This window comes from Streptodolium elevatio (assembly GCF_053592165.1).
On sequence record NZ_JBSFVE010000020.1, the window covers coordinates 86,406 to 190,117 of the forward strand.

Annotated in this window: 90 protein-coding genes; 31 read left to right on the forward strand and 59 right to left on the reverse strand. The window is 71.7% G+C overall.

From position 1 onward, the window contains the following. Positions 1–135: 135 nt before the first annotated feature. The 4 genes from dxs to ACWD12_RS30720 all read right to left on the reverse strand — a co-directional run bounded on the left by dxs (position 136) and on the right by ACWD12_RS30720 (position 5,667). Positions 136–2,106, reverse strand: coding sequence for a 1-deoxy-D-xylulose-5-phosphate synthase (dxs, locus tag ACWD12_RS30705; protein ID WP_358363381.1), 1,971 nt, complete (start codon positions 2,104–2,106; stop codon positions 136–138). A 142-nt stretch (positions 2,107–2,248) separates the two neighbouring features. Further along, positions 2,249–3,559: a sugar ABC transporter permease gene (locus ACWD12_RS30710; RefSeq protein WP_358363383.1), complete on the reverse strand. Its 1,311-nt coding sequence runs from the start codon at positions 3,557–3,559 to the stop codon at positions 2,249–2,251. Then, positions 3,556–4,530: an ATP-binding cassette domain-containing protein gene (locus tag ACWD12_RS30715; protein ID WP_450102280.1), complete on the reverse strand. Its 975-nt coding sequence runs from the start codon at positions 4,528–4,530 to the stop codon at positions 3,556–3,558. Before ACWD12_RS30715 ends, ACWD12_RS30710 begins: the two co-directional genes overlap by 4 nt. Positions 4,531–4,539: 9 nt before the next feature. Next, positions 4,540–5,667 carry a substrate-binding domain-containing protein gene (locus tag ACWD12_RS30720; protein ID WP_358363386.1) on the reverse strand — a complete coding sequence of 376 codons (1,128 nt, stop codon included), beginning with the start codon at positions 5,665–5,667 and terminating at the stop codon, positions 4,540–4,542. 186 nt (positions 5,668–5,853) lie between these two features. Between ACWD12_RS30720 and ACWD12_RS30725 the strand changes: the two genes are divergently transcribed. Further along, entirely contained in the window at positions 5,854–6,306 is a 453-nt protein-coding gene (locus ACWD12_RS30725) for a hypothetical protein (protein ID WP_358363388.1), read from the forward strand. A gap of 125 nt (positions 6,307–6,431) precedes the next feature. Here ACWD12_RS30725 and acnA read toward each other — a convergent pair whose 3' ends face one another. Continuing rightward, positions 6,432–9,143, reverse strand: a complete 2,712-nt coding sequence (gene acnA / locus ACWD12_RS30730; RefSeq protein WP_450102281.1) for an aconitate hydratase AcnA — start codon at positions 9,141–9,143, stop codon at positions 6,432–6,434. 254 nt (positions 9,144–9,397) lie between these two features. On the opposite strand from acnA, the gene ACWD12_RS30735 reads away from it, so the two are divergent. The 5 genes from ACWD12_RS30735 to ACWD12_RS30755 all read left to right on the forward strand — a co-directional run bounded on the left by ACWD12_RS30735 (position 9,398) and on the right by ACWD12_RS30755 (position 14,723). Further along, on the forward strand, positions 9,398–10,417 hold the full coding sequence (locus ACWD12_RS30735) for a Gfo/Idh/MocA family protein (protein ID WP_450102282.1): 1,020 nt from the start codon (positions 9,398–9,400) through the stop codon (positions 10,415–10,417). A 77-nt stretch (positions 10,418–10,494) separates the two neighbouring features. Next, complete coding sequence (locus ACWD12_RS30740; protein ID WP_450102283.1) at positions 10,495–11,952, forward strand: MDR family MFS transporter; 1,458 nt, start codon at positions 10,495–10,497, stop codon at positions 11,950–11,952. A gap of 151 nt (positions 11,953–12,103) precedes the next feature. Continuing rightward, positions 12,104–13,390: a PP2C family protein-serine/threonine phosphatase gene (locus ACWD12_RS30745; RefSeq protein WP_450102284.1), complete on the forward strand. Its 1,287-nt coding sequence runs from the start codon at positions 12,104–12,106 to the stop codon at positions 13,388–13,390. A gap of 68 nt (positions 13,391–13,458) precedes the next feature. After that, entirely contained in the window at positions 13,459–14,268 is an 810-nt protein-coding gene (locus ACWD12_RS30750; RefSeq protein ID WP_450102285.1) for an MHYT domain-containing protein, read from the forward strand. Positions 14,269–14,351: 83 nt separating this feature from the next. Then, a complete protein-coding gene (locus tag ACWD12_RS30755; RefSeq protein WP_358363396.1) occupies positions 14,352–14,723 on the forward strand; it encodes a PH domain-containing protein in 372 nt (123 codons plus the stop codon). 40 nt (positions 14,724–14,763) lie between these two features. On the opposite strand, the gene ACWD12_RS30760 is transcribed toward ACWD12_RS30755, so the two are convergent. Then, positions 14,764–15,885, reverse strand: a complete 1,122-nt coding sequence (locus ACWD12_RS30760; protein WP_450102286.1) for a PLP-dependent cysteine synthase family protein — start codon at positions 15,883–15,885, stop codon at positions 14,764–14,766. A gap of 212 nt (positions 15,886–16,097) precedes the next feature. On the opposite strand from ACWD12_RS30760, the gene ACWD12_RS30765 reads away from it, so the two are divergent. The 3 genes from ACWD12_RS30765 to ACWD12_RS30775 all read left to right on the forward strand — a co-directional run bounded on the left by ACWD12_RS30765 (position 16,098) and on the right by ACWD12_RS30775 (position 19,246). After that, positions 16,098–16,598: a SigE family RNA polymerase sigma factor gene (locus ACWD12_RS30765; protein WP_358363399.1), complete on the forward strand. Its 501-nt coding sequence runs from the start codon at positions 16,098–16,100 to the stop codon at positions 16,596–16,598. Positions 16,599–16,695: 97 nt separating this feature from the next. Further along, complete coding sequence (locus tag ACWD12_RS30770; RefSeq protein ID WP_450102287.1) at positions 16,696–17,745, forward strand: hypothetical protein; 1,050 nt, start codon at positions 16,696–16,698, stop codon at positions 17,743–17,745. Between the two features lie 181 nt (positions 17,746–17,926). Further along, positions 17,927–19,246, forward strand: coding sequence for a DUF2252 domain-containing protein (locus ACWD12_RS30775; RefSeq protein WP_450102288.1), 1,320 nt, complete (start codon positions 17,927–17,929; stop codon positions 19,244–19,246). Between the two features lie 66 nt (positions 19,247–19,312). Here the strand turns inward: ACWD12_RS30775 and ACWD12_RS30780 are convergent, their stop codons facing one another. The 6 genes from ACWD12_RS30780 to ACWD12_RS30805 form a co-directional block, all read right to left on the reverse strand. Then, complete coding sequence (locus tag ACWD12_RS30780) at positions 19,313–19,609, reverse strand: hypothetical protein (protein WP_450102289.1); 297 nt, start codon at positions 19,607–19,609, stop codon at positions 19,313–19,315. Positions 19,610–19,674: 65 nt separating this feature from the next. Next, the gene (locus ACWD12_RS30785; RefSeq protein WP_450102290.1) at positions 19,675–22,188 is read right to left on the reverse strand and encodes a hypothetical protein; all 2,514 of its coding nucleotides are present in this window, start codon (positions 22,186–22,188) and stop codon (positions 19,675–19,677) included. Positions 22,189–22,198: 10 nt separating this feature from the next. Next, complete coding sequence (locus tag ACWD12_RS30790; protein WP_450102291.1) at positions 22,199–23,080, reverse strand: hypothetical protein; 882 nt, start codon at positions 23,078–23,080, stop codon at positions 22,199–22,201. A 7-nt stretch (positions 23,081–23,087) separates the two neighbouring features. Continuing rightward, positions 23,088–23,966, reverse strand: coding sequence for a VWA domain-containing protein (locus ACWD12_RS30795; RefSeq protein WP_450102292.1), 879 nt, complete (start codon positions 23,964–23,966; stop codon positions 23,088–23,090). A 172-nt stretch (positions 23,967–24,138) separates the two neighbouring features. Next, the gene (locus ACWD12_RS30800) at positions 24,139–26,124 is read right to left on the reverse strand and encodes an IucA/IucC family protein (protein WP_450102293.1); all 1,986 of its coding nucleotides are present in this window, start codon (positions 26,122–26,124) and stop codon (positions 24,139–24,141) included. A gap of 547 nt (positions 26,125–26,671) precedes the next feature. Further along, a complete protein-coding gene (locus tag ACWD12_RS30805; protein WP_450102294.1) occupies positions 26,672–28,552 on the reverse strand; it encodes an IucA/IucC family protein in 1,881 nt (626 codons plus the stop codon). A 573-nt stretch (positions 28,553–29,125) separates the two neighbouring features. On the opposite strand from ACWD12_RS30805, the gene ACWD12_RS30810 reads away from it, so the two are divergent. Further along, complete coding sequence (locus tag ACWD12_RS30810) at positions 29,126–29,776, forward strand: hypothetical protein (protein WP_450102295.1); 651 nt, start codon at positions 29,126–29,128, stop codon at positions 29,774–29,776. Positions 29,777–29,935: 159 nt separating this feature from the next. Here ACWD12_RS30810 and ACWD12_RS30815 read toward each other — a convergent pair whose 3' ends face one another. Then, positions 29,936–30,358 carry an ATP-binding protein gene (locus ACWD12_RS30815; protein ID WP_358360558.1) on the reverse strand — a complete coding sequence of 141 codons (423 nt, stop codon included), beginning with the start codon at positions 30,356–30,358 and terminating at the stop codon, positions 29,936–29,938. Positions 30,359–30,710: 352 nt separating this feature from the next. Here ACWD12_RS30815 and ACWD12_RS30820 point away from each other — a divergent pair, with 352 nt between their 5' ends. Beyond that, positions 30,711–31,268: a hypothetical protein gene (locus tag ACWD12_RS30820; protein ID WP_450102296.1), complete on the forward strand. Its 558-nt coding sequence runs from the start codon at positions 30,711–30,713 to the stop codon at positions 31,266–31,268. Between the two features lie 75 nt (positions 31,269–31,343). After that, complete coding sequence (locus tag ACWD12_RS30825) at positions 31,344–33,020, forward strand: MDR family MFS transporter (RefSeq protein ID WP_450102297.1); 1,677 nt, start codon at positions 31,344–31,346, stop codon at positions 33,018–33,020. Here the strand turns inward: ACWD12_RS30825 and ACWD12_RS30830 are convergent. The 4 genes from ACWD12_RS30830 to ACWD12_RS30845 all read right to left on the reverse strand — a co-directional run bounded on the left by ACWD12_RS30830 (position 32,935) and on the right by ACWD12_RS30845 (position 36,029). Further along, a complete protein-coding gene (locus ACWD12_RS30830; protein WP_450102298.1) occupies positions 32,935–33,537 on the reverse strand; it encodes a hypothetical protein in 603 nt (200 codons plus the stop codon). The two genes, ACWD12_RS30825 and ACWD12_RS30830, sit on opposite strands and share 86 nt — an antisense overlap. A gap of 98 nt (positions 33,538–33,635) precedes the next feature. Beyond that, the gene (locus ACWD12_RS30835) at positions 33,636–34,166 is read right to left on the reverse strand and encodes a hypothetical protein (protein ID WP_450102299.1); all 531 of its coding nucleotides are present in this window, start codon (positions 34,164–34,166) and stop codon (positions 33,636–33,638) included. Between the two features lie 134 nt (positions 34,167–34,300). Next, a complete protein-coding gene (locus ACWD12_RS30840; protein ID WP_450102300.1) occupies positions 34,301–35,473 on the reverse strand; it encodes a damage-control phosphatase ARMT1 family protein in 1,173 nt (390 codons plus the stop codon). 88 nt (positions 35,474–35,561) lie between these two features. Beyond that, entirely contained in the window at positions 35,562–36,029 is a 468-nt protein-coding gene (locus ACWD12_RS30845) for a hypothetical protein (protein ID WP_450102301.1), read from the reverse strand. 262 nt (positions 36,030–36,291) lie between these two features. Between ACWD12_RS30845 and ACWD12_RS30850 the strand changes: the two genes are divergently transcribed. Beyond that, entirely contained in the window at positions 36,292–36,897 is a 606-nt protein-coding gene (locus ACWD12_RS30850) for an AMIN-like domain-containing (lipo)protein (RefSeq protein ID WP_358360576.1), read from the forward strand. 21 nt (positions 36,898–36,918) lie between these two features. Here ACWD12_RS30850 and ACWD12_RS30855 read toward each other — a convergent pair whose 3' ends face one another. From ACWD12_RS30855 to ACWD12_RS30885, 7 genes are all read right to left on the reverse strand, one after another. Next, positions 36,919–37,491: a hypothetical protein gene (locus tag ACWD12_RS30855; protein ID WP_450102302.1), complete on the reverse strand. Its 573-nt coding sequence runs from the start codon at positions 37,489–37,491 to the stop codon at positions 36,919–36,921. A gap of 46 nt (positions 37,492–37,537) precedes the next feature. Then, a complete protein-coding gene (locus tag ACWD12_RS30860) occupies positions 37,538–38,161 on the reverse strand; it encodes a class II aldolase/adducin family protein (protein WP_450102342.1) in 624 nt (207 codons plus the stop codon). A 59-nt stretch (positions 38,162–38,220) separates the two neighbouring features. Next, positions 38,221–39,891, reverse strand: a complete 1,671-nt coding sequence (locus ACWD12_RS30865; RefSeq protein WP_450102303.1) for a BCCT family transporter — start codon at positions 39,889–39,891, stop codon at positions 38,221–38,223. Between the two features lie 134 nt (positions 39,892–40,025). Then, a complete protein-coding gene (locus tag ACWD12_RS30870) occupies positions 40,026–41,006 on the reverse strand; it encodes an ABC transporter ATP-binding protein (protein WP_450102304.1) in 981 nt (326 codons plus the stop codon). After that, complete coding sequence (locus ACWD12_RS30875) at positions 41,003–41,806, reverse strand: ABC transporter permease (protein WP_450102305.1); 804 nt, start codon at positions 41,804–41,806, stop codon at positions 41,003–41,005. The genes ACWD12_RS30870 and ACWD12_RS30875 overlap by 4 nt, the downstream gene beginning before the upstream one ends. Beyond that, positions 41,799–42,740 (reverse strand): ABC transporter permease, encoded by a 942-nt coding sequence (locus tag ACWD12_RS30880; RefSeq protein WP_450102306.1) that lies wholly within the window; start codon positions 42,738–42,740, stop codon positions 41,799–41,801. The genes ACWD12_RS30875 and ACWD12_RS30880 overlap by 8 nt, the downstream gene beginning before the upstream one ends. 283 nt (positions 42,741–43,023) lie before the next feature. Then, a complete protein-coding gene (locus ACWD12_RS30885) occupies positions 43,024–44,073 on the reverse strand; it encodes a hypothetical protein (protein ID WP_450102307.1) in 1,050 nt (349 codons plus the stop codon). A 547-nt stretch (positions 44,074–44,620) separates the two neighbouring features. Between ACWD12_RS30885 and ACWD12_RS30890 the strand changes: the two genes are divergently transcribed. Then, positions 44,621–44,854: a hypothetical protein gene (locus tag ACWD12_RS30890; RefSeq protein ID WP_450102308.1), complete on the forward strand. Its 234-nt coding sequence runs from the start codon at positions 44,621–44,623 to the stop codon at positions 44,852–44,854. A 483-nt stretch (positions 44,855–45,337) separates the two neighbouring features. Here ACWD12_RS30890 and ACWD12_RS30895 read toward each other — a convergent pair whose 3' ends face one another. The 8 genes from ACWD12_RS30895 to ACWD12_RS30930 form a co-directional block, all read right to left on the reverse strand. Continuing rightward, positions 45,338–45,535, reverse strand: a complete 198-nt coding sequence (locus tag ACWD12_RS30895) for a hypothetical protein (RefSeq protein WP_450102309.1) — start codon at positions 45,533–45,535, stop codon at positions 45,338–45,340. 134 nt (positions 45,536–45,669) lie between these two features. Continuing rightward, positions 45,670–46,605, reverse strand: coding sequence for a carbamate kinase (gene arcC, locus ACWD12_RS30900; RefSeq protein WP_358360595.1), 936 nt, complete (start codon positions 46,603–46,605; stop codon positions 45,670–45,672). A 204-nt stretch (positions 46,606–46,809) separates the two neighbouring features. Continuing rightward, on the reverse strand, positions 46,810–47,811 hold the full coding sequence (gene argF / locus ACWD12_RS30905; RefSeq protein WP_450102310.1) for an ornithine carbamoyltransferase: 1,002 nt from the start codon (positions 47,809–47,811) through the stop codon (positions 46,810–46,812). A 42-nt stretch (positions 47,812–47,853) separates the two neighbouring features. Continuing rightward, complete coding sequence (locus ACWD12_RS30910) at positions 47,854–49,083, reverse strand: arginine deiminase (protein WP_358360601.1); 1,230 nt, start codon at positions 49,081–49,083, stop codon at positions 47,854–47,856. 70 nt (positions 49,084–49,153) lie between these two features. Next, a complete protein-coding gene (locus ACWD12_RS30915; protein ID WP_450102311.1) occupies positions 49,154–50,599 on the reverse strand; it encodes an amino acid permease in 1,446 nt (481 codons plus the stop codon). A gap of 461 nt (positions 50,600–51,060) precedes the next feature. After that, the gene (locus tag ACWD12_RS30920) at positions 51,061–53,631 is read right to left on the reverse strand and encodes a polynucleotide kinase-phosphatase (RefSeq protein WP_450102312.1); all 2,571 of its coding nucleotides are present in this window, start codon (positions 53,629–53,631) and stop codon (positions 51,061–51,063) included. Beyond that, positions 53,628–55,286 (reverse strand): 3' terminal RNA ribose 2'-O-methyltransferase Hen1, encoded by a 1,659-nt coding sequence (locus tag ACWD12_RS30925; RefSeq protein WP_450102313.1) that lies wholly within the window; start codon positions 55,284–55,286, stop codon positions 53,628–53,630. Before ACWD12_RS30925 ends, ACWD12_RS30920 begins: the two co-directional genes overlap by 4 nt. Positions 55,287–55,573: 287 nt before the next feature. Continuing rightward, the gene (locus ACWD12_RS30930) at positions 55,574–56,308 is read right to left on the reverse strand and encodes an NADPH-dependent F420 reductase (RefSeq protein ID WP_450102314.1); all 735 of its coding nucleotides are present in this window, start codon (positions 56,306–56,308) and stop codon (positions 55,574–55,576) included. Between the two features lie 65 nt (positions 56,309–56,373). Between ACWD12_RS30930 and ACWD12_RS30935 the strand changes: the two genes are divergently transcribed. Beyond that, on the forward strand, positions 56,374–56,865 hold the full coding sequence (locus ACWD12_RS30935; RefSeq protein WP_450102315.1) for a winged helix-turn-helix transcriptional regulator: 492 nt from the start codon (positions 56,374–56,376) through the stop codon (positions 56,863–56,865). 22 nt (positions 56,866–56,887) lie between these two features. On the opposite strand, the gene ACWD12_RS30940 is transcribed toward ACWD12_RS30935, so the two are convergent. Continuing rightward, a complete protein-coding gene (locus ACWD12_RS30940; RefSeq protein ID WP_450102316.1) occupies positions 56,888–57,877 on the reverse strand; it encodes a hypothetical protein in 990 nt (329 codons plus the stop codon). Between the two features lie 216 nt (positions 57,878–58,093). Here ACWD12_RS30940 and ACWD12_RS30945 point away from each other — a divergent pair, with 216 nt between their 5' ends. Next, a complete protein-coding gene (locus ACWD12_RS30945) occupies positions 58,094–58,744 on the forward strand; it encodes a pyridoxine/pyridoxamine 5'-phosphate oxidase (protein WP_358354257.1) in 651 nt (216 codons plus the stop codon). Here ACWD12_RS30945 and ACWD12_RS30950 read toward each other — a convergent pair. Further along, the gene (locus ACWD12_RS30950) at positions 58,699–59,397 is read right to left on the reverse strand and encodes a peroxiredoxin-like family protein (protein ID WP_450102317.1); all 699 of its coding nucleotides are present in this window, start codon (positions 59,395–59,397) and stop codon (positions 58,699–58,701) included. The genes ACWD12_RS30945 and ACWD12_RS30950 overlap by 46 nt on opposite strands. Before the next feature lie 69 nt (positions 59,398–59,466). Between ACWD12_RS30950 and ACWD12_RS30955 the strand changes: the two genes are divergently transcribed. Continuing rightward, on the forward strand, positions 59,467–60,078 hold the full coding sequence (locus ACWD12_RS30955) for a TetR/AcrR family transcriptional regulator (protein WP_450102318.1): 612 nt from the start codon (positions 59,467–59,469) through the stop codon (positions 60,076–60,078). Positions 60,079–60,365: 287 nt separating this feature from the next. Here the strand turns inward: ACWD12_RS30955 and ACWD12_RS30960 are convergent, their stop codons facing one another. Both ACWD12_RS30960 and ACWD12_RS30965 read right to left on the reverse strand, forming a co-directional pair. Continuing rightward, on the reverse strand, positions 60,366–61,715 hold the full coding sequence (locus tag ACWD12_RS30960; protein WP_450102343.1) for a class I SAM-dependent RNA methyltransferase: 1,350 nt from the start codon (positions 61,713–61,715) through the stop codon (positions 60,366–60,368). A gap of 210 nt (positions 61,716–61,925) precedes the next feature. Next, positions 61,926–64,034, reverse strand: a complete 2,109-nt coding sequence (locus tag ACWD12_RS30965) for an APC family permease (RefSeq protein WP_450102319.1) — start codon at positions 64,032–64,034, stop codon at positions 61,926–61,928. A 202-nt stretch (positions 64,035–64,236) separates the two neighbouring features. On the opposite strand from ACWD12_RS30965, the gene ACWD12_RS30970 reads away from it, so the two are divergent. Both ACWD12_RS30970 and ACWD12_RS30975 read left to right on the forward strand, forming a co-directional pair. Continuing rightward, the gene (locus tag ACWD12_RS30970; protein WP_358354248.1) at positions 64,237–64,899 is read left to right on the forward strand and encodes a potassium channel family protein; all 663 of its coding nucleotides are present in this window, start codon (positions 64,237–64,239) and stop codon (positions 64,897–64,899) included. Then, positions 64,899–65,558 carry a potassium channel family protein gene (locus ACWD12_RS30975; RefSeq protein WP_450102320.1) on the forward strand — a complete coding sequence of 220 codons (660 nt, stop codon included), beginning with the start codon at positions 64,899–64,901 and terminating at the stop codon, positions 65,556–65,558. Before ACWD12_RS30970 ends, ACWD12_RS30975 begins: the two co-directional genes overlap by 1 nt. A 66-nt stretch (positions 65,559–65,624) precedes the next feature. Here the strand turns inward: ACWD12_RS30975 and ACWD12_RS30980 are convergent, their stop codons facing one another. The 12 genes from ACWD12_RS30980 to ACWD12_RS31035 all read right to left on the reverse strand — a co-directional run bounded on the left by ACWD12_RS30980 (position 65,625) and on the right by ACWD12_RS31035 (position 78,924). Continuing rightward, a complete protein-coding gene (locus ACWD12_RS30980) occupies positions 65,625–66,659 on the reverse strand; it encodes a transcriptional regulator (RefSeq protein WP_450102321.1) in 1,035 nt (344 codons plus the stop codon). 484 nt (positions 66,660–67,143) lie between these two features. After that, complete coding sequence (locus ACWD12_RS30985; RefSeq protein WP_450102322.1) at positions 67,144–67,971, reverse strand: DUF3159 domain-containing protein; 828 nt, start codon at positions 67,969–67,971, stop codon at positions 67,144–67,146. Between the two features lie 52 nt (positions 67,972–68,023). Continuing rightward, entirely contained in the window at positions 68,024–68,422 is a 399-nt protein-coding gene (locus tag ACWD12_RS30990; protein WP_358354240.1) for an OB-fold nucleic acid binding domain-containing protein, read from the reverse strand. A 51-nt stretch (positions 68,423–68,473) separates the two neighbouring features. Continuing rightward, entirely contained in the window at positions 68,474–69,148 is a 675-nt protein-coding gene (locus tag ACWD12_RS30995) for a response regulator (protein WP_358354238.1), read from the reverse strand. A gap of 235 nt (positions 69,149–69,383) precedes the next feature. Continuing rightward, entirely contained in the window at positions 69,384–71,933 is a 2,550-nt protein-coding gene (locus ACWD12_RS31000; RefSeq protein WP_450102323.1) for a DUF4118 domain-containing protein, read from the reverse strand. A gap of 76 nt (positions 71,934–72,009) precedes the next feature. Further along, positions 72,010–72,756 (reverse strand): potassium-transporting ATPase subunit C, encoded by a 747-nt coding sequence (locus ACWD12_RS31005; protein WP_450102324.1) that lies wholly within the window; start codon positions 72,754–72,756, stop codon positions 72,010–72,012. 5 nt (positions 72,757–72,761) lie between these two features. After that, on the reverse strand, positions 72,762–74,885 hold the full coding sequence (kdpB, locus tag ACWD12_RS31010) for a potassium-transporting ATPase subunit KdpB (RefSeq protein ID WP_450102325.1): 2,124 nt from the start codon (positions 74,883–74,885) through the stop codon (positions 72,762–72,764). Positions 74,886–74,887: 2 nt separating this feature from the next. Then, complete coding sequence (gene kdpA, locus ACWD12_RS31015; protein WP_450102326.1) at positions 74,888–76,552, reverse strand: potassium-transporting ATPase subunit KdpA; 1,665 nt, start codon at positions 76,550–76,552, stop codon at positions 74,888–74,890. Then, positions 76,549–76,641, reverse strand: a complete 93-nt coding sequence (gene kdpF, locus ACWD12_RS31020) for a K(+)-transporting ATPase subunit F (protein ID WP_358354225.1) — start codon at positions 76,639–76,641, stop codon at positions 76,549–76,551. Before kdpF ends, kdpA begins: the two co-directional genes overlap by 4 nt. Before the next feature lie 363 nt (positions 76,642–77,004). Beyond that, on the reverse strand, positions 77,005–77,817 hold the full coding sequence (locus ACWD12_RS31025; RefSeq protein WP_358354222.1) for a DUF3710 domain-containing protein: 813 nt from the start codon (positions 77,815–77,817) through the stop codon (positions 77,005–77,007). A gap of 1 nt (position 77,818) precedes the next feature. Beyond that, complete coding sequence (gene dut, locus ACWD12_RS31030) at positions 77,819–78,346, reverse strand: dUTP diphosphatase (RefSeq protein WP_358354220.1); 528 nt, start codon at positions 78,344–78,346, stop codon at positions 77,819–77,821. Then, positions 78,343–78,924, reverse strand: a complete 582-nt coding sequence (locus ACWD12_RS31035; RefSeq protein WP_450102327.1) for a PaaI family thioesterase — start codon at positions 78,922–78,924, stop codon at positions 78,343–78,345. Before ACWD12_RS31035 ends, dut begins: the two co-directional genes overlap by 4 nt. Before the next feature lie 184 nt (positions 78,925–79,108). On the opposite strand from ACWD12_RS31035, the gene ACWD12_RS31040 reads away from it, so the two are divergent. After that, on the forward strand, positions 79,109–79,993 hold the full coding sequence (locus ACWD12_RS31040) for an SDR family oxidoreductase (protein ID WP_358354215.1): 885 nt from the start codon (positions 79,109–79,111) through the stop codon (positions 79,991–79,993). A gap of 70 nt (positions 79,994–80,063) precedes the next feature. Next, the gene (locus ACWD12_RS31045; protein WP_450102328.1) at positions 80,064–80,525 is read left to right on the forward strand and encodes a DUF3093 domain-containing protein; all 462 of its coding nucleotides are present in this window, start codon (positions 80,064–80,066) and stop codon (positions 80,523–80,525) included. A gap of 455 nt (positions 80,526–80,980) precedes the next feature. On the opposite strand, the gene ACWD12_RS31050 is transcribed toward ACWD12_RS31045, so the two are convergent. Continuing rightward, positions 80,981–81,277, reverse strand: a complete 297-nt coding sequence (locus tag ACWD12_RS31050) for a DUF4193 domain-containing protein (RefSeq protein WP_358354210.1) — start codon at positions 81,275–81,277, stop codon at positions 80,981–80,983. A 229-nt stretch (positions 81,278–81,506) separates the two neighbouring features. On the opposite strand from ACWD12_RS31050, the gene ACWD12_RS31055 reads away from it, so the two are divergent. The 3 genes from ACWD12_RS31055 (at position 81,507) to ACWD12_RS31065 (ending at position 84,239) form a co-directional block, all read left to right on the forward strand. Next, positions 81,507–82,025, forward strand: coding sequence for a gamma carbonic anhydrase family protein (locus ACWD12_RS31055; RefSeq protein WP_450102329.1), 519 nt, complete (start codon positions 81,507–81,509; stop codon positions 82,023–82,025). A gap of 100 nt (positions 82,026–82,125) precedes the next feature. Further along, on the forward strand, positions 82,126–83,031 hold the full coding sequence (locus ACWD12_RS31060; RefSeq protein WP_450102330.1) for an ABC transporter ATP-binding protein: 906 nt from the start codon (positions 82,126–82,128) through the stop codon (positions 83,029–83,031). Then, positions 83,028–84,239: an ABC transporter permease gene (locus ACWD12_RS31065; protein ID WP_450102331.1), complete on the forward strand. Its 1,212-nt coding sequence runs from the start codon at positions 83,028–83,030 to the stop codon at positions 84,237–84,239. Before ACWD12_RS31060 ends, ACWD12_RS31065 begins: the two co-directional genes overlap by 4 nt. 234 nt (positions 84,240–84,473) lie before the next feature. Here ACWD12_RS31065 and ACWD12_RS31070 read toward each other — a convergent pair whose 3' ends face one another. The 3 genes from ACWD12_RS31070 to ACWD12_RS31080 all read right to left on the reverse strand — a co-directional run bounded on the left by ACWD12_RS31070 (position 84,474) and on the right by ACWD12_RS31080 (position 87,913). Continuing rightward, positions 84,474–85,421, reverse strand: coding sequence for an acyl-ACP desaturase (locus ACWD12_RS31070; protein WP_450102332.1), 948 nt, complete (start codon positions 85,419–85,421; stop codon positions 84,474–84,476). A gap of 204 nt (positions 85,422–85,625) precedes the next feature. Continuing rightward, positions 85,626–86,936, reverse strand: a complete 1,311-nt coding sequence (locus ACWD12_RS31075; RefSeq protein WP_450102333.1) for a sensor histidine kinase — start codon at positions 86,934–86,936, stop codon at positions 85,626–85,628. 311 nt (positions 86,937–87,247) lie between these two features. Further along, a complete protein-coding gene (locus ACWD12_RS31080) occupies positions 87,248–87,913 on the reverse strand; it encodes a response regulator transcription factor (RefSeq protein ID WP_358354198.1) in 666 nt (221 codons plus the stop codon). Positions 87,914–88,242: 329 nt separating this feature from the next. Here ACWD12_RS31080 and ACWD12_RS31085 point away from each other — a divergent pair, with 329 nt between their 5' ends. Further along, entirely contained in the window at positions 88,243–88,416 is a 174-nt protein-coding gene (locus ACWD12_RS31085) for a hypothetical protein (protein ID WP_450102334.1), read from the forward strand. 125 nt (positions 88,417–88,541) lie between these two features. Here ACWD12_RS31085 and ACWD12_RS31090 read toward each other — a convergent pair whose 3' ends face one another. Then, positions 88,542–89,342 carry an inositol monophosphatase family protein gene (locus ACWD12_RS31090; RefSeq protein ID WP_450102335.1) on the reverse strand — a complete coding sequence of 267 codons (801 nt, stop codon included), beginning with the start codon at positions 89,340–89,342 and terminating at the stop codon, positions 88,542–88,544. 105 nt (positions 89,343–89,447) lie between these two features. Then, positions 89,448–90,572 (reverse strand): ferrochelatase, encoded by a 1,125-nt coding sequence (locus ACWD12_RS31095; RefSeq protein WP_450102336.1) that lies wholly within the window; start codon positions 90,570–90,572, stop codon positions 89,448–89,450. A gap of 292 nt (positions 90,573–90,864) precedes the next feature. On the opposite strand from ACWD12_RS31095, the gene ACWD12_RS31100 reads away from it, so the two are divergent. Then, complete coding sequence (locus ACWD12_RS31100) at positions 90,865–92,109, forward strand: D-arabinono-1,4-lactone oxidase (RefSeq protein WP_450102337.1); 1,245 nt, start codon at positions 90,865–90,867, stop codon at positions 92,107–92,109. 41 nt (positions 92,110–92,150) lie between these two features. On the opposite strand, the gene ACWD12_RS31105 is transcribed toward ACWD12_RS31100, so the two are convergent. Then, complete coding sequence (locus ACWD12_RS31105) at positions 92,151–93,176, reverse strand: hypothetical protein (protein ID WP_450102338.1); 1,026 nt, start codon at positions 93,174–93,176, stop codon at positions 92,151–92,153. Positions 93,177–93,720: 544 nt separating this feature from the next. On the opposite strand from ACWD12_RS31105, the gene sepH reads away from it, so the two are divergent. The 3 genes from sepH to ACWD12_RS31120 all read left to right on the forward strand — a co-directional run bounded on the left by sepH (position 93,721) and on the right by ACWD12_RS31120 (position 95,367). After that, positions 93,721–94,785 carry a septation protein SepH gene (gene sepH, locus ACWD12_RS31110; RefSeq protein WP_450102339.1) on the forward strand — a complete coding sequence of 355 codons (1,065 nt, stop codon included), beginning with the start codon at positions 93,721–93,723 and terminating at the stop codon, positions 94,783–94,785. A gap of 130 nt (positions 94,786–94,915) precedes the next feature. Continuing rightward, positions 94,916–95,083: a hypothetical protein gene (locus ACWD12_RS31115; protein ID WP_358354187.1), complete on the forward strand. Its 168-nt coding sequence runs from the start codon at positions 94,916–94,918 to the stop codon at positions 95,081–95,083. Next, positions 95,080–95,367, forward strand: coding sequence for a hypothetical protein (locus ACWD12_RS31120; protein ID WP_358354186.1), 288 nt, complete (start codon positions 95,080–95,082; stop codon positions 95,365–95,367). The genes ACWD12_RS31115 and ACWD12_RS31120 overlap by 4 nt, the downstream gene beginning before the upstream one ends. A gap of 70 nt (positions 95,368–95,437) precedes the next feature. Here the strand turns inward: ACWD12_RS31120 and ACWD12_RS31125 are convergent, their stop codons facing one another. Continuing rightward, complete coding sequence (locus ACWD12_RS31125; protein WP_450102340.1) at positions 95,438–96,277, reverse strand: sulfurtransferase; 840 nt, start codon at positions 96,275–96,277, stop codon at positions 95,438–95,440. A gap of 193 nt (positions 96,278–96,470) precedes the next feature. Between ACWD12_RS31125 and ACWD12_RS31130 the strand changes: the two genes are divergently transcribed. Beyond that, positions 96,471–97,265 carry a VOC family protein gene (locus tag ACWD12_RS31130; RefSeq protein ID WP_358354182.1) on the forward strand — a complete coding sequence of 265 codons (795 nt, stop codon included), beginning with the start codon at positions 96,471–96,473 and terminating at the stop codon, positions 97,263–97,265. 397 nt (positions 97,266–97,662) lie between these two features. Here the strand turns inward: ACWD12_RS31130 and ACWD12_RS31135 are convergent, their stop codons facing one another. The 3 genes from ACWD12_RS31135 to ACWD12_RS31145 all read right to left on the reverse strand — a co-directional run bounded on the left by ACWD12_RS31135 (position 97,663) and on the right by ACWD12_RS31145 (position 102,962). Further along, positions 97,663–98,826, reverse strand: a complete 1,164-nt coding sequence (locus tag ACWD12_RS31135) for an alkaline phosphatase family protein (protein ID WP_358354180.1) — start codon at positions 98,824–98,826, stop codon at positions 97,663–97,665. Next, entirely contained in the window at positions 98,823–99,410 is a 588-nt protein-coding gene (locus tag ACWD12_RS31140) for a DUF5998 family protein (protein WP_358354178.1), read from the reverse strand. Before ACWD12_RS31140 ends, ACWD12_RS31135 begins: the two co-directional genes overlap by 4 nt. Positions 99,411–100,190: 780 nt before the next feature. Further along, on the reverse strand, positions 100,191–102,962 hold the full coding sequence (locus ACWD12_RS31145; protein WP_435839051.1) for a GNAT family N-acetyltransferase: 2,772 nt from the start codon (positions 102,960–102,962) through the stop codon (positions 100,191–100,193). 252 nt (positions 102,963–103,214) lie between these two features. Between ACWD12_RS31145 and ACWD12_RS31150 the strand changes: the two genes are divergently transcribed. Next, positions 103,215–103,559, forward strand: a complete 345-nt coding sequence (locus tag ACWD12_RS31150) for a VOC family protein (RefSeq protein WP_358354176.1) — start codon at positions 103,215–103,217, stop codon at positions 103,557–103,559. Positions 103,560–103,712 lie beyond the last annotated feature (153 nt).

The window sequence follows — 103,712 nt, forward strand, 5'->3', positions numbered from 1 at the left end:
CCCCTCTCTGTGCTTTTATATATTTTTTTTCCCTTTTTTTTCATTATACACTTCTTTATTTTCGGTGTTGCTATCTTGTTCTACCCCCCCCCCCCCCCGACTGCCTCGAACCAGATCCACCGCCCCCGTGCGCCGCTACGACGCGCGCTGCGCCGCCTCGTCGTCCGGGGCGACCGGCGGGACGGGCGGGACCGGCTGCACCGGCGAGACGCCGAGCCGCGCGACCTCCTCGACGACCTTGCGCGAGATGTCCTGCGCGTTCAGCCCGATGCGGGCCAGGATCACCCCGGGCTTCGCGTGGTCCAGGAACTCCTGCGGGATGCCGAAGTCACGCAGCGGGACGTCCACCCCCGCGTCGCGCATGGCCTGCGCGATCGCCGAACCGACGCCGCCCGCGCGGCCGTTGTTCTCGATCGTGACCACGAGCCGGTGGCGGGCCGCCAGCCCCGGCAGCTCCGCGTCGACCGGCTTGACCCAGCGCGGGTCCACGACCGTCGACACGATGCCCTGGTCCGCGAGCCGGTCCGCGACCTGAACGCCGACCTCGGCCATCGCCCCGACCGTCACGATCAACACGTCGCCGGTCTCGCCGCCGCCGTTGCGCTCGGGACCCGTGCGCCGCAGCACGTCCATGCCGCCGATCCGGCCGACCGCGGCGACCTCGGGACCCACGATGCCCTTGGCGAAGCGCACCACGGTCGGTGCGTCGTCCACCTCCAGCGCCTCGCGCAGCTGCGCGCGCACCTGTGCGGCGTCGCGCGGCGCCGCGAGCCGCAGCCCGGGCACCACCTGCAGGATCGACATGTCCCACATGCCGTTGTGGCTGGCCCCGTCGTCACCCGTCACACCGGCCCGGTCCAGGACGAACGTCACACCGCACTTGTGCAGCGCGCAGTCCATGAGGACCTGGTCGAAGGCCCGGTTCAGGAACGTCGCGTACACCGCGACCACCGGGTGCAGGCCGCCCAGCGCGAGACCCGCGGCCGAGGTGACCGCGTGCTGCTCGGCGATGCCGACGTCGAACGTGCGGTCCGGGTAGGCCGCGGCGAACTTGTGCAGGCCGACCGGGATCATCATGGCCGCGGTGATACCCACCACGTCCTGCCGCTCGGCCCCGACCTTGACCATCTCGTCGGCGAAGACCGAGGTCCAGGACGCACCCGCCGCCTTCGCGAGCGGCAGGCCGGTCTCCGGGTTGATGACGCCGACCGCGTGGAACTGGTCGGCCTCGTCGTTGCGGGCCGGGTCGTAGCCCCGGCCCTTCTGGGTGAGGGCGTGCACGATGACCGGGCCGCCGAAGCCACGTGCCCTGCGCAGCGCCTGCTCGACCTGCTCGGTGTCGTGCCCGTCGACCGGGCCGATGTACTTGAGGCCGAGGTCCTCGAAAAGCCCCTGCGGGGCGACGAAGTCCTTCAGCCCCTTCTTGGCGCCGTGCAGGATGTCGTACACCGGGCCGCCGACGACGGGGGTGCGCCCGAGGACGCCCTTGCCCCAGTCGAGGAACCGCTCGTAGCCGCGCGTGGTGCGCAGGGTGGCGAGGTGGTTCGCGAGGCCGCCGGTGGTCGGGGCGTACGAGCGCTCGTTGTCGTTGACGACGATGATCACCGGGCGGTCCTTGGCCGCCGCGATGTTGTTGAGCGCCTCCCAGGCCATGCCGCCGGTCAGCGCGCCGTCCCCGATGACCGCGACCACGTGCCGGTCGTCGAGGCCGCGGACCTGGTACGCCTTGGCGAAGCCGTCCGCGTAGGACAGCACCGTGGACGCGTGCGAGTTCTCGATGACGTCGTGCTCGGACTCGGCCTGGCTCGGGTAACCGGAGATGCCGCCCTCCTGACGCAGGGCGGTGAAGTCGTGGCGACCGGTGACGATCTTGTGGACGTAGCTCTGGTGACCGGTGTCCCACAGGATCTTGTCGCGTGGCGAGTCGAATACGCGGTGCAGCGCAAGGGTGAGCTCCACTACCCCCAGGTTGGGGCCGAGGTGGCCCCCGGTCCTGGACACGGAGTCCACCAGGAATTCGCGGATCTCGCCTGCGAGCACGGTGAGCTGCTCGGGAGAGAGCGCCTTGAGATCACGGGGTCCTCGAATGCTCTCCAGCAGGCCCACCCGTACCTCCTCAATCGGTCTGTCGCGGTCCTCGCCCGTCCCCCGGGCGGGAAACGCACTCATCGAGTCTAGACGCGAGAAAGGCCGCGCCTGGTTCGCCCCGGCGGGCGGGCGCGTCCGGAAGAGGTGGCGATACCTGGCCTCAGGCCCGGCCGCTGGCCTTCTGGCTGCGCCGGGACACCGAGTCGAGGACCACGGCGGCGAGCAGGACGGCACCGGTGATCATCAGCTTGACCGAGGAGTCCACGGACTGCAGGTCCATGCCCGACGAGATCGACCCGATGACCAGCATGCCCAGCAGTGCGGAGTACGTGGACCCGCGGCCGCCGAACAGGCTCGTGCCGCCGATGACCGCCGCCGCGATGGCGTTGGTCAGGACGTCGCCGGTGCCGGTGCTCTGGCCCGCCGAGACGATGCGGGACGCCGCGAAGACGCCGCCGAGCGCCGCCATGCCGGAGCAGATCATGAAGACCGAGATGCGGACGAACGTCACGTTGATGCCGGCGCGCCGGGCCGCCTCGATGCCGCCGCCGACCGCGTAGATCTGCCGGCCGTAGCGGGTGCGGCGCAGGATGATGTCGCCGACCACCACGAAGGCGAGGAAGATCACCAGCGCGAGCGGCGTGCCGTACCACTGGTTGAGGACGTACGCGACGGCGAACGCGATGATCGCGAGGATCGCGGTGCGCAGCGCGAGGTCCTGGATCGGGATGACCGGCAGGCCGGCCTTGGCCCGCCGCTCGTGCTCCAGGTAGCGCGTGACGGCGTAGATCGCCACGAGGACGCCGGCGATGGCGTAGCCGACCGCGACGTACTCGAAGTAGTAGCTGGTCAGCTTGTGGATGGTGCTGTTGTAGCGCAGGTTGATGGTGCCCTGGTCGCCCAGGATGTAGAGCTGGAGGCCCTGCCACCCGATCAGGCCGGCGAGGGTCACGACGAACGCGGGCACGCCGATCTTCGCGAAGAAGAAGCCGTGCAGGAGGCCGATCAGCACGCCGACCACGACGGCTGCGATGATCGCCTCGACGTCGCCCCAGCCGTGCTTGATGTTGAGGACGGCGAGGACCGCCGAACTGACGCCGCTCACCGAGCCGATCGAGAGGTCGATCTCGCCGAGGAGCAGGACCCAGACGATGCCGACCGCGATGAGCCCGGTCGAGGCGATCTGGATGGAGAGGTTCGAGAGGTTCTGCGCCGACAGGAAGCGGTCGTTGAGCGACTGGAAGACGATCCAGATGACGATGAGGCCGAAGATGACCGGCAGGGAACCGAGTTCGCCGCCCTTGACGCGGCGCTTGAACTCCGAGAAGTAGCCGCTGAAGCCCTGCTGGCGCATCACCAGGCGCGGGTCGACCTGGGCGACCGCGGCGGCCGGCGGGACGACCGCCCCGGCGGGCTCGGGCTGCTCGGGCTGGTTCCGCGTCGAGCCGGTGCCGGTGTCCTTGTCGCTCACAGCTGCTCACCCCTGTCTTGCGCGCCGCCGCTCTGTTCGCCGCCGCCCTGTTCGCCCCCGTCCTGCCCGCCGCCTTGCTCGCCGCTCTTGCGGGCCTGGCGCCGCGACACCGCGTTGTCCGTGGCTCCGGTGATCGCCGCGAGGAGTTCCTCGCGCGTGACCGTGCGTACGTCGAACACCCCGTTGTTGCGGCCCAGCCGCAGCACCGCGATGCGGTCCGCGACGGCCAGCACGTCGTCCATGTTGTGGCTGATGAGGATCACGCCGAGGCCGCGCTCGCGCAGGCGCTCGATCAGGTCGAGGACCTGCGCGGTCTGCTCGACGCCGAGGGCGGCGGTCGGCTCGTCCAGCATCACGACCTTGGGCTCGCCGAGCAGCGAGCGGGAGATCGCGACGGTCTGCCGCTGCCCGCCGGACAACGACGCGACGGGGATGCGCACGCTGGGGATCTTGACCGACAGGGTCGTCAGCAGCTCGGTCGCCTGCTTCTCCATACCGACCTCGTCGAGCAGCAGCCCGCGGCGCAGTTCGCGGCCGAGGAAGAGGTTGGCGACGACGTCGAGGTTGTCGCACAGCGCGAGGTCCTGGTAGACGGTCGCGATGCCGAGGGACTGCGCCTCGTGCGGCCTGGGGATGGCGACCTGGCGGCCCTCCCAGGTGATCCGGCCGCCGTCCGGCGGGCCGACGCCCGCGATCACCTTGATGAGCGTCGACTTGCCCGCGCCGTTGTCGCCGACCAGTGCGACCACCTCGCCGGGGTGCACGTCGAGGTCGACGTCGCTGAGCGCCTGGACCGCGCCGTACCGCTTGGAGACGCCGCGCAGCGACAGGACCGGGGCGCCCGCGCCGCGCGCCTCGCCGGGGTTGCCGCCGGAAGTCCCGCGTGGGGTACCGGCGTCGCCTGCACTGCCGGGCTTGCCCAACTTGCCGGGCTCACCGGAGTCACCGGGGGTGCCGAGAGTGTCCGTCATGTCCGCCTCCTAACCCAGGCCCGCGGTCTTGCACGCGGCCGCGTACTCGGGCGTGCAGATCTCCGAGACCGTGTAGTAGGGCTTCTTCGCGACGGTGTCCTTGACGTTGTTCCTCGTCACCGGGACGGGGGTGAGGATCGTCGCGTCCACCTCGACGGTGCCGTTGTCCTTCTTCTGGTCGGCGCCCTCGAACTTCTCGCCGATCGCGGCCGCGATCGCCATGCCGGCCGCCGTCTCGGCCTCCGGCTGGTACGGCTTGAACACCGTCATGTACTGGTCGCCCGAGATGATCCGCTGGATCGCGGCGAGTTCGGCGTCCTGGCCGGTCACCGGCGGCACGGGATTGAAGCCCGCCGCCTTGAGCGCGGCGATCGAGCCGCCCGCCATGCCGTCGTTGGCCACGTAGACGCCGACCACTTTGCCGGGGCCGCCGAGGGCCGTGATGGCCTGCTCGGTCTCCTCCTGGGCCTTGTTGTTGGACCAGTCGGGGGTGTCGTACTCGCGGCCGATGATCACCTGGCCGTCGAGGGCCAAGTGCGCGCCGCGTTTGTACTCGCCGGCATTGGGGTCGGTGGGCGAGCCGTTGATCATGATGATCGGCGCCCGCTTGGCGTCGCCGCCGCGCTTGATCGCCTCCAACAGCGCCTCGCCCTGCATCTTGCCGACGGTCTCGTTGTCGAACGAGACGTAGCCGGTGATCGGGCCTTCGGCGAGGCGGTCGTACGCGATGACCGGGACGTTCTTGGACTTGGCCGAATTGACGATCGCCGCCGCGGCCTTGGTGTCGACGGCGTCGAGCACCAGCACGTTCACGCCGTTGGTCAGCATCGCCTCGGCCTGCTGCTGCTGGGTGTTGGTCTGCTGTTGGGCGTTGGCGTACTGGACCTCGCACTTGGGGCACAGCTCGTTGACCTTGGCCTCGAAGAACGGCTTGTCGAACCGCTCGTAACGCGCCGTCTTGTTCTCCGGCAGCAGCAGCCCGACCTTGAAGCCCTTGTCGACGGTGAGTCCGGTGCCGCCACTGCCACCGCCCTGGTCGGCCTTCTCGGCCTGCTTGGCCTTGCCGCATGCGCCCACGCCGAACACGAGGGCCGCGGCGATGCCGAGCACCGCCATCGGTCGAAGCACCGTCTTCACGTGGGCCTCCTGAAAACGAGGGGTTTCCGAGGAGGCCCTTGCCCGGCATCGGCTACGAAGAGTTACAAATAGGACTTATTCCACCCGTTTGATGGCGTCCCACCTGGCCTGACAGCACATGGTCACGACCCGTCCACACAGAGCCTGCGTACCCAAGTACGCAGGCTCTGTGCCATGATCGAACATGTGAGCGAATCCAGGTCCGATGCCACCCCCCGACCCGCCTGGGAGCAGCCCGGGCGCTTCGAGCGGGCCGCCGCGGGCCGGACCGGGCAGGACGGGGTCGTACCGCCCGGGTGGCCGCACGGGGTACGCCCTCCCGGCGCACCCGACTGGGAGCGGACCGCCGTCGCCTGGCTCTACGACCTGTGCCCGCCGGGCTACCGCCGCCACGACGTCCTCCGGCGCCACCCGCCCCTGCTCGCCCGGATGGCCCGCCAGCACGTCGAGGCGGCGCTCCAGGCGGCCCGCCACGGCTACGGCACGGCCCGGGCCGACCTGCGCGACGTCGACGCCCACACCGTCGAGGCCGTCATGCGGATGTACGAGTACGAGGGCTCCAAGACCGCCGCACTGGAACGCGAAGTCCGCCTCGTCGAAGAGGCCTTGCAAGGCAAACGCTGGAACCCCCGCCTCTGACCGGCGCGTTCGCGTGCACGGCAGACGGAAGGGCCGCCTCCCCGGGGTGGGGAGACGGCCCTTTCGGTGTCGGTGCGGTGGGACTGCTCAGTTGCTCAGCCGCTCAAGTGCCCGTGCGGATCGGGTCACTTGCCGACGAGCGAGCGGAGCACGTACTGCATGATGCCGCCGTTGCGGTAGTAGTCGGCCTCGCCCGGGGTGTCGATGCGGACGACGGCGTCGAACTCGACGCCGGTGTCCGTGGTCACCTTGACCGTCCTGGGCGTGCTGCCCTCGTTGAGGGCCGCGATGCCGGTGAACGAGAAGGTCTCCGAGCCGTCCAGGCCCAGCGAGTCCGCGGTGTGGCCGGCCGGGAACTGCAGCGGGATGACGCCCATACCGATCAGGTTGGAGCGGTGGATGCGCTCGTAGGACTCGGCGATGACGGCCTTGACGCCGAGCAGCGAGGTGCCCTTGGCCGCCCAGTCGCGCGACGAGCCGGAGCCGTACTCCTTGCCGGCCAGGACGACCAGCGGGATGCCCGCGTCCTGGTAGTTGACGGAGGCGTCGTAGATCGTGGTGACCGGGGCGTCGGACTGCGTGAAGTCCTTGGTGAAGCCGCCCTCGGTGCCCGGCGCGATCTGGTTGCGCAGGCGGATGTTCGCGAACGTGCCGCGGATCATCACCTCGTGGTTGCCGCGACGCGAGCCGTACGAGTTGAAGTCCTTGCGCTCGACGCCGTGGTCCGCGAGGTACTTGCCGGCGGGGCTGTCGGCCTTGATGTTGCCGGCCGGCGAGATGTGGTCGGTGGTGACCGAGTCGCCCAGCTTGGCGAGCACCCGGGCGCCCGCGATGTCCGCGACCGGGGTCAGGTCCATCGTCATGCCCTCGAAGTACGTGGGCTTGCGCACGTAGGTCGAGTTCGGGTCCCACTCGAAGGTGTCGCCGGTCGGCACCTCCAGCGACTGCCAGCGGTGGTCGCCCGCGAACACGTCGGCGTAGGACTTGGTGAACATGTCCTGGTCGATCGAGGACGCGACGGTGTCCGCGACCTCCTGGTCCGACGGCCAGATGTCGGCCAGGTAGACCGCCTTGCCCTCGGAGTCGACGCCGAGCGGCTCGGTGGTGATGTCGAGGTCCATCGAGCCGGCGATCGCGTACGCCACGACCAGCGGCGGCGACGCCAGGTAGTTCATCTTGACGTCGGGGTTGATGCGGCCCTCGAAGTTGCGGTTGCCGGACAGCACCGACACGGCCGCCAGGTCCGACGCGTTGATCGCGGCGGAGACCTCCTCGGGCAGCGGGCCCGAGTTGCCGATGCAGGTCACGCAGCCGTAGCCGACCAGGTTGAAGCCCAGCTTCTCCATGTACGGAGTGAGGCCGGCCTTCTCGTAGTAGTCCATGACGACCTTGGACCCGGGGGCCAGCGTGGTCTTCACCCACGGCTTGACGGTCAGCCCGCGCTCGACGGCCTTCTTGGCGAGCAGCGCGGCGCCGAGCATGACCGACGGGTTCGAGGTGTTGGTGCACGAGGTGATGGAGGCGATCACGACGGCGCCGTGGTCGATCTCGTACGTCTTGCCGTCGGGGGCCGTGACGGTCGTCGGCGCGGTCGGGCGCACGCCGTTGGCCGGCGCGTCGGAGGCCGGGAAGGACTCCTTGCCCGCCTCGTCCACGTCCTTGACGTAGTCCGGCAGCGCGGCCCGGAACTTCGCCTTGGCCTCGGTCAGCACGACGCGGTCCTGCGGGCGCTTCGGGCCGGAGATCGAGGGCACGACGGTGGAGACGTCCAGCTCGATGTACTCGGAGTACTCCGGCTCGACCGCCGGGTCGTGCCAGAGGCCCTGCTCCTTGGCGTACGCCTCGACGAGCGCGAGCTGCTGCTCGGGACGGCCGGTCAGGCGCAGGTAGTTGATGGTCTCGCCGTCGATCGGGAAGATCGCGCAGGTCGAGCCGAACTCCGGCGACATGTTGCCGAGCGTGGCGCGGTTGGCCAGCGGTACGGCGCCGACGCCGTCGCCGTAGAACTCCACGAACTTGCCGACCACGCCGTGCTTGCGCAGCATGTCGGTGATCGTCAGCACCAGGTCGGTGGCGGTGACGCCGGGCTGCAGCTTGCCGGTCAGCTTGAAGCCGACGACGCGCGGGATGAGCATCGAGACCGGCTGGCCGAGCATCGCGGCCTCGGCCTCGATGCCGCCGACGCCCCAGCCCAGCACGCCGAGGCCGTTGACCATCGTGGTGTGCGAGTCGGTGCCGACGCAGGTGTCCGGGTACGCCTGGCCGTTGCGGACCATGACGGTGCGGGCCAAGCGCTCGATGTTGACCTGGTGCACGATGCCGGTGCCGGGCGGGACGACGGCGAACTCGTTGAACGCGGTCTGGCCCCAGCGCAGGAACTGGTAGCGCTCCTTGTTGCGGTCGTACTCGATGTCGGTGTTGATCTCGAACGCGTCCCGGCGGCCGAAGACGTCCGCGATGACGGAGTGGTCGATGACCATCTCGGCGGGCGCGAGCGGGTTGATCTTGGCCGGGTCGCCGCCCAGCTCCTTGACCGCCTCGCGCATGGTGGCGAGGTCGACCACGCACGGTACGCCGGTGAAGTCCTGCATGATCACGCGGGCGGGCGTGAACTGGATCTCCTCGCTCGGCTCGGCGTTGGGGTCCCAGCCGCCGAGGGCGCGGATGTGGTCGGCGGTGATGTTCGCGCCGTCCTCCGTGCGGAGCAGGTTCTCCAGCAGGACCTTCAGGCTGTAGGGGAGCCGGGCGCTGCCCTCCACCTTGTCCAGCTTGAAGATCTCGTACGACTCGTCACCCACGTTCAGCGTGGTGCGGGCGTCGAAGCTGTTCGCGGACACGACTGCTCCTATCTCGGTTCCACGGCCGGCACCCTGGGCGGCCGACGGCGGGGGCCCTACGTTTATCTTGACGTCGAGACAACTCTACTCTACGTGCCCCCCGACGTGCCCCTACCCCCGCTGCCGTGTGTCACCGGGCCCGAACCGGGGCAGAACCGCTCCCGAGCCGGGCCCGCACCGGCTCGAAGGGGCGTGCCGATGCGGGACGTGCGCCCTACGATGCGCGCACCGGGCCACACCATCAGGGGGCTGCCATGGAACGGATCCGCATCGGTGTGCTGGGGGCGGCACGGATCGCGCCGGTCGCGCTGACGAAGCCCGCGCGGCTGATCCCGGAGGTGACGGTCGCGGCCGTCGCGGCGCGGGACCCGGCGCGAGCCGACCACTTCGCGCGGCGGCAGGGCATTCGTACCGTGCACCGCACCTACCCGGACCTGCTGGCCGACCCGGACCTCGACGCCGTCTACATCCCGCTGCCCAACGGGCTGCACGCCGAATGGGCGGTGCGCGCCATGGAGGCCGGCAAGCACGTGCTGTGCGAGAAGCCGATGACGGCCAACGAGGCCGAGGCGCGCGAGGTCGCGGACGCCGCCAAGCGCACCGGGCGCGTGTGCATGGAGGCGTTCCACTGGCGCTACCACCCGGTCGCGCGGCGGATGCGCGAGATCCTCGACGAGGACGAGCTGGGCACGGTCCGGCACGTGTCCGCGTCGATGTGCTTCCCGCTGCCCGTGTTCGGCGACATCCGCTACAACTTCGCACTGGCCGGCGGCTCCCTCATGGACGCCGGCTGCTACGCCGTCAGCGCGGTACGCCACCTCTCCCCCGCATCCGCATTCCCCGTGGAACGCATCGAGGTCGCCGCGGCCCGCGCCACCACGATGCGCCGCGACCCGCGCGTCGACCGCGCGATGGACGCGACCCTGGCCCTGCCCGGCGGCGCCACCGCGACCGTGCACAGCTCGCTGCTGTCGCGGCGCGTCTTCGCGGTCAACGCCAAGGTCGTCGGCGAACGCGGCGAGATGACGGTCACCAACTTCGCCGGACCGCACTACTGGCACCGGTTCTCGGTGACGGTGGACGGCCGGAAGCGGCGCGAGCACCTGGGCCATGCGGCGAAGACGTCGACGTACCAGTACCAGTTGCAGGCGTTCGCGGACGCCGTGCTGCGCGGACGCCCGCCGCTCACCCCCGCGGAGGACTCCGTCGAGACGATGCGACTCATCGATGCGATCTACCGCAAATCCGGCCTACCGGTCCGCGGCACGGTGTGAACACGCGACGTCACAGCACGAGTTGACACATCCGAGGGGGCGGACATCGACGGCTCGCTGAGGTAGAACGTGTTTCCGTGAAGCACCTCAGCGAGCTGAACCAGAAGGCCGTCGTCAGCGTGGTCTTCGTGGCCGCGATGTTCATGACCGTGTTGGACTCGACGATCGTCAACGTCGCCATCCCGGCGATCGCCGACGACTTCTCGACGTCGCCCGAGTCGGTGGGCGGCGTCAACGTCGGCTTCCTGGTCAGCCTCGCGGTGTCCATCTCGGCGGCCGGCTGGCTCGGCGACCGGTTCGGCCAGAAGCGGGTGTTCCTGTTCGCGCTGGCGGTCTTCACCGGCGCGTCCGCGCTGTGCGGCCTCGCGCAGGACCTGCCGCAACTCGTCGGGTTCCGGGTGCTCCAGGGCATCGGCGGCGGGCTGCTCACCCCGGTGGGCATGGCGATGATGTTCCGGACGTTCCCGCCCGCCGAGCGCATGCGGGCGTCGCGCGTGCTGATCATCCCGACGGCGCTCGCCCCCGCCCTCGGCCCCATCATCGGCGGCCTGATCGTCGACCACTCCTCGTGGCACTGGGTGTTCTACATGAACGTTCCCTTCGGCGCGGCGGCACTCCTCTTCGGCGCGCTGTGCCTGCACGAGGAGAAGCAGCCGGACGTCGGCCCGTTCGACCTCCCGGGATTCCTGCTGGCCGGCGCGGGCCTGGCCGCCGTGCTCTACGCCCTCACCGAGGGCGCGCAGGAGGGCTGGACGTCGCCGCTGATCCTGGGCGCCGGGATCGCCGGCCTGGTCATGATCGTGCTGCTCGTGGTCGTGGAGTCCCGCACCGAACACCCCATGCTCGACCTCGGGCTGCTGCGGAACCGCCTGTTCCTGACCTGCACGATGGTCACGGTCACCTCGTCCGCGGGCTTCCTGGGCACGGTGTTCGTGTTGCCCATCCTGATCCAGCGGGCGCGCGGGCTGGAGGCCACCGACAGCGGCCTGACCACGTTCCCCACCGCGATCGGCATCATCCTCGCGACACAACTGGTGTCGCGGTACTACGCGAAGGTCGGGCCGCGCCGCCTCACCGCGTTCGGACTCGCCGGGACGGCCGTGATGATCGCGCTGCTGACCCGGATCGGTCCCGAGACCGACCTGTGGTGGGTACGCCTCGACCTGTTCCTCACCGGCTTGTTCCTCGCCCACGTCTTCATGCCGGCCCAGACCGCCGCATTCGCCGCGATCCCGCTGCCCCGCATGGGCGCCGCTTCCACGTTGTTCAACGTACAGCGCCAACTCGGCGCGGCGGTGGGCGTCGCGGTGCTCGGCAGCGTCCTCAGCGGCGTCGGCATCTTCGCCGCCACCCCGCAGGGGCCGCGTCCCGAATACTCCGCCTACCACTGGGCCTTCGCGGCCGCCGCGCTGATGGCCGCGGTCGGTGTGGTGTTCGCGCTGCTGATCCGCGACCGCGACGCCGCGTCGACGATGGCCAAGCCGGACGCGGCGCCGAGCACGGTGGAGAAGGACGCGGCGGGCCGAAGCGCGTAGCCGAAGGGCGAGCCGCGCCCACGCCGCCGAACCCGTTCGGGGCCTGCCCGTGCCTCCTGCCGCACGGCCGGGGCGGCCTCCCCCGGAGGGCCGAAATCGCCCTGACCCGGGGGCTGATCAGGCGGGTGACCTCACCCCATAGGGTGACCGTGTGACGCGGCAAGAACTCGATCTGTGCACGGATGACGCACCGTCAGCCGACCGGCGAACCGGAGCCGGACGGACGGCGCCGGGCGCCTCCGGACCGGGCGGCAAGACCTCCCTGCGTGCGTGGCTCCGGCGCAACCGCTCGGCGGTGCGGATCGGCGCCGCGGCGTACGGCGTGCTCCTCGCCCTGTTCTGCGCGGGCCTGTTCGTCGACGACTCGATGCCCGGTGCGGTGGCACTCGGCATCGTGCCGCCCGCGTTCGCGGCGCTGTGCCCGCCCTGGGCCGTCGCCCGGCTCGCCGCGGTCGCCGCCCTCGGGGCGACGTACCTGACGACCGAGTACGACGACGCCGGAGCGGGCACCAAAGCCATCCACCTCGGCGTGGTCGTCGGCCTCGGCGCGGTCGGCGTCTGGGCCTCGGCGACGCGCGTGCACCACACCCTCCAACTGGGCCAGGCGCGTTCGGCCACCCTGATCCTGCAGCGCACGGTCCTCGAACCGATACCCGCCGACCTGCCCGGCTACGAGGTCTCCGCGCTCTACCTGCCCGCGGACCTGGAGACGAAGGTCGGCGGCGACCTGTTCGCCGTCGTACGGTCGCGGCACGGCATGCGCGTGCTCATGGGTGACGTGCGCGGCAAGGGAATCGGCGCCGTCACCACCGCCGCGACGCTCATGGCGTGCTTCCGCGAGGCGGCGCACTACGAGCCGAGCCTGCCGGGCCTGGCCGCGCGCCTGGAGGAGCGCATCGCGCAGATCGACGAGGAGAGCGCCGGCCCGGCCGACGAACGCTTCGCCACCGCCGTGCTGTTCGCCTTCGACGACCCGACCCACCTGCGCATGCTGTCGTGCGGCCACACCCCGCCGATCCACCTGCGCGGCGGCCGGGCCGTCGAGTTGGAACTGCCGATCAACGCGCCGCCGCTCGGCACCGCCTCGCTCTACGACGAAGTCGAGTACGCCGAGTACCGCGTCAGCTATGTCCCCGGCGACGTCCTGGTCGTGGTGACCGACGGCGTCACCGAGGCCCGCGACTCCGCCGGGCGCTTCTACCCGTTCGGCGAGCGCCTCATCCGCTGGAGCCACCACGGCTCGCAGCGCATCGCCCACGAACTGATCACCGACGTGACGATCCACACCGGCGGCCGGCTGCACGACGACGCGGCCGTCCTGGTGGTCCGCAAGTCCCACGTGGACGCGGCCGATGGACCCGATGCGGGGCCCGACCCGGACACCGACCCGGATCCCGGCACGAACTCCAAGGCTGACCAGGTCGCGGACGTCGCCTGACCCACCCGGCCCCTGCCGCGGCCGAAGCCGCGGCCGCGTTCCCGCAACGTCCCCGGAAAGGCCCGTCCATGGGTCAGATCAACCAGTTCGACGAGGGCCTCCTCACACCGGTCGCCGCGTACGCGATCTCCTGCGTCGGCGCGGTCCTCGGTCTCGCCTGCACGACGCGCGCGCACGCGGCGGCGGCCGGGTGGGCGCGCCGACGCTGGTTCGCGCTGGGCGCGTTCGCCATCGGCGGCACCGGGATCTGGGCCACCCACTTCGTCGCGATGCTCGGCTTCGCGGTCGAGGGCACGCCGATCCGCTACGACGTGCCGCTGACCCTCGCGAGCCTCGCCGTCGCCGTCGTCGTGGTCGGCGCGGGCCTCGCCGTCGCGGCGCACGACACGGGCCGCGTCGCGCTGTTGGCGGCCGGCGGCGCGGTGACCGGCGTCGGGGTCGCCACGATGCACTACGTGGGCATGGCCGCACTGCGCATGCGCGGCCACGTGTCCTACGACCCCGCCACGGTCGCCATCTCGGTCGGCGTCGCGATCGTCGCCGCCACGCTCGCGCTGTACGCCGCCCTCAACATCCGCACGCCCGGCGCCACCCTGGGCGCCGCTCTCGCGATGGGCGTCGCCGTCGGCGGAATGCACTACACCGGCATGACCGCGGTCTCGGTCGAGGTGGACGCCCACAACTCCCCGCTGAGCGGCGCGGAGACCTCGCACCTCCTCGCACCGCCGGCCGCCGGCCTGACCCTGTGCACGATCGCCGCCCTGTGCATGGTCGGTTGGCGCCCCCACCCCGACGAGGACGAGACACCGGCGCAGGCCGACGCCCCCGCCGAACCCCCCGGCCCCGTCACCATCGAACGCGTACCGCCCCCGAGTTGACCCCTCCGACCGTTGGGTTCGCGGTCCGGTGCTCATAGGCTGGCGGGGAGACGTCGCCGTACGGCGAGGGGAAAGAGGGGGCAATGAGTTCGAACATCGCATTCGACCGGCGCGAGCAGTTGGAGAAGATCCAGAGCGGGCTGCTGCCCGGCGAGCAGGTGCTCGCGGTCTACGACGCCAAGGGGACCGGAACGGGGTTCATCGGTCTCACGGACCGGCGGGCCATCCTGCAGGACAACTCGTTCGTGGGGAAGAAGATCGCCCTGACCTCGATTCCGTACTCCAAGATCAGCAGCGTCAGCATGGTCACGAACAAGTCCTTCGCGGGGTCGTTCTTCAGCTCCAGCGAAGTGGCGATCCACGTGGGCACGCAGACCTACCAGATAGAGATGCGCGACGACCAGAAGGGCCGCCACGTCCACGACTTGATCCTGCACTACATCATGGCCGCCTGAGCCGGGGCCGGGCGTCGCGCACGGGCGTCGGGCGGGGCCGTCAGGCGTCCCCGCCCACGGCGGGCGCCTGCCAACGGCCGGTCTTGCGCAGCCGGTCGATGGTCTCGGTGAACGGCGTGATGTCCAGGCCCTGTTCGGCCAGCCAGGCGTCGGAGTAGTAGGAGTGCGCGTAGCGGTCGCCGCCGTCGCACAGCAGCGTCACGATGGATCCGGTACGCCCGGACTCCCGCATCTCGGCGACGAGTTGGAGCGCGCCCCACAGGTTCGTGCCGGTGGAGCCGCCCGCCTTGTGGCCGGTCAGGCGGTGCAGGTGGCGCATGGCCGCGATGGAGGCGGCGTCCGGCACCTTGATCATGCGCTCCACCACCTCGGAGATGAAGCTGGGTTCGACGCGCGGCCGGCCGATGCCCTCGATGCGTGAGGCGGCGTTGACGGTGAAGTCGGGTTCCTCGCGCGTCCAGCCGTCGAAGAACGCGGAGTTCTCCGGGTCGACGACGGCGAGGCAGGTGTCGTGGCACTGGTAGTGCACGTAGCGGCCGATGGTGGCGCTCGTGCCGCCGGTGCCGGCGCCGACCACGATCCAGGTCGGTACGGGGTGCCGCTCCTGGGCCATCTGACCGAAGATCGACTCGGCGATGTTGTTGTTGCCGCGCCAGTCCGTGGCCCGCTCGGCGTACGTGAACTGGTCCATGTAGTGGCCGCCGGTCTCGGCGGCGAGGCGGCGTGAGACGTCGTACACCGTGGCCGGGTCGTCGACGAGGTGGCAGGTGCCGCCGTAGAACTCGATCAGCTCGATCTTCTCGGGGCTGGTCTTCTTACCCATGACCGCGATGAAAGGCAGCCCGAGCATGCGCGCGAAGTAGGCCTCCGAGACGGCGGTCGAGCCGGAGGACGCCTCGATGACCGTGGTGCCCTCGCGGATCCAGCCGTTGCACAGGCCGTAGAGGAACAGCGAGCGCGCGAGGCGGTGCTTGAGGCTGCCGGTGGGGTGTGTGGACTCGTCCTTGAGGTACAGGTCGATGCCCCACTCGGGGGGCAGCGGATAGACCAGCAGATGGGTGTCCGCGGACCGGTTGGCGTCCGCGTTGACCTTGCGGACGGCGTCGCTGACCCAGCTGCGGGTCCGCGTACAGACACGGTCGACATCGGTACCCACGTGCACTCCTCGATCAAATGTGATCAATCTGGCATCAGAGTACGTCGTACTCCGGTCATCCCCGGCGAAGCGGTCCGACAAGAATCTCATCGGTGCTCCGCACGGCGCCGCCGGACGCACCGGCCGGAAATTCTCGCGCGCGACGTGTGACGCGCCGGGACCCACGTCGCGTCGTACGGGTTGGAAGCACGGTCAGCGCGTACGACAAGGACCACCAGATGTCATCAGATCCGGACGAGTTCCTCGAATTCGCCACGGCCCGGAGCGGGCAGCTCTTCCGCACCGCTTGGCTGCTGTGCGGCGACTGGCACCTCGCCGAGGACCTCGTCCAGATCACGCTGGGCAAGCTGTACCGGTCGTGGCGGCGCGTCCGCCTGGCCGACAACCTGGACGCCTACGCGCGCACCGTCCTGGTCCGCAGCTACCTCTCGCACCGGCGGTTGCGCAGCAGCACCGAGCAACCGTACGGCACCCTCCCCGACACCGCCGGCCCCGACATCGACCCCGCGCTCCGGCTCACCCTCCTCAAGGGCCTGGCCGCACTGCCGCCCAAGGACCGCGCGGTGCTCGTGCTGCGCTACTGGGAGGACATGAGCGTCGAGCAGACGGCCAGGCAGATGGGCTGCTCGGCCGGGGCGGTCCGCAACCGGTCGCTGCGCGCGCTGGAGAAACTGCGCGGCATCCTCGGCGGCGAGCTGCACATGTTCGCGGCGGCATGATGGACACCCGTGCGCAGCGCCCCGCAAGGGCGACCTCCGATTCCGTGGACGGCACGGCCCGCCGCCACCCCGCGTGCGGCCGAGAGACGGTGAACCGATGAGCCCCGAGCAAGACCCGCACGACGGCCGACCGGGGGCGGCCGACGAGTCCGCGTCCCACGAGTCCGCGCCCAACGAGATCGCCCTCAAGCACGCCATGCACGCCGCGACGCGCGGCCTGCGCCCCCCGACGGCCGACCTGGTCCGCGGCGGCCTGGAGCGCGGGCGCCGCATGCGCGCGGTACGCCGCATCCAGATCGCCGGCGCGGCGCTGGCCGTGGCGGTCGCGGCCGGGTCGGGTGCGCTGATCGCCACCACCGGCTCGCACGCGTCCGGCCCGACGGGCACCGCCCACCAGCCGCCCCCGAGCGGCCGGGAGTCGGTCCCGCCGACGTCGCCGACACCGCTGCCGCCGTCGGCCCCGCTGGCCGGCAGCGCGGCCATGAAGGTGCTGACCCTGCTGCTGGCCCCCGGCGACGTGACCGACCGCGCGTTCGACAAGCAGCCGGACAACGTCACGCGCAGCGTCACGATTTCCGCGCGCTTCTGGCCCGTCGACGGAAGCGCACCGGGCTATGTCGCCATGACCTTCGGCGAGGATGCCGCGCCGATTCCGAATCTGGCGTGCCGCCAGGACGCCCCGGTGGGCGAGTCCTGCGAACTCAGGACCCTGCCGGACGGCAGCCGCCTGCGACTCACCAAGGAGTACCTGGGTCCGACGCCCCAGGGCTTCACACCGGCGGGCGGAGAGGTGATGGTCGCCACCGCGACCCTGGCACGCCCCGACAACATGATGATCTACATCCTCGCGGCCAACAGCCCCAACCCCCAGGCGTACAAGGTCTCGCCGCAGCGCGTCGATCCGGTGCTGAGCGTGGCGCAGTTGGAGGCCATCGTGACCTCCCCCGCCTGGGAGCCGCTGACCGGTCCGGGCGCGCTGCCGGACGACCCCGCGGGGGTCCCGACGTCCACGCCGAGCCCGCCGACGACCAGCGCGCCGCCGGAGACCGCCGACAAGAGTGCCGGCAAGAATCTGGATGTCCCGACCGGAGCGCCCGGCGGAGTCGCCTCCCGTTCGGTGACCACCAGTCCGCCCGAGGTCCCCTGACCGCTCCCCCGCCGACTTCCGGCGGCTGTCCCGGCGACTGTCCCAGGGGGGTGGCCGCGCCCCGCGTCACACGCCCTTTGGTCGCCCTTCCCCCACCCCACATCCGCCCTTTACCCGCCTGCTGGCATGCTGCGGAAAGGGCGGGGCAGCGCAAGGCAAGGCGATGAAGGAGTTGCGTGGGGTGTTGTTCGAACAGGCAGACCAGGAGCAGCGGGCCAAGCGGATCCTGGAGGTGTTCGACGCCGCCTTCGGGGAGCTGATCCAGGCCGACCCGGCGGCGTTCCGGGTCAAGTTCCGCAAGATGGCGGCCTCCGCGTTCGCCTTCTACCGGGGCACCGCATGCCTCTACTACGCGGACCTCGACGGCGCCCCGAATCCGTTCGTCGACGAGCGCACCGACCGGGTGTGGATCCACGGCGACCTGCATGCCGAGAACTTCGGCACCTACCTGAACGCCGACGGCCGCCTGGTGTTCAACGTCAACGACTTCGACGAGGCCTACCTCGGCCCGTTCATGTGGGACGTGCAGCGCTTCGCGGCGAGCCTGGCCCTCATCGGATACGCCAAGGCGCTCAGCGACGAGCTGATCGGCGAGCTGGTGGCCGCGTACGCCCGGTCCTACCGCGCCCAGATCCTGATGCTCACCGACGACCCCGCCGGGGCGCAGACGGCGCTCACCCTCAGCACCGCGACCGGGCCGCTGCTCGACGTGCTGCATTGCGCGCGGCTCCAGACCCGGGTCGGGCTGCTGGACGAGCAGACCGTCATCGACGGCTACGACCGGCGCTTCGCGCTGAGCGGCGGCGCGTTCGCCCTGGACGACGACACGAGGAAGACGGTCCTGGAGGCGTTCGGCCGCTACCTGGCCACGACGCCCGAGACCACGCGCGCGCGGCCGGACACCTACGAGGTGAAGGACGTCGTCGGGCGGCGCGGCGTGGGCATCGGGAGTGCGGGGCTGCCCTCGTACAACCTGCTCATCGAGGGCAACACCGAGGCCCTGGAGAACGACGTCATCCTTTACATGAAGCAGGGCCAGACGCCCGCGGTGAGCCGGCACGTGACGGACCCCGACGTACGCACGTACTTCCGCCACGAGGGACACCGCACGGTCATCTCGCAGCGCGCGCTCCAGGCGCACGCGGACCCGTGGCTGGGCTACACGGACATCGGCGGGGTGGGGCAGCTCGTCGCGGAGGTGTCGCCGTACGCGAACGACCTCGACTGGTCCGCCCTCAACGAGCCGGACGACATCCGCAACGTGGTCGATTACCTCGCGCGTGCGACCGCCACGATGCACGCCGTCGCGGACGAGGACAGCAACGGGCAGTCGCTGGTGCCGTTCTCGACCGAACACGCGATCCGCGCCGTGGTGGAGCCGGACGAAGAGGGCTTCGTGGCACACCTCGTGGAGTTCGCGCACACGTACGCCGCACGGACGCGCGAGGACCACGCCATCTTCGTCGACCTGTTCCGCAACGGCCGGATCACCGGGCTGTAGGCGCAAGCGGACGCGGGGTCGGCCGGCTCCGGGCGGCAGCCCCCGGAGCCGGCCGACCCCCGTCCGTCACGCGTCGATCGCGTCCAGCAGCATCGGCAGCGCCGCGTAGACCTCGCGCTCCCAGTACTGCCATTCGTGCTGGCCGTAGGTCATGCACACCGTGGCCGCGATGCCGCGTGCCGCCAGCTCGTTCACGAAGTCGTGGTTCTGCCCGCGGATCGCCCGTTCGACGAAGCTGCCGACCCCGTCGAAGCCCTTGGGCGGAGCGGTGGCCTGGCAGCGGCCGGGCGACGGCGGACTGCGGACTGCGGACTGCGGACTGCGGACTGCGGACTGCGGCAGGAAGCCTCGCCCAGGCGACACGTGTCGCACAAGACCGGATTTCAGTCGAACGATTGAAAGAATTTGCACGGCGGTGCGGACACCTATCAGCGGCCGCGGAAAACGTCCCGCAGGAACCGCCGGTACGTCAGCGCCGCAAAGCCCTCGACCTCGGCCCGTGCGGCGTCCAGGGCCGCCGCGGCGCCCCGGTGCGCGTCGCCGGCGGCCGCCAGCACGCCCTCGGCGTCGCGTACCGCCGCTGCGGCGCGCGCGACGTCACCGGCCCCCGATCCCTGCAGGCGGCGCTCCTCGGCGGCCAAGTCGGCGTCCAGGTCCGCAAGTTCGTCCAGCGCGGTGGTCCGGGCCCGAGCGGCCTGCCGGGCGAGGTCGAGCCGCCGGTCGGCCCGCCTGCGATGCAGTTCCTGCGCCTCCTGGTACGGCAGCACCGCCGGCAGCCGGATCCGCAGCTCCTCCACCACCTCGTCGCGCCACTCCTGGAGCCCGCGGGCGAGAGCCGGGCTCATGCCGTCGATGCGCACGGTGCCGCCGGGACGCGACACGACGGCCTGCGCACGCCGCTCGGCCGACGTCGGCACCGCGGACGTGACCCTGGTGAAGTCGGCCGCGGTCCGGACGCCTTCGTCGCGGAGCACCGCCGCAATGCGGCTCCCCAACATCTCGGCGGGGATGGGGTGGCGGCGCAGTCCCTCGTCGAGCGCCCGGTCCTGGAGCGCCCGCAGCGCGAGCAACTCCTCGCGCCCGCCGGAGCCTTCCAGCAGGACCCGGCGCTGCTCGACGGATTCGAGCACCTCGGCGAGCCGCTTCTCCACCGCCTCGCGCTCGAACTCGTAGCGGCTGTGCAGCAGCTTTCCGTCGGCGATCTGCCGTGCGGCGACGTCGGCATGCGCCTGGCGGGCGTCGTCCCAGGCCGCACGCGCCCGCCTGACGCGGAGGTCGGCGAACCCGACCAATTCCTCGGCGTCGTCGACGACCGTCAAGGCCGTTTCCCGGCGCCGGAGTTCCGGCGAATCCCGGTACGCCCGCCGCGCCCGCCCGTGCGCCGAGGCGGCCACCACCCCGCCTGTCGCCACCGCGGCAACGGTGGCCCACACCCACGGGCCCGCAAGTGCGATACCCGCTCCGGCGACGGCGGCGAGCACCACCAGCGCAGACAGTGCGGTACGCAGGCCCCAGGTCAGACGCGGCGGCACGGTGCGGAATCCGGGGAGGGGCGCCGTCGGGGAGGCGGCCGCGGGCGCACCTGCGGGGCCCGAGGCCGACGCCGTGTGCGGAGTCGAGGCGGCGCTCGCAGGCGAAGCGGCGCCTGGGTTCGCAGCGGCAGTCGGCCCCGAGGCGGCAGCCGGAGACGACGTGGTCGACTGGGACGCGTTCGCGGCCGACGCCGCTGCGGTTGTCGCCGTCCCTCGCGCCCCCGGGTCCTTGGGCCTGCCCGAGCTCCCAGGACCTTCGGGGGTTGCGGCCGCAGTTGCCGACGGGGACGCGGGTGACGGCACCGGCGTCTCCGCTCGCGTCCCGTCCTGCGTTCCGTGCTGTGCCCCGTCCTGCGTGCCGTTCTGGGTCCCGTCCGGCGTCTCGCTCCGGGTCAGGGCCTCCGCCAGCCACGGCGGCAAGCCGCCGCGTCGCCCCGACACCCGGACGATCGGGTCGCCCACCGGCCCCGTCTCGGCCATCGGCCGCGTGGCCCAGTGGGCGAGGCGCGCCCACTCGTCGGTGAGCGCGGGCGACGCGCACGCGGTGGCGGAGAAGCGGTCCGACTGCGTCGGCGCCGTGAAGTCCTCGGCTTTCAGCAGCAGATGCTCGCCGCCGTCCTCGTGGAAGGTGCGCCACAGCCACGGCTCGCGGGCGAGCGTACGCAGCGTCAAATGGATCAGGTGGGCCGAGAACCGGTCGAGGCCGGGACCGAAGTCACGCGATCCGCGCAGCGGGTGCTGGTAGTTGCGGTGCCCGTGTTCGGCGGCGGGCAGCCCGGCCAGCGACGGGACGTACATGCCGTCGTAGTCGATGAGCCGCAGGCCGCCGTCGGGCGCGACGATCAGATTGCCGTGCTGGAGGTCCCCGTGCGCGAGGCCGTGGGCCTCCAGTTCCCCCGCCACCCGCGCGAACCGTTCCGCGAGACCTTCAAGTGCCGCCCGGTCGCCGAGATGATCTTCGATCCACGGGATGAGACCGGTGCCCTCGACCCACTCCATGAGGATCACCGGGAACCATCGGCCGCCGACCAGGATGCCGCGCCGGACGTACTCGACGCCGACCCGCCAATCGGCGTCCACCGCGCGCAGTGCGTCACCGATGGCCCGGTAACGCCGCAGGCGTGCGGGGACCGCGCGCGTGAAGCATTTGACGGCGAACTCCCGCCCGGCCGTCCCCGCTCCGGAGGCGTCCGCTCCGGTGGAGGTGATCCGGAACACGCTGCCGAAGTTCCCCGACACCGCCCGCGGCATCCGCAGCGGACCCATCGCGACCAGGCCGCCGGCCACCGTCGGATGGGCGAAGCAGAGCGTGGTGTCGCGGATCGCCTCGCTGTAGTCCGCACCCGTCGGGTACGGCCCTTCTTCCCCGTCCGCGACGGCCCCCGTCACCCGCCCGCCGTCGGCGGTCACGTAGCCCGCCTCACCGGGGCTCGATGCGGATCAGTGTCACGTCGTCATTGCGCAACTCCCGGGCGGCGCGGCGGCGTTCGATCCAGGAGGCGAGTTCGCGGGGCGACGCGGAGTCGAGGACGCGAAGTGCGTGCCAGGGCTGTCCGCCTTCCTCCCGGCTGCGCAGGAACCATGCCGCCAGGGCGTCGCTCGCCAGGTAGAAGCGGTCGCCCAGGACCCATGAGCCGCCGACGACCCGTACGTGCGCCTCGACCGCGTCGCGGTCGTTGCCGTGGCTGGCCGCGAGTGCCGGGTGGTTGTCGAAGTCGTCGGACCTGTCCAGCGGGAAAGCGAGCCGCAATTGGTCGCCGCGGACGTGGAAGAGGCAGGTGTCGCCGAGTGCCGCCGCGGACCAGGTCCCGCGCGCGGGCGCCCAGCGGTGCGCGGTGAAGTGCGCGACCAGCAGGGTGGCGTGGGCGCCGCGCTCGAATCCGGGGCGTTCGTACCAGGCGAGCGGACGGCCGCGGAGTTCGCGCGCGTCCTCGTACCGCTTCATGAGGTCGGGCCAGCGGTTCGCGGCACGGCCGAGCACGTCGGCGAACCCGGCGCCGGTACGCAGGAGTCCGGTCGGCGCGCCACCCGCCTGCCGGACCAGCACCTCGGCCCAGCGCCGGGCCAGCAGGCTGTCGGAGGCGCCGTCGGATATCGCCGCGCGCACGCTGGTGACCCTCCCTACCCCACCCCGCCGGCAGGTCGGCCCGGGCGGCGGCAGCATGCTGCGGCCGGCGCCGATGACCGCGCTGCCGCCCTGGACGGTCGGGACGCCGCGGCTCCCGACCCATGCGGCGTCCTCGTACTCGTGCGGCTCCGCTCCGCCCTTGTGCAGCGCGAGCACCGTGACGTGGGCACGCATGCGGCCGCTACCGGATGTCCGCCGCGCGGGTGCCGATGTCGAGGAACTGGACCACGGCGGACAGGTCGGCGTTGAAGACGAACCCGTGTGCCCCGTCGGCGACATCGGTGCCCTGCTCGGTGGCGTACGCACGCATGCCGGGCGGGAGTTCACTCGACATGGCGTAGAGCAACTGCGCGTACTTGTCGGGAAGCTCGTCGCCGGGCCCGGGGAACGCCACAGGCGTCGCGCGGTTGGTCGATATGTGCAGGTTGAACATCAGCGCCTCGCCGTCGGCGGTGACGTGGTAGCGCAGCCGGGTCGCGGCCTCGGCCGGATTGCCGTCGGTGGACTCGCCGTCGGTGAGGTTGAGCACGATGGGCGGGAAGCCCTCGGGGTGGGCGTCGACCCAGCCCTGCACGAGCTTCGACGCGGCGCCGACCGCCTGGCACATGGGGGTGCCGCCGGACGCGACCGGCTCGACCCAGACCGGGACCTCGACCGTGCGCTCGACCAGACCGCCCGCGCCGTCCGGGACCTTCCGCGTCCGGGCGTCGAAACGGGCCGGGTGCTCGACGATCTCGCTGAGCGGCACCAGTTCACGGCCCGCGAGGCCGCCGGAGAGCGCGGGCAGCACGGTGTGGCCGTAGCCGATCACCGCGATGTGGAAGTAGTCGCGTACACCTTCCTCCTTCGCGCACCGCACGGAGAGTTCGAACAGCAGCCGGTTGAGCGCGTCGGCCACGACGTCGGCCTTGCGCGGCGGGATGGCGGGCGTGTCCGACGCGGCAGAGCCGCCGCCCTCCCCCGGTGCGGTGCCGATCGGGTCGTCCATCGAACTCGACTGGTCGATCAGGAAGATCAGGCAGCCGGGGTGGGCTCGGCTGATCTCTGCGGTGTACGGCATGCTGCGTCCCCCAGGGCCCCGTGGGCATGGCGCGGTACCGGCGTTCCGGACTCGCTCCAGCCTAGGTACGGCGAGTCTCCGCAGTCCAAGGAACTTTCGTCCGGCTCCCGAACACCCGGGAATGTCGCACACGGGGTGTCATGCCGCGGGATGGCGCGCGCCGGCCTCGCGGTCACGTCTCGGGCCCGTGCAGGGGGCTCGGGACGGTCTCCGGAGGTCCGGGGCGCCAGCCGGACAGCCGGTCGCGGTTGGGACTGTGCCGGGCCAGGCGCGGACCGAGCAGGTCGAACTGGGCGTAGCGCTCCTTGAGGTCGGGGAACCGCTGCTGGTAGCGCGCCACCTCGGCGCGGACCAGGGCCCAGAACACCGGCTCGGGGACCCCGAGATCGTCGTCCGCGAGGACCGAGAGGTGGCGCAGTGGGCCGCCGAACAACCCGCCGCCGAACAACCGGCCGAGATCACCGGGGCGGTACGCGGTCCCGTGGCGGCCGGGGGCACCCGGGGCGGCGGCGGTCGCGAGCGGAAGGCCGTCGGTCTCGGGGAAGGGCGTACCGTCCGCGTCCACGCAGGCCAGGAGCCCGCGCGCGGTGTCGCGGACGGCGAGGCGCACCGGGACCTCGCCGGCGTCGGACACCACGACGAGCGATTCGCCGAACGCGGGAACGGCCAGCCCGTAGCGGTAGAGCAGGTGCAACAGCGGCGGCAGAAGCGCGCTGCACAACCAGCGCAGCCATTCGCGGGGCGCCAGACCCGAACGCGCCGCCAACTCGGTGACCAGCGCGCGCCCGTGGTGGTCTCGGTACAGCAGAGCCGGGAGCGGGCGAGCGAGTTCGCCGGCGTCGAGGCGGGCCGCGAGTGGTTCGCTCCACGAGGCACCGAGCAGCGCTCGGTACGGGCGCCCTCCCGCGTCGTCGCGTACCGCGTCAAGATGCGGGTGGCGCACGGTCACCGAGGCGAGGTCGGCCAACAGGACGACGCGGCTCTCGCCGTGCAGGAACGGGTCGGCGTGATAGCGGTCGACGAGCCACCGCGTGGTCTGCGGCGAGGACGGCGTCGGCCGCGAGACCGGGAGGCACAGCGGGGTTTCGGGGCCCGCGAGGGGAAGTGCCACGTCCCGGCGCCCGGGCCGGTCGAGGTTGGTGAAGCCGCCCGCCGCCTGACGTGGGAGGTAGCGGTCCGGGCCGCCGTCGCCGAGCGGGACGATCCGGCCGTACGCAAGGTCCTCAGCGAACAGCGGCAGCACCATCTCGTCCCATTGCCACGGGTGCACCGGCAGCCAGATGTAGTCGGCCGGGTCCAAGCCCCGGTCGCGGAGACGGGCCTTGAAGCGGCGGCGCGTGGACGGGTCCAACTCCTCGGCGAGGAGCCGTTGCTCGGTGAGGTCCGGGGAACTCGTGTGCCACCCCGCGACGGCTCGGTGCACGGCGGCCCACGGCAGGCGGATCGGGTTGCGCGCCTCGGGCGCCCACCGGGTGGCGTCGGTGGCGGAGAATCCGGGCCGCACCCGGTCGGGCACGAGGCCGGGCCGACCGCCCACCCGGCCTTCCAGGTCGAGGTAGGCCATGTCGGCGAGTTCGGCGGCGGACGGACGCTCACGGGCGTCGTCGCGGGCCGCGACGAGCAGTGCCACGCTCACGTCGCGGACCAGGCGCGCCGTCGCGTCGGGGCCGAGCCCGAGTTCGGCGCGGGCGTCCACGATCAGCCGGGCGGGGTCGGTGGCCGGGGCGGCGGCTCCGTCGGCGACCCGCAGGACCGACCCCGGCTGAATGCGCCACGCGCCGAAGGCGCCGCGCCGGGCACGGAAGGAGTAGACGGCATGACCGGCGAGTTCGAGCCGGTAGCGCGGGGCGGGATGGGCCACGGAGTGCGCGGAGGAAGCAGGGGCAGGCGGCCGGCCGTCACCGAGCGCGGTGGAGGATTCCTCGCCGGCTCCGAAGTGCGCCGTGTCGGCCGTGTGTACGTCCGGGCGCACGTCCGAGTCGGTACCCGAGTCCGCGTCCGTCCGTGTGCCGGATTCCCGGGCATCGGGGTCGGCCTCGTCGCGGATCGGGCTGAGCAGCCCTTCGTACGCGTATTCGGCGAGCAGTGCCAGCAGGAGCCCGGTGGATGCCCGCTGCCAGGCGGGACCGGTGAGTTCGGGGAAGTCGGGCAGCGGCACGGGCCCTCCTGAGGTACGCGGTGCCGGGCGCCGGCCGCGGGCCGGTTGGCACACGCCGAAAGTAATGCAGGATCCACCGGACGTCAGCCGGATACCGGTCGGATCATCCGGTCGCGCGGGGGCAAGCCCGGGAGTTCGGTGGGGTGGCGCCGGAGCATCGGACGTACGGTCGGCGCGGGTGTGGCGGAGGGTCGCCGAAAAAGATCGCGTGCGCCGAGTGGGCAAGGCGGGGGCGGGACGGAAGACCGGGGCGTAGTAAGTCGGTTGGGAGCAACGGCAATTGCAGTGTGCGGGGACCAACTGGGCGCCCGCCCGATCACCGGGTGGCGTGAAAGTGGGGCGTGAAGTCGTTGCGTGAAATCAGGTCGTGGAATCAGGCTTAGCCGGGTGGGAGCGCGGCTGACGCCGACCCGGCACGGCGGTCGGCGCCCTCGGCGGCATCGGCGCGGCAGCAGGCCGGGATCGCGCCCCGCGGTTGTCCGGCGGACGATCCGCGGGGGGCGCTCCCACTGTCGGTTCGTGGCGGCTCGGCGGGGTGTAACCCGGGTCATGTTGCGGCGATGGGGTTCGCGATGTCGACGTAGACGGTCCGGTTCGTGTGCGGGCCCGGCGGCGCCGCGAGGCCCGCGACGCGCGTGCGCAGGTTCGCTTTGCAGCGTAGCCGGGGCGCGTCCAGCAGCGTCGTGATCAGGTCACCGGCAATAAGCCCTTGGCCGGCCTGCTCGTGCACCGTACGCACCTGCCGCAGGAACTCGCGTACGCGCGCCAACAGCCGTGTCTCGTCGGCGAGTCCTTCGGCGCCCAGCGCACCGACGAGGCCCAGCACGTTGTTGACGCCGACGCAGTAGCCGAGCCGTTCGTCGACGACGGCGTCGGTGGACCACGTCGCGGCGGCTTCGCGTACGTCCGCGGGCAGCCACCGGGCGAGCGGCGCGCCGCGCGCGGCCGAGAAGTGGTAGCCCTGGTTGCCGCGGTAGCGCCCGCCGATGGGCCAGCCGTCGCCGTCGAGGACGACGAGGGTGTTCTGCTGGTGGGCCTCCAGGCCGAGCCCATACTCGGCGTACAGCCACAGCACGGGTGCCACCACAACGTCGAGGTAGCGGCCCAACCAGGTGTCGGCGACCTCGGCGGGCGGGCGCCCGGTGTGCACCGCGAGGTGATGGACGGTACGCCCGAGGAGCGAGCGGCGTGCGGGGCGGTCGGGTCGGGACGCGGTGAGACCGGCAACGCACACGACCCGGTCGCGGGGGCCGAACGGGTTGTCGCGTACGACGAGTTCGAGCCCGCTCTCGCACGTGCTGCCGGGCGCGCGCAAGGTGAGCCAGCCGAGGTCTCGGACCACGTCGAACCCGGGGTGGGCGCCGTGCAGCACACGTTTGAGGCCGGCGTCGAGCATGCGGTGCACGGCCAGTCCGCGCCGCATCTCGGAGCGCAGGTTCTCGCGGCGCGAGTCCGCCACCTCGGCGCCCAGGGAGGTCTTGAGCATGACCGGCGCGTCCGCGCGGTAGAGCGTGCGGACGGACGACGTCGGCGACCACGCGGGCCCGGCCGGGCCAAGGTCGTGCAGCAGCCCCGCGTCCAGCAGCGCGCGGACGCCGGGCCGGGTGGCGGCGTCCCGGGCCTGCCAGGGGTGCGCGGGGAAGACCACGGTCCCCGCCGGGCGTTCGAGGCCCGGTCCGGCGAGGGCCGCGAAAATGGCCGGGAGTGGCCCGATCAGGTCTTCGTCGAGCTGCACGATGCCGGGGTCCGCGGCGAACCAGTGCAGCGGGAAGCGGCCGCGCAGCTCCGGGGAGAACCGTTCCGCCTCGGCATCGTCGACGCCTTGCCGGCTGTGCGGGGTGGGGTGGAAGGGGTGTCCGAGCAGCAGCGCCTGCTCGGCCTCGAGGAAGGGGGTCGGCGCGGTGGCCTCACCGGCCCCGTGTGCCGGGCCGGGTCCCGCTTCCGGCTCGGGCGTCCGGGTGTCCGGGACACGCGCATCGTGCGGCCGGGTGTCCGGCACGCGCGCGTCGTGCGCCCCGGAATCCTCGGTCCGAGGGCCCGGCGGTGCGGCCTCCTCGGCGTGCCGGACGATCAGGTGGCGCGCGGTCCGGCGCACCGAGTCCCCTACGCGCGCGGCGAATTCGGCCGCGATGTCGGCGCGGCGGTCGGCGCACAACAGGGCGGCGAGCGCGGTGGCGTCGAGGGCGCGGCCCTCGTCCACCTCGGCGATGCGCACCGGGCCGAAGCGGTGCCAGCCGGTCGGCGAGCGGTATTCCAGCGCCACTTCGACGACGGGGCCGTTGTCGGCGAGTGCGACCCGGACGACGGGTCCGTCGCGTACCACCACGCCGTCCTCGCGCAGAAGACAGCGCAGCAGCGCTTCGACGGCCGCCTGGTCGGCGGCCTCGGTCAAGTCGGCGTCCGACGGCGGGCCGCCGGGGTCGGGCACGGGCGGGAGGGTGGGCGATCCGGGCCGCTGGTGCGCGACCCGCGTCGCCGGTACCTGACCGGATGGCGACATAGGCTGTACGGACCTCCCCGTGGTCGACAACGGCCGTGCGGTGGGGCGGTGTTCGGCGGCGCACCTGCTTCCGGTCGGCGAGCCGGGCGACGCGCCCGGCAGGCCTTTCCGCGTGCCTGCTCCGTGTGCTGTTCGGAGAACGGTAACCCATTCCGCGGGAACCGAAGGGCACAGCCACCCGTCCAACCCAACGATTCGCCGAGCCGCCCGGGTTCCGCCCCGGGTGGGTCGCTACCATGCGAAGTGCGCCTGCCGGCGCCGCGGTCCCCGGGCCCGAGGCATCGTCAGGCGGCCGGAATGGGGGGAAAGTTCCATCTCCGCGTGTCATCCGAAGGGGGGGTCCTTCCGGATCGCGCGGTCACCCGTCACGGCCGACGTCGCATCACCCTGCCCGCACATGCCTGTGCCGGCAGGGCGTTCCTACATGGACCGGCTTGGACACGGAGACGACAAATGAATGGCTACTGGGGTCACCAACGACGGTCGTCGTCCCCTCACCACATGCCCCCGCCGTACGGGCCGGGCGGCGCGCCCGGGCATCTCATGCCCCCGGGCCCGCCACCCCGTGGCGGCGACCGCAGCGGGAAGCTCATGGTGCTGCTCACCCTCGTCGGCACGATCGCGACCGTCGTGAGCGTGCTCCTGGCCATGGGCGTGGGCCCGTTCGACCTGTCGAACGGTACGGACGACAAGTCCGCCGCGCCGGTCGCGCCGGTCGCGAACGACGTCGGAGGCAAGCCCACCCTGGAGGGCTGGGTCGTGAAGGTCAACGAGGTCTGCGGCAAGGAGACGACCGAGTTCACCGACCGGCTCCAGGCCAAGGACGCCGCCCTGGACGCCGGCGACCTCCCGGGCTACGCCGCGGAGTTGGCGCAGTTGTCGCGCCGCATGGACGGCATCGTGACGCAGCTCAAGGCCGTACCGCTGCCGACCGACGACGACGCGAAGCAGTGGCGCGACAAGTACATTCAGCGGGCCGAACTGCTGTCGGAGAGCTCCGCGCAGGCGCTCCTCGCGGCGGAGCCCGGGACCGACGAAGCAGACGTGCAGGACGCCGCCAACGCGTCGGACGCGAAGCTCACCGAGTTGGACACGCTGGACAACGAGGAGATCCGGCCCCTCGCCGAGAAGCTCGGGGTGTCGTGCCCCTGACACCCTCCCGAATCCTCGCGCCGAACCCCGCAATGCCTCGCTTGGAACCCGGAACCCCGAACCCGGAACCCCAAACCCGGGACCGCGCACGGAACCCCGTCCGGGATCACGCCCGAGATCCCGGACGAAGTCCCGTCCGCGGTCTCCGCCGAAGGGCGGTCACGCCACCGGCCACGGCAGGATGACCCACAGCGTCTTGCCGTCGGCGTGCGCCTCGATGTGGATCTGCCCGCCGGTCTCGTCGACGATGCGGCGCACGATCAACAGGCCGCGCCCGGACGTGTCGTCGACCGTCTCGAGCAGCGCGACGGGCCGGTACGGGTGGCGGTCGCGGACCCCCAGCCACAGCCACCCGTCGTGCACGGTCAGGGTCACCACGATCTCGGGCGACACGACGGCCGCGTGCTCGACGGCGTTGGTGATGAGCTCGGAGGCGATGAGGCGGAGCCCGTACCCGAGATCGTGGTCGCCCGGCAGTCCCCAGTAGGTCAGATGGTCGGCGAGGGCACGCCGGGCCTGCGGGACCGCCGCGGACTCTGCGGGCAGCGTGAACCAACAGGACCTGTCGTATCCCAGAGTCACGGGGCCCACCTCCTCGCGCGGTGGTCCAGCCTAATGCCCCGGACGGGGGTCCGATCATGCGCAACCGAGACGACACGTACCGTGACTGCCCGCTTCCGGTGGCGCGCCACGGCGTGCGCCACGGCGCGGACCATCGCGCGCGCGATGCAAGCAGATTGACGGATCGTCACATGAACACGAAACGTTGATCGATCGCGTGTGTGAAATACGCGGATCGTGGGCAAGACCGTGGCGTCTGCGTATGTGACGGCGCACCCGAGGGGTGTGCCCATATCCGCGCGTTGCGGTGTCGGAGCCCCCGTCCAAGATGGCTCCGGCAACCGCCGCTCAGTCCCACAGAAGGGTGATGCGGGTGGACGACAACCTGGACGCGCTCGAACGGCTCATGCTGGCCAACCTGCTCGAAGGCCGCCAGCCGCGCCGTCGGGCCACCACGATGCCCCGGGCACAACGCAACTCCGACTCCCGGCAGTCCGCGCCCCAGCAGCGCAACCTGTCCCGTAACCAGCCCCGGCACGCGCCCGCGGCGCGCGCCTCGATCCCCGGCCCGTCGGCCCCGCCCCAGGTCTCCGACCTGCGGCAGACGCGCCTTCTGGACATCGGCCGGGTCATCAAGCAGATCGACCCGCGTACGACGCCCGAGTGGCGTTCCGAGATGGCCGCCGCGTGGGTGCGCCTGAACCTGACGGCCGCACAGGTGCACGGGTGGCTGACCGCGGGCCTGCTCCCGGCGCAGCACGAGCTCGCCAAGGAGTGCATCGAGCGGGGCCTGACGCCCGCCGACATGAAGTCGCGCATCGACGGCGTACGCGTCGTGGAGCGCCTGCGCGGCGACGGTGTCGACGGCGTGGTGGACATTCTGCGGCGCAACGGCTGGAAGCCCGCCGCCACCCCCACGGCAGCCGCCTAGCGGCAGCGGGTCCGTTCCGACACGCGCGGCCCTGGGCGCGTTGACTTCATTGCAGACCGCATCTAGTTTGCGGCCATGCCACCAGGGGATACCGCCGGCATCGCATCGCCGTCCCACCCGACTCCCGGGTCCCCGACGTCCGAGTCCTCGGCGTCGCCGTCCCTGACCCGGCGCCAGATTCTGCTGGCGTTCTCGGGGTTGATGCTCGGCATCCTGCTCTCGTCGCTCGACCAGACGATCGTCGCCACCGCGCTGCCGACGATCGTCTCCGACCTCGGCGGGCTCGACAAACTGGCGTGGGTTACCACCGCGTACGCCTTGGCCATGGCCGTGTCGACCCCGGTGTACGGCAAACTCGGCGACCTGTTCGGCAGGAAGTACCTCTTCCAGACCGCAATCGGCGTGTTCCTCGCGGGTTCGGTGCTGTGCGGGCTCGCGCAGTCGATGGGCACGCTCATCGCGTTCCGGGCGATCCAGGGGCTCGGCGCGGGCGGCCTGATGAGCAACGCGCAGGCCATAGTGGGCGATCTCGTGCCGCCCGCCGAACGCGGCCGGTACCAGGGCCTCATCGGCTCGATGATCGCGCTGTCCACGGTCGGCGGCCCGTTGCTGGGCGGCCTGCTCACAGAGGCACTGTCGTGGCGGTGGATCTTCTACGTGAACCTGCCGCTCGGGGCGATCGCCCTCGTGGTGACGAGCTTCGTGCTGCGGCCGCCGGCGTACCGCCGCGAGCGCAGACCGCTCGACTGGCTCGGCGGCGTCCTGCTGTCGTGCGGGACGGCGGCGCTGATCCTGTTCACCACGTGGGGCGGCACGACGTACGCGTGGGGCTCCCCGCAGATTCTGCTGCTCGTCACGGCGAGCGCCGTGCTGCTGTCGTCGTTCGTCTTCGTCGAGACTCGGGCGGCGGATCCGCTGATCCCGCTGCGGCTGCTGTCCCGGAACGCGGTGGTGCGGGTCGCGTGCCCGCTGACGCTGGTGGCCGGCTGCCTGTTCATGGGTATCGGCACGTTCCTGCCGCTGTACGAGCAGATCGTGCACGGGAAGGGTCCGACGGAATCGGGGCTGCTGCTGGCCCCGATGATGCTCGCGATGCTGGTCAGTTCGACGGTGTGCGGCCGGGTGGTGTCGCGGATCGGGAAGTACAAGAGGTTCCCGGTGGGCGGGACGCTGCTGGCGGCGCTCGGCCTCGGGCTGCTCGCGACGCTCGGCGCCGGCAGCCCGTACTGGCGACTTCTGGTCGCCCTCATCGTGCTGGGGCTCGGACTCGGGACGATCGGCCCGGTCACGACCCTCGCGGTGCAGAATTCGGTGGACCACCGCGACCTCGGCGTGGCCACCGCGCTCAACGCCTTCTCGCGGTCGATCGGTTCGTCGTTCGGGGTGGCGCTGCTGGGTGCGGTGTTCACCCGTCGGCTGGCGGACGGTCTCTCGCCGTCCGAGGCGCAGGCGCTGGGTGGCGACCACACCACGATCACCCGCGAACGGATCGACGCGCTGGCTCCGGAGGCCCACGCGGCCGTTCTGGACTCGTTCGCCGACGCGTTGTCCTGGGTCTTCGCCACGGCGGTGCCGCTGGCGCTGTGCGGCTTCCTGCTGGCGCTCGCGTTGCGTGAACTGCCGTTGCGGAAGGGGCCGACTCCGGTGCTCCCGGCCGAGCCGGTGGCTACGGCCGGTACCGGGCCGAAGCATCCGCCGGCGGGACGACGGCCGCCGGCGACGCCACCGCCAGGGGAGCGCGGGCGGGACTGAGCGGTTCGGGCAGGCGCATCGCCGGCCGCCCGGTACGGAAGCACGCCACGATGTGCAGGTCGACGAGGTCCATCGCGGCATCCCACACCCAGTCCTGCGGGTTCGCGGCGAGCAGGGGGTTGGCGGCGAGACTGCGTACGGCCAGTTCGCTCAGGTCCGCGACGAGCGCGTGCCGTCCCAGGTCGGCGAGGCCGGCGAGCAGTACGGCGATCTCGCCGACGCGGCGGATCGCGGGTCTCTGCCGGCTCGCGAGTGCGACCGCCATCGCACGTATGCCGGGCAGGTCCGGTCCGCTGCCCGGAGCGAGCGCCGGTTCAAGGCGGACCAGGTCCACCCCGCGCGGCCGGGCGCCCGCGTCGACCACCGCGGCTTCGGCCGCGAGGAGCGCGACCAGCGCGTCGTCGAACTCGTCGGCCCCGACGACCGCCGCGGCGGTCAGCGCGCCGCGGCCCGCGTCATCGCACGAAACCCCCTGCGGTGTCCCGGGTTTGCCCTGGATCTTCACAAGATTTCCCATGGCCACCATGCAAGCCGAGGCGGACCGCCGGCACCGGAAACCTTGAGACGAATCACCCGAACGAGGTACGACCCTCGCTTGCCGGAGAGCAGTCCGGGTCAGGGGCGGAGAGACAGGGTCGGGATCGGCGTCGGGATCGGGGTCGGCGTCGGGATCGGGGTCGGCCAGTCGACGGCGGCGATGACGTCGGCCAGGTCCACCAGTCGCGCTTCGGGGTTCAGGCGCATGACGATGTCCTCGGTCAGCGGCCGAAGTTCGAACACGTGGCGGAGCGCCGCCGCGTCGAGCTCCACCGCGTAGTAGTCCTCGGCAAACGCCCGGAACGCCTCGGGGTCGCGGTCGAGGAACAGCTCGAAGAGGTGTGCGACCCCATCGGGGTCGCCAGATGTGCCTTCCGGGAACTCGACGTCGCCGACCTGCCACTCCGCGTCGGCATGGGTGCGCCGCAAGCACGCGGTGAGCAGCGGCGTGCCGTATGGATCGCAGAAGGCCGGTACCTCGACGTACGGTCGGAACATCTCCGGCACTGAGTCGACCAATCCCGGCCACGGCGCGTCCTGGCCGTACCGGCTCATGGGTGACTCGTGGTCGAAGCCGCGAATATAGGCGCCCGCCGCGGAGCGCATCACGAAGAACTCGTCGCCCTGCCATTGGTCATCGAGAACAAGTCCTCGCCTTCGAGCGGGGCGCCGTGGACGGTACCAGCGCACACCGACCTCGCCGGGCGGAGGACGGCGCTTCTCCGGACGCCGCGGCCGCGCCGTCAGAGTCGGGCTTGGATCAGTGCGTGGCGTCCGCTCGTGCGCCACCCGGGCTCGTCGGCGTCGAGGCGGGCTTCCGTCGCGGCGTCGAGGCCGACGGCGACGTCGGACTTGAGGGTGCGGAGCGCGGCGACCGGTCCCGGGAAGTGGGCGACGGCGTCCGCGAAGGGCCGGGTGGCCGGCCAGTGCCGGTCGCCGACCAGGCGGCGGTAGTTGAGGTCGCCCTTCATGACGGTGAGCGTGGCGGCGGCGAAGTCGCGGCGGAGGTCGTCGGGCATGTCCGCGTACCCCAGGGGCGCGCACGAGAACGGGTGCGCACGCACCACCAGGCAACTGGACTCGACCTCCCGCCACAGGCGTTCCCCCACCTCCGCGGCGGCGCCGGATGCCGAGCGGAGGCGGCGCAGGCAGGCGTACGTGTCCGCGGGTGTCGCGTCGGACACGTAGTAGGGGTGCGGCTTGACGTGCAGGACGACCGCTTCGGCGAGGCCGGTGTGCAGCAGGTGGTCGACCAGGACGAGGTCCGGGAGGAGTTCCGGTCCGGCGTTGTCGGCGACCAGGCAGACGCGTCCCGGACGCGCGGCGAGGTGCTTCCAGATCGCCTCGCGCCCGTCGGCGAGCAGCGGCCCGTCCGGCCCGCTCCCCCGGCCCGCCGTGATGCGGAATCCGAGGTCGGCGCGGTTGCCCCAGAGCGAGGCGGTCAGCAGCGCGTCGCCGAGCGCGCGGCCGCCGGCGGATCCCGGTGCGGACTCGGGGAGGTCGTCGAGGCCCGCCAACTCGGCGTCCACGGCTCCGCCGTGCAGTTCGGCCGCCTTCGCGGGACCGAACGGGTCGAGACCGTGCCAGGTTCCCTGGTCGAAGTAGCCGAGCGCGCTGAGCAGCCGCCGGTAGAAGTAGCTCTCCGCCCAGAGGAACGACGTCTCGCCCCACGGGCGGCCGTAGCGTCCGGCACCCCAGGCGGCCCAGCGTCCGGCGTCCGGCGCGTCGGCCGGCAGCGGGCGTACCGTTCCGGTCAGCGTCTCGTCGAGCAACTGCCCCAGCGCATGCCGCTGTTCGGCGGTCAACGGCAGGTCGGTGCCGAGTTGGTGGATCAGTCGGGGATGCCGCTCGTGGAAGACGCCCCAGGCGAACGAGCCGGGGACGTCCCACATGACCTCGGCGCTGGATCCGGCCATGCCACTCTCCTCGACGCAGCCCGGCAGATGCGTCGACCCTAGCCAACGCTCCGCCGTGCGCCCCGCCGCCGCTCCGCGGACGCGGCGGTCAGGTCTTGCCGGGCGACGCCTCGGGGCTCGGGGCGGGCGGGGCGGAGGTGGGAGGAGCCGAGGGCGCCGGGGTCACAGGGGGGGTGGGCGGGTCAACCGGGTCGCTGGGCGGCCCGCCGGCCGACGGCGGCGCCGGCGGGTCGGGCAGGTCGTCGGCGCCGCCGAAGGACGGCTCCTCCGGGCGTACCGACGCCGCTTCGACGGGCGGGAGCGGGACGCCGCTGTGCCGGTCGCCCGGTGCGGGCGCGGGCGCCGGAGTGCGGGGGCCGGGGCGGGAGTTGTCGCCTCCCGCGGGGGCCTTGCCCGGAGCCGCGCCGCCCGCGGGGTCCTCCGCGGGGACCGCGCCGGGCGCCGGGACGTTGCCCGCCGGGGCGACCTTCTCGTCGGCGCCTCCGCCGCACGCCGTGGCCGCACCCGCGGCCAGGACGACGACGGCACACCAGGATCCGACGCGGCGCCGATCCATGCAACAGCCTCCAGAAGTTCCCGTGGCGGCGCCGACGGCGCCGTGTCCCGGAGTACGTTGACGCGCGCCGCGACCGCACGCCAGTCAGAACGCCCCTATTCATCCACACGAGTGAAAGTCCGGGCGCAACCACCACCCGAACGGACAAGATCGACTTAACATCACCGAATCTGACTAACCGGAGCAACCGGGCGAGACGCCCAACGCGTCTTAGGAAGACACAGGCGCGCTCCGCACCTGAACGATCCGCGGGAGGTCCCCCGTGCACCTGTCCCCCACCGGCACCGCCCCGTCGCCTCCGCGGCGGCGCGCACGCGTTTCCCGTACGACCCGCTCCGCCGTCGCGACCGCGGCGGCCGGCACGTTCGTCGCCTTGGCCCTCATCCCGGTCACCGCCGCGAACGCCGCCACCCCCGCCGCCGTGCCGCGCACCGTCGCGGCCGCACCGATGACCGTCTGCGGCGAGCCCGTCCCCGCCCCGACGTACCTGACCAACATCCGCACCGGCAGGCACGCCACGTTCGACCGCATCGTGCTCGACTTCTCCGGCGGTCTCCCCGCCTACGGCTCGATCGGCGGCCCGGACAAGCTGGAGTACTGCGGCTCGGGCCAGACCGTCCCGCTGACCGGCACCGAGTACACCGAGATCACCACGAACTCCGCCGCGCACGACGAGAACGGCAACTCGACGTACCCCGGCGCCCGGCTCGTCTACACGCCGCACCTGACGAAGGTCACCGGATTCGCGGTCACCTGCGACTTCGAGGGCCACCTCAACGTCGGGTTCGCCACCAAGGCCGGCGTCACGGAGATCCGCACGACCACGCTCACCAACCCGAGCCGGATCGTCGTCGACGTCCTCCACTGACCCGCACCGAAAGGAAGGGCCTCACCAGGCGGCCGGGTCGGCGTCGACCAGCAGGCGGACGACCACCCACAAGGCGACCAGCCCGGCCAGCCACCCGAACACCGCGAGCCGGCGCGTCAGTCGGCCGCCAACGACAACCCCGACCGTTCCGGCCGCCCCGATCACCGGGGCGGCCACCCACGGCAGCGTGCGGCGGAAGTGCGCGCCCAACTCCGTGCACCACCACGCGTCGATGCCGTCCGCGCAGTTGCCGTCGACGGCCAACTCGACGCCCAGCGCCACGGCGCTCACCAGCGTGGCCGACCACATGAACAGCAGGACCGTCGCGAGGATCGCGGCAGGCGGCCGATCGCGCGGCGGTTCGCGGACGAACCCCCACTCGTCGACGTCCAGTTCGACGTATCCGCCGCCGAGTTCGGGGTGCCCGGCCCGGTCGGCTCCCGGTCGGCCCGTTCCCGCTCGGTCGGCCCCTGCTTGGTCGGCCCACGCTTGATCGGCCCACGCCTGCGCGGGCACATAGAACCGCTGGATCCGACGTGACCGGCGGTAGACGGATGCGGCGGAATGCCGCGGCGGCGGTTCCCACTTCGTCATGCGCCCCATATTGGTGCGCGGCGCACACCTTCGGGCGATCTCCCGGCTAAATGGTCATGCGCCGTTCCACATCGGCGAGTTCGTCGGCGCTGAGCAAGCGGGGCCCGCCCATGCCGCAGGCGCGTACGTAGACCTCGCAGAGCCACTCGAGAATGCGGGTGCGCTCGAACGCCCCGTCGAGGTCGGTGCCGAGGGTCACTCCGCCGTGGTTCGCGAGCAGCGCCGCATGCCGGCCGCCGTGCAGCGCGGCGCGTACGTTGCGGGCCAACTCCGGTGTGCCGTACGTGGCGTACTCCGCGACGCGTACGTCGTGCCCGCCGAACAGCAGCACGTTGTAGTGGATCGCCGGAAGGGCGGTCCGCGTCGTCGACACCACCGCGCCGAAGACGGAGTGCGTGTGCACGACGGCGCGGGCGTCGGGCGCGGCCTCGTACAGCGCCAGGTGCATCGGCGTCTCGGAGGACGGCGCGTGCGCGCCTTCCACGACCTTGCCCGCGAGGTCGACCACCGGGCAGTCGCCGGGAGCCATCCTGTCCAGCGGCACACCGCTCGGCGTGACGGCCACGAGGTCGCCCTCCCGCACGCTCAGGTTGCCCGAGCTGCCGACGACGTAGCGTTCGCCGACCGCGCGCCGACCGTACGCGCACAGCTCCGCGCGCGCCTCTTCCATGAGCACGGCGGCCCCTCCGTCTTTCCTGTCGCGGGGCGGTCCGAGGGCTCGGGTGCCGGTCAGATGCCGCCGTGGCGACGATCGTACGTCTCGGGCTCGGCGTCCTCGCCGACGGTCACCCGCACCGCCTCGAACAGGCCGCGCGGCCGTGACCTGCGGCGTTCGTGCTTGGCCGCGGGGTCGTCGCGCAACTCCTTCACGAGGGCGACGCACAGCGCCATCATCACCACGACGAACGGCAGGGCGACCAGGATCGTCGCCTGCTGGAGGCTCTCGAGGCCGCCCGCGAGGAGCAGCACCGAGGCGACCGCGCCGATGAGCACGCCCCAGATCACCACGATCCACGAGGGCGGCTTGAGCGATCCGTTGCTGGTGAGGGAGCCCAGGACCAGGGACGCGGAGTCGGCGCCGGTCACGAAGTACAGCGCCACCAGGACCATCGCGACGGTGGCGGTCAGCCCGTACAGCGGCATCGCGTCGAGCATCGCGAACAGCGCGCTCTCCGGCCCCTCGGCGGTCTTCGCCACGAGGTCGGCCTCCCCGGTCTGCTGGATGCGCAGCGCGCTGCCGCCCATCACCGCGAACCACACGGTGCTGGCGCCGCTCGGCACGAGGAGCACGCCGACCAGGAACTCGCGGACCGTGCGGCCGCGCGAGATGCGGGCGATGAAAGTGCCGACGAACGGCGCCCACGACAGCCACCACGCCCAGTAGAAAACCGTCCACGTGCCCAGCCACTCGGTGCCGATGAAGGCCCCGGTCCGCGTGGCCATGGTGGTGAGGTTCTGGAAGTAGTTGCCGACGGACGAGGGCAACACGCCCAGGATGTAGACGGTCGGTCCGACGACGAACACGAAGACCATCAGGAGCACGGCGAGCACGACGTTGGCCGTGCTCAGCCATTTGACGCCGCGGTGGATGCCGCTGAACGCCGACACGACGAACGCCGCGGTCAGCGCACAGATGATGACGACTTCCAGGCTCTCGGTGTCCTTGACGTCCATGGTCAGGTTGAGGCCCTTGGCGACCTGGAGCGCGCCGAGGCCGAGCGACGTCGCGGAGCCGAACACGGTCGCGAAGATGGCGAGCAGGTCGATCGCCTGCCCCGGACGGCCGTTCGCCCGCTCGCCGAGCAGCGGGACGAAGGCCGAGCTGACGCGGTTGCCGCGGCCCATGCGGAACGTCGCGTACGCCAGCGCGAGGCCGGCGACCGCGTAGATCGCCCACGGGTGCAGCGTCCAGTGGAACAGCGTGTACTGCATCGCGGCCCCCGCGGCGCCGCCGGTGCCGGCCGAGACGCCGGAACCCGGCGGAGGTGCCGCGAAGTGCTGGATGGGCTCGGCGACGGCGTAGAACATCAGGCCGATGCCCATGCCGGCGCTGAACATCATCGCGACCCAGGCGAGTGTGCCGAACTCCGGCTCCTCGTCGTCGCGGCCGAGCCGGATGCGCCCGAAGCGGCTCAGCGCGAGGTAGACCGCGAGCAGCAGGAAGACGTCGGCCGCCACTACGAACAGCCAGCCGAAGTTGTCGATGGCCCAGGTGAGCGCGGTCCCGGTGGTGCTGTCGAGAGAGTCCTGCCCGAACACGCCCCACAGGACCACCGCGAGGACCAGGCCGAACCCGAGCGCCGCGACGACCGGATCCACGACGGCGCGCCCCGATGGAGGCGCGGCGCCGTGGGTCCCGCGGGGATCGTGCCGCTCCGTGCCGTCGTTGGTGCTGGCCACAGGACCTCTGCATCCGCTCGGGAACGTAGGGGCTATTACCGGGTTTGATGAGCTTTCATGGCAATAGTCCGTGCGTCATCGTAGGGAGTGCGGAACCCTGTCCCACGGGGGCGCGCCGAGTGCCCGGACCTTTGTCACGCGCCCCGTGCGTACAAGCGGGCGACGACCTCCTCGATGTCCGGCTCCAGCACCGCCACATCGCGCAGCCCGCCCTGCTGGGCCAGGCGCGCGATGAGGCCGCCCGCCGGAACGCCGTCGAGGGCGAAGACCACCCGGTGGCCGTCGTCCTCGACCCGGTCGACCTTGGCACCGGGTACGTGCGGCAGTTCGTCGTACGGAGTGTCCAGGTCCACCACGACGCGGCGCTGCGACCCATGGCGCGCGTGCAGTTCGGCGAGGGTGCCGTCGTGCACGACGCGGCCGTGGTCGACCACGACGAGCCTCGGGCACAGGCGTTCGATGTCGGCGAGGTCGTGGGTGGTGAGCATGATCGTCACGTCGCCGCCCGCGCCGAGGTCGGCGAGGAACCCGCGCAGCGCCTGCTTGCTCACCACGTCAAGGCCGATGGTCGGCTCGTCGAGGAACAGCACCCGGGGGCCGTGCAGGAGCGCCGCGGTGATCTCGCCGCGCATGCGCTGGCCGAGCGACAGCTGACGCACCGGGGTGTCCAGGAACGCGTCGAGGTCGAGCAGCTCGCGGCAGGCCGCGAGGCGTTCCGCGTGCTCGGCCTCGGGGACCGCGTAGACGTACCGCAGCATCCGGAACGACTCGCGCAGCGGCAGGTCCCACCACAGCTGCGAGCGTTGCCCGAAGACCACGCCGATGCGGCGGGCCAGCTGCTTGCGGCGCGGCACGGGTTCGACGCCGCACACGCTCAGTTCGCCGCCGCTCGGCGTCAACACGCCGGTCATCATCTTGAGCGTGGTCGACTTGCCGGCGCCGTTCGGGCCGATGTAGCCGACGGTCTCGCCCTGTCCGACGGTCAGGTCGACACCGGCCACCGCGGCGACCGTGTGGGTGGTGCGCCGCAGTCGGCCCGCCTTGCGCTTGACGGTGAACTCCTTGCGCAGCCCGGTTGCGCGGATGGCCGGGGTGACGCGCGGGGTACGGCTCATGATCCTGTGCTCCTGTACTGACGGATTCCGGTACGCCACAGCAGCAGTGCGGCGGTCCACGCGACCGCCGCGACGGCGGGGGTGCACCATGCGACCCATGCCGGGGTGCCCAGCGGGTCGGGGCGGCCGAGCAGGGCGAGGGCGGGCTGATACCCGGCGAACGCCAGGCCGAGGCCGTACGCGAACACCGAGCGCAGCCACGACGGGTAGACGGTGACGGGGTACGAGCCGAACTGCCGTCCCCCGTACGTGAACGCGTTGGCGATCTCGCCCGAGTCGATCCACCAGAAGGCGACCGTGGCACCCGCGACGAACACGGCGGAGAACAGCGCTGCGGCGGACAGCGGCGCCACGACGGCGAGGACCGCGCGGGCCGGCGTCCAGTCGAGGTCCGCGTACACGAGCACCCCGACGTACAGCGCCGCGCTCTGCGCCACCCGCCCGACCTTGCGGAACGGGAAGTCGGTGGCGAGCAGTTGGCCGAGCGGGCTCAGCGGGCGGACCAGGACGCTGTCCATCAGGCCCAGGCGGACGTAGCGGTTGACGTCCTCGATGTTGCCGACCGCGAGGTCGGCGATGTGGAAGCCGAACTCGCACAGCGCCGCGATGAGCAGGGCCTCCCGCAGCGAGAATCCGCCGAGTTCGGGCGTGACGCGGAACAGGACGATGACGGTCAGGATCTCCAGGAGCGTCATCACCGAGGTCAGCCCGGCGTCCAGGGCGAACGACAGTCGATACTGGCTCTGGCTGCGGATCTGGGCGCGGACCAGCTCCCGGTACGCCCGTGCGGAGTCACCCACCCTGCACCACCAGGCGGACGACGGCCCTGCGCTGCACGACCACGCACAGCGCGAACATCAGTGCGGCCCAAACGAGTTGCAGCAGCACCGTGGCGGTGGCGGTGGCTCCGGAGGTGCGCTCGACGGCGACGTCCAGCGGGACCTGGAAGACGCTGGGGAACGGGGTGCCGCACCACAGCAGCCACTGCGCCCATTCCGGCAGGAAGCGCAGCGGGAAGTAGGAGCCGCTGAGAATGCCGACCGCGAGCGTCCACAGCATTGCCGGGCCGCGCACGTCGAGCAGCCAGAACGCGGACAGGTTGACGAGGTAGCGCCCGGCGAAGCTGACGAGCGTGGCGGCCGTCACCGACACCGCGAACAGCGGGTACGTGACGGCATGTTGCGGCAGGTACATGGTGTAGAAGACGAGCCCGAACACCACGGGTACCAGCAGGCGGCCGAGCAGGGCCTGCGCCGCGCGGCCGAGGTCGGCGGCGGCGTACGCGGCCAGCGGGTCGACCGGCCGCAGCAGGTCGGAGGCCACGTCACCGGCGGCCACCCGGTCGGCCAGTTCCTTCCAGTTCCACAACCAGACGACGTTGAGCAGGCCTTGGCCGACCCAGACGAAGGTGACGAGTTGGGCGGCGGTGTAGCCGCCCGGGCGGCCGCCGCCCGCTTCGGCGACGGCGGTCAGGACGGCGACGAGCATCGCGCCGAACACGACGTTGGTGAAGACGCCCGCGATCATCGCCTGGCGGTACGTCGAATAGCGCCGGAACCCGGCGGAGGCGAGGACGAGGAAGCAGCGGACGGTGTCGGAGAGGGCTCGTGCGCTCGACGACGGGCGGCCGGAGTCGGGGTCAATATCCGGGTCCGCGTCCGTGTACGGGCCCCTTCCGAAGGGGCCGGGCTTTCGGGACGAAGGTGGTCGCGGGCATGCGGCGGCAGACGGCATGACGAACTCCTCTGGCGCCGGGCACGCCGAAGTGCCCGACGCACGGCGTCAGTTGGGTCGGTCGCTCTTGGTTTCGCCGCGGCGGTCCTGATACGGCGCAATCGCCGTCGAATCCGGCCGCGGCACCCCGGGCAAGGCCGCATACACTACCGGACGCAACCGCACTCGACCCGGCGAATTCACCCGCAGGAGCGGGAGGGACGCGGTCAGACGTCGCGGACGTCGACGTCCCGTTCCGGTGCCGTGGAGACGTCGTAGGGGGCGCCGCGGAGGGCGCCGTCGGTCAGGTGAGGTCGTCGGGGTGGGTGCCCTCGGGGCGTATGCCGAGCCCCGGGAAGTCGACGTAGCCGCCGCTGGTCCACGCGCGCACCCGCATGCCGGCCGCCGCGGTGATACCCCACTGGGCGAAGGCGTCCAGCAGCAGGCCGCCCGCGCGGCGGCCGTGCTCGGCGCCCGGGCGCAGCCAGACCTGGCGCGACAGGCCCGGAATTCCGCCGAGTTCGAGGCGGTCCTGGCCGATGCGCAGTTCGACGGTGCGGCTGGGACGCGCGACGTCGCCGATCACCAGCAGTATCGGCTCGATCCACCCCACCAGCGGCAGGTCGGTGACCGCGGACGCGAGCAGTTCCGGCAGCGCGACGGCGAAGTCGTCCCAGTCGCGCGGGTCGGGGCCGAACGGCAGGAACAGCTCGGCGAGTGCCATGTCCGGGCGGCTGACACACCACGCGTACGGCAACCCGGTCAGCCCGGGGGCACTCGCGAACCGCCGCTGCTCGCGGGCCTCCCACGTGGTCGTGGGGAACAGCTCCATGGTCAGCGCGCCGCGTGCGTGGTCGCGGGCGAGCCGCAGCGTGATGGTGCGGCTGCGCCAGCGCAGCCATGCCCCCGGACCGCCGCGCCAGGGCGCCGGTCCCATCGCGGCGGTGACCGCGGCGACCAGTCTGGTGTGCGCGGCGTCCAACTCGCGCTCCCGGTCGCGGGGGAACGCCGCGCCGGGCAGACCCCAGGACTCGCCGGACAGCCCGGCGCCGAAGCCGAGATTGCGCCCCGGTCCGGAGGGGGCCGGCAGGTCAGGGCCCGGAGCGGGAACCGGGATGGGCACCTCGAAGTGCAGTGCCGGGCAAGGATCCGCGTCGTCGGCGGGCTCCCACCGGCACGTCAACCCCGGCACGCCGGGATCCAGTTCCGAGGAGTCGTGCGCCGCCGTGCGCCATGACAGCGTGGCGACGACGCGCTCCAAGTCGTCGCGCGTCCACGTGCCCCAATCGGCTTCGCGGGCGGCCAGTAGTGTCCGGGTGAGGGTGTCGGCGGCAGGCATCACTGAAGCGGCCATACGGGTGATGGTGACACCAGAACAGCCTTTTCGGCAGTCGCGCGTGCGAGGGACCTGATCGACACTCCGCGGAGAGCGACGAACCCGCATGTCACATGGTCCTTATGGACGCTTGCCGTCTCAACCCCGCGGCCACTGCCACAATCTCCCGTCATCGCAACAACGATCGACTCGAAATCGACTGGGAATCGACTGGGAGATCAACTCTCCGAGGCGCCATCCTGACGCTCCTCCTGTCTCCCGCAGCGACTTCTGCCAGGCGCGCTCAAGCAGTGCCGCGATGCGTCGCTGCACGCCCGGCGACACGTGCGAATACACGGCCTCGACGCCGTCGACTTTGTGCCCCATGCGCTTCTCCACTGCCACGCGCGACAGTCGGCCTCATCGAGCCCACCTCGGTGTTGTTGACCTCTGCTCCCGTATCCCGCACGCTCAGGGCAATCTCGGTGAGGAGGACGGGGTGGGGAGTTGCGGGGCCTGCGGCGGCAATGGCTGGATGCCGATGGACGGGATATGCGGGGGGTGCGGGGGCTCCGGCCGTTGGTCGATGAACCCGGAAGACCAGATGTCGTGCGGCGGGTGTGGTGGTTCGGGGCGCGCACAGCAGATGCAGCCGTGCCCGAACTGCGGCGGCTCGGGCGGGCAGCAGGACTACGGCGGCGGGCCGGTGTACTCACCGCCACGCATGCCGATGTCCCCTGCCGCCCGCCTCAAGGTCATGGCCATGAATCTGATCGTCTTGGGAGGCCTGGCCGGGTACGTCTACTACACGACGCGCTGACGCCCTACGGCGCACCGCCTCCGTCGGGGCAGGCAGCCAAAGGCAGGTCACGGATGTGGACGATGCCCTTGTCCGCGTCGGGCCACGCGAACGTCCGGCCGCTGGGCGGCACCTCGGGCTCGGACGCCTGTACGGTCCTGGGGCTTGGGCAGGACCCGCAGCGCGCCGTGGCACTTGGTCGTGCACGCCACCAACGGTGGGCACCGAGACATCGGGCTGGGGGCGGCCTGGTACTCCTGGACGCAGTAGGTCTGCTCGGGGTACCTGGGCGAACGGTGTGGCGGGGGCGGCGCGGGGTGCGTTCCGGAGGCGGTGGCACGTACGGCTCCAGGGCGACGCGTCACGCTCCGGACGGCGCAGCTTGGCGAAGGTCTCGCGTACTCGGGCGACGGTCCCGCGTCAGCAGCTATCAGCTGCCCTGCCCGGAGCCCGCGCGGCATCTGGCCCTCGATTCGAACACAATCCGCAGGACCAGACGCTCTTTCAGGCTTCGCGTTCCAGGCCGATGCTCTGGTCCGGCGCGCTGTTGAGCTCCGCCCGGATCTGCGCCTCGTAGACCCGCTCCCTCATCTCCCGTTCGGAATCACCCGCCTGCTGGGCCGCGTTGGCCGCGTTGAGGGCTGCTGCCGCCGCGGATATGCCGTCGTGTGTCTCTTGCGATACGCCGTCTCGGTCCGCCATACGTCCACCAAATCGTCGGCAGCGGTGCTCCGGCTAGCCGCTTCGCGCGGCATCGCCCTTTCTCGGCACCTCGCACCGCCGGACGCGCCGGTTCCGCAGGTCGCGCGGTCGTGCGGGCGGCGCGGTGGCGCGGGTCAGAGCACGCTGCGTTCGGGGTACTGGCCGCTGGGGGTGACGATGGTGCCGGCCTTGCCCGCCAGGATGTCGACGGCCTGCTCCAGCGATCCGATCGCGGCCATGTCGCCGGTCATCTCGACGAAGTGGCAGACGGCGTCGACCTTCGGGCCCATCGAGCCGGCCGGGAAGTCCTCGGCGCGCAGGATCGCCGGGGTGGCGTTGGGGATCTCCTCGGCCTGCGGCGTACCGAAGCCGCGCATGACGCGGGGTACGTCGGTGAGCAACAGGAGCGCGTCGGCGTCCAGCGCCTCGGCGAGCAGGGACGCGGTGAGGTCCTTGTCGACGACGGCCTCGACGCCGACCAGCTGGCCCAGTTCGTTGCGCATGACCGGTACGCCGCCGCCGCCCGCGCACACCGCGATGGCACCGGAGTTGAGCAACTGCCGGATCAGCCGTGTCTCGACGACGCGGCGCGGCCGGGGCGACGGGACGACGCGGCGCCAGTACTGCCCGTCCGGCTTGACGGTCCACCCGCGTTCCGCGGCCAGGGCGGTGGCCTCGGCCTCGTCGTACACCGGTCCGACGAACTTGGTCGGGTTCTCGAACGCGGGGTCCGCGGCGGAGACGAGGGTCTGGTTGATGAGCGCGCAGACCTGGCGGCCCGGCAGCGCGTTCTGCAGGGACTGCAGCAGCCAGTAGCCGATCATGCCCTGCGTCTCGGCGCCGAGGACGTCGAACGGGTACGGGATGGTCAGCGACTTGTCGGCGGCGGACTGGAGCGCGAGGATGCCGACCTGCGGGCCGTTGCCGTGCGTCACGACGAGCTCGTGCTCCTCGGCGAGCGGGGCCAGCGACTTGACGGCCTTGCGGATGTTGGCGAGTTGGATGTCCGCGTCGGGCTTGTCCCCACGCTGGAGCATCGCATTTCCGCCGAGGGCGACGACGACGCGCATGATGATCGCTTCCCTTCCGGGGACAATGGGCGGGGCCGAATACCGCCTGATTTAACAACTGATGCGGAGAAATCAGACACAGGCTGGGCGGGGTGGACCGCAGTGGAGCCTGGCGCCGGGCCGGCGGCGGAACGCCACCGGACGCCGCCGGGACGCGTACGCCCGGGAACCCGGGCGGGCCCGGGCGCACGCGGTTTCGGGGCGTCAGTCGCCGAGCGTGGCGACCATGATCGCCTTGATGGTGTGCAGGCGGTTCTCGGCCTCGTCGAACACGATCGAGAAGTCCGCCTCGAACACCTCGTCGGTGACCTCGAGGGCTTCCATGCCGGTCTTCTCGTAGATGTCCTCGCCGACCTGGGTGTGCCGGTTGTGGAAGGCCGGCAGGCAGTGCATGAACTTGACCTTGGGGTTCTCGGTCGCCTTCACCACGTCCATGTTGATCTGGTACGGCTTGAGCAGCGCGATGCGCTCGTCCCAGACCTCCTTGGGCTCGCCCATCGAGACCCACACGTCGGTGTAGAGGTAGTCGACGCCCTTGACGCCCTGCTTGACGTCCTCGGTGTGGGTGATCGTCGCACCGGTCTTGGCCGCGATCTCCTTGGCCTTGGCGATGATCGCGTCGTCGTTCCAGAGGGACTTCGGGGCGACCATGCGCACGTCCATGCCCAGCATCGCCGCGGTGATCATGAGCGAGTTGCCCATGTTGTTGCGGGCGTCACCGAGGTACGCGAACGAGACGTGGTGCAGCGGCTTGTCCGAGTGCTCCTTCATGGTGAGCATGTCGGCGAGCATTTGGGTGGGGTGCCACTCGTCGGTGAGGCCGTTCCAGACGGGGACGCCCGCGTACTTGCCCAGTTCCTCGACGTACTCCTGCTTGGAGCCGCGGTACTCGATGCCGTCGTACATCCGGCCCAGGACGCGCGCGGTGTCCTTCATCGACTCCTTGTGGCCGATCTGCGATCCGGTCGGGTCGAGGTAGGTGACGTTGGCGCCCTGGTCGTGCGCGGCCACCTCGAACGCGCAGCGGGTGCGGGTCGAGGTCTTCTCGAAGATGAGCGCGATGTTCTTGCCCTTGAGGCGCTTCTGCTCGATGCCGGCGTACTTGGCGGCCTTGAGGTCGGCGGCGAGGTCGATCAGGAACTTGAACTCCTGCGGAGTGAAGTCCAGTTCCTTGAGAAAGTTGCGGTGACGCAGGTTGAAAGCCATGTCTCCAGTGTTTCTCTTCGTGCGTTCGGGCGGTTCGGGGGGTCAGGCGACCGGGTCGCGCTCCACGGGGCAGCTCATGCAGCGCGGTCCGCCGCGTCCCCGGCCCAGTTCGCTGCCGCGGATGGTGACGACCTCGATGCCGTTCTTGCGCAGGAACGTGTTGGTGGTGACGTTGCGCTCGTACGCGAGGACCACGCCGGGTTCGACCGCGAGCACGTTGCAGCCGTCGTCCCACTGCTCGCGCTCCGCCGAGCGCACGTCCTGGGTGGCGGTCAGCACGTTGATGCTGTCCAGGCCGAGCGCGCGGGCGATGGCGTCGTGCATGTCCTCGGCCGGGTGGTCGCTGACCTTCAGCTCGTCGTCGCCGTCCCCCGGTTCGATGGTGTACGAGGGGAGCATGCCCATGCCGCCGTACTTCGTGAACGTCTCGCCGTTGAGCATCGTCATGACCGTGTCGAGGTGCATGAACGCGCGCGCCTTCGGCATGCGCAGCGCCACGACCTTCTTCGCCGAGCCCTTGGCGAACAGCGCGCGGGCCAGCGCCTCGACGCCCATCGGCGTGGTGCGCTCGCTCATCCCGACCAGGACCGCGCCGTTGCCGATGACCAGGACGTCGCCGCCCTCCATCGTGGCGGGGTACGCGGACTGCCCCGGGTTCCACACGTTGTAGTCGCCCTTGGCGAACATCGGGTGGTAGTTGTAGATCGCCTCGAAGTGCACGGTCTCGCGGCGGCGGGCCGGCATCTGCATCGCGTTGATCGCCACGCCGTCGTAGACCCAGGCCGAGGTGTCGCGCGTGAACAGGTGGTTCGTCACCGGGATGAGCACGAAGTCGTCGAGGTCCATGGTGTGGAAGGCGACGCTGTGCGGCTCCTCGATGTGCTCCAGGACCTCGCGCTTGGTGATGCCGCCGATGAGGTGGGTGACCAGCGTGTCCGTGTCGAAGTTCTCGAACAGGCCGCGCAGTTCGTCGACCGCGAGGAGGCCGTACGCGCGCTCGTCGAAGACCCGGTCGAGGATCAGCTTCTTGGCGGCCGGCTCGCTGCCGACGGTGTCCCTGAGGAGTTCGGCGAACAGGTAGACGGTGATGCCCCGGTCCCGCAGCGCGTCGGCGAACGCGTCGTGCTCCTCGCGGGCCCGCTTGACCCACAGGACGTCGTCGAAGAGCAGTTCGTCCTTGTTGGTCGGGGTCAGCCGCTTGAGCTCCAGGTCCGGTCGGTGCAGGATGACCTGCTTGAGCCGCCCGGTCTCCGACTGGACGTTGAAACCCATGGAACCTCCTTGGCAGTGCGGGGGTTTCCCGCGGTTTTCCGGGGCCGCCGCGCGGGTGGCGCGACGGGTGTCACTTGGTCGGCCCGCGCTCGGGACCGTCGGTGGGGAACGTGCCGACCGCATTGCCGGACGCGTCGTGCATGACCTCGTTGGGCCCGTACTCGCCGCGCGACGCCTTGACCCAGATGTAGACCGGGATGCCGACCAACAACAGGATCAGACTCTTCAGCACGGCGTCGGCGCCGGATCCGTAGACCATCCAGATGGTGAAGGCGAGACCGACGATCGCCACCGTGAGGTCCCTGGCCAGCTTGCCCCGGCTGACCGCCCGCTCGCGGGTGACCAGCCAGAACAGCTGGGCCGCGGCGGAGAACAGGTACGGGATGACGGTCGTCACGGTGGCCAGCAGCAGGATGTCCTCGAAGGCGTCCTCGGACCACAGGTAGTTCATCGCCATCACAATGATGGTGAGCGTGGTGCCGACGAGGATGCCGACGTACGGCACCCCGTTGCGCATTCGGGTGAAGGCGTTGGGGAACATGCCGTCGCGGGCCGCCGCGAAGGGCATCTCCGCCACCAGCATGGTCCAGCCGTTGAGCGCGCCGATGCCGGAGATGATCGCCATGGTGGCCATCACGTCGCCCCAGATGCTGCCACCGAACATGTGGTTGAGCGCGTCCGAGAACGGTGCGGTGGAGCCGACGAGTTCGCCGTGCGGGACGGTGCCCATGATGGCGACCGTGGACAGCATGTAGACCGCGGCGCACGCGAGGCAGCCGAACACCGAGGCGCGGGCCACGTTGCGCTCGGGGTCGCGGACCTTCTCGGCGGCGATCGCGACGGCCTCGATGCCGGAGTAGGCGAAGACCACGAGCGCGGCGGAGGTCTGCAGCGCGTCGAGGAAGCTGCCGCCGCTCGCGTTGAACGGGCCGAAGTTGGCGCCCTTGAGGAAGAAGAGGCCGACGATCGCCACGAAGAGGAGCGGCACGAACTTGAGGACCGTCGTGATCAACTGGAACGCGCCCATGTTCTTGACGCCGGACAGGTTGATCAGCGCGGGGACCGCGAGGCCGACGAGCGCGACGAGGATCTTGCCCGCGGTCGAGTCCCAGTGCAGGAAGTAGTTGACGTAGCCGACCCACGCGACGGCGATGCCCGCGTTGCCGATCCACGCGGTGAGCCAGAAGGACCACGCGGTGAGGAAGCCGGCGAACTCGCCGAACGCGTCGCGGGCGTACGCGTACGGGCCGCCGGACGCCGGGATGCGGGCGCCCAGCTTGCCGAAGATCATCGCGATGAGGATCGCGCCGACGGACACCAGGCCGAAGGCGAGGATGGAGACGGTGCCGTACTGGGCCAGCGTGGCCGGCAGCAGGAAGATCCCGGTACCGATCACACCGCCGATGACGAGGGCGGTGGCCTGGGCCAGGCCGAGTGTCCCGGTGGCATCCGGTCCGGCGCCCTCCGGTGCGGTCGCGGTGTTCGGCGCGCTCGAAGGAGCCGGCGTGTGGCTCATCGCGATCCTCCTACGGCCCGCGCACCAGGAGACACATACGTCCCTTTTATTGGGCTATGCCAGATTACCGACAAACCCGTCATTCGCGATCTTGCTCCTTCGTGCGAGCGCCGCCCCGGATGCGGAGGCCACGAGACGCGGCGACCCTCGACCCGGTGCACACAGGATGGTGGCCATAAATACGGATAGATGGTGATAACAGCGCTTCTGATACCCCGACCTGGTGCCCCGTCACTCCTCCTGGCGCGCCGTTTCTGCGCCACCGGGTGGCCCGCCGCCATGGCACGACCAGGGCCCTGGTCCGCACACATCGTGCGGACCAGGGCCCTGGGGAACGCGGGTGAAGGGGTGGGTGGAGCGATGGAAGGAAGTGGGACGAGGTGAGAGGAGGCGGGAAGCCGCGGGGAAACGCGGCAGGCGGTGGTGGACGCGGCGGGCCGCGGCGGGGGCGGCCGCCCGGGTCACAGCCGCGGGTCGACCGGCTCCGACTCCAGCGCAAGGACCGCGAACACCGGCTCGTGCACGCGCCACAGAGGCTCGCCGCGACTCAGCCGTCCGAGGGATTCCAGACCGAGCGCATGCTCGCGCAGCGCCAGCGAACGCTTGTGTCCGAGGTTCCGCCCGCGCAACCGGTCCAGGTGGTGCGGCTCGCGGTAGTCCGGCCCGTAGATGATGCGCAGGTACTCCGCCCCGCGGACCTTCACCCCCGGCTGGACCCGCGAACCCGCGCCCCGCGCGCCCTCCCCGGCCAGCGGCTTGACCACCATGCCCTCGCCGCCCGCCGCGGTGAGCTGCTCCCACCACGCCACGCCCGCCGCCACCTGCTCGTCGTCGGCCACCTCGACGATCAGACGCGCGGTGGGCGCCAGCAGTCCCGACGCGTCGGCGGCCACCAGCCGGTCGGCCATCGCCAGATGCCAGTCGTGACCGTGGCCGGTGAACTCCCTCCCACGCCCGGCCAGCACCTGGAACGGTGCGAACCGCAGCCCGTCGAGTCCGTCGACGGGCCAGCAGTAGCGGCCGTACGCCTCGGTGAACGCGTGTGCGTTGCCCTCGCGCCGCGCCGTGGCGGCCGCCAACTCGCCCACGTCGACGCCCCGCGCCTCCGCACGCGCCAGCGCCCGGACGGCCTCGGGGAGGGCGGCGGTCGCCGCGGCGCCGACGGCCGCGTACTGTCGCCGCAGCAACTCGACGGCCTTTGCCGACCACGGCATCAACTCCGCGTCGAGCAGCAGCCAGTCGGTGTCCAGCTCCTCCCACAGACCCGCTGCCTCGACGGCGGCCCGCACCCGGGCGAGGAAGGCCTCGGTCAGCTCCGGCGTGGCGAGGAAGGAACGGCCGGTCCGGGTCCACAGCGCGCCGCTCCCCTCGCTCACCCCGAAGGCGTCCTTGGCCGCGTCGGCGTCCCGGCACACCAGCGCAACCGCGCGCGAGCCCATGTGCTTCTCCTCGCACACGACCGCCGCCACACCGTCCGCGCGGTACTGCGCGAACGCCTTGGCGGGGTGCTCCAGCAGCCCCGGCACATCGGACGTCGCGCAGGGCGCCATCGTCGGCGGCAGATAGACCAGCCACCGCGGGTCGATCGCGAAGCGGCTCATCACCTCCAAAGCGGCCGCGGCGTTCTCGCCGCGGACCATGACGCGCCCGGCGGTCTCCGTCTCCACGACCCGCCGTCCCATCGGGTCGTCCGGGACCAGCACGTCCGCAAGGTCGAGCGGACGGCCGTCCCGGCCGCCGGGGGCCTCGGACTTGAGCGGCCGCACCGGCTCGTACCACACGCGTTCGGCCGGGACCGCGACAAGCTCGCGCTCCGGGTAGCGCAGCGCGGTCAGTTCGCCGCCGAACACACACCCGGTGTCGAGACAGATCGTGTTGTTGACCCACTCGGCGCGAGGCATCGGCGTGTGGCCGTAGACCACCATCGCGCGGCCTCGGTACTCCTCGGCCCACGGGTAGCGGACCGGCAGGCCGTACTCGTCCGTCTCGCCTGTCGTGTCGCCGTACAGCGCGAAGCTGCGCACCCGGCCGGAGGTGCGGCCGTGGTACTTCTCCGGCAGGCCCGCGTGCGCCACCACGAGACGTCCCTCGTCGAGCAGGTAGTGGCTGACCAGCCCGTCGCAGAACGCCGCCACCTCGGACCTGAACTCGTCCGTCTCGCGGTCCAGTTGCTCCAGCGACTCCTTGAGCCCGTGCGTGACGCTGACCTTGCGGCCCTTGAGCGCGCGCATCAGCTTGTTCTCGTGGTTCCCCGGCACGCAGACGGCGTGGCCCGCGCGCACCATGCCCATGACGAGGCGCAGCACACCGGGGGTGTCCGGGCCGCGGTCCACGAGGTCGCCGACGAACACGGCGGTCCGGCCGTCGGGGTGCGCCGCGTCGACCGGCCGGCCCGCGTCGTCGCGGACGATCCCGTAGCCGAGCCTGCCGAGCAGCGACTCCAGCTCCGCGCGGCAGCCGTGGATGTCGCCGACGATGTCGAACGGCCCGGTCAGGTGCGTCAGGTCGTTGTACCGCTTCTCGTACGTGACGACCGCGCCGTCGATCTCCTCGACGCCGCGCAGGTGGTGTACCTTGCGGAACCCTTCGCGCTGGAGGTGCCGCAGCGAGCGGGTCATGTCCTTGCGCTGGCGGGTGACGACGTTGCGCGGGAGGTGTGCCCGGTCCGGCCGCTCGGCGTTGCGCTCGAAGCAGGTCTGCTCGGGCACGTCGAGGACGATCGCCACCGGCAGCACGTCGTGTTCGCGGGCGAGCTGCACGAGCTGGGCCCGCGCGCCCTGCTGCACGTTGGTCGCGTCGACCACCGTCAGGCGTCCGGCGGCGAGCCGCTTGCCGGCGACGTGGTGCAGCAGCTCGAAGGCGTCCTTCGAGGCCGCCTGGTCGTTCTCGTCGTCGGCGACCATGCCGCGGAAGAAGTCCGAGGACAGCACCTGGGTGTGCTTGAAGTGCGCGCGGGCGAACGTGGACTTGCCCGAACCGGTCGTCCCGACAAGGACGACAAGGCACAGGTCGGGGATCGCGACGGGGGTCATGCGGGCACTTCCTCGGACTCGTCCTTGCTCACGTCGTTCGGGCCCGCGCCTGCGGCGCGGTTCGGCTCCACCTCGGTGAACACCGCCATCTGGGTGGGCGGTCCCACGTCCGGATCGTCGTCCCCCACGGGCGCGAACTCGACGCCGTAGCCGAAACGTTCACCGACGCCGCGGGCCCACTCGCGGAACCGGGCGCGGTCCCACTCGAACCGGTGGTCGCCGTGCCGCAAGGACCCGGCGGCCAGACCGTGGCCGCCCTCCTCCTCCGGCGCGTACCGCACGTTGTACTCGACATTGGGCGTGGTCACCACGACCACGCCGGGTCGCGCCGAGCCGAAGACGGTGTACTCCAGCGCGGGCAGCCGCGGCTCGTCCACGTGCTCGATCACCTCGGACAGCACCGCCGCGTCGAAGCCGCCCAGCCGGGCATCGGTGTACGTCAGCGCACCCTGCATCAGCCGCACCCGGGCACGCTGCCGCTCCCCCATGCGGTCCAGGCGGAGGCGCCGGGCCGCGATGCCGAGCGCCCGCACCGAGACGTCGACGCCCACGACCTCGGTGAACTGTCGTTCCCTCAGCAACTCGACGAGCAACTTGCCGTCCCCGCAGCCGAGGTCCAGCACCCGCGCGGCGCCGGCCGCACGCAGCGCGCCGAGCACCGCGGTACGCCGGTGCACGGACAGGGGTACGCGTACCTCCTGCTCGGTTGCCTCCCGCGCGTCTCCCTCCTGCGGTGCCGTGCGAGCGGTTTCGTGTTCCGTCGCGTCCTGCCCGCTCCTGGTCGGGGCGGTTGCGTCCGGCTCGACTGCGGGTCGTTCGGCTGCGGTCGCCTCCGATGCCTCCGCGAGCTCCTCCGCAAGGCCGGCCGTCTCCTCCTCCGGGACGGCGTTGTCCAGTTCCTCGGCCATGGCGTCGTCGACCTCGGCCAGGCGCTCCAGCGCACTCCGCGTGAGCCCCGGACGGCGGGACAGATAGCGGCGGGTGATCTCGGTGCGCTCCGGGTGCGCCGCGAGCCACCCGTCGCCCGCGCGGAGCAGCTTGTCGACCTCGTCCGGCGACACCCAGTAGTGCTTCGCGTCGTCCAGCACCGGCAGCAGGACGTACAGATGCCGCAGCGCCTCGCCGACGCGGAGGGTCCCGGTGAGGCGGAGCCGGAGGTACCGGGACTCCCCCCACTCGGGGAACCGGGCGTCCAGGACGACCGGCTCCGTCTCGACCGTCCAGCCCAGCGGCTCGAACAACGCCCGGACCATCGCGGCACCGCCCCGGGACGGCAGTGCGGGCACCGTCACCTCGAGCGGCCACAGCTCGTCGACCAGTTCGGGCCGGGCGTCACAGCGTCCCTGCACCGCGGTCCGGAACACCGCCCCCAGCGCCACCGCGAGGAGCGATGACGCGGCGTAGGGCCGGTCGTTCACGTACTGGGCGAGCGCGAAATCCGGGGGCGCCCCCGCCTTGCGGCTGCCGCGCACCAACCCGACGGGGTCGACGTCGAGAAGCAGCGCCGCCTCGCAGCCCTCCTCCGTCGCCTCGGGATAGAACACGTGGGCAGTGCCGTGCGAGGCACCGAACCGCTGCGCCTTCTCGGGATGCTTGTGCAGGAGAAAGCCGAGGTCGGTGGCCGGTCGTCGCGTCGTCGCAAGAGTCAGGAACACCCGGTCGAGTATGAACAGCGGGCCGGGGTCGGACCACCGGGTTTCCCCTCACGACGTCGTGACATCACGATGGCACGATGGCATGACGGACGGTCCAGGCTCGTGTCGATCCGCTCCTTCCCGTCCGCTCCCGCCCGTCCACGCACCCGTCGGCGCCGGCCCGTCCGCTCACCCGCGATCCGGCTCACAGCCGTTCCGCCCGCGGCACCGGGCTCGCGGTACTCGTCTCACCGTCACCCGACTCGCCGTCACCCGACTCGCCGTACCCCGACTCCCCGTCACCTGGATCACTCCCCCGCGTCCGGAACGGCGAAGGCGGCCTCCAGAGGCGGGAACATCGCCCGCGCGTCCTCCCCGGCGAACCACAGGCTCACCACGAAGGCCGACGCGGCCTCCAGATACCGCGCCCGGCCCAGGTCGCCCGCGTGGACGGGCGCGAGCCCGAGATCCGACACCAGCGCGGCCACCCGCAGCACCGCGTCGGGGTCGTCGCCGCACAGCGGCACGGCCAGACGACGGTCCTCGAATATCCGCGTCCCGGACTGCCAGACCTCGGCGGCACACAGGTTGAACGCCTTCACGACGTGTGCCCCGGGAGCAAGAGCGGCGATCCGCTCGGCGAGCGCATCCTCGCTCAGGACGAACGCCATCGTGCCTTCCTTCGCCGCCTGATCGGGGGCGAAGGCGTTCGTGCAGTCGACGAGCACCCGGTCGTCGAGGGTCTTGTCGGCCGCACCGGCCGCGGCGAGGACTTCCGCAACGGCCGCCGCCGGCACGGCAAGCAGCAGGACCTCTCCGAACTCGGCGGCTTCCCGAAGTGTGCCGCCACGGATCGTGCCGCCGGCCCGCCCGTCCGCCGACGCCGACCCCGCCGCTCCGAACTGTTCCCCCGCAATCGCCTCGGCGAGTCCGACCGCCTTGCCGACGGCACGTGCGCCGAGCAGGACGTCGTGCCCCGCCTCCGTCCACCCGGCGCCGAGGGCACCGGCCATCTGCCCCGCACCCAGAATTCCCACGCGCATGATGAACCAACTCCTGGTTGTGGTGTCGTCCGAGGAGCGCCGATCCCGACGCCCGACAGGAACGTATGCGGACCGATAGGCACCTCCAGGTGCGCAACGGCTGGGGCATGATCGAGCGCATGGCCGAGCCCACGACGCACCTGGTGGAATACGCCCCCTACGGCGACTTCGAGGCGGACTGCCCCGCGCGCTTCGCAACCGAACTCTTCGCGAACACGTGGCTTCCGGTGATCGTGTACATGCTCCGCGACGGTCCGATGCGCCCGGGCGAACTGCGCGCAGCCATCGGGGGCGTGAGCCAGAAGGTCTTGACGCAGACGCTTCGCCGCATGGAACGCCTGACCCTGGTCACCCGGCACCGCTATGCCGAAGCTCCGCCCCGGGTCGAGTACGAACTGACCCCCGCGGGACTCGACTTGCTGGCGCCGATCCTGGCCCTCGGAGTTTGGGCCGACCGGCACGGGGCCGCCGTCGCCTCGGCGCCGGATGACGCGGCCACGGATGATGACGGGGCCGCGGACGACGCGGCCGCGGGTGAAGAGACCACGGGTGCTTGAGTCGTGGATGACACCGCGACTGTCACTCCCTCGAACGCCCCGGTCGGCACACATCGTTCGTCCCCGATGATCGCGGTCCGGGCCGCTGGGGGAATGGGATGATCTTGGCCCCCACGTGCTCGTCACCGTCCCCGGATGCGGTGCTTCGACGCCGACGGCGCAGCCGGTCGCACTGCGGGCAGTCCAACCGGAACGGCGCCTCTGCCGCGAGCAGGAGCCACGGGTCTACCGGCGAATCCGGGAACCAGGTGGCGGCCTCCTGCACGGCGCGCAGGCGGACCAGCGAGTGGAAGGCGTGCTCCCACGCGGTCCGGCACTGGGTGCGGGCTGTGGCGTCGAGCGTCACGGCCGCCGTGCCCTGGCTCGGGCCCGACGACGAGGGCGTGGCCCCGCCCTGCGCCAGCCCCCGCATGACACGCACGGTCCGGCCCAGCAGTCGGGCGACGGTGCTCACCGGATACCGCACCACCTCCTCCACCGGGCCGGTCCAAACCGCACCCCGGCGGAGTCTGGGTGGCGTGACACCCTCGATCAACGCGATGGCGACCCGGATTTCCTCGGCCGCACGGCAGAGGCACCCGGCGCGGCCTGGATCCGCCCGCCACGATTCGACGGCCCGGAGCGCCATGCGCAGGGCCCGCGAGACGGCGACCAGGCATTGCCCGGTGGTCGCCGCGAGCGCGAGCTGGTCGTCGAGTTCGGCGGCGGCCGAGGTGCCGCCCCGGGATCGGGCGGCGCGCTTGACCGGCGCGGCACCTGCCGGACGTACGGCCGCGTGCGTCGTGCACCGCACCGCGGGCCGACCGACCGGCCGGGCCGGCGGGCGGACCTGCGGACGGACCTGTGTCGGATGCTGCGGACGGGTCGGCGACTGTGCCTGCGACTGCGACAGCGACCGGGCCTGTGCCTGCGGTTGCGGTTCAGTCCGAATCTGCGGCTGCGACTCCGACGTCGACTTCGGCTTCGCGGAAACGATGGGCTGGGCGATCGGCTGGGTGAGGGCTTCGGTCATGGCTGGCCTCCGTTCAGGACCGGCGTCGCGGTGATCGACGCCGTGCCTCAACGGTCACCCGCCCCGGACCGCCGCTGCGCCACCCGGAGCGATTCTGTGGATAAACCTGGTCCGGAACACCCTTAAGAGTGAAGGCTGTTCGACCGAGACAACAGGTTGTCCACAGAACCCCCCGAGTGGGCTTGAGGAGCGGTACGGGACGGGCATCATGCGGCAATGAGCGCACGAGAGTTGTTGCGGACTTTGACCGTGTTCGGCGACGCCCTGCCCGGCTTCGCGACCGCGACCGCCGCCGCCGAGCCGACGGACCAGTTCCTGGCCTGGCTCGCCGAAGCCGTCGAGGGCGGCGTGGCACGACCGCAGTTGATGACCCTGGCGACCGTCGACGCCGACGGATTCCCCGACGCACGCACTCTCACGGTCCGGGAGGTGGACCGAACCGGGTGGTGGTTCGCGACCGACGCGACCAGTCCGAAGGCGGAGCAGATCACCGCCCTGCCACGCGCGGCCCTGGTCTTCTCATGGCCCGAACAGGGCCGTCAGATCCGGGTCCGCGGCACCGTCGGCCGGGCGGACCGGCGGGCCTGCGCCGGGGACTTCCTGATGCGCCCGCCCGGCGCGCGAGCGGCCTCGCACGTCGGCCGACAGAGCCGCCCGCTGCGCGACACCGCCGAACTGGACCGGGCCTTCGTCGAGGCGCGGGAGCGCGTGACAGCGCAGCCGGACCGGGTTGCCGAGGCATACGTGCTGTATGTCGTACGCCCGCTGGCGGTCGAGTTCTGGCAGGGCCGGACGGACCGCAAGCACACCCGGCTGCGCTATCAGCTCGCCGAAGGGGCCTGGGAGCGCGAGTTCCTGTGGCCGTGAGCATGCCCGCGCGCCAGCTCGAGGATGCGGTCGACCGACCACTGGTCGTACACATGGGTGCCGTGCATCGCGGCGACGACCCGGCCGTCCGGCGCGATCAGGAAATCGGCGGGCAGGCCGAGGCGTCCGCCGTGCGGTGTGGCGGCCGGGGCGCGGTCCTTGCCGGTGACGATCCGCGGGAGCGACCGGGCCAGGGACCGCAGGATCGGCAGCCACGCGCGCGGGCTCAGCAACGAGCGGCGAGCCGACTCGACGCCGAATTCGCGGTACAGGCGCTTGTCCGGATCGGCGACCACGGCGAACGGCAGGTCCGCAACGTGCTCGCGCAGTTCGTCCGCGGGCGAGTGGAACACGACGACCTCCTTCACCCCGGCCGCGGTGATCTCGTCGTGCCGCCGCACGATCGACCGCAGATGGAGGTTGCACACCGGGCAGCCCGCGAACCGCCGGAACTGGAGGTGCACGAGCCGTTCCGCGTCGGGCACCGACACCACCGCCCCGACGTCGGCGGCGACTTCGGCCCCGGCATCGGCCCCGGCATCGCCGCCGACCCCGACGGCACCGACGGCACCCTTCGCGCCGACGATCGGCAACTCCCGTGCCGCGACGACGCTTTCCACGCCTATTGCCTTGCCGTTGAAGCCGGATCCCATCGGACCTCCCTCGTAAGCGTGCGACGTACGCTTACGAAGTTATGAGCGTACCTTGTACGCTGTCAACCGATGCCTCGACCACGCTCCCTCACAAACCCCCAGATCGCCGCCGCCGCACTCCGCGTCCTGGACCGCGACGGCCTCGACGGGCTCACCATGCGCGCCGTCGCGACAGAACTCGGCATGGGCACGATGTCCGTGTACCGCTACGTGGCCGACCGCGCGCAACTCGAGGCGCTGGTCGTCGACCACGTACTGGCCGGCGTCGACACCACCGTCCCGGCCGCCGAACCGCGAGGCCGCCAAGTCGCCGTGCTGGCCGAGCGCGTCCGGACCGTGGTCGGCGCACATACCGCCGTCGTGCCGCTCATCCTGGCCCACCGGCACACGTCACCGGCGTCGATGCGCTGGGGAGACGCCGTCCTCGGCGTGTTCGCCGACGCGGGCCTCGGACCGGCCCGGCGCGTCGTGGCGTTCCGCGCCCTGCTCGCGTACGTCTTCGGCGCGCTCCAGGTGGAGCACTTCAGCCCCCTCGCGGGCCCGGGCACCGCGGCCCTGGCCGCGCTCGACCCCGCCGACCACCCGCATCTCGGCTCGACCGCCCGCGAGGCGCAAGGCATCGGCCCCGACGAGGAGTTCCGCGGCGGACTCGAAATCCTGTTGCGCGGCCTCGAACTCTGACGCGCCGCCTCGTACCCGACACGCATGCTTCGACACGTGGCGGCGCTCGGCATGCCCGGCTAGTCGCGCTCTTTCGGACCCTGCCCGGCCCGACGACGCCCGGCATGCGCCCGGCCCCGCAGAACCTCGGCAGCCGTGCCCTCCGGCCCTCCCAAGCCCCGCGCCTCGCAAGCGCGCGCACGAAGGAGAGCCGTCCACGTCAGGCAGGCCGTCCAGCCCCGGCGCGACGCGAGCTGTCCGACAGGATCCGAACGACAGGGTCCGAACAACAGCCCCCGTCCGCCGGGTCAGCGCTTCTTGGGCGCCGGTTCCAGCACCGCCACGCATTCGACATGGTGCGTATTGGGGAACAGATCGAATGCGCGCAGCCCGCGCAGCCGGTAGCCGCGCTCCGCGAAGTACTTCAGGTCGCGGGCCAGCGCGGCCGGGTCGCACGCGACGTACGCGATGCGCCGCGGCGTCAAGCGCGCGATCCGCTCCACGACGGTGCGTCCCGCCCCGGCACGCGGCGGGTCGAGCACGACGACGTCCGCACGGCGCAGGAAACCCGGCCGGGTGAGGACGCGTTCGACCTTGCCCACCTCGAAGCGCGCGCCCTGCGTCTCGCGCAGGTTGTGCCGCGCGTCCTCGATCGCCTCGCGGGAGGACTCGATCCCGATGACCGTGTCACCGTCGGCGAGCCGCTCCGCGATGGCCCCCGCGAAGAGGCCGACTCCGCAGTAGAGGTCGAGCGCCACGTCGCCCGGGCGCGGCTCCAGGCCGTCCAGGACGGCACCGACGAGAGTGTCCGCGGCGGCCGGGTGCACCTGCCAGAAGCCGTTCCCCGACACGCGCCAGGTCCGGCCCGCCGCGACCTCGCGCACGCCCGCGCGCCCGTGCACGCGCTTCACCCGGCCCTTGTCGTCGGCGCGGAACACCGACACCGGGCGGTCCAGTTCGACGATCGGCATGCGGCCGTCCTGCTCGGCCGGCGTGACCACGACGGCACGGTCCAGCGAGCCGCTCGCCGCGGCCGCCTCGATCGCGACGACACCGGTCCAGTCACGGCGCTCGATGCCCAGTTCCTCGATGCCGGGAGCCGCGATCGCACACGCGTCCACCGGCTCCACCTCGTGCGAGCGGTGCCGCCGCAGACCCGCCGCGCCGGTGGCCGGGTCGACCGCGAACTGCACGCGCGTACGCCACCCCAAACCCTCCGGGAGGCCAGGGGGCCCGTCGACGGCCTCGACCTCGACCTCCATCTCCAGGCCGGCGAGCCGACGCAGTTGCTCCTCGACGACGGCGGCCTTGAGACCGCGCTGCGCGGAGGGGGTCGCGTGCTGCCAGTCGCAGCCGCCGCAGCGACCGGGCCCGGCGTACGGACACGCGGGCTTCACCCGATCGGGCGATGCGGTCAGCACCTCGACGACATCCGCACGCAGGAACCGCGAAGTGGCCGTGCCGTCGGTGACCTCGACCACGACCCGCTCGCCCGGCAACCCGTGGCGGACGAACAGCACGCGCCCCTCGTGGCGGGCCACACAGTGGCCCCCGTGGGCGACCGGGCCGATCTCCACCTCGTACCGGGCCCCGACCAGGGACTCGACCGCCTCGGCGGCGTCGTCGCCGGCGGCGGGCTTCGATCCTGCGGATCCCAGGGATCGCGACGTGGGCACGGAACTCCTCGCAAACGGCGGCACGACGGCCGCACAGGCAACAGAAAACGGAAGGGAACGGAGAAAAACGGAAGGGAGCAGGAGACGGTCGAGGGCGCCGGGAAGAGGGACGGCATGGCCGTCCGCAACGCGGCGGGGGCCGCGCGCGATCTCCGCGCGCGACCCCCCAGCCTACGGTGTCCGGCCCCGGGCTCAGGGCTCCCGCGTGTCCCCGGCCCCGCTTCCGGCGCCGCCCCCGGCCGCGCCGCCCGACCCGCCGCCCGAACCGTCGCCGATCCCGGCCCCGGCTCCGGCCCCGCGCTTGGTCTTGGGGGCCGGCTCGCCGCGCCGCACCGCGCCCGGCGCGTTGTAGCCCTTCGCGTGCTTGACCCGGTCCGACGACGCAAGCTGCCACGGCACCGAGGCGACCACGACCCCCGCGGTGAAGAGCAGGCGCCCCTTGAGGCGCAGCGCGCTCTGGTTGTGCAGGATGTGCTCCCACCAGTGGCCCACGACGTACTCGGGGATGTACACCGTCACCACGTCGCGCGGGCTGGACCGGCGCACGTTCTTGACGTACTCGATGATCGGCCGGGTGATCTCGCGGTACGGCGAGTCGAGCACCTTGAGCGGCACCTCGATCCCGCGCTCGTCCCACTCCTCGCGCAACGCGTCCGTCTCGGCCGGGTCCACGCCGACGGTGACGGCCTCCAGCACACTGGGCCGCGCGGCCCGGGCGTACGCGAGTGCCCGCAGCGTCGGCTTGTGCAGCTTCGACACCAGCACGATCCCGTGCACGCGCGAGGGCAGCTTCATGTCCTCGTCCGGGTCCGCGACCAGTTCCTCGGACACGCGGTCGTAGTGCCGCCGGATGCCCTTCATCATCACGAACAGGCCGACCATCGCGAGGATGGCGATCCAGGCCCCCTGGAGGAACTTGGTGAGCAGCACGATGACCAGCACCGCGCCCGTCATGCACAGGCCGAACGCGTTGATGAGGCGGCTGCGGACCATGTGCCGCCGCGTGGCGGGGTCGTCCTCGGTCTTGAGGTGCCGCGTCCAGTGCCGGATCATGCCGGCCTGGCTCATCGTGAACGACACGAACACGCCCACCACGTAGAGCTGGATCAGCTTGGTCGGCTCGGCCTTGAAGGCCACGATCAGCACGATCGCGGCACCCGCCAGCATGATGATGCCGTTGCTGAACGCGAGGCGGTCACCGCGCGTGTGCAGCTGGCGGGGCAGGTAGCGGTCCTGCGCGAGGATCGAGCCGAGCACCGGGAAGCCGTTGAACGCGGTGTTCGCCGCGAGCACCAGGATCAACCCGGTCACGGCGAGCACCAGGTAGAACATCGGGTGCGCGAACGTCCCGCCGAAGACCGCGTCGGCGACCTGGGCGACCACCGTCTTCTGCTCGTAGTCGGCGGGGGCCCCGGTGATCTGGTGCTCCGGGTCCTCGGCGAAGTGCACCTTGGTGATGCTCGCGAGCGCCAGCATGCCCATGAGCATCGTGACCGCGATGGTGCCCATGAGCAGCAGCGTCGAGGCGGCGTTGCGGCTCTTGGGCTTGCGGAACGCCGGGACGCCGTTGCTGATCGCCTCGACACCGGTCAGCGCCGCGCAACCGGACGAGAACGTGCGCAGCAGCAGGAAGACCAAGGCGATACCGGTGAAGGAGTCCTCCTCGGTGATCCCGAAGCCGGCGCTCTCGGCCCGCATGTCGGCGTCGGTGAAGAAGTATCGGATGAACCCGAAGAGCGTCATGCCGATGATCGCGAACATGAACAGGTACGTCGGGACCGCGAACGCCGAGCCCGACTCGCGCACCCCGCGCAGGTTCATGGCCATGAGCAGGAGCACGAGCAGCACGGCGTACAACACCTTGTGCTCGCCTATGGCCGGGATGGCCGACGCGATGTTCGCCACGCCGGACGAGATCGACACGGCGACGGTCAGCACGTAGTCGACCAGCAGCGCGCTGCCGACCGTGAGGCCCGCGCTGGGCCCGAGGTTGACGGTCGCCACCTCGTAGTCGCCGCCGCCGCTCGGGTACGCGTGCACGTTCTGGCGGTACGACGCGACCACCGTCAGCATGACCACGACGACGGCGAGGCCTACCTGCCAGCTGAAGTGGTACGCGGCCAACCCCGCCATCGACAGCGTGAGCAGGATCTCGTCGGGCGCATATGCCACCGACGACAGCGCGTCGGATGCGAAAACCGGGAGGGCGATGCGCTTCGGCAGCAGGGTCTCGTGGAGCTTGTCGCTGCGGATCGCTCTGCCGACGAGAATGCGTTTGGAAAGTCCGCCGAGTCTTGACACGCGGGCGATCGTACGCTGCGCAGGTTGCCCACACGCCGGGGCCCGCCGTGATCGGATCATTCCGTACGCCTGCCGGGTTCTCGTCACCTCCCGCGTGTAACGTCGCCAAAACGTCTGTCACCCTGGTGGCAGGCCGCAGAGGTGCATTGCACCTGAGCAGCCACCAACGCGGACATCAGCGACAAACGCCGGAAGGACGGCCGTGCACATCGTCATCATGGGATGCGGGCGCGTGGGATCCACGCTCGCGCAGACCCTGGAGGAACTGGGACATTCGGTCGCCGTGGTCGACCGGGACGCGACGTCGTTCCGCCGGCTCGGCTCCCACTTCTCCGGCCGCCGCGTCACGGGCGTCGGCTTCGACCAGGACACGCTGCGCGCCGCCGGTATCGAAGAGGCGGGTGCGTTCGCCGCGGTCAGCAGCGGCGACAACTCGAACATCATCGCCGCGCGGGTGGCCCGCGAGACGTTCGGCGTCGAGAACGTGGTCGCACGTATCTACGACCCCCGGCGTGCAGAGGTGTACCAGCGCCTCGGCATCCCGACCGTGGCCACCGTGCGCTGGACCGCGGACCAGATGCTGCGGCGTCTGCTGCCGAGCGGCGCCGAGCCGCTGTGGCGTGACCCGAGCGGCAGCGTGCAACTCGCCGAGGTGCACGTCAACCCGCAGTGGGTGGGGCACCGGCTGTCCGGCCTGGAACAGGCGTCCGGTGCGCGCGTCGCGTTCCTCACGCGCCTGGGCGAGGGCATCCTGCCCGGCCCCGACACCGTCCTCCAGGAGGGCGACCTGGTGCACGTGATCATGCAGCAGGCCGATGTGGCCGCCGTCGAGGCGGCCTTCGAGAAGGCCCCGGAGGCCAACTGATGCGCGTCGCGATCGCCGGTGCGGGCGCGGTCGGCCGTTCCATCGCAGGCGAGCTCCTGGAGAACGGCCACGAGGTCCTGCTCATCGACAAGGCCCCCGAGGCCATCAAGGTCGAGTCGGTCCCGCAGGCCGAATGGCTGCTGGCCGACGCGTGCGAGATCTCGTCACTGGACGAGGCCGCGTTGCAGCGCTGCAACGTGGTCATCGCGGCGACCGGCGACGACAAGGTCAACCTCGTCGTTTCGCTGCTCGCCAAGACCGAGTACGGCGTGCCGCGCGTGGTCGCGCGCGTCAACAACCCGAAGAACGAGTGGCTGTTCAACGAGGCGTGGGGGGTGGACGTCGCGGTGTCCACGCCGCGCCTGATGTCCGCCCTGGTCGAGGAGGCGGTCAGCGTCGGCGACCTGGTGCGGCTCATGCGCTTCAGCCAGGGCGACGCGAACCTCGTCGAGCTGACCCTGCCGGAGGACACGCCGCTGGTCGGCACGCGCGTCGGCGACGTCGCGTGGCCGGTGGACACCGCGCTGGTGACGATCATCCGCGAGGGCCGCGTGCTGGTGCCGAGCAAGGACGACTCGCTGGAGGCGGGCGACGAACTGCTGTTCGTGGCCGCACCGGACCGCGAGGAGGAGCTGGAGGACCTGCTGTCCTCGCGGTGAGGTGCCTCGCGAGGTGTCTCGCGGTGAGCTGCCTCGCGGCGACGTGTACGGGCGCGTGGGCCGCGCTCACACGGCCATCCCGGCGTACAGCTCCTCGGCGTGCTCGCTGAACTCGCGGACCACGGGCTCGCGCTCGTGCGGGTGCAGCCGGGTGCGGAACTCGCGCAGGAAGTCGTTGCACTGCGACGAGTTGAGCCGGCTTGCGATGTCCAGCGCCTCGGACGCCTTGGCGCACGCCTGGTCGAGGTCGCCCTCTTCCAGGTGCGCCGCCGCCATGAACGTCGTGTCCTGCGCGCAGCGGCGGGTGTAGCCGTCCGTCCGAAGCCCTATGGCCTCGTTCGCGAACTCCTGGGTCGCGCGCGGCAGCCGCAGGTCGCGGTGGCAGTGCGCGAACTCGTGGATCAGCTCGGCCTTGTCGAAGTACTGGCACCAGGCCGGGTCGTCGTCGCCGTCCGCGGCGTCGAGGCTGCGTTCCGCGGCGCTCAGCGCCTCGACGCACGCGCGCTCGTCGCTGAGCGCCGCATGGCCGCGCGCCTCCATCGCCAGGACCAGTGCCTGGCCCCGGTGCGTCAGCGAGCCGCGCGCGCCCTGCTGGGCGGCGCGCGCGAGTTGCACGGCCTCCCAGCCGTGCCCGAGGTAGACGGCCTGGCAGGCCATGTTGGCCATGACATAGGCGCCGTACGCCCGGTCGTCGGCCGCCTGCGCGAGCCGCAGCGCCTGGATGTGGTATCGCTGCGCGAGCGCGTGCCGCCCCGAGTCGAACGACAACCAGCCGACCAGCTCGGTCAGTTCCGCCACCGCACGGAAGAGGCCGCGCCCGACGTCGTCGCCGTACGACCCGGACAGCTTGGTCCGGGCGACGCCGTTGAGGTGGTTGACCACGGTGTCGCGCAAGTCGCCGCCGCCCTGGGCGCGGTCGAGCTTGCGGAACATGACGACGGTCTGGCGGATGCGCTCCACATCCGCCTCGCGCACCCGGCCACTGCCGCCGTGCTCCATCGGTTCGGGTTCCGCTCCGGTCGCCGTCGACCAGAACAAAGCCGGGCTCGAAAAGGCCGCGGCTCCGAACGTCGAGCCGAGCAGGAAATTGCGGCGGTTCATGTCTCTCCCCGTCAGCTCGACCACGGCGCGGCGGATATCGGACACCGTGCGAGCGACACTCAACCCGTCGAAAGGGTCGGCGGCAGGTGGGCGCCGGTCCCGCAAGCCCAGGTCGCTGACCGTAAGTTCGTATCCCAACCTGCGGCCGAGAACCTCGGCCAGCAGTTCGGGAATGGGCCAACGCGGTTGGGCACCGTCGAGCCAACGGGCCACCGAGGTATGGGTGCATCCCAGGTGTTGCCCCCGGCGCTCGGCCACCACGTTCACCCAACGGGCGATTTCACGCCTCGTCAGACCGGCCTCTTCGACCAGTGCGCGAAGGTCACCGTTTCCGGCCACCGTCCCCGCCTCCTTTCACACGAGGCATAACAAGGACGCTAGTTGCCGGGATACGGCCGAACGGGGAGATAGTCAGGAAATTGACTTGCGGGCACACAACATGAACGGCCGCTTTCGCAAGCGGCCGTTCAGTGTTGTCTGCTGATCAGCGGGAGGTCGACTCCGAACCTGTGGCCGATGGCCGGTCGTCGTCGTAGGTCACCTTCACCGGCGGCGGCGCCTTCGACATGATGAGCCACGTCAGGTAGATCGCCACCAGCCACGGGGGTACGCCGAGCGCCACCTTGGCGGCGCCGAGCCACGTCACCTTGTCGGCCAGATACAGCGGCACCTGCACGACGATGCGCAGCACGAACAGCGCGACCCACACCCAGGTCGCCTTCGTGTACGCGGCGGCCCGCGCCGGGTTCTTCCGCCACGTGAAGTTCTCGCCCAGGATCGGCCCGAGCACGACGCCGATCAGCGGCCAGCGCACCAGGATCGACACCATGTAGGCGACCGCGTAGCCGCCGGACAGCAGCACGCCCAGCAGGTAGAAGTTCTCCGCCTTGCCCGACTTGATGGCCACGAAGGCGGCGATCGCCACGCCGAGGAACCCACCGAGCGCGTGCATCAGGGTCTCGCGGCGCATCAGCCGGATGCCGGCCAGGACGGCGGCGACGGCGACGGCGGCGTACGCCGATGTCGCGGTCGTGCGCGTGATGGTGAAGACGACGACGAAGACCAGTCCGGGGACGGTCATGTCGATCATGCCGCGCACGCCGCCGAACGCCGCCACGAGCGACATGGCGCTGTCCGGGGTGCCGTCCCCCGCGGGGGCTGCGTGCGCCCCGCCCGCGGTGTCGTCCGCCCGGTCCAATGCCTTCTCCTCGGCGCCGGTGCCGGCCGCCGCATGTCCGTCAGCGGCCCCGTCGCCCGAACCGGGAGACGCGGCCTCGCTCGCCGGACGCGGGAGCTCGGCCTCCGCGGTCACCGGCCGGCCCTCCCCCGTGCCACCCCAGCCGTCACCGGTTCGCAGATCTCGGTCACCCATTGCCCACCGGACGCAGCTCGTATTTCGGATTGAACAGGACGTAGCGGCCCTGGGCCGTGGTGAGACGGCCTTGGGCGACCAGCTGGCGGCCGGGCTCTATCCCGGCGATGCGGCGTCGGCCGAGCCAGACGACCGAGAGGGCGCCGGACCCGTCGTACAGCTCCGCCTCCAGCGCGGGCACGCCGGCCCGCGGTCGGAAGGTGACCGTGCGCAGGGTCCCGCCGACGGTGACGAGGTCGCGCTCGACGACGGACCCGATGGCCGTGCAGCCCAGCCGGCTGCAGTCCTGCTGCAGCTCCTCGGCCTCGAGCTCCTCGTGGGTCGAGGTCAGCCGGTTGAACATCCGGCGGAAACGGCCCGGCTCGCGTTCGACTCCGGTGGCACCACTCATGAACGCAAAGGTACCTGGTCGACACGTGACCCGGGATCCGCCCGCGGCCCGTCACGGCTCGAAGCGGTACCCCATGCCGGGCTCGGTCAGCAGGTGTCTGGGGTGCGACGGATCCGCCTCCAGCTTGCGGCGGAGCTGGGCCATGTAGACCCGCAGGTAGTTGGTCTCGGTGCCGTACTGCGGGCCCCATACCTCCTGAAGCAGCGCCTTTTGACTGACCAGGCGGCCCGCGTGCCGGACCAGGACCTCCAGCAGGTGCCACTCGGTCGGGGTCAGGCGTACGTCGGCCCCGTCGCGGTGCGCCTTCTTGGCCGCGAGGTCGATGGTGAACGCCTCGGTGACCACGACCGGCACCTCGTCCTCGGGGGTCGAACGGCGGACCGCGGCACGCAGTCTGGCCAGCAGTTCGTCCATGCCGAAGGGCTTCGTGACGTAGTCGTCGGCACCCGCGTCCAACGCCGCGACCTTCTCGTTGGACGCCTGCCGCGCGCTGAGCACGATGATCGGCACCTTGGTCCAGCCGCGCAGCCCGCGGATCACCTCGACGCCGTCCAGGTCGGGCAGCCCGAGGTCGAGGAGGACCACGTCGGGGTGGTGGTCGGCGGCCGCGGCGAGCGCCTGAGTGCCGTTCGCGGCGGTGTCGACCTCGTAGCCCCGGGCCTTGAGGTTGATGGCCAGCGCGCGGACGATCTGCGGCTCGTCGTCCACGACGAGCACCCGTGTCATCGAATTGCCTCCGTACGTTCCGAACCCGTTCGCGCGGCGTCCGCGACTGCGCGGCCACCGAAGTGTTCACTCGTTCGTGGGATTCCAGCGGCGTGGCATCGACGCCCATGTCGAATATCTGTTCGACTATGAGTCGTGCTCAGGAAACCGTCGAAACCCTCGAACCCGCGCCCCTCCGTCGTCCCGGCCCCCTGGCCCGTCCTGCTGCGGTACCCGGTCCGCCGGGTGCGACGCATCATGTCGCCGCCGGGACGGGCGCTTCGCTCGCGGCACCCTGCCCGGCCGGCGGGCGGCCGGCGGACATCCGGAGTGTCAGCACCATCGTGAGCCCGCCGCCGGGGGTGTCCTCGGCAGCCAGGGAACCGCCCAGCGCCTCCGCGAAACCGCGGGCGACGGCCAGTCCGAGGCCGACGCCGTTGCCCGCCGGGGCGTCGCCGTAGCGCTGGAAGGGCTCGAAGATGCGCTCCTTCGCCTCGTCGGGCACCCCCGGGCCGCGGTCCACGACCCGCAGCTCCACGCCATCGCGCACTGCCTCCGCGCGTACGTGCACACGGCGGTCCGGCGGATTGTGCTTGACCGCGTTCTCGATGACGTTGGCCAGCACCCGGTCCAGGAGCCCGGCATCGGCCCACACGGTCGGCAGCGTCTCGGGGACGTCCAGGACGACGGAGGTCTCCGGCACCCCGAGCACCGCGCTCGGGACCACTTCGTCGAGGGCGACGTCGCCGAACAGCGGGGTCACGGTCCCGGTCTGCAGGCGGCTCATGTCGAGCAGGTTGCCGATCAGCGCGTCGAGGCGGTCGGCGCCGTCCTCGATGGCCGCCAGCAACTCCGCCTCGTCCTCGGGCGACCAGCTCACGTCCTCCGAGCGCAGCGACGACACACTGGCCTTGATCGCGGCGAGTGGCGTACGCAGGTCGTGCGACACCGCCGCGAGCAGCGCGGTGCGGATCCGGTTGCCCTCGGCCAGCCGCCGCGCCTCCGCGGCCTCGGCGACCAGGCGCCGCCGCTCCAGGACCACCGCCGCCTGGGCCGCGAACGCGCCGAGCACCCGGCGGTCCTCGGCGGGCAGCATGCGGCCCGACAGGGCGAGGGCCATCGAGTCGGAGACCGGCACGTCGACGTCGGCCTCCTCGGGCTTGCGCACCGGATGCGGGCCGACGCTGCCGACACACGCCCACGGCCCGTGCGGCTCGGTCCGCTCCAGCATGGCGACCGACTCCATGCCGAACGCCTCGCGCACCCGCTCCAGCAGCGCCGGCAGTGCCTGCTCGCCGCGCAGCACACTGCCGGCCAGGAAGCTCAGCGTCTCGGACTCGGACTGGCTGCGCGCGGCCTGGTGGGTGCGCCGTGCGGCGACGTCGACCACGGACGCGACCGAGAGCGCCACGAGGACGAAGACGCCCAGCGCGAACATGTTCTCCGCGTCGCGGATGGTCAGCGTGTGCAGTGGCGGCGTGAAGTAGTAGTTCAGCAGGACCGACGACATGACGGCCGTCAGGGTGGACGCCCACAGCCCGCCGAGCAGCGCCACGCCGACCGTCAGCAGCAGGTAGAGCAGCATCTCGGTGGACAGGCCCAGGTGGTCGCGGCTCTGCGCCATGACGACGGTCAGGAGCAGCGGGCCGATCAGGGCGAAGAGCCAGGAGATGAGCAGGCGCCGCCGGCTGACGGCGGACCGCGGTACGCGTACCGTCCGCCCGACCCCCGCGTGCTCGTGCGTGACGATGTGCACGTCTATGTCGCCCGACGAGGCCGCGACAGTGGCCCCCACGCCCGGCCCGAGGATGTACTGCCACGGCTTGCGGCGGCTGGAGCCGAGCACGATCTGCGTCGCGTTCACGCCGCGTGCGAAGTCGAGCAGCGCGCTGGGCACGTCTTCGCCTATCACGGAGTGGAAGGTGCCGCCCACGGACTCCACGAGGGCGCGCTGCTGGGCCAGGGCCTCCGGTGAGGCGCCGGTGAGGCCGTCGCTCTTGGAGACGTACACGGCCAGCAGTTCGCCGCCGGACCCGCGCGTGGCGATGCGGGCGGCGCGGCGCAGGAGCGTGTCGCCCTCGGGGCCGCCTGTGAGGCCGACGACGATGCGCTCGCGGGCGGGCCAGGTGGCGCTGATGTCGTGTTCGGCGCGGTACTGCTGGAGGTATTCGTCGACGCGGTCGGCGACCCACAGGAGCGCGAGTTCGCGCAGTGCGGTGAGGTTGCCGACCCGGAAGTAGTTGGACAGCGCCGCGTCCACCTTCTCGGGTGCGTAGACGTTGCCGTGGGCCATGCGGCGGCGCAGGGCCTCCGGTGACATGTCGACCAGTTCGATCTGGTTCGCGCGGCGTACGACGGCGTCCGGCACGGTCTCGCGTTGCGGCACGCCCGTGATCGACTCGACGACGTCGTTGAGGGATTCGAGGTGCTGGATGTTGACGGTCGAGATGACGTCGATGCCGGCGTCGAGGATCTCGTCGATGTCCTGCCAGCGCTTGGCGTTGCGCGAGCCGGGCACGTTGGTGTGGGCGAGCTCGTCGATGAGCGCCACCTTCGGGCGCCGGGCCAGGACCGCGTCGACGTCCATCTCGGTGAACGCCGATCCCCGGTGCTCCATCTCGCGGCGCGGGACGACCTCCAGGCCCTCCAGCATCTCCGCCGTGCGCGGGCGTCCGTGGCACTCGATCAGACCGACCGCCACGTCCGCGCCGCGGGCCCGGCGGCGCTGTCCCTCGCCCAGCATTGCGTACGTCTTGCCGACGCCGGGGGCGGCGCCCAGGTAGATGCGCAGCTTTCCGCGTCCCATGGCGTCCATTGTCGTCCTCATCAGGGGATTCCGAACGATCCGGGCCCACCCGGCGAAGTGGGCCCGGAGGCCGGGGCTACTCCGCCTTGGCCGCCTTCTGCAGTGCGATGTTCAGCTCCAGCACGTTGACGCGGGGTTCGCCGAGGATGCCGATGACACGCCCGTCGACGTGGTCGTCGACCATCTTCCCGACGACGGCCGGATCGAGCCCGCGTTCGGCGGCGACGCGGTTCACCTGGATGAGCGCGTACGACTTCGAGATGTGCGGGTCGAGGCCCGAGCCGGACGCGGTGACCGCGTCGGCCGGGACCCGGTCCTCGGGGACGCCGTTGAAGGACGCCACCGCGGCTTTGCGGTCCTTGACCAGTTGGATGAACTCGGGGTTCTCCGGGCCGTAGTTCGAGGCGCCGGAGGCCAGCGGGTCGTAGCCGCCCGCCGACGGCCGCGGCTGGAACCACGACGGGTCCGGCTGCGTGCCGACGCTCTCCGCCTGCTCCTCGGACAGCTGCGCGCCGCCCGCGAGGTAGGTGTAGGTCACGGTGCCGTCGTCGGCCTCGTGCCCGACGACCTCCTGGCCCTGGGCGTCGAACAGGCGCGGGTTGCCGTCCCCGTCGACGAGGTCGAAGCTCTGGCCGATCAGGCTGGAGCCGACCTCCTTGCCGTCGACCTTCACCTTCGAGCCGTTGGCCTGGGCGGGGAACGCGGCCTGCGCGATCCCGGTCATGGCCAGCGGGTAGGCGATGCCGAGCAGGACCGTGAGGACCAGCAGGGCGCGCAGTCCCGCGAGGAAGACGCGGATGCGGGTGCTTGTCTGGGTGGCCATGGTTATCAACCGATTCCGGGGATGAGCGAGACGACCAGGTCGATGAGTTTGATCCCGACGAACGGGGCGATCAGGCCGCCCAGGCCGTAGACGCCGAGGTTGCGCGACAGCATCTTGTCCGCCGACATGGGCCGGTAGCGCACGCCGCGCAGCGCCAGCGGGATGAGCGCGACGATGATCAGGGCGTTGAAGATGACCGCCGAGATGATCGCCGACTCCGGCGTCGCCAGGTGCATGATGTTCAGCTTGTCGAGCGGGGCCAGGTCCGCCGGGCCGCCCGCAACCGCGAACATCGCGGGGATGATCGCGAAGTACTTCGCCACGTCGTTCGCGATGGAGAACGTGGTGAGCGCACCGCGCGTGATCAGGAGCTGCTTGCCGATCTCGACGATCTCGATGAGCTTGGTCGGGTTCGAGTCGAGGTCGACCATGTTGCCGGCTTCCTTGGCGGCGGAAGTGCCGGTGTTCATGGCCACGCCCACGTCCGCTTGGGCGAGCGCGGGCGCGTCGTTCGTACCGTCGCCGGTCATGGCGACGAGCTTGCCGCCCGCCTGCTCGCGCTTGATCAGCGCCATCTTGTCCTCGGGAGTGGCCTCGGCGAGGAAGTCGTCGACGCCGGCCTCGTCCGCGATCGCCTTGGCGGTCAGCGGGTTGTCGCCGGTGATCATGATCGTCCGGATACCCATGCGGCGCAGTTCGTCGAACCGCTCGCGCATGCCCTCCTTGACGACGTCCTTGAGGTGGATGACGCCGAGGACGCGCGCGCCGTCGGAGTCCTCGACCGCGACCAGCAGCGGGGTGCCGCCGGCCGCGGAGATGGCTTCGACGGTCTCGCCGGACTGCCGCGGTACGGAGCCGCCGTGCTCGGCGACCCAGGCGTTGACGGCGGAGGCGGCGCCCTTGCGGATGCGGCGTACGCCGTCCCTCTCGACGAGGTCCACACCGGACATGCGGGTCTGCGCCGTGAAGGCGATCCACTCGGCGTGCCCGAGTTCGCCCTCGTGGCGCTCGCGCAGGCCGTACGCGGTCTTCGCGAGCACCACGATCGACCGTCCCTCGGGCGTCTCGTCGGCGAGCGACGAGAGCTGCGCGGCGTCCGCCAGTTCGTCCTGGGCGACGCCGTCCAGCGCGACGAACTCGCTCGCCTGGCGGTTGCCCAGCGTGATGGTGCCGGTCTTGTCGAGCAGCAGCGTGCTGACGTCGCCCGCGGCCTCGACCGCGCGCCCGGACATGGCCAGCACATTGCGCTGGACCAGCCGGTCCATGCCCGCGATGCCGATCGCGGACAGCAGGGCCCCGATGGTGGTCGGGATCAGGCAGATCAGCAGGGCCACCAGGACGACGAGCGACTGCTCGGCGCCGGAGTAGACGGCCAGCGGCTGAAGCGTCACGACCGCGAAGAGGAAGATGATCGTGAGCGACGCGAGCAGGATGTCGAGGGCGATCTCGTTCGGCGTCTTCTGCCTTGCGGCACCCTCGACGAGGGCGATCATCCGGTCGATGAAGGTCTCGCCGGGCTTCGTGGTGATCTTGACGACGATCCGGTCGGACAGCACCTTGGTGCCGCCCGTGACCGCCGAGCGGTCGCCGCCGGACTCGCGGATGACGGGCGCCGATTCGCCCGTGATGGCCGACTCGTCGACGCTCGCGACACCTTCGACGACGTCGCCGTCGCCGGGGATCACGTCGCCGGCCTCGCAGACGACCAGGTCGCCGATCCTGAGGTCGGCACCGGGCACGCGCTCCTCGCGGTCCCCGACGAGGCGCCGCGCGACGGTGTCGGTCTTGGCCTTGCGCAGCGTGTCCGCCTGCGCCTTGCCGCGGCCTTCTGCGACCGCCTCGGCGAGGTTGGCGAACAGCACGGTCAGCCACAGCCAGACGGCGGTGACCCAGGCGAAGGTGCCGGGGTCCTTGACCGCCATGACGGTGGTGAGGACCGAGCCGATCTCGACGACGAACATGACGGGCGTACGCACCATCACGCGCGGGTCGAGCTTGCGCAGCGCCTCGGGCAGCGAGCGCAGCAGTTGCGCGGGGTCGAAGAGGCCGGCCGAGACGCGGCCGGGGCCGGACGGGTGCTCGGGCGACGGGGTGGGGGCGCTCTGCGGAGCGTTGAGTGTGGTGGTCATGGTTATGCGAGCCCCTCCGCGATCGGGCCGAGGGCGAGAGACGGGAAGAAGGTCAGGCCCGTGACGATGACGATCACGCCGATGAGCGTGCCGACGAACAGCGGCCGGTGGGTCTTGAGCGTGCCGACCGTCTCCGGGACGTGGCGCTGCTCGACCAGGCGGCCGGCCAGTGCGAGGACGAGTGCGATGGTGAGGAACCGGCCGATCAGCATCGCGAAGCCGATGGTGGTGTTGTAGTACTCGGTGTTCGCGCCCAGGCCGGCGAAGGCGGAGCCGTTGTTGTTGGCACCGGACGTGTACGCGTACAGCACTTCCGACAGGCCGTGCGGTGAGTCGGAGTTGAGGATCGAGGCGCGTTCACCCGGGAGCGCGAGCGCGATGCCGGTCATCGTGAGGATGGTGGCCGGGACGACCAGGATGTACATCGCGACGAGCTTCATCTCGCCGGCGCCGATCTTCTTGCCCAGGTACTCGGGCGTGCGGCCGACCATGAGGCCCGCCACGAAGACCGCCAGGATCGCCATGATCAACATGCCGTAGAGGCCGGAGCCGACACCGCCGGGCGAGATCTCGCCGAGCATCATGCCGAGCATCGTCAGGCCGCCGCCGAGGCCGGTGAACGAGGAGTGGAACGAGTTCACCGCGCCGGTCGAGGTCATGGTCGTCGACGTCGCGAACAGCGATGAGCCCGGCACGCCGAAGCGCTGCTCCTTGCCTTCCGTCGACCCGCCCGCGATCTCCAGGGCGGTGCCGTTGTGGTGCATCTCGGTCCAGGTCATCAGCACTACCGCGACGAACCACAGGGCGAACATCGCGCCGAGGATCGCGTAGCCCTGCTTGGCCGAGCCGACCAGCGTGCCGAACGTGCGCGGCATCGAGAACGGGATGACCAGGATCAGGAAGATCTCGAACAGGTTCGTGAACGCGTTCGGGTTCTCGAAGGGGTGCGCGGAGTTGGCGTTGTAGAAGCCACCGCCGTTGGTGCCGAGCTCCTTGACGACTTCCTGCGAGGCCACCGGACCACCGGTGATGGTCTGCGTACCGCCGTTGAGCGTGGTGACGGTGTGCGGGTCGGCGAGGTTCTGAAGGGTGCCCGAGGCGACCAGCACGATGGTGCCGATGACCGCGATGGGCAGCAGGATGCGGACCGAGCCGCACACCAGGTCGACCCAGAAGTTGCCGATTTCGCCGGTGCGAACCCGGATGAAGCCGCGTACGAGGGCGACCGCGACGGCCATGCCGACCGCCGCCGAGACGAAGTTCTGCACCGTCAGGCCGGCCATCTGCACGGTGTGGCCGACCGCGGACTCACCGGAGTAGGACTGCCAGTTGGTGTTGGCGGTGAAGGACGCGGCGGTGTTGAACGCCTGGTCGGCCTTCATCGGCTGGAAGCCGAGGTTCCACGGCAGCTTGTCCTGGAAGCGCAGCAGCGCGTACAGGCCGAGCAGCGAGAACATCGAGAACGCCAGCACGCTGCGCAGATAGATGCCCCAGCGCTGGCCGGAGTCGGGGTTGGCCCCGATGGCCTGGTAGATCCAGCGCTCCGGACGCGTGTGCTTGTCCGAGGAGTAGACCTTGGCCATGTAGTCGCCGAACGGGCGGTGCACCGCGGCGAGCAGGGCTATCAGCAGGGAGATCTGCAGGATCCCCGCGATGGTGGGACTCACTGGAACCTCTCGGGGAAGATGAGGGCGAGCACCAGGTAGCCCAGCAGGGCGACGGCGACGACGAGGCCGACAACGCTGTCCGCGTTCACAGCTTGGCCACCCCCTTGGCGATGGCGGCGACGAGCGCGAAGAACGCGACCGTCAGGAGTACGAAGGCCAGGTCAGCCATCGCGGGTCTCCTCGTGAGAGTTGGTGAGAGGTTGTGTGTTGCGGGGTCATTGGTAGCAGCCCCAGCTCCCACAAAAGGGCTATAAATCAGGCATTTCGTCGAGTGCTAGCGGCGCCTTGACGCGGCCCCGCGGCATATTGACGCCGTCCATACGCGGCCCTCATGCGCGGCTTCCGAGGGGGCGGCCGCGGACATGCGAAAGGGGCCCGGCCACACCCTCGTTCGGGTGTGGCCGGGCCCCTTGCGGAAGCCGGGTGCGCTCAGGTCGAGACGACCTGGCCGACTAGCGGACCTCGGTGATCTCCGGGCCGCGCGAGAACGGGTTCAGGTCGCCGCTGTACGGGTTCTTGCCCGAGTCGTCGACCTCCTCGGCGGTGGGCGGCGCCACGCCGCTCGCCGGGTCGATCTGGGCGTTGTCCGGCAGGCGCAGCAGGATCGGGTCGCGGGGCGCCATCGGGTCGGCGCCGCGCACGATCACCGTCTCGCGGAAGATCCGCTCCAGGTCCGCACCGGTGTCGGCGTCCACCGCGGCGCGGCCGGAGATCACCCCGCGCAGGAACCAGCGCGGGCCGTCGCAGCCCACGAAACGCACCAGCTGCGCGCCCTGCGTGCCGTCCGGAAGCTGTACGGGCACCTGCGCACGCAGCTCCCAGCCGAGCCCGCCGTCGAGCTCGTCGACCAGGCCGCCCTGCTGCGTGATGCCGCTCGCGATCTCCTTGCGGATCTCGTGCCAGATGCCCTCGCTGCGCGGCGCCGCGAAACCCTGCAGCTGCACGGCGCTGTCCCCGAGGATCACGGTGGCCGCGATGATCAGGTCGTTGGCGACCTCGACGCGCAGTTCCATGCCCTCGACCGCGGGCACCAGCAGCCCGCCCAGGTCGATGCGGCCCTCGTGCGGCTCGTCGAGCTCGTCCTCGTCCCACGGCCCGTCCGGGCGCGGCGCGGGCGGCAGCGGGCGGTTCAGCGCCTCGTCGTCCGCCGGGGCGTCGGCCGGCCCGTCCTCCGCCTCGGCCTCGTCCTCGTCGGCGGCGAGGTCGTCGTCGAGTTCGTCGACGGGCTGGTCGGCTTCTTCGTTGCGTCGGCGACGTCGGAACACGTCAGATCCCTTCCCTGTCGGAAGCCGAGTCCTGCACTGTCACTGTGACGGCACCGGCGTCGGTGCCGTTGCCCACGACGGCGGCGTGGCCGCCGGTCGATCCGAAGCCGCCCTCGGCCCGGTCCGAACCCGGCAGGACGCCGACCTCGTGGAATCTCGCCCGCTCGACCTTCTGCACGACAAGCTGGGCGATCCGGTCACCGCGGCGGAACGAGACGCTTTCGCGCAGATCGTGGTTGACCACGATGACCCTGATCTCGCCACGGTATCCCGCATCGATCGTGCCCGGGGTATTCACCAGCGACACCCCGCAACGTGCCGCAAGTCCGGAACGCGGGTGGACGAACGCGGCATAGCCGTCGGGCAGCGCGATCGCGACCCCGGTGGGCAGCACGGCGCGCTCCCCCGGGCCGAGCTCGGCGTCGACGGCGGTGACCAGGTCCGCGCCCGCGTCGCCCGGATGGGCGTACGCCGGCAGCGGCAGTTCGGCGTCGAGCCGCTGCACCAGGATGTCCACCGGACCGGTCACGGGTTCACCTCGAAAGCCCGCGCGGCCTTCACGACATCGGGGTTCGCCATCGCCCGTTCGACGTCCTCGGCGCGCCCGTGCGACACGAAGTGCTCGAAGCCGACGGCGATGAACAGCGACGCGGCCTCGACCGCGACCGGGCCGTCCGGCGCGTCCAGGCGTCCGGTCGCGCGGGCGAAGATCTTGCGGCCCTCGACGCCCGTGCACCACGCGTGGATGTACAGCGTCGAGCCCACCGGCACCGGGCGGCGGAAGTCCGTCTCCAGGCGGGCGGTGACCGCCGGCTGGTGCAGCAGGTAGCCCAGCGCACCCAGCGCCTCGTCGAACGCGCAGCTCAGCAGTCCGCCGTGGGCCAGGCCGGGGGCGCCCTGGTGGCCGGTGCCCACCACGAACTCGGTGTCCACGCTGACGCCCTCGCCGACCCGGGTGCGCAGCCGCAGCCCGTTCTCGAGGTCCTCGCCGCAGCCGAAGCAGCCGTCGTAATGCTCGCCCAACTCGGTGCCCGGGGGAGGTGCGCTCGCATGCGGCCCGGGCACCGTGGCGTCCGGAGCCGAGGTCAGGGATGAAGGTCGACTCACCCGGGGGACATTACTGCCTTTCGCCGGTCGGACGGTGTCCAGCCCGCCCCGCGGCGGCGTCGCGGGTGGTGGGCGGCGCGGGCCCGGGAGCACTACGGTCGTGGGCCGGGGCTCGGGGCGGCACGGGCCGCTCAGGCGGGCGGGCGTCCAGCGGGTGGGCAGGCGGCAGGACGGAAGGACGCAAATGACCAAGAGCGTGGTCGTGACGGGCGCTACCGGCGGCATCGGTCTCGCGACCGCTCTGGAGTTGGCCCGCGCGGGGCTCGACGTCATCGGGACCGCGCGCTCCGAGGATAAGGCGCAGCGGCTGCGGGAGGCGGCCGAGCGCGACGGACTCGGCGTGCGGACCGTGCTGCTGGACGTGTGCGACGCCACCTCGACGGTCCGAGCGTTCACCGAGATCGCCACGATGACCGGCGGCGGCCCGTGGGCGGTCGTCAACAACGCCGGTTTCGCCCAGCCGGGCGCGGTCGAGGACGTCGACGACGAGCAGGCCCGCCTGCAACTTGAGACGAACCTGATCGCGCCGGCGCGCATCGCCCGGCTGGTCCTGCCGCAGATGCGGCAGCGGCGCAGCGGGCGCATCGTCAACATCTCGTCGATCTCCGGGCGGGTCTCGGCGCCGTTCCTGGGCTGGTACTGCGCAAGCAAGCAGGGGCTGGCGGCCGTGTCGGACGCGCTGCGGATCGAGGTCGCGCAGTTCGGGGTCAGGGTCGTCCTCATCGAGCCGGGCAGCTTCGGGACGGACATCTGGGAGCGCAGCATGAACCGCCTCCCGCCGCGCAAGAACTCCGCGTACACCGAGTCGTACGAGATGGCCGACGGCATCCTGCGCCGCTCGTCGTCGCTGCCCGCCCCCGGACCGGTCGCGCAAGCGGTACGCCACGCACTGCTCACGCCGCGCCCCCGGCCGCGCTACCTGGTGGGCTCGGATGCGAAGACCGGGGCGGTCCTGGACGCCCTGGCCCCGCGCATGCTGTCCGACTACGCAAAGGGCGTGGCGACCGGCGTCCGCACTCCCCCGGAACGGGTGGTCCGCCTGCTGGACAAGGTCACCCGCCGCCGCTGACCCCGCGCGGGCGTGCCCGGGCGCGGGGCCGGTGGTGTGCCGGGCCCGGCGGGGATGACAGGCTTGTGCCATGCAGGCGTATAGCGAGCGGCTCGTGGTGCCGACGTCCTGGTGGGGCCTCGTGGCCGGTGCCGGCCTGGTGAGCGGGCTCATGCTGCTGCCCGTCGGCCCGGTCGCCGCGGCTGTCGCCGTGGTGGTGGGTGCGGTGCTGGCCGCCTGGGCGGTCAACGCCTACGGCTCGGTGCGGGTGCGCGTCACCGACGGGTTCCTGGAGGCCGGCCGGGCGCGGCTGCCGCTCGCGGCGCTCGGCACCGCGTCCGCGCTGGACGCGGAGGAGGCCCGGTCGCTGCGCATGGAAGGCGCCGATCCGCGCGCGTTCATGCTGCTGCGCAGCTATGTGCCCACCGCCGTGCGCGTCGAGGTCACCGACCCGGACGACCCGACGCCGTACCTGTACGTGTCGTCGCGCAACCCGGCCCGACTCGTCGAGGTGCTCGACGCGGTACGCCGCCGCAACGCCGCGCAGGGCTGATCCCGGCCCCGCCGGGCGTACGGCCGCCGGTCGGCCCGGTGCCGCGCCGCGCGCCCTTGGGTGCGCCCCCGCCGCCCGGCGCACGCGGCGCCCGGACGGCGCGTATCCGGCGCACAGGCTGCGGACGCGGAAGAACGCCCGCCGGGGGTGCGGCGGACGTCCCTTGTCTTAGGCCCTGAGGCCTTCGCGCCTCCTGCGGCGGAGGCGTTTGGAGTTGCTGCGGGAGCACGTGTGCTCACGTGCCGGGTGGTGCCGGTCCTGCTTGTCCTGCGTGGCCTACCTGTCCTGCTCGTCCTGCTCGTCCTGCCGATAGGTGCCAGTGGTGCACGTGGTGCGCTCTGCTCGTATCGATCATCGGCAGGGGCGGTCCGCTCCTGCCAGGACCCGGTCGCGTGCGCAGGGTTCCGCTTGCCGATGATCGATCCTGAGCAGGCCCGAGGCCCGAGGATCGGACGTCAGGCGCAGTCGACGCAGATCTGCTGGCCGTCCTTCTCCTTGGCCAGCTGGCTGCGGTGGTGCACGAGGAAGCAGCGGGCGCACGTGAACTCGTCCGCCTGCCGGGGCAGCACGCGCACGGACAGCTCTTCGTTCGAGAGGTCCGCGCCGGGCAGCTCCAGGCCCTCGGCCTGGTCGAACTCGTCGACATCGACCGCACTGGCGGACTTGTCGACGCGCCGGGCCTTGAGCTCCTCGATGCTGTCTTCGTTGACGTCGTCGTCGGTCTTGCGTGGAGTGTCGTAGTCAGTCGCCATATACCTCTCCCCCTCCGGGTGGATCTGCTTGCCGATGCGTCCCTTGACGCTTGCCTTCAGCGCACGTAACGCATCAGGGGCCGGAGTTGTGCCCGACCTGAGGCGCAGATTCTGCCTCATAGCAAGGCTTGTTACTCAATCGACACCCAACCGAACCCCCGAAGGGGTGACTTGGTTGGATGGGTGGCCCACTGTAACTCTCCATGATGGCCGGTAACCAGGAGGAATCGTGACGGTCTACGCGCTTGGTGAACAAGTACCCGTCGTACACCCGGATGCCTACGTCCACCCCGATGCCGTGGTGATCGGAAGCGTGGAAATCGGCGCCGGGTCGACGGTGTGGCCGTCCGCGGTGCTCCGGGCCGACTACGGCCGGATTGTCGTCGGGGAGCGTACATCGATCCAGGACGGATCCGTCCTCCATGTCAGTGCGGGTCTGGTCACACGTGTCGGCAACCGCTGTGTCGTGGGGCACCTTGTCCACCTCGAAGGATGCACGATCGAGGACGACTGCCTGGTCGGAAACGGCGCGATTGTGCTGCACGAGGCGGTCGTGCGCAGCGGGGCGCTCGTCGGGGCGGGTGCCTTCATCGGGAACCGCGTCGAGGTGCCCTCGTATGCGATGGCCCTTGGCGTACCTGCGAAGATCCGCCCTGACGCGGTCAAGCCGGGCGCGTTCGAAACGGCCGTGCGCCAGTACGTGGAGAACGGGCAGAGGTTCAGGGAGCAGCTGCGCCGCGTCGACTGACGCACGCCGCTCTCGACCGCAGCCGGGAGACAAACTCCGACCAGGGAGAACAGTGCTCGACCTCGCAGGACTCGGAAAACGTTTCGGAGAAAAGGTCGTTTTGCGCGACCTGTCGTTCTCGGTCTCCGCCGGCCAGATGTTCGGATTCGTCGGAACCAACGGCGCCGGCAAGACCACGACGATGCGCATTGCCATGGGTGTGCTCGCCACCGACACGGGCGAGGTCCGGTGGCAGGGCGCGCCCGTCAACGCGGCTATACGCAGGCGTTGGGGCTACATGCCGGAGGAGCGCGGCCTTTACGCGAAGATGCGGATCCTTGACCAGCTCGTGTATTTCGCCGAGCTGCACGGCATGTCGCGTACGGACGCCCGCGAGTCCGCCCTGTCCTGGCTGCGGACCCTCGGGGTGTCCGGCACGCCGTCGGACCGCCTGGAGACCCTGTCGCTGGGCAACCAGCAGCGTGTGCAGCTGGCCGCGGCCCTCGTGCACGAGCCCGAGCTGCTCATCCTGGACGAACCCTTCTCCGGCCTCGACCCGGTGGGCGTCGACGTCATGGCCGCCGCCCTTCGCAGCCGCGTCGACCAGGGCGCGTCCGTGGTGTTCTCCAGCCACCAGCTCGACCTGGTCGAGCGGCTGTGCGACGCCGTGGGGATCATCAAGGACGGCCGCATGCATGCGGTGGGCACGGTCCAGGAGCTGCGCGGGGACAGTCGCGCGGTGCGCTACCGGGTCGCCGTCGACGGTGTCGATGCGCACGCGCCCAAGGGCTGGGCCGAGGCGGTCCCCGGCGTGACGGTGCTGACCGAGGACGCCGACGGCACCCTGGTCGAGCTGGCCCAGGGCACCGACGAGCAGGGGCTCCTGGACGCCGCCCGGGCGGCCGGACGGGTGCGCGCCTTCGCGCCGGTGAACCCGTCCCTGACCGAACTGTTCCGCGAGGTGGTCAACGGGGACGCCCAGCCCCCGTCAGGGGCCCCCACAAGCCACGAGGAGGCCCGCGCGTGACGTCCCCGAGGGTGGACCCCACCGAGCGCTTCTGGACGTCTGTGCGGCTGGTGGCGCGCCGCGAGTTCGTCGAGCGCATCCGCGACCGCGGCTTCCTGGTGTCGGTCGCGGTCATGCTCGTGGTCCTGCTGGCCGCGGTCGCCATCCCGGCGGCGGTGGGCGGCGGGGACGACAAGTACGACGTCGCGTTCGGCGGCCCGCAGGCGAGCCGGCTGGGCCAGGTCGCGAGCGCCCAGGCGGAACTGCTGGACACCGACGTGGTGGTCAAGGCGTACCCGGACGACGCGGTCGCCGAGAAGGCCGTCAAGGACGGCGACCTGGACGCCTACGTGACCGGCGGCCGGGTCGTCGTGGACAGCGAACTGCCGGACCGGCTCGCGGCCGTGCTGCAGAGCGCGTACGCGACGGTCGAGCGCGACAACCGCCTCGGCGCGCAGGGCATCGACGCGTCGGCCGTCGACCAGGCGATGCAGGTGCAGCCGCTGACGAAGCAGACGCTGGACCCGGACGCGGACGAACGCCAGGCCCGCAAGGGCATCGCCTTCATCGGCGTGATCATGCTGTACGGCATGCTCATGCTCTTCTGCATGTGGGTCGCCAACGGCGTCGTGGAGGAGAAGTCGAGCCGCATCGTCGAGATCCTGCTCGCCGCCGTGCCGGCCCGCGCGCTGCTGACCGGCAAGGTCGTCGGCATCGGCCTGCTCGGACTCGCGCAGATGGCCCTCACGGCCGTCGTGGGCCTCACCGCGGCGACGGCGCTGGACACCATCGACCTCAGCGGCTCGATGGTCTACCCGGCGGCGTTGGTGGTGGCCTGGTTCGTCCTCGGATACGCCATCTACTCGTGCATGTTCGCCGCCGCGGCGGCGCGGGTGTCGCGCATGGAGGACCTGCAGAACGTCATCACGCCGATGACGTCGCTGCTGATCGCCTCGTTCTTCCTGGCCATCGTGCTCAGCCAGTCCGGCGGTGCGTTCGCGCAATTCATGGCGTACGTACCGCCGTTCTCCGCGATGCTGCAACCGGTGCTCACCGCGAGCGGCGAACTCGCCGTGTGGCAGAACCTTTTGGCCGCGGCCATCGCGGTGGTCGCGCTGGTGGGGTTGATGTCCGTGGCGGCGCGCATGTACGAAGGCGCGGTGCTGCGTACCGGCGGCAAGGTCTCGGTGAAGGACGCGTGGGGATCCCGACCCCGGGTCCGCTCCTGATCCGGGCCGGCTGAGCCCCTCGCGCCGACCCGCACGCCCGGGTCGCGCGCTCCAGCCCGCACACGCGGGGCCGCACGCCCGGCCCTGCGCGGCGGCCTGAGCGGCGGTAGGCGTACGCGAGAGCCCCGGCCGCCCGCACTTCCAGGGTGCGGGCGGCCGGGGCTCTGCCATGTGCTCACGCGGGCTTGTGCGCCTTCCGGCGGCGACGGCGCCGAGAACGCGCGGGCGCCAGGGTCAGGCGCGAGCGGCCAGCCGTGCCTGGCGCGCCGCCAGGCGCTCGTCGAACTGCGCGGCCTTCGTCTCCAGGATCGCCAGGAAGGCGGCCAGCTCCTCGCGCGCCTGCTCGCCCTCCGGGCCCAGGTCCGTGCGCTCCATGACCTTCAGGTTCCGCAGCACCGGCTGGAGCACGTCGTCGAGGTGGATGCGCAGGTTGTAGACGCCGCCGAGGGCGATCTTGACCGACGCGCGCTCGAAGCCGGAGATGCCGTGGCCCGGCATGCGGAAGTCGGTGACCATGTCGGTCACCGCGCGCATCGCGACGTCCGGGGCGAGGTCGAACGCCGACTTGAGCAGGTTGCGGTAGAAGACCATGTGCAGGTTCTCGTCCGTCGCGATGCGCGCGAGAAGCTGCTCGGCGAGCGGATCGCCGCACTCCCGGCCGGAGTTGCGGTGCGAGACGCGCGTGGCCAGCTCCTGGAACGTCACGTACGCCACGACGTGCAGCGGGTTGTCCATGTGGTCGCCCGCGTAGCCCGCCTCCATGTGCTCCATGCGGGAGCGCTCCAGGGCCACCGGGTCGACCGCGCGGACGGCCATCAGATAGTCGCGGATCGCGATGCCGTGGCGGCCCTCCTCGGCCGTCCAGCGGTGCACCCAGGTGCCCCACGCCCCGTCGCGGCCGAACATGTTGGCGATCTCGAAGTGGTAGCTCGGCAGGTTGTCCTCGGTGAGCAGGTTGAGCGTCAGCGAGATACGCCCCACCTCGGTCAGGTTGGACTCCTCGGGACGCCATGCCTCGCCGCCGAGCACGCCGTCGAAGTCACGGCCCTGCGACCACGGCACGTACTCGTGCGGGAACCACTCCTTGGCGATGGCGAGGTGGCGGTCGATCTCGACGGCGACGACCTGCTCGAGTTCGCGCAGCAGGTCGATACCGGTCGGTGCGGGGGCGATCAGGGTCACGGCAACTCCAAAGCGTGGGGTGCGGCGGGCATACGCAGCATGTGGACGCAGCGGCTTTCGACAACACGGGCACAGGGCTGCGTCGGCCGCCGTCGCTTCGGCGCACAACGCGTTCCTACGATGTCGTAACTTACGACACCGTAGGTTGTCGGGTGGCCTGCGGGCAACCGGCCTGCTCAAGTACGTCGTAGTACGTCGTTCGGGTCATACCGTCGGGCCGGGGAACCCGATGCGCACGATCAGGCCGCCCTCGACGCGCGGCTCCGCCTCGATCCAGCCACCATGCGCCCGGACGACCGAACGTACGATCGAAAGCCCGAGTCCGACGCCCTTCTCGCTTTCCGTTCGGTCGCCGCGCATGCGTCGGAACGGCTCGAAAATTGTCTCGAGATTGTCCGGAGGGATGACGGGGCCGCTGTTCGCGACGGTCAGCATGGTCGTCCCGGCGACGGACGACGTGGACATCTCCACCCAGCCGTCCCGCTCGTTGTAGCGCACGGCGTTCTGCGCCAGGTTGAGGGCGACGCGCTCCAGCAGCACGAGGTTGCCGGACACGCCCGCCGGCTGGAAGTCGCCGCGCAGCTGGACGCCGCGCTCCGCGGCCTCCGGGGCGATTTGTTCAAGGGTGCGTCCGGCGACCTCGGCGAGGTCGACCGGCTTGCGGTCGGTGAGTTCGTTCTCGCTGCGGGCGAGCAGCAGAAGCCCCTCGATCAGGCGTTCGCTGCGCTCGTTCGTGGACAGCAACTTGTCGCCCAGGTCCCGCAGTTCCGGCGGCACCGCGGGATCGCCGAGGGCGACCTCCAGCAGAGTGCGGTTGATCGCGAGAGGCGTGCGCAACTCGTGCGAGGCGTTCGCGACGAATTTTCGCTGCGAGTCGAACGCCCGGTCCAGGCGCTCCAGCATCTCGTCGAACGTGTCGGCCAGTTCCTTCAGTTCGTCGTCGGGGCCGTCCATGTCGATGCGCCGGTGCAGACCCGACCCGCCGGTGCCGGCCACCGACCGCGCGGCGGCGGTGATGCGGCCGAGCGGGCTCAGCACACGCCCGGCCATCAGGTAGCCGAACCCGAACGCGATGACCGACAGGAGGACCAGCGCCAGCAGCGACTGCTGGAGCAGCGCGTGCAGCACGAGGTCCCGCTGGTTGCCCTGGCGGTCCTCCAGGAACTGGTTGAGGTCGTCCGGCGAGAGTTCGCGGCCGAGCGCGTCCGAGAACCGCACGCCCTCCGTGACCTCGAAGGACGGTGGCTTCTGGTCCGCGAGGCGGCGCCCGACGAGCAGGTACACGCTGCCCAGGAGCAGGACGCCGGCGATCAGGAACATGCCGCCGTACAACGCCGTAAGGCGCATCCGGATCGAGGGACGCAGCCAGTCGGGCGCGTAGCTGAGGCGCGCGGAGTACCCGGTCGCCGGGTCGGCTCCGAGGATCAGCCGCCGCGCGGAAGGCGCCCGGCTGGGCTTGGGCGGCGCTTCCCCGGACGCACCCGGGGACCCGCCGGGAGGCACCGCCCCGCCCACGCCCGGCGTACCGGGCTGCGCGGCCGGTTCGGCCGGGGGCTGTACGAACGGCCCCGACCGCTGGGCGGCCCGGGGCTGCGGCCCTGAGGACTGGTGGTTCAGACTGTGCGGCGGTCGGACCGGGGGCCTCGGCGGCTGCGCGGGAGGCTGCGAGCGGGACCGCGCCGGGGAATACGCGGGCGACTGCTCCGGGGACTGCTCCGAGGGGCGTGCGGAGGGCTGCGCCTGCGGCGGGCGTACCGGACGGGGCGGGTGCCTCGGGCGCCGCGGTGCGGCCCCGGGATCCGGGGAACCCTCCGGCGGCTGCCCGGTCACGCCGGATCGCCGATGCGGTACCCGGCGCCGGGCACGGTCATGATCACGGGAGGCTCGCCGAGCTTGCGGCGCAGCGTCATGACGGTGACGCGGACGACGTTGGTGAACGGGTCGGTGTTCTCGTCCCAGGCCTTCTCGAGCATCTGCTCGGCGGACACGACGGAGCCGTCCGCGCGCATGAGCACCTCGAGGACGGCGAACTCCTTCGGCGACAGGTGGATCGCGTTGCCGTCCCGCGTGACCTCGCGGCGGTTCGGGTCGAGGCGGATCCCGGCACGTTCCAGCACCGGCGGCAGCGCGGTCACCGCGCGGCGCCCCAACGCCCTTACCCGGGCCGTCAGTTCACTGAACGCGAAGGGCTTGGGCAGGTAGTCGTCCGCACCCAGTTCCAGGCCCTCGACGCGGTCGCTGACGTCGCCGGACGCGGTGAGCATCAGGATGCGCGTGGGCAGCCCGGTGTCGATCACGGCCCGGCACACGTCGTCGCCGTGCACCAGCGGGAGGTCGCGGTCCAGCACCACCACGTCGTAGTCGTTGACCGCAACGCGCTCGAGAGCAGCCTCGCCGTCGTACACGACGTCGACGGCCATCGCCTCGCGGCGCAGGCCTGTCGCCACCGCGTCGGCCAGCAACTGCTCGTCCTCGACGACGAGAACCCGCACCTGGATGTCCTTCCGATTCACATCTGCCGCTCGGCGACACGCGGCCACCGAGAGATTGGACCGTCGGCCGCCGTCCGCGGCCTGACTGCGCGCCCTGCCTCGAGGGACGGCGCCGACGGTGCCTCCATCTTGCCCCGGGCCTCGGTAAAGCGTCGGTAAGGGCACGGGCCGCCCCGAATGTTCCCTCCCGGGTGAAGCGCCCGCATCGCGCCGCCCATCAATGCGACGAGGGTCACACTGCCACCTGGCATCCCGGTTTTCGGCGCGCGAAACCAGGGGTAGGACAACCGAAACCGGCGACCATTCGAGTCTCTTGGGGCCCCCACATGATGGACGAGTTCACTGCCGACGTCCTTCGTCGGATACGCGAGACAGAGCAGGCCCTCAAGCTGGCCTCCGACACCGGCGACGACTTCCTGGTCGAAGTTCAGCAGGAAGAGTTGCAGGACCTGGTACGGATGGCCTCGGACCACGGCGTGCAGGTGCTGCCCGAGTCAGCCTGAAGGACCCGTCTCGGCTTTGACGGACCCACCTGGAACAAGCGAAGGAATTAACGGGGTGACCGCTCCCCCGGCCGGACGCGAATCGCGCGTCGGCCGGGGGTTGTTGTTTGTCCGGGCTACGCGCCTCAGGCGCCGAGGGCGTCCAGTGCCTCGACCAGCTCCGCGTACAACGCGGGCGCCGCGGTCACCACGAGGTTCGACCCGTCGTCCTCGTGCCTCAGCAGCCCCACGCGCGCGCCGGCTTCGGCGGCGATCAGCGCACCCGCCGCGACGTCCCAGGGGTTGAGCCCGCGCTCGTAGTACGCGTCGACGCGGCCGCACGCGGTCGCGCACAGGTCGATCGCCGCCGAGCCGTACCGGCGGATGTCGCGCACCCGGGGCAGCAGCTCGTGCACGACGCCGGCCTGCCGCGTACGGCGCTCGACCGTGTAGCCGAAGCCCGTGGCGACCAGCGCACTGGACATCGGCACCGCGTCGTTCGCGCGGATCGCGGTCCCGTCGCGGAAGGCCCCCGCGCCGCGCACCGCGTGGAAGGTCTCGCGCTGGGTCGGCACCTCGACCACGCCGACGACCGCGCCGTCCGCGTCCTCCGCCGCGATCGAGACGCACCAGGCCGGCAGTCCGTAGAGGTAGTTGACGGTGCCGTCGATCGGATCGATCACCCACCGGATGCCGCTCTCGCCGCGCGCGCCGCCGCCCTCCTCGCCGAGGAACCCGTCGTGCGGGCGCCGGGCGCGCAGGTACTCGACGATCAGCTTCTCGGCCGCCGTGTCCATTTCGGTGACGACGTCGGTCGGGCTGCTCTTCGTCGCCGCCACACCGAGGTCGGCGGGCCGATCGGCGAGCAGCATGCCGCCCGCGAGCCGCGCGGCGCCGAGCGCCAGTTCGAGCAGGTCGGCGGTGTCGCCGTGGGGTGCCGTGGTCACAGAGCCATCCTGGCAGCCGCTCCGGCGGTCCGCGCGGGCGCGTCGCGGGGGTCGGCCGCGCGGGGGGTGCCCAGGGTGTGGGGGCCGGGGCTCAGGCGGGGGTGGTCAGGCGGGAGTGCCGTGCAGTGCGGCGCCCCGCAGGCCCTCGCCCCTGCCTCGCGGGTCCGGGCAGCACCCGAGCGGGCACACGTCGTGCGAGGGGCCCATCGTGCCCAGGACGCACCGCTCGGGGTGTTCGCCGCGCAGCACGGCGGCGCGTTCGAGCACGAGGTCGCGTACGGCCGCCGCGAACCTCGGGTCGCTGCCGGTCGTCGCGGCCCGGACGACCTGCATGCCGAGGCGCTCGGCGGTCGCGGCCGCCTCCACGTCCAGGTCGTAGACGACCTCCATGTGGTCGGACAGGAAGCCGATCGGCACCAGTACCGCGGCCCGCACCCCGTCGGCGTGCAAGCGTTCGAGGTGGTCGTTGACGTCCGGCTCCAGCCAGGGCACCTGCGGCGGCCCGCTGCGGCTCTGGAACACGAGGTCCCACGCAACGTGCGGAAACTTGACCGCCTTCTTCACCCCGGCGGCGACCAGGCGGGCCGTCTCCTGGTGCTGGCGCACGTACGCGTTGCCGTCAGGACCCGAGGTCTCGGCGGTCGCGGTCGGGATGGAGTGCGTCGTCATCACGAGGCGGGCCCCCGGCCGCAGCGCTTCGGGCAGGCTCGCGCGCGCGGCCACCACGTGGTCGACCAGGGGCTCCACGAAGCCGGGGTGATTGAAGTAGTGCCGCAACTTGTCGAGGCGCGGCGCTGCGTCCCCCAGTTCGGCCTGGGCTGCCAACAGGTTCTCGTGGTACTGCCCGCAGCCCGAGTAGGAGGCGTACGCGCTGGTCACCAGCACCGCCGCATGCCGCACCCCGTCGTCGGCCATCCGCCGCAGCGTGTCGGTCAGGTAGGGCCGCCAATTGCGGTTCCCCCAGTAGACCGGCAGCGCGGGCCCGCGTGCCGCGAACTCCTTCTCGATCGCCGCGATCAGCTCGCGGTTCTGCGCGTTGATCGGGCTCACCCCGCCGAACTGCGCGTAGTGCGCGCCGGCCTCGGCCAGGCGTTCGGGCGGCACGCCGCGCCCCCGCGTGACGTTCTCCAGGAACGGGACGACCTCGTCGGGGCCCTCGGGGCCGCCGAACGACAGGAGGAGCAGGGCGTCGAAGGGTCCGGCGTCGTTGCCGGGCGCGGCGTCGTGCATGTGCCGATCCTCCCACCCGCGCGACCTCGGCGCGGGCGGTCGCGGCGTGTGCGTGTGACGCGCGTCTTGCTGGGCCGACCCACGGCCGCAAGGGGTCCCCCTGGGGTCCGCGGGTCTTCCCGAGGCTGGTGACCGGCGGGTAATGTCCGGACATCCCACGCAGGAGGCCCGCGCGCAGGAAGCCCGTCAGGGCCGACGGCCCGCCTCCGCACCTTTGGAGGAGCCGTTGAGCAGCTTGACCCCGATGCCCTGGAGGAACTGGGCCGGGAACCAGACCGCCCAGCCCAGGCGCGTGGCCACGCCGCGGTCCCCCGAAGAGGTGTCCGCGCTGGTGCGGCGGGCGGCGTCCGACGGCCTGCGGGTCAAGGCGGTCGGGGCGGGCCACTCCTTCACATCCGTCGCGGTCACGGACGGCGTTTTGGTACGCCCCGACGGGCTCACCGAGGTCCGTGAAGTGGATGCGGCCGGCGGCACGGTGACCGTGGGCTCGGGGCTGCGGCTCGAACGCCTCAACGACCTTCTGGCCGAACACGGCCTCGCCCTCACCAACATGGGCGACATCGCGGTGCAGAGCCTTGCGGGCGCCACCGCTACCGGGACACACGGCACCGGACGCGCGTCGGGCGCGCTGGCCGGCCAGGTCCAGGCCCTGGAGATGGTCCTCGCGGACGGCGAGATCGTGAACTGCTCGCCCGACGAGAACGCCGAGTTGTTCGCGGGCGCCCGCGTCGGCCTCGGCGCACTCGGCGTCGTCACGGCGATGACCTTCGGCGTCGAACCCGCGTTCCTCCTGGAGGCGCGCGAGGAGCCGATGCCGTTCGACGAGGTGCTCGGGCGGTTCGACGAGCTGTGCGAGGACAACGACCACTTCGAGTTCTACTGGTTCCCGCACACCGACAGCTGCAACGTGAAGCGCAACAACCGCAGCTCGGGACCCGCGAAGCCGCTCTCCCGCGCGAAGTTCCTGCTCGACGACGAACTCCTGTCGAACGGCGTGTTCGGGCTCGCGTGCCGCCTGGGCAAGGCGGCCCCGAAGACGATCCCCGCGATCGCGCGCGTGTCGAGCAAGGCCCTGTCGGCGCGCACGTACACGGACGCGTCGTACAAGGTCTTCACCAGCCCGCGGCGGGTGCGCTTCGTGGAGATGGAGTACGCGCTGCCGCGCGAGGCGCTGACCGCCGCCCTCCGCGAGGTCCACCAACTCGTCAACAAGGGCGACGAGTACGTGTCCTTCCCGGTCGAGGTACGCATCGCGCCCGGCGACGACATGTGGCTGTCGACCGCCAACGGCCGCGACACCGCGTACATCGCCGTGCACATGTTCCGCGGCACCCCGCACGAGCGCTACTTCTCGGCGGTGGAGAAGATCATGACGGCCCATCAGGGGCGCCCGCACTGGGGCAAGCTGCACACGCGCGACGCGGCGTACTTCGCGGACGCCTACCCGCACTTCAAGGACTTCGCCGCGCTGCGGGACCGGGTCGACCCCGACCGCCGCTTCGGCAACGACTACCTGCGCCGGGTGCTGGGCGAGTAGCCGCACCCGGCGGGTGCCGACGGTCGGTCGCGGCGCGGCGGTCAGGACGCGGAGCCGGCGTCCTGGCGCTGCGTGTCGGCCTGCTGCCGGTCGCCCTGCTGCTGCCCCGAGCCCGACTGCTTGTCGCCCGCGGGCGGGCTCGCCGCGCCGCCGGACGGGGGTGCGGACGGGGTGGTCGGGGGCGTTCCGGACGAAGGCGCGCCGGTCGGATCAGGCGAGCCCGTGGGCGGCTTGGCGCCGCCGGTCGGGTCGGGGCTGCCGGTCGTGCCATCGGACGGGGTGCCTTGGGACGCGCCGGGGGTCGGCGAGGCCGGTGTCCCCGACGGGTCCTTTCCTCCGCTGCCGCCCTTGTCCTCCTGACCGTCCTGCGTCGTGCCCTCCTCGGTGCCGGGCGTGTCCTGGGGGCCCTCCTTCTTCTCCGGCGTGGGCTTGTCGCCGCCTCCGCCGGTGAAGTCGCCGATCGTCGAACTGCTGCCGCCGTTGCCGAACAGGCTGGCGAACGAACGGCCCATGCCGAGCTCGACCACGGTGATGGACGCCATCGCGATGGCGAACACCGCGACGGCGGCGATCCCGGAGCGCACCAACCACGTCCGGGCCCGCGACTGCTCGCGCACGGCTGCGGGTTCACCCGTCGCGCCGAGCGGTGCGGTCGCCCGCGGCCCGGGGTCGAACGCCTGGTCGAACACCGGCTCGAACACCGGGAGTACGCGCGTCGCGTCGTCCGCGCCCGCTCCGGAGGCTCCCGGGTCCGCGCCGGCCGTCCTGGCCGTGTCGGCTGCGCCACGGCCGCCGTGGCCGCCGTACGGACCGGGCGCGCCCGGAACCGTGGAGCCGATCTGCGCGCGTACATCGCGCAGTTGTTCGCTCGTGCGGCGGAACACATGGACGTACACCGCGCTGCCGACGGTCGCGACCACGCTCGCTATCGCCGCGCCGATCACCGTCCCCGCGGCCCCGAGCTTGGAGAGCAGGAACGCGGAGGAGACGGCGGCAAGCGCGCTTCCCACCACCTGGACAACGCTGAGTTCGATCCGACGGCGTTCGGTGTCGGGCCTTTCCTGCATCACGTTCCTTGCTCACGATCGGTCGGAGCCGCCGCCGGACCACGGGATTCCGGTGAGGGCGGGCGAACTGATGGATCATCAGATCGGACGAGTATGGATGAGAGATGATCAGACGTAACAAGAGGGACTCCAATGGACTAGTACGGACACTTCCTCCCTCTCGGACCCCGGGAACCCCACGGCCGTTCCGCCTGCGGGGATCTTGTGAGGAACCTCACCCGAGACGGCCGAAATTTTTCGCCCGGATGTGGACGCGTCGTTACGGCGCGGTGCGGCCCGGCCCCGCCCCCGAATGGAGTACTGTTCACGCCAGGTTCCGGAACGACCTGCGTGGAGGGGGGAAGCGACCGATCGCAATGTGATCGGAGGCCCGCAAATCAGACACTGCACTCCTGCGGCTGATTTCTCCGGAATCTCCACCCAAGGAGCAACCACGACATACCGGTGTGACGGGTACGAAAATCCGACACGCCAGGACAAATCGGTCAGGTTGTGGCACGCCGCCACTGGGCAAGTCACACTCGTAACGGGAGCAACGACGCAGGTGACGTCGGCAGGCACCACCCGGGAGGTCCCCATGCCCGAACTGCGTGTCGTGGCCGTCAGCAACGACGGCACACGGCTGGTGCTGAAGGCTGCCGACGGTACCGAGTTCAGCCTTGCCATCGACGAGCGGCTGCGCGCCGCCGTCCGCGGCGACCGCGCACGGCTCGGACAGATCGAGATCGAGGTCGAGAGCCAGCTCCGCCCCCGTGACATCCAGGCACGCATAAGGGCGGGCGCGACGGCCGAAGAGGTCGCGCAGCTCGCCGGCATCCCCGTCGACCGCGTGCGCCGGTTCGAGGGCCCCGTCCTCGCCGAGCGCGCGTTCATGGCCGAGCGCGCCCGCAAGACGCCGATCCGCCGCCAGGGCGAGTCCGCCGGACCGCTGCTCGGCGAGATCGTCACCGAGCGCCTGCACCTGCGCGGCGCCGAGGCCGACTCCATCCAGTGGGACTCGTGGCGGCGCGACGACGGCAGCTGGGAGATCCTCCTCCTCTACCGCGCCGACGGCGAGATGCACTCGGCGAGTTGGAGCTTCGACCCGCCCCGCCGCCACGTCACCACCAACGACGACGAGGCGCGTTCGCTGGTCGGCGAGCAGACCGCGGGCGCCGAGACGCCGTTCCCGTTCCGCCCGCGCCTCGCGTCGCTGCCGCGCAACACCGGCGACGACGCCATCACCAGCCTCCTCGACGCGGTCCCCGGCCTCGGCCGCGAGCCTTCCGGCCCGCAGCGCGAGACCATGCGCGACACCGTGCGCGAGCCGATGCGCATCGACGTGCCCGCGATCGGCGCCGAGCGTACGCGCCCGGTGCCCGCCCCCGTGCCGGACGAGGAGGAGCCCGAAGCCCCGGCCGCAGCGGCCGCGGGCGGCGGCGCGCCGCCGTCGGCCGGATCGGCGTACGAGAACGTCCTGGTGCCGCGCGTCGTGGGCCCGCACCGCGACCGCCTCATCGGGGCGACCGACCGGCAGGCCGAGGCCGACGGGGTCCGCCCCGGCCGGCGCGCGACCGTGCCGAGCTGGGACGAGATCGTTTTCGGCAGCCGCCGCAAGAAGCGGGAGTGACCCGGGCGTCCGGGTCACCCAACCGGCGGAGTTCGCTGATCACTTCCTCATTTGTGCCCCAGAGCCCTAGTGTGTCCGCAAGGATGCTCAGTGTTGCTCCGCAGTACCTGTCTACGGGGGGCGGTGGGAAATGAGCGTTGGCACGTCGGACCGGGTCACGCATCAGGACGAGCGGGCACTGCTCGCCGAGGTCCGGCTGCTGTTCGGCGCCGTCGACCCCTGGCTCGCCGACTTCCTGCGCGCCACGACCAGCCGCCCTCTCACCACCACCACGCCGCCGCGCCGCCGCTCGCCATGAGCCGCTGGGCGGTCGGCGACGCGCCGCACGTCCTGACCTTCGACGCGCCGACCCTCACCGTGGTGGTCGAGGTGTACCCGCTCGGCCCGCGCCGCCGCATCCTCGGCCAGCTCACCGTGCCGCGCCGCGTCTGCCTGGAGGTCCGGCACGCGGAAGGGGTCCGCACCGTGCTGACCGACGGCTTCGGCCGCTTCACGATGACGGACCTGCCCTCCGGGCTGATCGGCTTCGTCGCCTACACGGCGTCCGGGCGGCGCGAGGCGACGCACTGGACGGCCATCTGACACCCCGTCAGCCACCGCGGTACGCCATCGCCCCGATCGCCGGGTCACCGGCCGGTGCGCCGCCTGCGCCTCACCCTGCCGGGTCCACCGCGACCGGGCGGCGCGGGTCGGCGATCCAGCCGCTCCACGAAGGCGCGTACAGCGCCGCCTCGATGCCGGAGCGCTCCAGCACCAGGACCGCGTGCGCGGCGGTCACCCCCGAGCCGCAGTACGCGCCGACGCGGGCGCCCGGGAACGCGCCGAGCGCCTCGTACCGTTCGCGCAGCACGTCGGCGCCGAGCAGGAGGCCGCCCGGGCCCGCCACCGACGTCTCGGGCATGTTGACCGCACCGGGGATGTGGCCGGCGACCGGGTCGACCGGCTCGGTCTCGCCCCGGAACCGTTCGGCCGCGCGTACGTCGATCAGCACGCCGTCGCGCGCGAGTTGCGCGGCCTCGTCGGCGTCCAGCACCGGCATCCCGCCCGGCACCGGGGTGAAGTCGCCCGCCCCCGGCTCCGGGTCGCTCGCGTCGACCGGGTGCCCCGCAGCGACCCACGCGGCGTAGCCCCCGTCCAGCACGCGCACGCGCTCGTGGCCGAAGTAGCGCAGCAGCCACCACGCCCGCGAGGCGGCGATGCCGTCCGCGGCGTCGTACGCGACGACGTCGCGGTCCGCCGAGACCCCCGCGCGGCGCATCGCCGCCGCGAAGTCCTCCGGGTCCGGCAGCGGGTGGCGCCCGCGCTCGTCGCCGCCCGGCTTCGCGGACAGTTCGGCGTCCATGTCGGCGAAGTGCGCGCCGGGCAGGTGTCCGGCGCGGTACGCCGGGAGGCCGTGCGGGCCGCCGAGGCGGTAGCGCACGTCGAGCAGGACCGGCGGCTCGGCGGAGCGCAGCGCGGCGGCGAGTTCTGTGGTGTCGATGACTGGGTTCACCCACCGCATCCTGCCGTGCCGGAGGGTCCGGCGTGCGCCGCCCCGCGCTGTGTCGGCGTTCACCCCTGGCGCTTCGCGCGTTCCACGCGACACCGCCTGCCCGCCGTGCCAGCATCGAACCGATAGATCGCTATTTCTCCCGACTTTCGGTAATTCCCGGATTTGACCGGACAGCTGTGCTGTGGAGGCAGTGATGAGCGAAGTGACGGGCCCGTACAAGCAGGGCGTCCCGTGTTGGGTCGACATGGGCTCGCCGGACCTCCGGGCATCGCTGGACTTCTACGGCACGGTGCTGGGCTGGGAGGGCGAGATCGGCCCTGAGGAGCTCGGCTTCTACACAAACTGCACCGTCCGCGGCAAGCGCGTCGCCGGGATGATGAAGCTTCCCGAACCCGACATGCCGATCGCCTGGACGACCTACCTGGCGGTCGGCGACGCGGACGCGGCGGTCTTGGCGATGAAGGCGGCGGGCGCGACCGAGGTGTTCCCGGTGATGGACGTCCTCGACCTGGGGCGCATGGCCCTGCTCGCCGACCCGACGGGCGCGGTGGTCGGGCTGTGGCAGGCCGGCACCCACATCGGCGCCGAACTCGTGAACGAGCCGGGCGGCATCGTGTGGAACGAGCTGATGACGCGCGACAGCAAGGCCGCGCGGCAGTTCTATGCCACCGCGTTCGGCTACGACTACGAGGACATGAGCGCGGACGGCTTCGACTACCACGCGATCCTGGTGGACGGGCGGCCCATCGGCGGCGTCATGGGCATGGACGAGAACTGGCCCGACGAGGTGCACGCGCACTGGGCCGTGACGTTCTGCGTCGAGGACGCCGACGACGCGGTGGCCAAGGTGCGCCGCGCGGGCGGCGCGGTGCTGAGCGAGCCGCAGGACTCGCCGTACGGACGCCACGCCACCTGCGGTGACCCGCACGGCGCAACGTTCTCCGTGATCGCGTCGACCGGCGACATGGACGAGGCGTCGGCGCCGTGAGGGACCGCATCGCATAGAGTCGGAACCGTCGGGCCCGCCCGGGAGTTGATCCCGCGTCACCGGAAAGGCGCGGGGTCGGCCGCGGGCACCCACTGCCATCGGCCCGGCACCCGACCACTCGAGGGGGTTCACCACCATGGGCAAGCTCTTCAAGATAGTCCTGCCGATCGCCGTCATCGCGGCCCTCGCCTCGGTTCTGCTGAAGAAGCGCAAGCAGGCCTGAGCTGACGCATTCCAGGGCCGCGGCCCGCGAAGCGCGGGGGGCGCCCTGCCGGTTACCGCCGGGAGGGCGCCCTTTCGCTTGCCCGGCGGACGACCGGCGAGCCGGTCCGGCAGACGACGCCGGTCAGGTCTTGGTCAGCCTGTGGCATGGACCGAACTCGGGGGCAGGCGCGGGTCAGGCGTGCACTTCGAGCAGGGGCACCAGTTGCTCGACCGCGGTCATGGACCCGTGCAGGCCGACCATGCGCGACTCGTTGGGCTCCCGGCGCGTCGCGACGATCGCGACATCCGCCCACGGCGCCGCGACGACGTCGCCGATGCGGTGGTACACGCGGTCCTCGACCTCGCCGAACCAGCCCGCGTCGACGGCCTGGTCGCGGGAGAGCACCCAGCAGCTGTCGGCGAGCACGTCCTGCCAGATCGCCAGGACGTCGGACGCCGCGCCCGGGACGGCGTACACGTGCCGGGCCCGGCCCTCGCCGCCGAGCAGCGCGACTCCGGCGGAGAGCTCCGGGTCGGTGTCGACGTCGATGCGGTCGGCCATCGGCACGTCGATCATGCCGTGGTCGGCGGTGACGTACAGCGCGGTGCCGGGCGGGAGTTGCTCGGCGAGCGCACGGACCAGGCCGTCGACGCGCGCGAGTTCGATCCGCCACGCGTCGGAGTCGACGCCGTGCACGTGCCCGGCCTTGTCGAGGTCGCTGACGTACGTGTAGACCAGCACCGGCCCGGGCCGGGACAACTGCTCCACGACGCCGTGCATGCGCGGGAGCCCACCCTGCAGGCCGACGAACGTGCCGCCCTGCAGCGCCACCTGGGTCAGCGGCGTGCGTTCGAACAGGGGGTCGGATACCTGGGCGACCGTGATGCCCGCGGCGGCGGCACGCTCCATCAGCGGAGGATGCGGCTGCCATTCGCGCGGCGGCACATAGGGGTCCCAGCGCAGCTGGTTCATCAGCCGCGCGTCGCCGGGGATCGCCACGGTGTAGCCGAGCAGGCCGTGCGCGCCCGGCGGGAGGCCCGTGCCGAACGACGCCAGGCTCGTCGCCGTCGTCGCCGGGAAGCCGGCCGTCAGCGGTTCGCCGCGCCCGCCCCACGCGCCGGGGACCAGCGACGTGAGGTACGGCGCCCAGTCCGGATGGGCCTTCAGGAGCTCCCAGCCGAGGCCGTCGACGAGGAACACGACGGCGCGCTCGGTCTCACGCAGGCCCAGGACGTTGCGCTCACCGGGCATCCCGAGGGACGCCGCGACGGACGGGAGCAGGTCGGAGAGTGCCCCGGCGCCGTAGCGCGGGACGGGGACTGGTGGTGGTTCCGGAGCCCAGGGTGCGGCGCTCACCGGCCGGAGCCGGCGATGGCCTCGGACAATCTGCGCGCGAACGCGAGCGTGTGCTCGACCGCGTCCGGGCCGTCGGCCGCCTCGCTCACGCGCAGCGAGAGGTCGTCGGCGGTCATCGCACCGGTGTAGCCGTGGTCGACGTCGCAGTTCGGGTCCGCGCAGCCGGCCGGCTCCAGGTCGATGCGGCCGACGGCGCCCCACCCGATGGTGAGCACGACCTCGCGCGGCGGGGCGCCGGGGACGTACTCGGCGGGGTTGCCGACGACGCGGCTGACCACCACCGACTCGATGCGGTCGATCCGCACCGTCTCGGTGGACGTCGTCGCATACGGCGTCGGGGACGTGTCGTCGGGGGCGTGCTCGTCGGTGTGGCTGACCAGGAAGCGGCCGGGCGTGAGGACGAGGACGGTCACGTGCCGCCGGACCTCGTTGGAGTCGAACGTGGTCTCCTGGTGCACCAGGAACGCGTCGACCTGCTCGGTCCCGATCGTGGACTCGACCGCGTCGGCGACGAGGCTCGGGTAGTAGCCGCTGCGCTCGATGGCCGTACGCAGGCCCTGGGTCGAGGTGGTGGTCTTCGCCATGCCCCCCATCCTGGCACCTCCGAGCGCCCCCGCGCGCCATCCTGGCGATCGGGGCGTGCTGCGAGCGCGCTCGGACGGGCCGCCGAACGGTTCGCGACGGGACCGCGTCGGGTTCGCGGCGGCGTCTGCCCGGTCGCGCGCCGCGACCCGCCGCATTCGCCTTATGACTCTTTGTCGACCTCACGACAGCCCCCGTACGGGTGACGGTGAGGCACACCCCCGGGGGACCCCACGTGCCGCGCAACCGCGCGCCCCACGCGCGCCCTCCCCTCGTCCGGCACGACCCGGTTGACTGTCCGTTGTGCAGGACGGACGGGGCGATAGGGACGCACCGTTCGCGGTGGCCCCCGGCCGTCCGGCACAGTGTCCGCGCTCCCGCACCGGGAGTTCGGGCGGCACCGCACCCGCGCCGGTGGGATCGGGGAAACCCGGCGTGGGAGCGGTCGGTCCGGACGGGCCGGTCGGCATGATGCGCCGCCACGTGGAGGGCGTGCGCGGAGGGGCATGGCGACGGGCTTGACCGGAGGCCGCAGCGGCGGCGCGGGTGCCACGGCTCGGGGTGGCATCGGCGCCGCGGCGGCCGGGCCGGCGGCGGTATGACCTGGAGACGGGCGCGTACCGCCGCGGCTCGCGTTTCGGGGGCTTGCCGGCCTACGGCTTCCGGGCGTCAACCGGAGCTTCGATGCAGCGTTTCGATGCGACGCTTCGGCTCGACGCTTCATGCGGCGCTTCAATTGGACGCTTCAATCGACGCTGCAACCCCGGGCTCCGGCGTGCGGTTCAGCGGGGATTGCCCATGGATCGCGGGCCCAGGTCGGTGCGCAGCGGCGGCCGCGACAGGCGTACACGCGCGTCCAGCACCGTCAGCCCCTCCCCCGTCGCCACCACCGGGTCGAGCACGACCGAGGTGACCTGCGGCAGGTCCTCGGCCAGCTGCGAAAGCCGCAGCAGCAGTTCCTCCAGCGCCCCGACGTCGACGGGCGGCGCGCCGCGGTAGCCGAACAGCACGGGCGCGGCCCGGATGTCCCGGACCAGGTCGGCGACGTCCTGGTCGGTCGCGGGCACCACGCGGTGCGCCACATCCCCCAGCAGTTCGGAGGCCGGGCCCGCGAGACCGAAGCGCAGCAGCGCGCCGAAGGACTCGTCGTACGTGAGCCCCACCATCGTTGCCACCCCGCGCGGCGCCATGCGCTGGACCACCAGCCGGGCCTGGTCGGGGCCGCCGAGGCGCGTGGACATGCGGCGGAAGGCGCGGCGCAGACCCGCCTCGGTGCCCAGGTCCAGGCGTACGCCGTCGAGGTCGACGCGGTGCCGCAGGTGTTCGGCGATCGTCTTGAGCACGACGGGATAGCCCATCTGCTCGGCGGCGGCGACGGTGGCGTCCTCGCTGTCGACGCGTACGGCGGGGCTCGGGTGGATGCCGTAGCAGCCGAGCAGTTCGGCCGCTTCGGCGGGCGAGAGCCCGGCCGCGTCCGCGGCACCGAGGCGGGCGCGGACCAGGCCGCGCGCGGTGTCGGCGTCGACGTCCTCGAACTCGACGACCTCGCCGGCGGGGCGCCGACGCCAGGCGGCGTAGCGCACGACCTCCGAGAGGGCGCGCACGGCGTTCTCCGGCGCGGGGTAGGACGGCACCGAGCCCGGCGCCGGTACCCCGTCGGGGTCGAGCCGCCGCAGTTGGTCCGGCAGCCCCTCGTGTGCGAGGTACGTCGCGACGAGCGGCTTGCCCGCCGTCACCGCCCGCTCGGCCATCTCCGCGATGACGGACGCGACTTCCTGCCCGGAGGTGGTGAGGGGCGGGATGAAGACCACGACGACGGCGTCCGAGTCGGGGGACGCGAGGACGTCGCCGAGCGCCTTGCGGAAGTCCTCGGCGGTCGCCGAGGTGGTGAGGTCGATCGGACGGAGGGGGTCGAGCCCGGCGCTCGTACAGGCGTCCTGGGTCAGCAGGCCGAGCGAGTCCGAGTTGCCGACGATCGCCACGCGGTCGCCCGCGGGCAGCGGCTGGTAGGCAAGGAGCTGGGCGACGTCGAACATTTCCGCGACGGTGGGCACGCGGATCACGCCGGCCTGCCGGAACAACGAGTCGACCGCCTGGTCGGGCAGGCTGAGCGCCCGGGTGGCGTGCCCCAGCGGGACGCCCTCGGCGTGCCGGAGGCTCTTGACCACGACCACCGGCTTGCGGCGCGAGACGCGGCGGGCCAGGCGCGTGAACTTGCGCGGGTTGCCGAGTGATTCGAGGTGCAGGAGGACGACGTCGGTGGCCGGGTCGTCCTCCCAGTACTGGAGCAGGTCGTTCCCGGACACGTCGGCGCGGTTGCCCGCGGAGACGAACGTCGACAGGCCGATGCCCCGGTTGACCGTCGACTCCAGGATCGCGATGCCGAGCGCGCCGGACTGCGCGAACATGCCGACCCGGCCGCGGCGCGGCATGCGGGGCGACAGGCTCGCGTTGACGCTCACCTCGGGGTCCGTGTTGAGGACGCCGAGGCAGTTCGGCCCGATGACGCGCATGCCGTGGCTGCGCGCGGTGCGGACCAGGCGGCGCTGCCGCTCGCGGCCCTCGGGTCCGGTCTCGGCGAAGCCGGACGACACGACGACGAGGCCGCGTACCCCGTGCCGGCCGCAGTCCTGGGCGACCTGCTGCACGGCCCGGGCGGGGACCGCGACGATGGCGAGGTCCACCTCGCCGGGGATGTCGACGACGGTCGGGTACACCGGTACGCCCTCGATCGGGTCGCCCGCGGCCGGGTTGACCGCGTACACGGGCCCGGCGAAGCCGCTCTCGGCCAGGTTGCGCAGCAGGGTGTTGCCGACCGTGCCCTCGCGGCGGCCCGCGCCGATGACGGCCACCGACCGGGGGTTGAGCAGGCGGGCGGTGGACCGGGCCTCGGCGCGGTGCTCGCGGGCGAGCATGACGGCGGTGGAGGTGTCGGTCGGCTCCAGGTCGAGGGTCAGGCGTACGACGCCGTCCTCGAACGCGGACTGCTGGGTGTACCCCGCCTCGGTGAAGACCTTCATCATGCGGCGGTTGGAAGGCAGCACGTCGGCCACGAACCGGCGGATGCCGCGCTCGCGCGCGACGGCCGCGATGTGCTCCAGCAGGACGGAGGCGACGCCGCGCCCCTGCTGGTCGTCCTGGACGAGGAAGGCGACCTCGGCGGTCGAGGACCTGCCGTGCGGGCCGGTGCGGACGGCGCGTCCGTCGGGGCCGATCCGGTCGTACCGGACGATCGCCACCAGGGCGTCGCCGACGAACAGGCCGAGGCCGACGCGGTCGATCCAGTCGTGGTTGGTGAAGTGCCGCACGTCGCGTGCCGAGAGACGGGGATACGGCGTGAAGAACCGCAGGTACTTCGACTCGTCGGAGACCCGGGCGTAGAACTCGACGAGCCGGTCGGCGTCGTGCGGCCCGACCGGCCGCAGGTGCGCGGTCGCCCCGTCGCGGAGCACGACGTCGGCCTCCCAGTGCTGCGGGAACGCCGGGGGCTCGGGCGGCGCGGCCGGCCCTACTGGCGGCCCGGCGGATGGCGGGGTCGGCTGTGTGGGGTCCACGCTGCCGACACTAAGCCACCGGACGCGGGGGCAGCGAGGCGCGGCGTCGGCGCCGCGGCGGGGATTTGCGCGTTTCCGGCCCGGCGGTCGGCGCCGGGAGCCGTGACCGGTGTCACCGCGCGCGACCGGCCCGCCACCCCACGGGATCTGATAGACCATCAGATGCATCCCGATCGGCCGTGTGCCCCCGATGTACGCCTGTCGCACCCGGTGGCGCGCTGCCCCCGACCACGTATCCCGCTGGAGGTCGTCATGTCCGCACAGGGCCTGTCCGCCGCGTTCCCCGTCGCCGACATGACCGCCGCGGTCGCGTTCATGAGCGCGGTGCTCGGCACCGAGCCGACCTTCGTCGACGGCGACCGCTGGGCGCAGTTCGACGTGAACGGCAACCGGATCGCCCTGTCCGGCACCGACCGCGAGGGCGAGGGCGCGTCGGTCATGGTCAAGGTCGCGGACCTGGAGGCGGCGCTGACGCCGCTGCGCGAGGCGGGCTTCAAGGTCGCCGAGCCGGTGCAGGGCCCGCACGAGGTCCGCGCCCAGGTCGTCGGCCCCGACGGCTGGGCCGCCGTCCTCTACCAGCCGGCCCCGCGCGCCTGACCAGGGACGGCCCGGCGCCGAGGACAACCTGACGGAGCCCCGGAACACGCCACCGCGTGCCCGGGGCTTCCGCACGTGCGGGTCCGCCCCTCGACGGGCCGGCGGCCGATGCACCCGCCGCTTCGCGCGGCTTCGGACCGACAGGTCCGAAGC

Coding starts and splice junctions, on each gene's coding strand:
- ACWD12_RS30920 (WP_450102312.1), bottom strand. CDS start 53,631: ATGACCCCCGTCGCGATCCCCGACCTGTGCCTTGTCGTCCTTGTCGGG.
- ACWD12_RS31050 (WP_358354210.1), bottom strand. CDS start 81,277: ATGGCGACTGACTACGACACTCCACGCAAGACCGACGACGACGTCAAC.
- ACWD12_RS30955 (WP_450102318.1), top strand. CDS start 59,467: ATGCCTCGACCACGCTCCCTCACAAACCCCCAGATCGCCGCCGCCGCA.
- ACWD12_RS31095 (WP_450102336.1), bottom strand. CDS start 90,572: ATGCACGACGCCGCGCCCGGCAACGACGCCGGACCCTTCGACGCCCTG.
- ACWD12_RS31115 (WP_358354187.1), top strand. CDS start 94,916: ATGAGCGTTGGCACGTCGGACCGGGTCACGCATCAGGACGAGCGGGCA.
- ACWD12_RS30990 (WP_358354240.1), bottom strand. CDS start 68,422: ATGAGTGGTGCCACCGGAGTCGAACGCGAGCCGGGCCGTTTCCGCCGG.
- ACWD12_RS30735 (WP_450102282.1), top strand. CDS start 9,398: ATGGAACGGATCCGCATCGGTGTGCTGGGGGCGGCACGGATCGCGCCG.
- ACWD12_RS30810 (WP_450102295.1), top strand. CDS start 29,126: ATGCCCCCGCCGTACGGGCCGGGCGGCGCGCCCGGGCATCTCATGCCC.
- ACWD12_RS31040 (WP_358354215.1), top strand. CDS start 79,109: ATGACCAAGAGCGTGGTCGTGACGGGCGCTACCGGCGGCATCGGTCTC.
- ACWD12_RS31105 (WP_450102338.1), bottom strand. CDS start 93,176: ATGCAGGAAAGGCCCGACACCGAACGCCGTCGGATCGAACTCAGCGTT.
- ACWD12_RS30790 (WP_450102291.1), bottom strand. CDS start 23,080: ATGCGTGCCCACGTCACGGTGCTCGCGCTGCACAAGGGCGGAGCGGAG.
- ACWD12_RS30910 (WP_358360601.1), bottom strand. CDS start 49,083: ATGGGTTTCAACGTCCAGTCGGAGACCGGGCGGCTCAAGCAGGTCATC.
- ACWD12_RS30715 (WP_450102280.1), bottom strand. CDS start 4,530: ATGACGGACACTCTCGGCACCCCCGGTGACTCCGGTGAGCCCGGCAAG.
- argF (WP_450102310.1), bottom strand. CDS start 47,811: ATGGCTTTCAACCTGCGTCACCGCAACTTTCTCAAGGAACTGGACTTC.
- ACWD12_RS30940 (WP_450102316.1), bottom strand. CDS start 57,877: ATGACCGAAGCCCTCACCCAGCCGATCGCCCAGCCCATCGTTTCCGCG.
- ACWD12_RS30795 (WP_450102292.1), bottom strand. CDS start 23,966: ATGCCGTACACCGCAGAGATCAGCCGAGCCCACCCCGGCTGCCTGATC.
- ACWD12_RS30770 (WP_450102287.1), top strand. CDS start 16,696: ATGAGCCCCGAGCAAGACCCGCACGACGGCCGACCGGGGGCGGCCGAC.
- ACWD12_RS30825 (WP_450102297.1), top strand. CDS start 31,344: ATGCCACCAGGGGATACCGCCGGCATCGCATCGCCGTCCCACCCGACT.
- ACWD12_RS31000 (WP_450102323.1), bottom strand. CDS start 71,933: ATGGGACGCGGAAAGCTGCGCATCTACCTGGGCGCCGCCCCCGGCGTC.
- ACWD12_RS30935 (WP_450102315.1), top strand. CDS start 56,374: ATGCGGACCGATAGGCACCTCCAGGTGCGCAACGGCTGGGGCATGATC.
- ACWD12_RS30870 (WP_450102304.1), bottom strand. CDS start 41,006: ATGAGCCGTACCCCGCGCGTCACCCCGGCCATCCGCGCAACCGGGCTG.
- ACWD12_RS30855 (WP_450102302.1), bottom strand. CDS start 37,491: ATGACGAAGTGGGAACCGCCGCCGCGGCATTCCGCCGCATCCGTCTAC.
- arcC (WP_358360595.1), bottom strand. CDS start 46,605: ATGCGCGTCGTCGTCGCCCTCGGCGGAAATGCGATGCTCCAGCGTGGG.
- ACWD12_RS31120 (WP_358354186.1), top strand. CDS start 95,080: ATGAGCCGCTGGGCGGTCGGCGACGCGCCGCACGTCCTGACCTTCGAC.
- ACWD12_RS30840 (WP_450102300.1), bottom strand. CDS start 35,473: ATGGCCGGATCCAGCGCCGAGGTCATGTGGGACGTCCCCGGCTCGTTC.
- ACWD12_RS30975 (WP_450102320.1), top strand. CDS start 64,899: ATGCGCGTCGCGATCGCCGGTGCGGGCGCGGTCGGCCGTTCCATCGCA.
- ACWD12_RS31085 (WP_450102334.1), top strand. CDS start 88,243: ATGGACGAGTTCACTGCCGACGTCCTTCGTCGGATACGCGAGACAGAG.
- ACWD12_RS30890 (WP_450102308.1), top strand. CDS start 44,621: ATGAACCCGGAAGACCAGATGTCGTGCGGCGGGTGTGGTGGTTCGGGG.
- ACWD12_RS30945 (WP_358354257.1), top strand. CDS start 58,094: ATGAGCGCACGAGAGTTGTTGCGGACTTTGACCGTGTTCGGCGACGCC.
- ACWD12_RS30885 (WP_450102307.1), bottom strand. CDS start 44,073: ATGGCCGCTTCAGTGATGCCTGCCGCCGACACCCTCACCCGGACACTA.
- ACWD12_RS30915 (WP_450102311.1), bottom strand. CDS start 50,599: ATGAGCCACACGCCGGCTCCTTCGAGCGCGCCGAACACCGCGACCGCA.
- ACWD12_RS30980 (WP_450102321.1), bottom strand. CDS start 66,659: ATGAACCGCCGCAATTTCCTGCTCGGCTCGACGTTCGGAGCCGCGGCC.
- ACWD12_RS31005 (WP_450102324.1), bottom strand. CDS start 72,756: ATGGCCACCCAGACAAGCACCCGCATCCGCGTCTTCCTCGCGGGACTG.
- ACWD12_RS31140 (WP_358354178.1), bottom strand. CDS start 99,410: ATGGCGAAGACCACCACCTCGACCCAGGGCCTGCGTACGGCCATCGAG.
- ACWD12_RS30895 (WP_450102309.1), bottom strand. CDS start 45,535: ATGGCGGACCGAGACGGCGTATCGCAAGAGACACACGACGGCATATCC.
- ACWD12_RS30930 (WP_450102314.1), bottom strand. CDS start 56,308: ATGCGCGTGGGAATTCTGGGTGCGGGGCAGATGGCCGGTGCCCTCGGC.
- ACWD12_RS30755 (WP_358363396.1), top strand. CDS start 14,352: ATGAGTTCGAACATCGCATTCGACCGGCGCGAGCAGTTGGAGAAGATC.
- ACWD12_RS30830 (WP_450102298.1), bottom strand. CDS start 33,537: ATGGGAAATCTTGTGAAGATCCAGGGCAAACCCGGGACACCGCAGGGG.
- kdpB (WP_450102325.1), bottom strand. CDS start 74,885: ATGACCACCACACTCAACGCTCCGCAGAGCGCCCCCACCCCGTCGCCC.
- ACWD12_RS30845 (WP_450102301.1), bottom strand. CDS start 36,029: ATGGATCGGCGCCGCGTCGGATCCTGGTGTGCCGTCGTCGTCCTGGCC.
- ACWD12_RS30880 (WP_450102306.1), bottom strand. CDS start 42,740: ATGCCGTCTGCCGCCGCATGCCCGCGACCACCTTCGTCCCGAAAGCCC.
- ACWD12_RS30995 (WP_358354238.1), bottom strand. CDS start 69,148: ATGACACGGGTGCTCGTCGTGGACGACGAGCCGCAGATCGTCCGCGCG.
- ACWD12_RS30765 (WP_358363399.1), top strand. CDS start 16,098: ATGTCATCAGATCCGGACGAGTTCCTCGAATTCGCCACGGCCCGGAGC.
- ACWD12_RS30950 (WP_450102317.1), bottom strand. CDS start 59,397: ATGGGATCCGGCTTCAACGGCAAGGCAATAGGCGTGGAAAGCGTCGTC.
- ACWD12_RS31130 (WP_358354182.1), top strand. CDS start 96,471: ATGAGCGAAGTGACGGGCCCGTACAAGCAGGGCGTCCCGTGTTGGGTC.
- ACWD12_RS31150 (WP_358354176.1), top strand. CDS start 103,215: ATGTCCGCACAGGGCCTGTCCGCCGCGTTCCCCGTCGCCGACATGACC.
- ACWD12_RS30750 (WP_450102285.1), top strand. CDS start 13,459: ATGGGTCAGATCAACCAGTTCGACGAGGGCCTCCTCACACCGGTCGCC.
- ACWD12_RS30860 (WP_450102342.1), bottom strand. CDS start 38,161: ATGGAAGAGGCGCGCGCGGAGCTGTGCGCGTACGGTCGGCGCGCGGTC.
- ACWD12_RS31045 (WP_450102328.1), top strand. CDS start 80,064: ATGCAGGCGTATAGCGAGCGGCTCGTGGTGCCGACGTCCTGGTGGGGC.